Below are 115,343 nucleotides of genomic sequence, written 5' to 3' on the forward strand. Positions count from 1 at the left end.
CTTAAAAAGAGAAAGGGTGAACAGAAGAAATTACAAAACCCGAACAGAAGCCAGAGCTGATGTATTTGATTACATCGAGCGATTTTATAACCAGAGGAAGAAGCGTAAGCTAACTCAGAATGCTCTTAACTGACTGTCCGTGGAAACGGGGTAAAACCAAATAGACGCTAAAGCAACAGAGCAAGAAATTTACAATGCGACTAAGCAAGATTATGAAAGCTATATGCTATCGAAATCAGACTTCGAGGTTTCAGATGTAAAAACCTTTGATTGGAATAGAGATTCGAATGGTTTTATGTATGCAACTGCAGATAACCCCAACTTCAATGGAATAAGTGTCCGAAGCTGTGTTATTTCTATTCTTTCAGTTAGATAAGATATCTCCTGAGTCTACTACTTGGAGATAATGGGCCAATAGACCTATTGGCCCATCTCTCGGATTAGTTCATTGCTTTTACATTCGATGAACATTAAAGCAATGGAGCCCCATTTACCCCAAGATGCTATGGATCTATTAGATTTCGGTCTGATCTGAATCTTGGGTGCTATCTGATTCCCCTTGGTACTCTTCGTGATTAGGATTCAGCTGACTAGAGTGGTTATCCAGACTGTCCCAATATGCATCATTATTGGGATTCATGCTGTCACTACGATCATCGTTTGGTGTTCTGCTCATTTTTATTTCCTATTTGGGTTTTTCGCTGCGCCGATTTGGCCATTCCGGTGAGCATTGGTTTTGTTATTGCCTGTTGTGCCTTTATTGCGGTTTTTTGCATCTGCTCGCTGATTGTTTCGGTTCGTTGGTTTCGTCATATGTCTGCCCTTTTTGATTGGATGAGGTTGCAGAGTAAGTAACGAACCCTCATATTCCTAATTAACACTAGGAAACAACTTGTTAACTTTGGTTAACTCTCATGGAATCAGAGGCTTATGAACCTAAAAGAAATGTTGGATGTTTTAACGCGTGATCGATCTTATGATGATCGTAAGGTGCTGAATGGGGTTGATTTGATTAAGACTGCTAATCAACTTGGCCTTAATTATGATCAGATCGCAGAGTTATGTGGCGTTTCGAAAACAACTATTTCTCATTGGGGAAACAAGGATAAAAAGCAATTGCCTAGGCGATCTCAGGTAGAAAAGTTACTGAGTCGAATTGGCTATGGGCGTTTCGAATGTGATCTGGAGCCGTTGAGTGATGATGCTATCGAATACCGAAGAGGTGTATCGACAATTGCTGCCTGCATTTTTCTTCTAACTATTCTTGGTTTTGTTTGGTATGTTGCTTGGAAGCCGTGTTCAGACAGCTGGGAAGAATGCAGTGCTCTGCCTTGGTACGAGAGACCATTATTTACATCTTATAAAGCTAAGCAAAATATCGAAGATTTTCGACAGTATATGAAGCAAAAAGAGCATGGTGTTGCTGAGTAGCAAAAGATATGAGACTTCGTTCGAATCGTCGTATTCGATTTGAGATATTGGATACTCAATGGAATCTCATAACGGTTGATATCCCTTGCTATTTCGGAGCTCTTCGTATTGCGCGAAATGAGATTCGACAAGATCATTGCGGATGATGGAAGGCAGTTTCAATTGAGATGAAACTGCTGATCAGATAATAAAATACGGAATTCACCTTGTGGATTCCGTTTTTTTTGTCCACTTCAGTCAGCGATGGAAGTGATTTTCCCGGCATAGCAAAGGTTTTTGTTGTATTTTCGGAAGTTCTTTCTATTGGCTTGATCAACTAATCTTTCCAGTAGACTACGTGCATCATTCTTTCTAAGCGGTTACTACTGCCTCTGGATATGGACGGAGCGTTATCGAAATGGCGAAGCCTGGCTCTGAATAGTAAGCTTGCCGTTAATCAGAGATGTGCCACGTCTTAGTCATAGCATCCTATAGTTATAGTCCGCCCAGCGATTTTCCCCCCTAATTTTTTGGAATAGATACGTTGGTTATGGTTGCCATTAAGTTGAATATTCCGTTAGTTTTTTTGTCGGAGTCATGACCTATCCAGTTTGCCTATCTGTATTGCTGGTAGAGTGGAGTATGACAGAGATCTGAGTAGGAGCTATTCAAGGTGGGTTTACCATCTGCATTACTGTTTTTGTTGGTTACTTCATTTCTCCGTGATTGTTATGACACTCGTATTGTTTTCGTCTTTTCACCTGATGGTCGCTTGAAGCTCATTTCTGTTTACTCTGGTAGCTGAAGGTTTTCGGTCTGCTTGATTGCTACCTGGTCTGGTCGGGTTTGCTCAGGTAGGAACTTATACAGCGTCAAGTCTGCTTGTATCGTTGCATACTCAACCAGGAAAGAGGGGGCGCTATTGGTAGAGTATTAGCGGGAATGTTGGCAGTTATTTGTAGATGGAGACCCGGTCGATTAAGGTTAGTCTCAAGCAGGGCCTCCTGGCTCTTTCTTAGGTGATATTCGATACTCTTAACTCAGTGCCTTTTGGCCGCTTAAAAATGCTCAGATGAGCTTTGTGGCCCCAGCAAGTAGGGCGCATTCGTTTAGATGTAGGTCAGAACATTTTAATCCGCATACGATTGAGCAGGGTAGGTGGTAGCTCTTATTGAGTTTGCGATATCTTATTTTTCTTTTTTTCCGGGCAGAAAAATAGATAGGAAAAAGACAAGAAGGCAGCAATTAAGATGATTTGAGAGAATTCTAGAATTACTTTAATCACTGAAAGCAGGTTCCAAAATACGGCTAGAAGGGTAGGGTTCTCAATACCCGTTAACAGGTATGGAATCATGCCTAAAGCATAAATGATGACAGATATTGGTATAAACGACAGTAATCCACCTGCCAGTAACCGGCCCGTATTTTTTTGTGTAAGCCGCCAGGACTCCTTGGCCTTGAACTTTTTAGAGTCTATTGCGATTGCAGGCAGTATTAGTGTGAAACGATAAAGTGCAACTGCTGTAATGATCGAAACTATTGCCAAGAAGCCCATGATGATAATGGGGTTTCCAACAAACCGTACAAACCTGTTGGAGGTACTTAAGAAGTAATTTGCAGCTATTGCTGGCCCCATGATTATAAATGTTGCAAAAATCATAATTGATAAATAGGCAATGACAGGTCTGTTTAACGGTGCTCCCAGGCCTCTCGGCTGTTCTTTTAGGATAATAAACCGATGCCATGCCACAGCGATTGCTGCAGTCACTAATACCTTGGCTATAGAGCTTGTTTGGGCGTAGAGAGGTTGCTGCTCAACCAATGCGTAGTATCCGACAGCTGCAGAAAAGGAGTAATAAACAATGAACCATGACCAGCACAGTTTCACTGCAGTCGAACTGTTTTCCAGGAGACTTTGGTATGCAACTTTTACCGTTTGAAAGACCGGTAGTTTTTCCAAAATAATGACCTCCTTAATTCAGATACATCCCAGGCGAATGAAAGCAGACCATTGCTTTCTCTATATCCACAATAAACACTTGGTAGCTGATTGAGGAGAAGATAGCCGTTGATTAACAGCAGATACTCCAACATATATTTCGATGCATTAATCTAAGCTTAGGTAAACTACCGGCGGGTGTAACACTCTTTTTGAAAAATATTGACTCTAACAAATGGGTTCAGATGGAAGTGCTTAGGTTTTTAGAATGCCTGTTATGAGTTATTTTCTGATTACCCTAACTTTGGCACCATGCTAGATTTTCATGGAATGTTTCACGTGGAACATCAGTGACAAGCGTTTGAAGTCATAGATGTCGAAAACCAGTTGAAAGAAGTTTGCAAAAATTTGCAGATGTTTAATATCAATGAATCGTCGTTTTCTATTCTAGATAATGGCTGATGTTTCACGTGAAACATCAGCCAAGGGTAGGAATAATTCTTACTGGTTTGCTGTGAGGATGTAAGTTGCGGCTGCTTGCAAATCATCAACGATTATTACGTTCTCAATGTCGAGTCCTTTAGCTAGAGTCCGCTCTCCCTTTCCTGTTCGCACAAGAATCGGTGTGCAGCCACGAGCAAGTCCAGCCTCCAGATCCCGTTTGCTGTCGCCAACAATAAAAGCCCCCTCTGCTGATTGACCAAAATGTTTCTCAATTTGAGTGATTAGACCGGGGGATGGCTTGCGGCATTGACACCGATCATCAGGGCCGTGAGGGCAAAAGAATATGCCATCGATATGTCCGCCAGCGGCGTTTACCAGTGCTTCCATCTTGTTGTGCATTGCCTTAAGGGTTTCCAGCGAAAAGTAGTTACGAGCGATACCGGATTGATTGGTGGCGACGGCGACAAGGTAACCAGCACTAGATAGTTGCGCGATTGCTTCGGCACTTCCGGGAATAGGTATCCACTCATCAACGCTTTTTATGTAGTTGTCCGAATCTTCGTTAATGACGCCATCGCGGTCAAGAATTACCAATTTGTTCATAAGATTCCTGAAGGGTTTTTCTACCAGAATACTGTGGATAAAGTAGATACTGCTGCTCGCCGTAATCCTTGTTAACGAAGATAGAGGTAGCGACGATAGGTTTAAGGGAAAACTATTATAGCACTGAGTAGTCGGTTGAGTTGTTTTGCATTGTCGGTATCTGATTTGAGCAGGCACAAAAAAACCGGCGCGAGGCCGGTTTTGAATTGCTGCGAATAATTAGCCCAGTAAGGCTATATCTGCGACCAGTAAGAAACGTGATCGTAGTTGGCTTAGCAACCTAATACGATTATCACGAACTTTCTCATCATCCGCCATGACCATCACTTTATCGAAGAAATGGTCGACGCTGGCTTGTAGCTGGGCGAGATTTTCCAGAACAGCCTTATAATTTGCCTCAGCCATTAACTCACCTAAAAGTGAGTCAAGAGAACTGAGTTCGGTATGAAGCGCTCGCTCTGCGTCTTCTTGCATAAGAGTGGTGTCAACAGCGACTGAACCGGGATCTCCTTGCTTTGCCAGAATGTTAGAAACTCGCTTGTTGGCAGCTGCAAGAGCTTCGGCCTGCGGTAAAGTACGGAAATGATTAACCGCTTTCACACGGTTATCAAAATCCAGTGGGCTGGTAGGATTCTTCGCTTTAACAGCCAGGAATATTTCAGCAGGAACACCTTCATCCGAGTACCAGGCGCGGAACCGTTCCAGCATAAACTCTAATACTGTTTTTTCTAAACCGTCGCGAGCGGGTAGGTCTGCGTAGTTATTCGCTGCCTGTTCCAACAGTTCCAGTAGGTCAAGATCCAATTCTTTTTCAACCAGAATCCGAAGAGTACCGAGCGTTGCACGTCGAAGGGCAAAGGGGTCTTTGCTTCCGGTAGGGGGCTGGTTGATTCCAAACAGACCGACCAGAGTATCAAGCCGATCGGCGATTGCGATTGCTTGTCCTGTTTTGCTGTCCGGCAAAGTATCACCAGCAAACTTAGGCAGATATTGCTGGTAGATTGCAGCAGCGACTTCTTCTGGCTCACCATCGTTTGTTGCATAGTGATATCCCATCAGCCCTTGAAGATCAGTAAACTCCAGAACCATCTCGCTGACCAGATCGGTTTTTGCCAGCATGGCAGCACGCTCGGCCCAGGCAGTATTACCATTGATTTTACCGGCGATGACCGAGGCCAGTTTAGAAACTCGAACAGACTTATCATAGACTGTCCCCAGCTTCGCTTGGAAGACAATCGGCTTTAAACGATCGATACGGGATTCAAGACTATGCTTCTTGTCAGTTTCAAAAAAGAAGGCCGCATCAGCGAGTCGTGGACGAATCACTCGCTCATTACCGGAAATAACCTGCTGTGGGTCCTTGCTCTCAATGTTACTGATGGTAATGAAGTAGGGTTGAATAGCTCCCTCCTCATTAACCACATGGAAGTACTTCTGGTGTTCCTTCATGGAGGACACCAGTGCTTCTGCAGGTACTTCCAGGAAGCGTTCTTCAAAGCGTCCGGATAGCGCTACAGGCCATTCCACCAAACCGGTTACTTCGTCCAAAAGGGCTGGATCTATGACTGCTTTGGCTCCTAGCGATTCTGCTGCCAGGTGTATTTGTTCCTCTATGTTCCTGCGGCGTTTATCGAAGTCGGCTATCACATATCCGCTTTCAGCAAGGGCGCTTTCATACTCAGAAGGTGCAATCAACTCGATGGACTTATTGTAGTGGAAGCGATGACCAAAGGTTTTGCGAGCAGCCTGATGTCCGAGGATTTCTGCATCAAGCACTTCATCACCAAACAGCATGACACACCAATGAGCGGGCCGGACGAATTCGACTTTGCTTGTGCCCCAACGCATACGTTTAGGAATAGGCAGACTGTCCAGGCATTGCTGGATTAATGCCGCCAGCTTTTCATTAATGGGCTGAGCTGGTTCTTGTTGAGAAAAAGCCATTTTGCCGTTTTGTTCTTCCAGCTCATCAATACTGGCTCCACATTTCTTAGCGAAGCCTTCCAGCGCTTTGGTTGGTTTTTTATCCGCGTCGAAGCAGATTTGAACAGGCGGTCCAGTCAGTACTGTGGTCTTACTCGGTGTGTGGGTTGGTAAGGCTGTAGCACGTATTGCCAGACGGCGGGGTGTGGCGAAAGCATGGATCTCCGTTTCGGTTAAAATCTGTTTCGCATCTTTGGCAAAGATATCTGCAAGCCCGGTTTCAAAGCTTTGCATGAAAGCATTAGATAGGGATTTGAGCGCTTTTGGGGGCAGCTCTTCTGTCCCCAGTTCAAATAAAAAGTCACGAAATTCCATTAGCTTTCCTCCCCTGTGTTGGCAAGTAGCTCAGTACGAAGTGCTTCGCTGGCAAGCGGGAAGCCTTTCTGCTTTCGGGCCTCGTAGTAGGCTTCGCAAACGGCACGAGCCAGAGTACGAACACGCAGGATATAGCGCTGGCGTTCTGTGACGGATATGGCGTGACGAGCGTCCAGCAGGTTAAAGGTGTGCGAAGCTTTCATGACCATTTCGTAAGCAGGAAGCGGTAACCCTTTTTCGACTAAGCGCTGACTGTCTTTTTCATACTGATCAAAGCATTGGAACAGGAAAGGGACATCAGCTTCTTCATAGTTGAAGGTGGACATTTCCACTTCGTTCTGATGGAACACATCACCGTAGGTTACTTTGCCACTCGGACCCTCTGTCCATACCAGGTCATAGATTGAATCTACGCCCTGAAGGTACATGGCGATGCGCTCCAGGCCATAGGTAATCTCACCGGTTACAGGGTAACACTCCAGTCCGCCTACCTGTTGGAAGTAAGTGAACTGGGTCACTTCCATGCCGTTTAGCCAGACTTCCCAGCCGAGCCCCCAGGCTCCTAGAGTGGGAGACTCCCAGTTATCCTCTACAAAGCGCACATCGTGAACCAATGGGTCAATGCCAAGGGTTTTCAGTGAGTTCAGATAGAGCTCCTGAAGATTGTCAGGAGAGGGCTTCATTACTACCTGAAACTGGTAGTAATGCTGCAGGCGATTTGGATTTTCGCCATAGCGGCCGTCAGTGGGGCGACGACAGGGTTGTACATAGGCTGCGTTCCAGTTTTCTGGTCCTACAGCTCTCAGGGTTGTGGCGGGATGGAAAGTCCCGGCACCCACTTCCATGTCCAATGGCTGGACAACAACACAGCCTTGATCAGCCCAGTAGTTTTGCAGGGTCATTATTAAGCCCTGAAAGGTACTGGCATCTACGGATAACTTGTCACTCACTCAGATCACCATCTATGGTTGTAGATAACTCAATTCGCCCAAACCGGGCATTATACATGATATCCCCATTAATGCCGGGTCCCGGCGTAATAGAATCACTTAAACAGGTGTGGATAATTCAGTGGATTGTTTATTTAAGTCAGGATTGGAAACTTATGTGAACTGATGGAAAAAATAGCCTTTTCATCGCTTCCTCAGAGGCTGATCTTTGCAGGTTGGAGCTTGCTCTTTTAAGTCTGGAAGACTATCGAATTGAAAAAGGTGAAGTCGATTCAAGTTTTATTGGATGGGGCTGGGATAATTTATCTGGGAATTTGAAACGGTAGTGAAAACTTGCCAGCGCTGAATCGAAGATATCAGCGCAATGTTTTAAACCGGTTTTCTGGCAATTAAATAGGCCTGGTTCCTTAGTCCCCGGGATAAATCTCCGCAATCAGATTCCTGCCTGTATGCGACAGGGATGAGATCGGCAAAAAGCGCAAAAAGCTCACCGGATTCAAGTAGGAAGTCTGGATTAGAGGGACCCGTATTGTCAGTCTTCTGTTGCGTAAACGTCTGATAAAAAATCAGTCCACCCGGTTTTAGTGCGTTACTGATAGCAGAACACAGTGTTCGTTCGAGATATGCCGAAACACAAATAACATCATAGCTTTCAGCTACGGGGGGCTCTTGATTAAGGTCGACAACACGGGCGTTTATACTCAGGTTGTTTTCCAGGGATAACTGTTGGAGCTTATTGATGGCAACTTCAGAGAGGTCCCAGGCCTCGGTGGTGAGTCCTTGTTTTGCCAGCAACAGGGCATTCCCCCCCAAACCACAGGCCAGCTCCAGGGCGCGGCCTTGTGCGGGAAGTAAATGAAGGTTTTCTGTCAGCACTTGTGCAGGACTGTTAGGAGTGCTGCTTTTGAGATAGCGTTGGTTCCATTTGTCTACAGGTGAACTAATCATTGGAATTGTTCCTTTTAGCACAATCACTAAATTATTCTATTGAAGGACTGGTCTGCAACGATCTGTTTGGCTTTCATTCGGCTGTGCATAATTTGGATTTTGTGTGACCCTTGATTTATGACCTTAGATCTATCGCTCTGACCACTTGCAGTAGTGACTATGATTACCGATCAATTTGTATAACCCTTTAACGCGTGATCTTCGCAAAAACTGCTTGAGTGATTGATGCCAAATCCGTTGCGGAAAGCTCAATCTCCAGTCCTCGGCGACCCGCGCTGACAAAGATGCTCTCAAGAGATTGAGCGCTGGCATCAATTACCATAGGCAATCGTTTTTTCTGCCCCAGGGGGGAAATTCCTCCAAGCACATAACCTGTGGCCCGTTGGGCATCCTGGCCATCAGCCATCATGACCTTTTTAGCGCTCAGAGCAGCACCCACAGCTTTTAGATCCAGATTGTGACTGACTGGAACGATGGCAACAGCCAGCTTTTTATTATCACCATTGAGAGCCACCATCAGGGTCTTAAAGACCCGTTGTGGTTCAACCCCTAACTTATCGGCTGCTTCTTCTCCATAGGAGTTGCTCTTAGGGTCATGATCGTAACTATGAGTTTGATAAGCAACCTTAGCTTTTTTGGCTGCATTGATAGCAGGGGTCATGATTTGAATATCTCCATATACCAAGCTCCTGGTGCGGGCAAGCAATTCCTTTATAGCCTGAAAATATAGTTTGAAAAATATTGCCTGAAAGCGAGTACCTTACCGAGTGGGCAACGGGATCACCTGAAGGTGGAATCCGAACTTTAACGTTTCCAGAAGACCGGAGTGAACAGAACCAATAGGGTAAATACCTCCAGGCGGCCCAATAACATGGAAAAGCAAAGTATCCACTTGGCTGCATCTCCGAGTCCTCCATAGTGAATCGAAACCTCTCCCAGTCCGGGTCCCAGGTTATTCAGGGTTGCGCCGATAGCGGTCCAGGCGGTGACCTGATCCAATCCTGTTGAAAGCAGGGCTACCAGCATGACAACAAACACAATCAGATAGACCGAAAAAAAGCCCCAAACGGCTTCTGCTACTCGGTCAGATATGGGTCTGTTACCGACCTTAATGGGTAATACGGCATTGGGATGCATCAGTCGCTTAACTTCACGGGAGCCCTGTTTAAGAATAATCAAAACGCGTATGACTTTCATTCCACCTCCGGTTGAGCCGGCACAACCTCCAGCGAATGCCGCGATAAAGAGCAGGAAGGGTAGCATTGTGGGCCATTGGGCAAAGTCAGCCGTGGCGAAACCTGTGGTTGTAGCGATGGAAACAACTTCAAATATGGCTCTACGGAAGGTTTCCAATCCATTGTAGGTTTCGTGCAGCATCAGCACGATGGTGGTAAACAGAGTAATGCCTGCCAAAATACCGATGTAAAATTTGAACTCTGGATCGCTCCAATAATGTAACAGGGATTTCTGCCGCCAAGCGGTAAAGTGTAAAGCAAAATTGACCGCTGAAATAATCATAAAGAAGACGGCTACTGCCTCTATGACAGGATTGTCAAAGTAACCGATGCTGGCGTCATGAGTAGAAAAGCCGCCGATGGCAACGGTCGAAAAACTGTGAGAAAGTGCATCAAAAGGAGTCATCCCCGCAGCCCAGTAACCCAGTGTGCAAAGAATGGTCAATGACAGGTAGATATACCAAAGAGCTTTAGCTGTTTCTGTGATACGTGGTGTTAATTTTGAGTCTTTGACGGGCCCGGGTGTTTCCGCTCTATACAGCTGCATACCCCCGATTCCCAGCATAGGGAGAATGGCAACCGCCAGTACGATAATTCCCATACCGCCAAACCACTGTAACTGCTGGCGATAGTAGAGAATGGATTGAGGTAACGAATCTATGCCGGTTATTACTGTTGCACCGGTGGTGGTCAGGCCGGAAAGGGATTCAAACACTGCATCGACAATCGATAGATCTGGTGTCTCGGCCAGTATCAGAGGGATTGAGCCGAAAAGTCCGAGTACGGTCCAGAACAGAACCGTTATCAGAAATCCATCTCGAGTCCGTAGATCTTGTCTGACGCGATAAACAGGAGCCCACATGACAAAGCCGGTCAGCAAGGTAATGATGAAAGCGATAACAAAAGGGAATGAAGCACCATCCTCAAAGAGGTAGGAGACGACAATAGGAGGAACCATACTGAAGCTGAAGAGCATCAGCAGGATTCCCAGAATTCTTAGAATGACACGAAAGTGCATATCAAGCTGGCTCCAATCCCTAGAAGAATGTCAGGCCGACCTGGAACAGGCGCTCGACATCCGGGATACGTCGTTTGTCGATCAAAAACAAGATTACGTGGTCATCGTTTTCAACGACAACATCATCATGGGCGATTAGTACTTCATCGTTACGCACAATAGCACCGATAGTCGTTCCAGGGGGGAGGTCGATATCCTCGATGGCCCGCCCGACAACTTTGGAAGATCGCTGATCTCCATGGGCTATCGCTTCCATTGCTTCTGCCGCGCCTCGTCGTAGAGAGTGAACATTTACAACATCCCCTCGACGGACGTGGGTTAACAGACTACCTATAGTGTCCTGCTGTGGTGAAATGGCAATATCAATCACCCCCCCTTGCACCAGGTCTACGTATGCCGGATTATTGATTAGTGTCATTACCGTTCTGGCCCCGAGTCGTTTTGCCAACATGGAGGCCATGATGTTGGCCTCATCGTCGTTGGTTAGTGCGCAAAAAACATCGGTACTTTCGATGTTCTCTTCTAGCAGCAGCTCCTGATCTGAGGCACTGCCCTGAAGTACAATGGTACGATTCAGTTCGTTGGCCAAAAGATTGCAGCGACGAATATTCCGCTCGATCAGCTTAACCTGGTAGTTATCCTCGGTACTACGGGCCAAGCTTGCTCCGATATTCCCGCCCCCTGCAATGATAATCCGCTTATAGGGGGTCTCCAGTCGTCTCAGCTCGCTCATGACTGATCGAATGTCTTTTCGGGCGGCGATAAAGAACACTTCGTCATCAGCTTCGATCAGGGTATCGCCTTGAGGAATTATTGGGCTTCCTCGCCGAAATATAGCGGCCACCCGGGTGTCTACAGCAGGCATATGAGAGCGTAAGTAAGATATTTCGTGTCCGACCAGGGGGCCACCGTAATAGGCTTTCACTGCAACCAGTTGCGCCTTTCCTTCGGCAAAATCCAATACTTGAAGAGCTCCCGGATGCTGTATCAGGCGCTTAATGTTGCGAGTGACCAGCTGCTCTGGACTGATCAATACATTAATCGGAATGGCTTTGTCAGTAAATAATGCATCTTTCTTGGTCAGATAGTCATGGCTCCGAACCCGCCCAATGCGTGTGGGTGTGTGGTAGAGACTAAAAGCGATTTGGCAAGCAACCATGTTTTCTGCGTCGCTGTTGGTCACTGCTATCAACATATCGGCATCTTCTGCGCCAGCTTGCTCCAGCACGGTGGGAGAAGAACCCTGTCCCTGAACGGTACGGATATCCAAGCGATCCTGGAGCTCTCGCAGGCGAGACAGGTCAGTATCGACAATGGTGATATCGTTGGATTCACTGGCAAGATTTTCCGCTAAAGTCGCGCCGACTTGACCCGCACCGAGTATGATGATTTTCATAGTTCTGGGATTATCCCTTTTTATCGATCACGGCGTAGTAAAAGCCGTCATGGCTGTTTTCTTGTGGGAACAGTTGCCGTCCTGCAGAACGTTCAATGCCCCAGTCAGCCTTAACCCTGAATTCAACGGCCTCGGGATGAGTATCCAAAAACTGTTTGATAACCGCTTCATTCTCGTCTGGAAGCACGGAGCATGTGGCATAGACGAGCCTTCCATCGCTGCCCAGCATTGACCAAAGGTTCTCCAGAATGTTGAGTTGTAGCGCTGACAGATTGCCTATATCACTGTTTTTCCTTAATGATTTGATATCAGGGTTACGTCGAATCACACCTGTAGCTGAGCAGGGTGCATCCAGTAAAATCCGATCAAACGGTTGGCCATCCCACCATGAGGATTCCGCTGCATCAGCTGTCTTGAGCTCACAGTTCAAGCCTATTCGCTGCAGATTTTCTTCAATTCGAATTAATCGATCAGGGCTTACATCCAATGCCAGACAGTGGTCGAGATTTGTTTCAGATTCAAGGATATGGCCGGTTTTTCCGCCAGGAGCCGCGCAGGCATCAAGGACCCGTTGCTGTGGCTGAAGATCGAGTAAACCGGCTGCTAATTGAGCAGCCTCATCCTGAACGCTGATCAGTCCCTGGGAAAAGCCGGGAAGTTGGTCAACGTCAACGGGGTTATCCAGAATGATGGCGGTGGCAGCGAACTGACCGAAGTGGTGAGGTATACCCTCCGCCTTCAATCGTTCAGAATAATCCGGCCGACTGATTGCGCTTAGATTGACACGGAGAGTCATTGGAGCCTGATTATTATTTTGCTCCAGTACCTGAGACCAATGGTCGGGCCAGGCATTTTTTATCCGCTTGATTAACCACTGAGGGTGAGCATAGCTGTAGATCGGGTTCTGCTGTAATGTCTGTTGTAGTTCCGGTTGGCGTTGAAAATTTCGTAGAACAGCGTTGACCAACCCTTTTGCCCATGGCTTTTTCTTGAGTTTTACCGCTGCCTGTACTGTTTCACTGATCGCGGCATGGGCAGGAACCCGGCTATGGAGCAGCTGATACAGGCCCATTAGAATCAGTGCCTGTACATCCTGATCTTTTGGCTTCAGGGGTTTAGCCAACAGCCGCTGAGCGATCAGCTCAAGCTGGGGTAAATATCGGAGGGTTCCATAACAGAGTTGCTGCAATAAAGGCCGTTCATTAGCCGGAGTGTTTGTTATCGCGACCGGAAGCAAAGTAGAAAGTGAGGCTTCACGTTTGAGAATTGAAGCCAGTACTCTGGATGCCTGAACCCGAACACTCAGTATTTGGAGACTCATAGTCAGGTTTACGCCTCTATATCAAAACGATTGCCGGGACGAAACAAATCTTGTCTGGCATTGAGCAGGTCGGCAATAAAGAGTTGTTTTTTCCCTGGCAGCTGTAAACTGGTGACTGCGATAATACCATTTCCGGTAGCGACGCTGAGGCCGTCATTGTCGGCAGATATGATTGTTCCTGGTCGTTGATCCGTTTGCCCTTCAAGCAGGTGAGCTTGCCAGATTCTTATTCGTTCGCCATTAAGCTGGCTGTAGGTAACTGGCCAGGGATTGAGTCCTCGAATTTGTCGGTCAAGTTTCTCAGCCGATAGAGTCCAGTTTATTTGACCTTCAGCTTTGAGTAACTTTGAGGCGTAACAGGCAAGGTTTTCATCCTGGGCTTCAGCGGTTATTGTGCCCGATTGAATTTTTCCAAGAGCTTCTAACAGCGCTGTTGCTCCAATTTCTGCCAGACGGTCGTGAAGTGTTCCTGAGCTGTCCTCAGCGGTTATCGGACAAGTCCTCTTGAGCAGCATGTCACCGGTATCCAGGCCTTTATCCATCTGCATGATGGTAATGCCTGTTTCTGTGTCACCGGCAATCAAAGAACGATGGATGGGGGCGGCACCTCGCCAGCGGGGAAGCAGGGAAGCATGGACATTGATACAGCCCAACCGTGGAGTATTTAAAATTGTCTCCGGAAGTAATAATCCATAGGCGGCGACAACCATGATATCGGCATTTAACTGAGCCAGTTTTTTCTGTTCTTCGTCAGGTTTTAAGCTGAGAGGCTGACATACATTAATACCAGATCGAACAGCTAACTCTTTTACCGGGCTTGCTGTCAGTTTCTTGCCGCGACCGGCAGGGCGGTCAGGCTGAGTATACACTGCCACAACTTCATGCTCACTGCCAATAAGGGCCTCCAGGCTGGCTGCAGCAAACTCAGGAGTACCGGCGAAAACTATACGAAGAGGATCGACGGGCTGTTCTTTTGACAGGGATTCGGATTCTGTTGTAGGCATTATAGGTAACGGTTCCGTTTATCTAAAAAAAGCAGGATTGTAAAAACAAACCTGCTTTCTGTAGGAGCTGTTCGGAGTATGACGGTTTCTTGTTGTATGACAACGTTAAGAGTGTTGTCAGGATGAAAAAATGATCGCTGTTAGGCGTGTGCTTCCCGACGGTGTTTCTTTTCCAACTTGGAGCGAATTCGATTTCGCTTCAGTGTGGATAAGTAATCAACAAACAGTTTTCCCTCCAGGTGATCAATTTCATGTTGGATGCAGACAGCGAGCAGGCCTGTTGCCTCCAGTTCATAAGGCTCACCATTACGGTCAAGTGCGCGTAATAATATATGATTGGCCCGTTCTACAGTTTCATAGTATTCAGGAACAGAGAGGCAGCCTTCTTGGGATTCTTCTCGTTCGTCATCCAGAATGTCGTATTCGGGGTTGATGAGGACCATAGGTTCGTTCTTGTCTTCAGACAGATCGATGACCACTACCCTTTTATGAACATTAATCTGTGTTGCAGCCAGCCCAATACCAGGGGCATCGTACATGGTTTCAAACATATCATCGATTAATTGCGTTATTTCGCCATCAACTTCAGTGACAGGCGTAGCCTTAGTGCGAAGTCGTGGATCGGGAAATTCAAGTATGTTTAACAAAGCCATAAGTAAAACAACACGTTATATAAAGAATAAAGGGCGTTTGCGTTGCGAAATCCAACGATAAGCCTATTATACTGTTTACAAGACCACATTCCATAGTAAGAATAAGGCAGTAATACGGGCTCTGGCCATATTCTTATAGACTGTTCCGGTACGCTTCTCTGATAAATGCTGAAAGGGATTTACGAATGAAAAAGCTCCTGATTGGATTTATCCTTTTACTGACAGGACCTTTGATGATCAGCCAACTGGCTGCTGATGAGATCCAATTGGTTGACAATCATCCTGATCGTCACGTGGTGGTGAAGGGTGATACGCTTTGGGATATTTCTGCCACCTTTTTGAAAAGTCCATGGCTCTGGCCAAAAGTGTGGTCAGTTAACCCGCAAATTGATAATCCGCATTTGATTTACCCGGGTGATGTTGTTTATCTGGTGTATGTAAATGGGGTTCCCCAGCTACGCCTTGACCGTAGCGGGAAGCTTAGTCCGCAGATTAGACGCTCTCCACTGGAGCAGGCCATCCGGGCCATTCCTCTGCAGGATGTTAAAAGTTTTCTTTCAGATAATCTGGTCCTTTCTGCTGACGAGCTGCAAGCTGCGCCTTACGTATTAGGAGGAGCAAATTCTGCCATCATTGCAGGTGCAGGCGATCGGGTTTATGCCCGGGGTACTGTAGAACAAAATGATCAGAACTTTTTTGGAGTTTATCGACCTGCACGGGTTTATATTGATCCAGATACCGAAGAAGTACTGGGTTATGAGTCCAAGGCTATCGGTGGTGGTTACCTGGTCTCAACCAAGAAAGATATTCTTACTTTGGATTTGAAGCGAACTCATGAAGAGGTTCGGGTCAAGGATCGAGTTCTACCCACTCCGGAAACGGTGATTCAGTCAGTGTTTTACCCCAGTGCTCCTGACAAAGATGTGTCTGGTAAGATTATGTCGGTGTTGAAAGGGGTTACCCAGATTGGTCAATTTGACGTAGTTGCCATTAACCTTGGTGATCGGGAGGGGATGAAGCCCGGACATGTTCTTCATGTATTCAAGAAGGGCGAGATCGTGAAGGATCCGGTGACAGGGGAGCTGCTAACCTTGCCGTCAGAGTTGGGCGGTACCGTTATGGTGTTTAAGGTTTTCGATAAGGTGAGTTATGCACTGGTCATGAAAGCAGAGAATGTGCTTTCTGTGCTTGATGAGGTCCATACTCCATAGTAATGTTTCACGTAGGTTTGCTTGACAGGGAAGGTGAGCGTAACTGCAAGGTCTCATAACCCGGCAAGCATTTCTTTTGTTTGATAGACGACTGCTTTCAATTATTTAAGATCAAGGATGATCTATGCACTCTCATCTCAAATCCTGGCTTCTGCTAAGTTTTTTACCTGGGTTGGGTCCCAGCTCATTGAATCGCTTGCGCATAGAATTTGGCAGCGCCACGTCCATTCTTGATCAACAGTCAAAGGAACTGGCTGCTTATGGAGTACGCCAGAATAGCCTTCGAGTGCTGAATGAGTGGCGAAAGTGTCCAGTTGAACACTTTCTTTCTGACAAACTTGAGCAAGCGGAAGCCTGGGCAGAGCTTGCCGGGCACCACCTTATCTCTATTGAATGTCCGGGATATCCCTGTTTATTAAAAGAGATCCATGACCCGCCGCCTGTGTTGTATTTACGCGGAGATCCTGAAGTCCTTCAGCAACATCAGGTGGCGATTGTGGGAAGTCGGAATGCGTCTATCAGTGGTTGTGAAAATGCATACGGATTCGCTAAACAGCTATCATTGAATGGCTGGGTGCCTACCAGCGGTCTTGCGATTGGTATTGATGGGCAGGCACATCTAGGGGCATTGGATGGACTGGGGCTTACTATAGCCGTCATGGCTACCGGGGTTGATTCGGTCTATCCTCGCAGGCACTGCTCTCTGGCTGAGCGTATTATTGCCGGGGGAGGGGCTGTTCTTTCTGAATTCCCGCTGGGGACTGCTCCTCGTGCGCAACTGTTTCCGCGACGGAACCGGATTATAAGTGGTTTAAGCATGGCAACGCTGGTGGTAGAGGCTTCTCCAAACAGTGGCTCGCTAATTACTGCGAAACAGGCACTGAACCAAGGCCGAGAAGTTTTTGCCATTCCTGGATCAATTCATAGTCCCATGAGTAAAGGCTGTCATGAACTAATACGTCAGGGAGCTAAGCTGGTAGAACAGGTCGATCATATTTTTGAAGAGCTGGGACCGCAAATCAGTTTACCAATAGAGTCATGCAGCCAAACAGGAGGAGAGACAGATAGTTTATTGTCGTCGTTAACTCCATTTGAAAAACGACTGGTCAGTTTTACTGGCTTTGAGCCAACGTCTGTCGATCAGCTGGTACAGCGATCGGGTCACAGCGCTGAGGAAGTGATCTCCAGGATGTTAGAACTTGAACTGAAAGGGCTGGTCAGGTCAGTGCCTGGCGGGTATCAGCGTTAAGTTGTTATTAATTGGTGGCTTAGGTACTGCTTGTAATCCATAGCTGGCCTCATTTACAGCTAATTATATATCTAAAGAATATAGGGCTATTGCTGATAGTTTGTGGCTAGTCTATCTCAGCACTTGAAAGCCGCTTTGTACTCAGGTAGGTTTGCCGGATCTGTTGGCGGAGTGGTTTTTGGAAAAGTATTCTTCTTATAGTTTTAGATCTATAAGGCCCTCTCTCAGTAAGATCTTTAGAGTAGGCCCATCAAGGGCCTTTTAAGTAAGATTTTTTTAATTAGAGTAATGCTCATGTCTAACTCCTTTGTCGCAATTCTTATGGGTTCGGATTCTGATCTTCCCGTTATGGAAGCATCAATGGATGTCCTCAAGTCTTTGAATGTACCTTTTGAAGTGAAAATTTCTTCAGCGCATCGCACTCCTGTTGCTACCCACGACTATGTCGTGGATGCTGATCAGCGTGGCTGCGTGGCGTTTATTTGTGCTGCTGGTATGGCTGCTCACTTAGCCGGTGCGGTTGCTGCAAATACCCTTAAGCCTGTGATCGGCGTACCGATCAACTCTTCTTTAGACGGCTTGGATGCTCTGTTATCTACTGTACAGATGCCTGGTGGTATCCCGGTTGCTACAGTTGCTATTGGTAAGGCAGGAGCAAAAAATGCAGCCTATCTGGCAGCCCAGATTCTGGCTACTAAGGATGAACAGCTGGCCCAGCGTCTGTTGGCAGAACGCCAGGAAAATACCAAAGCGGTATTGGCTAAAGACAAAGCGCTACAAGAAAGACTGGCAAATAGCTAAGTGCTGATTAATCAGAGCTAGTTTCCTGAAGCATGAGTATATGGCATACAAAACAGGCTGTTCGGGCCCTTGATCAAGGCGGGGTTATTGCCTATCCGACAGAGGCTATCTGGGGGCTGGGCTGTAATCCCTGGGATCGGGCGGCGGTTATGCATTTGCTGAAATTGAAGCAAAGGCCTGTGGATAAAGGTCTTATTCTGATCGCAGGAGATATCTCTCAATTGGGAGATTTATTGCTTGGATTATCCGAAAGTGAGCGTTTACTTTTATCACAACCAAGGTCCGTTCCTACTACTTGGATTATACCCGACAGAATGAGAGTCATACCTACTTGGGTCAAAGGTTTACATTCTGATGTGGCTGTAAGGGTGAGTACTCACTTAGGTGTTAAGCAGCTTTGTCACTACTATGATGGAATGTTGGTGTCCACATCAGCAAATATCAGTAGTCAGCCCCCAGCACGAACTCAACGGGAGGTTCGTGCTGCGTTCGGTCGTTCTTTGAACTATCTGTTGCCGGGTCCCCTGGGTGGTTCAAATAGACCTTCTGAAATTCGACTGTTGAAGACCGGTGCGGTGTTACGATCCGGCTAGACGGCTCTATTGGATGCGCCAACTTCAGGCGCTGTAATCTGAAGCGCCAAATGAGCCATTAAGCCAGGTAAATAATTCCGTTCTTATTGAAGAAACCAGGTTCTAAGAGGTTAACTTATGGCTACCGCAGATATGGCGCTAGTTAAGCCATTTATGGAAAAGTTGCAGGACAGTATCTGTGATGGCCTGCAGGTGCTTGAGCCGGAGGTGTCGTTTGTTGAGGACCGCTGGACCAAGGAGTCTGGAGGTGGTGGTCGCTCCCGGGTGATTGCCGGTGGCCAGGTCTTTGAGAAAGGAGGGGTCAACTTTTCCCATGTTCAAGGGCAGAATATGCCGGCTTCCGCAACGGCCCACCGGCCAGAATTAGCGGGGCGAAGCTATCAGGCGGTTGGGGTTTCGCTGGTGATGCATCCTGATAATCCCTATGTACCTACCTCCCACGCCAATGTTCGATTTTTTATCGCAGAGAAGGAAGGCGAAGATCCCATCTGGTGGTTTGGAGGTGGGTATGATCTGACTCCCTACTATGGTTTTGAAGAAGATTGCCGGGAATGGCATAAAACCGCAAAGGATACCTGCGATCCTTTTGGAAAAGATCGTTATCAGGCATATAAAGAGTGGTGTGATAGATATTTTTACCTGAAACACCGTAACGAACCCAGAGGAGTGGGGGGATTGTTTTTTGATGATCTCAACACGCCTGATTTTGATCAGTGCTTCAAATTTGTGCAAGCGGTGGGTAACAGTTACCTTCAAGCATATCTGCCGATTGTTCGACGTAGGGTTGATACAGCTTACGGGGAACGGGAGAAAAAGTTCCAACGTTACAGACGAGGGCGTTATGTCGAGTTTAACCTTGTATATGATCGAGGCACACTGTTTGGCTTACAATCGGGGGGACGGACCGAGTCAATTTTGATGTCGATGCCACCTGAGGTCAGCTGGCAATATAATTGGCAACCCGAAGAGGGAAGTGAAGAAGCTGTTTTGTATAGGGAGTTTCTTAAGCCTCGAGACTGGATTAACGCATAATTGTCTTTCTATTCTGCCTTTACCAACAATTTTAGGATGCGCTATGAGTGACCGCTACGCAGTGGTGGGAAATCCCATTAAACACAGCAAGTCTCCTCAAATACACAGTCGGTTTGCTGCAATGCTTGGCCAGAAGCTTAGCTACCAGACAATGTTAGTAGAGAGTGGAGAGTTTGAGGCTGAAGCACAGCGATTCTTCGCTGAAGGCGGGAGTGGATTGAATGTCACCGTTCCTTTTAAGCAGCAAGCCTGGTCGTTGGCCAGTGAGCTTTCGGATCGTGCCCGTTTAGCCGGTGCAGTAAATACTCTTTTTCTAAGTCGACAGGGGCTTATCTGCGGTGATAATACCGATGGTGTTGGCATGGTTCGGGATCTGGAAATCAATCATGGTACTCGATTGAAGGGAAAGCGAATCTTGATACTTGGGGCTGGTGGAGCGGTACGTGGAGTTTTGGCACCGGTACTGGCAACAGAGCCTCAATCCTTAACTATTGTTAACCGCACTGCTGAGAAAGCTGAGCAACTGGCAGAGGATTTCTCCCATTTGGGTTGTGTCACTGGCAGTGGTTATTGCCAGCTACAGGGGCGTTTTGATTTAGTGATAAACGGAACCTCTGCCAGTTTACAGGGTGAGCTACCACCTTTGCCTGAAGATCTGCTGGCGAGTGGTGCCTGGTGTTACGACATGATGTACGCTGCCCGATCCACACCTTTTATGGTATGGGCTGAGGCGCATGGTGGTAAGGCCCTTGATGGGCTTGGCATGCTGGTGGAGCAAGCTGCTGAGTCATTCCTGATATGGCGGGGAGTACGCCCTGACACAGCTCCAGTGATTGCTGAAATACGTGGACAATTGGTATCCACCTGAGTTTTCCGTTTACAGACTTTCTGATATCACATAAACCTCGGATTATTATTGAGGTTTATGTGAATAACTGTTCTGCCGCACTTCTCAATATCTTCTTAATATCTGCTGAAAGAATACGATCCACTAAGAAGCTTTCCTTTATCTCAATCGGAATGACTTGCTTGTTAAGCAAGCTCCAGCTATAAGTTAACAAACTCAATAGTTAAAAAATTCAAAAGTTAAATAAGCCATATATTTCAGACATTTGACTGAGGATGTTTAATGGAAGACGAAAAGCGTCTGAGTGCTGAGCAGCTATACCACAGCTGTAACCCTGAGTTATTACCCTTCAAGACAACCGAGACATTAGAGAGTTTTAGCGGAATTTACGGGCAGGAACGTGCTATCGGTGCGATGGAATTCGGCATTGGTATGCGTCGACCAGACTACAACATGTTTGTTATGGGGCACTCTCAGAGCGGTCGATTTTCGTTTGTTATGGAAACCCTGAAACGAGAAGCGAAGCGAGACAAAAAGCCACGAGACTGGTGCTATCTGAATAATCTCGAAGACCCTCGTTATCCGCAATCTTTTCAATTTGCTCCGGGAAAAGCTGCTGCTTTTCATAACGATATTAAGCATCTGTTGGAATCTCTCAGCGCTGAGCTACCTTCTGCATTTGAAAACCCCAGCTATCAGCGGCAGAAAAGCAGGATAGATCGCGATTTTAATCGACTGTACGACCAGGCGTTAGAAAGAGTAGAGAACCAAGCCCGTAGTAAGAGTATCGCTTTGTATCGAGAAGCTGGCAGCGTCGGCTTTACTCCTGTTGCTGATGGCCAGGTAATGGATGAGGCGGCCTTTTCTCAGTTAAGTGAAGAGGAAAGAAATAAGGTTAACAGTGACATTAGTTCCCTCGAAGATTATCTGAACGAATCTCTAACCAGTCTGCCGCAATGGCGTCGGGAGATGAATGAGAAGCTTAAGAAGCTGGAGCATGACACGACTCGGCAAGCGATAGTTCCAACATTGCAGTCGTTGCGGGAAAAGTATTCGGCTCATTCGAAAGTGGTTAACTATTTGTCCCAACTGGAAGCTGATTTGGTGAAAGGTGCTGTTGAATTAGTTGGAGAAGACAAATTAGGTGAAGTTAAAGGCGATGCCAGTCGTAGAGCTATTCTGGAGCAGCAGTATGGGGTTAACCTGTTGGTCAGCCATCAGAAGACCAAGGGAGCACCGGTTATTTTTGAGTCTCATCCAAACTATGAAAACCTATTTGGACGAGTTGAATACACCACGGATATGGGAGCAATGGTTACCAACTTCCAGCTGATTAGAGGCGGCTCACTGCATCAGGCTAACGGTGGCTATCTGATTCTGGAAGCAGAAAAACTGTTTGAGCATCCGATGGTTTGGTCGGCCCTGAAGCGTGCGTTGAAATCAAAGGAGTTACGGATAGAAAATCCGTTTGCCGAGTTGGCGGGAATAAGTACTATTACACTGAGTCCCGAGCCGATACCTCTGCGGGTAAAAGTGGTTATTATCGGTGGCCGTGATCTCTATTACCTGTTGCAACAGATGGATTCAGATTTCTCCAAGCTTTTTCGTGTTGTTGTCGATTTTGATGAAGATGTTCCGCGTACTGATGCCTCCATTCGTAACTATGCACGATTGATGAAAACCCTGGCTATGCAGGAAAAGTGTGCACACCTTAATCGTAAGGCAGTGGCTCGGCTGATTGAACACAGTTCAAGAATGGCTGAAGATCAGGACCTGCTATCGGCTCATATCGGTGAGATGATGGACTTGATTTGTGAGGCGGATTACAAGCGTCAGCGCAGCGGCGAGGAGTTGATACAGGATGTTCATATTGAGCAGGCTCTGGAAGCCAAAGAGCTGCGTACCAATCGTCTCAGTACCAAAATGAGGTCAGAAATACTCAATGAAGTAGTATTAATCAAAACAGAAGGAGAGGCAGTTGGGCAATCCAACGGACTGACGGTATTGCAGGTGGGTGATGTCAGCTTTGGTACTCCTGCTCGTATCACCGCTACTGTACACCCGGGTGATCGGGGGATTGTTGATATTGAAAAGGAAGTTACTCTGGGTCAGCCGATACATTCCAAAGGAGTGCTGATACTGTCCGGCTATTTGGGCCATAAATATGCGCAAGACTTCCCGATAAGCCTGTCAGCCAGTATTGCATTGGAGCAGTCTTACGGACATGTTGATGGAGACAGTGCTTCACTGGCGGAAATATGTACACTTATTTCTGCACTGACCCACACCCCCATCAAACAGAGTTTTGCCTTGACTGGCTCGATTAATCAATACGGAGAAGTTCAGGCAATTGGAGGGGTTAACGAGAAAATTGAAGGATTTTTTGATGTCTGTGTCAGCAAAGGCCTGACCGGTGAACAAGGCGTAATCATCCCACGTGCCAACCAACGTAACCTGATGCTAAAAAGGAGCGTCGTTGATGCTGTTAGCGAAGGATTATTTTGTATCCACATAGTAGCGAGCGTAGATCAGGCTTTGGAATTGCTTACTGGTCGAAAAGCAGGAGTGCTGAAAACTGACGGGACTTTTACCCAGCGTTCCCTCAATCATCAGGTGGTCAAAAGATTAAAGGAGTTATACAAAGCTAAATCTTGAATAATGGTACCTGGCAGTCAGTAAGGAAGGGCTCCGGTGGGGGCTCGCTTCAATGTATGAAAAGAGGCCCCTCACCGGTTGGTCGTACTAGCGAGATGCCAGTGGCTCGGAGAAACTGTGCTCCATATCCCAGGGAAAGCGAATCCAGGTATCCTGACTGACTTCAGTGACAAAAGTATCAACTAATGGGCGTCCAGCCGGCTTCGCATAGACAGTGGCAAAATGGGCGTTGGGTAGCATTTCTCTAACGACTTTTGCTGTTTTGCCTGTATCCACTAGGTCATCGACCAGTAGATAGCCATCACCATCACCCTCAACGCCTTTAAGTACTTTTAACTCTCCCTGTTGCTGAGCTTCTCCGCTGGCTGCGGTTCCATAACTCACCACGCACACGGTATCAACGAGGCGCAGATCAAGTTCACGGGCAAGGATAGCGGCAGGCACTAAACCGCCGCGAGTTATAGCAATAATTCCTTTCCAGGGACCCTTTTCCAGCAGGCGCCAGGAAAGAGCCCGGCAATTGCGATGAATCTCCTCCCAGGAGATTGGAAAATCTTTATTGTAAGGCGTGCTCATGCTCTTAACCCTTTGAAGTTATCGATCAAAATCTTTAGCAAATAGATCGGATTTTATGTCTACCCTGTGCGAACTTGCAGATTTCAAATAACAACGCCCGGATCTCTCCAGGCGTTTATAGTGATAGTGTAGACGATTTCAACAGAGGAATTCAAACTGACAATCCGGGTCTGGAAAGCTATTTAATCGCGGATAATGGGGTTTGAAGTCCAGCGGAACGAAAACGTACGCTAAGGATTCCACAGAATTATAGGGCGTGATTCACGGCAGTCCTAGGTTTGTATCGCCGGATCGTCCTCTGTTGAAGAAAGTGCTGTCGTTAGGGGAATTGTTGATGAGCTGAGGCGCCTAGGCAGGAGTCGCTCAATTCCGGTCATACAGTTTATGGGGAGTTACCCTCGGAACCTTCTATCCTGAGGTCGGAAAGCGGACGTTGATTTGATCGCCACAAGAAACACTAATAGTCGACAGATCGTGGATGGTCGATAGGTCATGTGTTGTTCGGGGGAGGGGAAACAAGGACAACCATGCACGCAACTCGGCGGTGTTCCGACTGGAAAACGGGGACCTGACGCTGACGCCTTTGTTTGATTTTGCTCCCATGTACCTGGATCCCGAAGGTATCGCCAGGGTGTGCCGATGGCAGGGAGACGCGGAAGTGGCCGGTACCCCTCCATGGGATAAGGTTATGGATGTGCTGCCGGACGGCGTGGACGTTAAGGTGATACGCAAGGCACTGCGAGAGTTTGGAGGGAAGATCAAGGGTTTGGAAGAGATCATGCGGGAGGCGGGCGTAGACGAGGACATCATCGAATTTCGGAAGACGTCATTCGAAGCGCATGCCAAGCAATTATTGTCATTGAAGGACTAACTGATGAAATCTCCTCAGAACTCAACTGAACTCAAGAAGGAACTTAACCGGGCACTGGGTGCGGGCGAACTGACTTTCGGGCAAGCAACTCGCCAAATGCGCAAGATCGTGGGCATGACGTAAAAAGACTACGCCAAGAAGGTGTTGAATACAACTCCCCGGATCCTGATGGCTATAGAGAACGATAAGGGAAATCCGACTTTGGATACGTTGAAGAAAATAGGGAAGCCATTTGGATATGAGATTGGGTTTATCAAACGTAATTGAGAAAATCCCAGATATGGGCGGGCTCCTGACCAAAGCGAGTGCTCAAATAAGAGTCTGCCGCTGAATCGGAAATAAAGCACTAGTAACAGCAAGGTTGATCTGATTTGGCTGTTATCAGGGAAAGAAATAGAAGTGGTTTTCCGGTAGTTAAAAAAGGCCTTATTGCACAACACAATAAGGCCTTTTTTATATCAGGGGGGAGTGGGTCTTATTTGCGGCGACGCAATCCACCCAGACCTAGCAGTCCCATTCCCAGTAGCGCTAAAGAAGCAGGCTCTGGAACGGTAGTTGTGGTAATTTCGCGTATAAGCTTCAGCTCGATACCTGTGCTGAAATCTTCAAATGAGCTGGCATGGATATGGAAAGGATTATTACCACCAAGAACATTATTCTGGTAGTAATCAGCTAAGCCGGACTCATCGCCGATGGTGATGCCATTGATAGTATCAACGCCAGATGCCAATGCTGCATCACGGGCGGTAATTGTATTTTCACCGTCATTTCTGGCACCGTCACCAGAGATATCCATCACCTGACGGTTGCTTTCAAAACCATTTGATGCAAACAGGTCTGCACCGAAGGTGATCGCTGAACCAATGGCGGTAGCGCTGGAAAATGCACGGGTAACGGCATCAAGAGAATCCGCAAATGCCAGAGCACTGGCTTCGCTGTCGATCAGCATCCAGTCTACAAGAACGGACTGCTCGTTTGAGGAGGACCACTCAATATACTGCACTGCTATGCTACCGATAGTGCCATCCAGTATTGAGTCAACCACACTATCGGAACGAAAGGCACTGGAATAACCTTGAAGTTGCAGTGCGTATTCTGAATTATTAATGCTTCCAGATACATCTGCAAGCAATTGTAGTTCCAGATCGACCGCAACAGCATTAGCATTGTGAGTAAATGTAGCAGCGAGAAGCAGAGCTGCTGCAATAAAATTCTTTAGCATATCCATATATCCTTTATGATATTTAGTTAGACGACCGAGTCACCTAAGCATTTTGTGTGCCACTATAAAATAATTCATTATTAACAATGGGTTGGAAAAAGTTCCATAAAGCTCTGTAAATAACTTGTAAAAAAACATGACACTGTAAGCGAATGTTTTTAAAGGCATTGTTTTTTTATGGTATTAGTTTGAGCTATAGGCGTTGTGGGGAATTACCTATCTGGGATCAGACGAGCTTGGAAAGGACTCGTCATTTCGCTGCGCTGTCTTTCGCGCATTTAGCCATTCCAGGGCTCGCTGAGAACATAATGGACTTATTCGAAGGTTCCCTAACAGAAGAAAGGAGTAATAGATAAAAAGGAGTGATAGATAAAGAGGAGGGCTAAAGGTGCTTTGATTATAAGCAGAGACCATCCGGTCATGACAATTTTATTTGCCATGACCGTTATGAAGCAGCTTTCTTTGCCAGGGTTATTATTGCGTGTTAGCGTAATCTTCACTTAAGTGTTTGTCTTTGAGTCCAACGTAGTTGGCAGCAGTATAGGTAAAAAAGCTGAGTTCCTTTTCTGTTAAGGGTCTGACTTTTTTGACTGGGCGGCCAACATAGAGAAAGTTACTCTCTAAGGTTTTCCCCGGTGGGACAAGGGAACCCGCACCGATAACGACATCCGACTCAACTACGGCACCGTCCATCACCATCGTACCCATGCCAACCAGAACCCGATCACCGATAGTACAGCCATGAAGCATTGCCTGATGACCAATAGTAACGTCATTACCGATAATCAGGGGAAATCCTTCCGGGTTATAGGGACCTGCATGGGTTATATGCAAAACTGAACCATCCTGAACGCTTGTTCGTGCTCCAATTCGTATGCGGTGCATGTCACCACGTATCACTACCAGTGGCCAGACTGAACAGTCGTCACCCAGACTGACATCGCCGAGTACTACAGCCGTTGGGTCAACAAAAACTGCATTTCCCAATTGCGGAGTCATACCCTGGTAACTGCGGATTTTCATATCGTCTTACCCTGTGTAAACTGGGAGCTTATCCGGCCTCTATAGACTAGAGGTCTGCAAACACGATTGCAGATCGGTAATCTCAAAAATGATTAAGTGGCTCTGATCTGAACCCGTTTCGCCATTCTACCTCAAAGTTGGAAGTCTGTCGGGCATGGTCAAATGACTTGCAAGCGAGTGTGTAGGTTGTTTGCCGTATATGATTTTTATCCAGAAAAGACGCTAGTGAGTCAACACGGAACAGGCTACCGGATGCTTATTGACGGAAATGAATATGATTAACCCCCTGCTGGAAGGTCGTTACTTTCCACCATTCAAGCGTATTGATGCGGCTGATGTGATACCCGCATTGGACCAGATCCTCAGTCATAACCGCGATGAAATAGCCTCTTTGCTCAAGTCCCCACCGATGGATTGGTCGCTGATTCAACGCTTGGAAGCGATTGATGATCGGCTCAATAAGGCCTGGTCGCCGGTGAGCCATATGAATGCGGTAATCAATAATGATGAGCTTCGGCAGGCGTACAATGCAGCATTACCCAAGCTGAGTGAATACAACACGGAGCTGGGACAAAATGAAGAGCTGTTCCACGCTTATAAGAAACTGGCAGATAGTGACGCCTATAAGTCGTTGGACACCGCTCAACAACAGCTTTTAAATAATGCGTTACGAGATTTCAAGCTTTCTGGTATTGATCTTTCCAAGGAGGACCGAAAGCGCTATGGAGAGTTGCAGAAACGGCTTTCAGAATTGGCCAGTCAGTTTTCTGAAAACGTCCTGGATGCAACTCAAGCCTGGTCTAAGCATTTTGATAGTGCAGACGCACTCTCAGGATTACCGGAAAGCTCTCTGGCTTTGGCTGCTCAGGCTGCCAAAGAAAAGGACAAGGAAGGTTACTGTCTGACTCTCGACTTCCCTTCCTATTACAGTGTGATGGCTTATGCGGATAATCGGGAATTACGCCAGGAAGTTTATCAGGCTTATGCAACACGCGCGTCAGATCAGGGGCCTACTGCAGGTCAGTGGGACAACTCTACGATAATCGACGAACTGTTGTCCTTACGGCATGCCGTTGCGCAGCTCTTGGGTTTTGATAATTATGCTGAATACTCGCTAGCGACGAAAATGGCTGAGAGTACGGATCAGGTGGTTGATTTTCTGGAGGATCTGGCGACCAGGAGTGTCTCCAGGGCTACTGATGAGCTTCAGGAACTGGAACGCTTTGCTCACAAACTGGATGGAATTGAAAGTGTTGAGCCATGGGATCTGGGCTACTACTCAGAAAGACTTCGACAGGATCGCTATGCTTTATCTCAGGAGGAGCTACGTCCATACTTTCCTATTGAGAGAGTTCTCAGTGGTTTGTTTGAGATTGTTGGTCGGCTGTTCGGTATTAGTGTTGAGGAAATTGGCGCGGAAAAGCTTGATGCCAGCGGGGTTGAGTTGTGGCACGTCGATGCCCGATTCTTTGAGGTAACCAGGCAAGGTCAGCGAGTAGGATACTTTTACCTGGATCTGTATGCCCGCAGCAATAAGCGTGGTGGTGCCTGGATGGATGAATGCCGGGTGCGTCGACGCTTGGAAGATGGTTCATTACAGTTACCGGTAGCTTATCTGGTCTGTAATTTTAATCCTCCGGTTGCGGATCAGCCTGCCTTGTTGACGCATAATGAAGTAACAACTCTATTTCATGAGTTTGGTCATGGATTGCATCATCTTCTGACAGAGGTTGAGTGGGCAGCTGTCTCAGGAATTAATGGCGTTGCCTGGGATGCCGTCGAGTTACCCAGCCAGTTTCTGGAAAACTGGTGCTGGCAGCCAGAGGCATTGTCTCTGATATCCGGTCACTACCAGAGCAAAGAATCCCTTCCTGCTGAGCTGTTGGAGCGTATGCTTGCTGCTCGGGACTTCCAATCAGGAATGCAGATGGTACGGCAACTCGAGTTTGCATTATTTGATTTCGTGCTGCACCGGGATTATTGCCTGGAACCACTGACAGATGTTCAGCAGGTTCTTGATGATATCCGGTCACAGGTTGCGGTGATTAAGGTGCCGGAATATAACCGCTTTCAGAATAGTTTTTCCCATATATTTTCTGGTGGTTATGCTGCGGGATACTATAGCTACAAGTGGGCAGAAGTGCTTGCTGCCGACTCTTTTTCGAGGTTTGAAGAGGAAGGAGTATTTAATCCACAGACAGGCAGCGAGTTTCTGGCGTCTATTTTATCTAAGGGGGGGGCAGCTAAGCCGATGGCTTTGTTTATTGACTTTATGGGGAGAGAGCCTCAGGTGGACGCACTGCTCAGACAGGTTGGCTTACTGCCGGAATCATCATGCTGAAGAGGATATACAACCATGGCTGTTAAGCGATTTGTTGCCGGTGCAGTCTGCCCCCGTTGTGCAGAAATGGACAAATTGAGAACTTGGCGCGATCAAGTCCGTGAATACCGTGAGTGCGTGCAGTGTGGATATCAGGATGCCATGCGTTTGGATGGCGCTGCAGAGCCTCAGGAACTGGAAACCAGGGTTAACCAGCCCGTTGAAAATTCTGAGCCCAAGTTGGCCACAGAGGATGAACAAGTGATACAGTTCGTTCCCAACCCCGCTAAAAAATAATCATAAGAACCTTTGGGGGTAAGGAGAAACTATGGGTAGACCTATTAGCTACAAACCTGAGCAGCTGTTAGGTGATGTCACCGAATTATTCTGGCGCAAAGGCTACTTTGCTACTTCAGTAGCTGATTTGGTCAAAACTACGGGTTTGAACCCCGGCAGTATTTACAACGCTTATGGAAATAAGGTGGGGTTGCTGGAGGCCTCTCTTGAGTTTTACGGTGATCGTTCCATTAAGCGGGCCCGTAAATCGATGGGCCAGTCTCCGAATATTGAAAAAGCAGTCAGTGGTTTCTTTCAGCGATTGATAGATTCTATGGTTGAGGACCCAGATGCGAAGGGCTGTTTTTTGGTTAATACCTGGTTAGAGTTGGCATCTCATAATGTGTCGATTAAATCTCGTATTCAATCTATTTTTGATGGCATTGAGCGAGAGTTCCGTGAAGCATTGGTTCGTGCCCAGACTCGTGGTGGGCTTAAGCAGGAGGCGAATCCTCAAGTGCTGGCGAAGTATTTGATGATGTCTATTTGGGGACTCCGAGTCATGGGGCGTATGAACCCGGAACGAGCGCAGCTTGAAGCAGTGGCAAATCAATCAATGGCAGCATTACGGGCAGTGGTGGTTAAACATGACTTCGATCTCGCGTTGTAGTTGGGCTGAAGGCAGTGATGCCGAACAGGATTACCATGATTGCGAGTGGGGCGTTCCTCTGCATGATGACCAGCGGTTGTTTGAGTTCCTGATTCTGGAAGGAGCACAAGCAGGTTTGAGCTGGTCTACGGTACTTAATAAACGGGAGGGGTACCGCGAACTTTACCAGGGTTTTGATCCACAGGTTGTGGCTGATTTTGATGAGGCCACTATCGAGTCCCTGTTGAGTAATCCTGCTATTGTGCGAAATAAATTGAAGGTCTACGGATCAGTTAAAAACGCCCGTGCTTTTGTTGATATTCAGCAGCGCTATGGTAGTTTTGATCAATATATATGGCAATTTATTGGAGGGTGTCCCAAGCAAAATTGCTGGTCCTCAGTGGATCAGGTCCCTGCCAGTACTGTAGAGTCGGAGCAGATGAGCAAAGCGCTGAAAAAGGCTGGATTCACTTTTGTTGGGCCCACTATTTGCTACGCTTTTATGCAAGCTACGGGTATGGTCAATGACCATATTGAGAGTTGTTTTCGCTACCGTGAAACAAGGGCGCTTAGCGAATAGAGCGCATTTTGGCTAATAATATTTACTAGTTGAGGCAGATTATTCCCCGGTCTCCCTGACCGTCTCTGATGTGCTAGGTTCCTCCTGATCCTTCCGGTTGCCGGGCTTTTCGATAGTCACAGTAATAAAACAGCAGCCCTGCTGTTAACCCCCGAGCGAGTAAGAAAAAGCTTAGAGAGAACCAGAGCCCGTGGTTACCCCATGGTTGGCTGAAATACCAACTTGGGACAAATACTGCTGCTACGCTTAACAGCATACAGTTCTGCATCCATCGAAACCTGTTGGCACCAATAAAAATACCATCGAGTAGGTAGCTCCAGACACCCAACAGCGGCATAATCGTTAACCAGGGTAAATACTCGCTGGCTGTTGTGATCACTTCCGGGATATCCGTTAGCAGTTCGATTATCAGCTGGCCTCCCAGAGCGAAGAAGATAAAAAACAATAATGCTGTGAAAAAGGACCAAAGGAATGCTGCTTGACAGGCGCTATAGAATTTTAGTTTTTCTTTGGCCCCATAGTATTTTCCACAAAGTGCTTCAGTGGCGTGGGCAAATCCGTCCAATCCATGAGAAATCAATAACAGGAAATTAAGTAGTACGGCATTAGCTGCAAGGATTTCATTGCCCATCCGCGCTCCCTGGGCCGTAAAAAAACAGAAAGTCAGCAAAAGCAGTAAGGTACGAACAAGTAAATAGCGGTTGCTGCGTATCAATCTGGAGTAATTTTTCCAGCGCAATAATGGAGCAAGTGGCAGCTTATGCGAATTATGCCGCAGGTGCCTGACAGCCAGCCACAGGCCCAGTAGCAATGCTGAATAATCTGCGCAGACGGTTGCCAGGGCTACACCCTCTACTGCCATATTCAGCACCACCACCAACAGTAGATCAAGGCTGATATTGATCAGGTTAGCGGTGATCAGCAATAACAGTGGAACCCGGCTGTTCTGAAGCCCCAGAAACCAACCAAGCAAGGCATAGTTGGCGAGGACGGCAGGTGCGCTGAAAATGCGGACGTTACAATATAGCCAAGCCTGTTCCATAACCTCCTGACTGGGTTCCATCAGCATTAGGCCAAGTTCGATAAGAGGGCGCTGGAATAGAATCAGTAGCAATCCAATCAGCAAAGCAATGATCAGACTTTGTGCCAGTAACAGGTTAACTTCCTGATGGTTCTCAGCGCCAACGGCTTGCGCCGTTAAACCTGTGGTACCCATCCGGAGAAACCCGAACCCCCAAAACAGTACTGAGAATAAGCTGGCGCCAATGGCAACAGCTCCCAAATAGAGAGGGTTGGGTAAATGGCCAATGACTGCCGTATCAACCAGCCCCAGTAAAGGCACCGTGAGGTTCGACAGAATCATCGGCCAGGCCAGTTGCCACACCTGCCGATGTATCTCGGGGTCCAGCCAATGGTTGCCAGACCTTTGACTGGAATCCTTCTCCTTAACTGTTGAGCCCATTAACGGCTCGGCAGACTATGACTGAAGACAAACAGCAGGGCTGCACTGACCACCACCGATGGGCCTGCGGGTGTATCCCATTGGTAGGATCCCCAGAGTCCCAGGCAAACGGAGATACACCCTATCAGACTGGCAAAAAAAGCCATCTGTTCTGGTGTTTTAGATAATCGTCGGGCAGCAGCAGCTGGAATGATCAGCAGTGATGTGATGAGCAGAACACCGACAATCTTCATGGCCACAGCAATAACGATACCGACCAGCAACATCAGGGCCAGCCTTACCAGGTTGATCGGTATTCCTTCGACTCGGGCTAAGTCTTCATTTACAGTAAAGGCTAGCAGTGGATTCCAGAGTATCGCTAATAATGTAAGGACTAACATCCCACCGCCGTAAATCCAGAAAAGGTCTTCTTTACTGATTGCCAGCAAATCTCCAAACAGATAGCTCATCAGGTCGATTCTTACATCCGGGAGAAAGCTGATCGCAACCAGCCCCAGAGATAGAGAGCTGTGAGCCATAATGCCCAGCAGGGTATCAGTCGCAATGATGCGTTTACGTTGAAGTGAAACCAGTAACAGTGCTAACAGTACGCAACACATAACGACGGCAAGATTAAGATTAAGATCGAACAGTATTCCCAGCGCGACGCCCAGCAACGCAGAGTGCGCCAGGGTGTCACCAAAGTAAGCCATCCGACGCCAAACGACAAAAGAACCTAACGGCCCTGCAATAATCGCCACGCCTATGCCTCCAAGTAGTGCCTTAAGCAGGAAATCAGCCATGGTGTCTGTCTCCTTGTTGTTGCTTGGAGGGGGCTGAGAGCTGTTGTTGAGATTCCGGGGGGCTCTCAGTACTTTCAACACAGGGATGATCCATAATTACTTGCCCATGGGCATCATGCTGGTGGTTATGGTGATGACTATACAGGGCCAGATTTGAAGCTCCGTCACGGCCAAACAGTGCGATAAAGGATGGATCATTACTGACAATTTCCGGGTGACCTGAGCAACATATGTGGTGATTCAGACAGATAACTTTGTCGGTGCTGGCCATGACCATGTGTAAATCGTGGGAAACCATGAATACGGCACATTGATGACGATCACGAATCTGTGCGATAAGCTCGTAGAGCTCTATCTGGCCAGTTATATCGACACCCTGAACAGGTTCGTCCAGAACGAGGAGTTGGGGTTGTCGCAATAATGCTCGTGCCAGCATCACGCGTTGCGTTTCACCGCCTGATAACTTCTGCATAGGGTTTTTCAGCAGATGCTCAACGTTGACTTCCTTTAATGCGCCGAGAATTTCAGCACTGGTTGCCCTCGCAGCCAGTTTCATAAAGCGCTCAACGGTTAGAGGTAACGTTGGTTCTATGTGCAGCTTTTGAGGCATATAACCGATGCGTAGCCTGTCTGGTTTGCCAATGGTTCCGCTATCGGGGAGTTGCAGTCCGAGAAGTATGCGAACCAGGGTGGATTTGCCGGAGCCATTGGGACCAATCAATGTGGTAATCTGGTTAGACTCTATGTCGAAACTGACATTTTGAATAACATGACGGTTACCAAAGTGTAGATTCACATTTTGAAGCTGGATAAACGCGCTGTTTGTCATATCTTGTACGTCATATGGAATATGGGTTGCATCCAATAGTCTGGGATCAGGTCAAGTGCTGTTCCGTGTTGTTACCCTGTCTTATCGATGGCTTGGGTGCGACGAGCCTCGCAGCGCAGGGTATCGCTATCATTTATCTGATTGCGAATGACCTTGTTGTTCAAGACACAGCGGACATAGCCCTGAAAGTTCGACAGTCTCTGACTCAATAACAAAACCTGCTGCGGAAGCATTTTTGCGCAGATAGGTAGAAAGATTTCCTGCTTCTATCTCTTGAGCACTGCCACAGCTGCGGCAAATCAAAAAGTATCCATGATGATTATGGTTCGGATTGTTACAGCCGATAAACGCATTCAGGGAGGCTATTCGATGGAGGAGGCCATGTTCCAAGAGAAAGTCGAGTGCTCGGTACACTGTTGGTGGTGCGGAATTAAAGCCATCCGCTGCCAGCTGGCTCAATATCTGGTAAGCACCAAGGGGCTTGTGGCTCTGCCAAATTAACTCCAACACACGTTTGCGTACGGGAGTTAGTCGCGAATTTCTAGTGCGGCAGAGTGCCTGGGCTTTGTCTAACGCCGAGCTGATACAATCCTGATGATTATGTCGATTGTTGAATGCCGGATTTTCGTCACAGCTATCTTGGGCGGACGTATCGTTGTTCTCAATCATGTCCATCTCTCTGAAAATCATTGGTGTAATGTTATAACAGAACCGGCGAGTTCGACAGTTTATGAATGAAGCAATTACAGCGGGTTATCAAGGTCGTGCTGGCCTGGAAATCACCCTGTCGAAATCAACGGCTGTTATCTGATCGAGCAACATTCGAACAGAAATGATGATTTTAAGAGTACTTTAGGTATAGGAGGCATTCGCTTTTTGGGAGCAACCGAATAGCAAAAAGGGTCGTAATTTTGAAGTGGTGCAGATGGGGAGACTCGAACTCCCACGTCCTATCGGACACTAGCACCTGAAGCTAGCGCGTCTACCAATTCCGCCACATCTGCATGTTCATCTCTGATGAGGCGCGTATTAAACTCGGTCTTTTCAAAGATTGCAAGGATTTTTTCGATATTTAGTTTCTGAAGGCGGTTATCCAGTTAGATAACAAAGTCATTACTTCCTTCATCAGGCGGCTTATCAGCAGTATCTTCATTCTGATGGGGCTCGTTTACCGCATTTTTTTTATCGGAAGGGATCTTTGTAGGTAAGCGAATATTGAATACCGTTCCCTGACCAACCTTGCTCTTACAATCGATTTGGCCCTTTAATTGTTGGGTTACGAGATTGTAGACGATGTGGGCTCCTAACCCTGAACCGCCTTCTCCTCGACGAGTCGTATAAAAAGGGTCATAGATTCGCCGTAACTGACGCGAGCTCATGCCGCAGCCGTTATCCCTATAGTTCATTAGAATACTTTCACCCGAGTCTTTGATTTCTATCTGGATACGGCCATTGTCAGTCTGGGCAAATGCATGCTGTAGAGAATTCATAACTAAATTGGTGATGATCTGGGAGTAGGCTCCCGGGTAGCTATCGATGTTTATTTCGTCACCACTGACTGCTATTTCATGAGCATTGTTTTTTAATAGGGGCTTCAACGAAAATAACACTTCCTCTATATAATGCTTCAATTGAAAATTACGCCGCTCGTCGCTGGTCTGATCGACGGCTACCTGTTTAAAGCTCTGAATTAACTGGGCTGCGCGTTCGCTATTGGTGAGGATAATTTCCAGGCTTTCATTAGCAACGCTGTTAAAATTGTCAAAATCACTGCGGGTGAGGCTGTTGTTTTGATAGTTCCCGGAAAGTTGACCATATTCGTCTTTCAGCAGACTTGCTGCTGTCAGGCTGTTTCCCAGCGGTGTGTTAATCTCATGGGCGATACCGGCTACCAGCCCTCCCAGAGCTGCCATTTTATCGGCTTCCACCAATTGTTTTTGGGTCTGTTGCAGTTGTTGTAATGTGCTCCGCAGATTTACGTTACTGCTTTTAAGTTCTGCGGTTCGCTGTTCGACTCGCTGTTCCAGTTTCTCGTTAAGCTCTTTCAGCGCCTGTTCTGCATTGAGGCGCTGTATGGCCTCTGACTCGAGTCGTTCGATCGTGTGCTGTTGTTGCTCGGCGTGGTCACTAATCATCTGTTCGCGTTCTTGGTAATAATCAACCTTGCTCCAGAGTTCTTCCGGTGATAGATGAATTTCCGCCAGTAGGTCGGAATACATTGTGGATAACTGATTCTGTTCTTCCTCACTGAAGATATTACTTCGCTGGATGGCTTTATGAGCTGCTGCACTACCAATGGCACCGGAGAGTATTGTTTCTGCTTCATTCTTTAAGTAGGTGGCTTGAAGAAGGCTTACTTTCTCCTTTCCTTCCAGATTTGTGTTCTGAATACAACGGTTTATGGCTGAAGAAACCAGATCTGTTGGCATATATTCTGAAAAACAGCCCCGTAGAAGAGCGACTTTTGATACCAGAAGGATATTTTCTTCCTGGTCGAGGGTTGGTAATTGGCGAGTTTCTTCTTTAAGAATATCGATAAACTCATTCGCCAGAGCTTCTTCTTCCTTGCTGGATGAGTTACTTAAAGAGACAGCCACATAGGCGCCAATATTGAGTACCATGCTCCAGAATACGGCGTGGGGCAGGGGGTCCAGTACGGATAATCCCAGCAAAGCTTCAGGATTGAGCAGCGTTATGCCGAAAGGTCCCTGATCGAGCCAGTCCTGTGGCCACCAGCCGCTCTTGATAAACGTTGGTAGCAGTAAGGTATAAAACCAGCCGAAAAAGCCGGCAGTCAGGCCTGCCATTGCTCCCTTAGCGTTAGCGCTACGCCAAAACAGGCCACCAACTATCAAAGGAGCAAACTGCAAAATGGCAGCAAACGATATAAGCCCCATATTGACCAGCATGAAGGTATTGCCAAGAACCTGATTGAACAGATAACCGGATGAGATAAATACGGCAACCGCTAACCAGCGTAGTTGGAGCAGGTGTGTTCGTAAATGCCGTAGTCGTCCTATGGATTCGATAATAGGCAAAACCAGGTGGTTAGTAATCATCGTCGAGAGAGTCATGGCACTGACCAAAATCATACCTGTCGCGGCAGAAAAACCTCCAATGAATACTAACAGCGATAGCCAGCGTTGATCGGCTTGTAACGGTAACAGTAGTACGAAAGTATCCGCCTGCTCAGGTCCGTGTCCCAGGATCATTCCTGCCAGCGCGACTGGAATGACAAAGATATTAATCAGCAGCAGGTAGCTGGGAATCAGCCATTGAGCCGTGTTTATATGCTGTTCATTGGCATTTTCTACAACCATAACGTGGAACTGTCGTGGTAGGAACAGGAACGCAGACATTGCTAATATGGCCAGAGTGACCCAGCTTGTCAGAGCTGGAGTTTGACTCATTTTCTGTAGTGCCAGATGATTCTGCGATAAACGTTCAGCTTGATCCAACAGATCCCCAAAGCCGTCAAACAGTCCAAAAGTAACAAATAAGCCCGCGAGGAAAAAAGCAACCAGCTTGACTATGCTCTCTGTCGCCAGAGCCACCATCATTCCCTGATGCCGTTCGGTCGGATCAAGGTGTCGAACACCAAAGAGAATCGTAAAAATGATCATCAATACCACGGTAATCATTTCAACATTGAAAGATGAGGAGGTTGTCGTTGAAGCCAGGCCATTGGCAGATAATAAGTTGAAGGTGTTGGTGATAGCTTTTAACTGAAGCGCAATATAGGGAAGGATACCTATCAAGCAAACGATGGTCACCATGGCTGCCAGCGTTTGGGATTTGTTGTAACGGGAAGAAATCAGATCAGCGATGCTCGTTACGTGGTGACGGCTCTTAACCCGGACCATCTTGCGTAGCAGAGTCCCGGCAAAAATAAGCACGAGTGTCGGACCCAGGTAGATAATAAGGAATAAAACACCATTGTTTGCCGCCGAGCCTACGCTGCCATAAAAGGTCCAGGAGGTACAGTAGACGCCAATAGACAGGCTGTAGATAAAAGGACTGTTTTTAAAGCCTTGCCCTGCTGTCCGTTTACTTGCCCATTGGGCGATAGCAAATAGTAAACCCATATAAAGCAGCAGAATCACCAGGATTAGAAGGGGTTCAAACATTTACTCTGTTGCCCCGTCTGAATCTTTAGGTGAAGGTTTCTGCGTTCGGGCGTTTGACCGACTAATGGCAAATAGTGCGACTATGGCCCCTACCCAGCATAGAAATAAAAAATGGATTAATTGACTGAGGGACCAGGGGGGGGACTGAGCAACTAAGGGCCAGCTGACCACCACCAAACCGAACAGGAATAATAGCACTTGAAAACCAATGCGCTGCAAAGGGGTGTCTTTAGGTTGCATATGGGAGACTCCATTGAGCTGGCCAGAAGTTATGACAGTTGTACTTTTTCATTTGTTTTGGGTTTGGCCGAGCTTGTTTACGAGGGAAAGTCCCAGCATATTGATAGTCTAGGTCAGCAATTGATATCTGTCGCACCCTGGGCTCTAAAGCTATATTTGAGATTGCAGGTGGGTGACTGGTCTAATTTGAAAGACTTCTTTTTGTTAGAGCAAACCATACTACCAGTCTGTTAACTCGGAACCATTCATCGATAGTCGTGTATCTTTTTACTGCTGCAATGCCTGCTGCGGAGGGTCTACAGGTTTTCAGCAAAGGTGTGCTTGAAGTGGGTTAAGAATAAGGAGAGTAAGACGTTGAGGATTCCCCCGTACACATGCCTGCATAGGGGGGAGGGGTGAGCAATTGTTTATGCTGAACCAGCGGGTTAGCCGCTGATTCAGGAGGACTCAATAAGCATTTCTACAGCGCGTTTTGAAGGGGCACTCAGACCAGAGCCGTCTTCTAGCTGATAACGTATAATGTCCTTTTTCATAGAGCGAGCCCAGAATTTAGTCAGATGCGTCGCTACCGCCTTTGCTGTGGCGTCTGTATCACCGTGATAAAGGTTATTAGCAGTGATTTCATTGATCATCTTAATCAAAGGAGCTGCTTTGTTAGATGGTTCTGCGTGTTGAGAATTTTCCATTGCTCAATATGACTCCTAACGTAGAGTAGTATAAATAACATGGCGACCCGTGCGGGCAAAACCAATCAGATTCAACCCCGCCTCTTCTGCCAGTTGAACAGCTAAAGAGGTAGGGGCTGAGACAGCTGCCAGTGTGGTGATACCCACGCTGGTGGTTTTTTGCACCATTTCATAGCTGGCCCTGCTGGATACCAGGGCAAAGCCTTGTGAAAAATTGACCTTTTTCCGGCAAAGTGCACCGATAAGTTTGTCCAGCGCGTTGTGGCGTCCGACGTCTTCTCTCAAAAGCACTATGTCACCCTGAAGATTGCACCAGGCAGCACCATGAAATGCACCCGTGAGAGCCTGCATCGGTTGCCAGTTGGTGAGCTCTGTCACCGCCCGTTGCAGCGCTTCAGATGCTGGTATCGGGCTTGAGGTTACCTTCGCTGTACTACGGATGGCCTGATTCAAAGATTCAGCACCACAGAGGCCACAACCGGTTCGGCCTGCTAAATTTCGACGACGCTGTGTTAGCTCATTCATACGTTGAGACGCTATCGAAACCTGCAATTCGTACCCTTGGGGGTGGCGCTCTACCTCGACTCCGTAAAACTCCTCAGCTTTTTCGACAATGCCCTCAGTCAGGCTAAAACCAAGAGCAAAGTCATCAAGATCCTGAGGGCTGGCCATCATCACCACGTGGGATATGCCGTTGTAGACCAGAGCGACTGCATGCTCTTCGGCGATCCTGTCAGTCAACTTTTCCAGGTGTCCTTGCTGCCAGCGCTGAACAGTAACAGTTTCATATCCTTCCATGGATTTCGAATCCGTAGACTGTGCGTCAGGCAGCGACATTAGCTCCGCTCCAGGCCCGGCTGAGCCTGCTTAAGTAAATCCAGTTGCTGTTTATTGGAAGCCTGATGGCGCTGTTGCCAGCTTGATGGCTGACTGACTTTTTCCAACTGCACTGCCGTGACTTTATATTCAGGACAGTTTGTTGCCCAGTCAGAGTTATCAGTGGTAATAACGTTGGCTCCGCTACCTGGATGGTGGAAGGTGGTATACACCACGCCTGGCTGCATTCTATCGCTGATGGCGGCACGCATGACGGTATCACCGGCACGGCTGGTTATTCCCAACCAATCACCATCGCAGATACCTCGTTCTTCGGCATCGTGAGGATGGATCTCCAGCACGTCTTCATCATGCCAGACCTGATTCTCTGTTCGACGGGTTTGAGCCCCTACGTTGTATTGGCTGAGAATACGCCCGGTTGTTAACAACAGTGGGAAGCGGCGGTTAGTCCGTTCTTCTGTGGCCACGTATTGGGTAATAGAAAAGTTACCCTTGCCAATCGGGAAATCCTCAACATGCATGATCGGCATACCTTCCGGGTTCTGCTCATTGCATGGCCATTGGATACTACCGAGCCGGTCGAGTTTTTCGAAACTGACGCCTGTGAAGGTCGGAGTCAGGCGAGCAATTTCATCCATGATCTCAGAAGGGTGGCTGTAGTTCATAGGATACCCCAGGGCATTGGACAGATCCTGAGTGACTTCCCAGTCTTCTTTACCCGCCAATGGCGGCATAACCTTGCGAACCATGTTGATGCGACGTTCACCGTTAGTGAAGGTTCCGTTCTTCTCCAGGAAGGTGGAGCCTGGCAACAGTACGTGGGCAAATTTAGCTGTTTCGTTAAGGAAGATATCCTGTACGATCAGACAGTCCATAGCACGTAGTGCTGCTTCAACATGTTGAGTATTGGGATCAGACTGGGCGATATCTTCGCCTTGGACATAGAGTCCCTTAAATGTGCCTTCGATGGCTGCATCGAACATATTTGGTATACGCAGACCAGGTACGTCATCAATTTTTGTTCCCCAGGCTTCTTCAAAACTGTGACGAACTTTGTCATCGGAAACGTGCTGGTATCCAGGTAAGTCCTGAGGGAAGGAACCCATATCACAAGAGCCCTGAACATTATTCTGTCCACGCAATGGATTGACGCCAACACCTTCTCGACCGATATTTCCGGTGGCCATTGCAAGGTTGGCAATACCCATGACTGCAGTAGAGCCCTGACTGTGTTCAGTGACCCCCAGACCGTAGTAAATAGCGGCGTTGGGAACGGTAGCATAGAGGCGTGCTGCCTTGCGCACTTGCTCCGCGGCTACTCCGGTAATGCTTTCATTGGATTCAGGGGAGTTTTCTGGCTGACTGATAAATTCACGCCATGCCTGATACGCTTCTGTGGCACAACGGGACTCGATGAAGTCCTTATCCTCAAGGCCTTCTGTTATCACCACATGAGCCAGGGCATTAATCATTGCAACGTTGCTTCCAGGTAGAAGCGGCAGGTGATGTCCTTCCTTCAGGTGAGGGGTGTCAAGCAAATCGATACGACGAGGGTCTACAACGATTAGCTTTGCTCCCTGACGGAGGCGCTTTCGGGCGAGGGATCCAAATACCGGGTGTGCGTCGGTGGGATTGGCACCGATAACCAGGATCACATCGGAATGCATCACCGAATCGAATGTCTGGGTTCCAGCGGATTCACCCAAAGTAACCTTCAGACCGTAACCGGTCGGTGAGTGACATACACGGGCACAGGTATCAGTATTGTTGTTGCCAAAGGCTGCACGGATCAGCTTTTGTACTAAATAAGTTTCTTCATTAGTACAGCGCGATGAAGTAATACCACCGATACTTTCTCGGCCATATTCTGCCTGGATCGCTTTCAGTTTTTTGGCAGAAAAAGCAATCGCCTCTTCCCAGCTAACCGGGCGCCAAGGCTGATCGATACTGTCACGAATCATCGGTTCACGAATACGATCTTTGTGAGTCGCATAACCGAAGGCAAAACGACCCTTAACACAGGAGTGGCCATGGTTGGCTTCACCCCCTTTGTAAGGAACCATTCTGATCAGTTGATCACCCTTCATTTCTGCTTTGAAGGAACAGCCTACTCCGCAGTATGCGCAGGTAGTGACGACACTGTGCTCTGGCTGGCCCTGGTCAATAACACTCTTTTCCATCAGGGTTGAGGTGGGGCAGCTTTGTACGCAAGCACCACAGGATACACAATCTGATTCCAGGAAAGGCTGGTCTTGCCCGGCACTGACCGTTGAGTTGAATCCACGTCCCTGAATAGTCAGAGCAAAGGTACCCTGAACTTCTTCACAGGCACGAACGCAGCGGGAGCAGACGATGCACTTGCTAGGATCAAAACTGAAGTAAGGGTTGGAATGGTCCTTCTCAGCATCCAGGTGATTGTCGCCGTCAAAACCATAGCGTACTTCTCTTAAGCCTACGGCACCGGCCATATCCTGTAGTTCACAATCGCCGTTACTGGGGCAGGTCAGGCAGTCCAGCGGATGGTCCGAGATATAAAGCTCCATGACGTTACGGCGCAGTCTGCCCAGTTTTTCATTCTGGGTAGAAACTTTCATACCCTGTTCGGCAGGAGTCGTACAGGAGGCCGGGTAACCACGTCGGCCTTCTACCTGCACCGCGCAAAGGCGGCAGGAACCGAATGCTTCGAGATTATCACTGGCACAAAGCTTGGGAATATTGATATCCACCAGAGCTGCAGCACGCAATACGGAAGTGCCTTCTGGTACGGTGATTTCAACACCATCAATTTCCAGCGTTACCAGGTTTTCTGATACTGATACTGGAGTACCATAATCTTTGTCATGGTTGAACGTCGGTTTGAAGGACGGGTCCGCTTTGGGATCATAATGTTCAAGCATTGTCGTTCTCCCCGATAACGTTTGAATTAATATTGAAATCTTCTGGGAAGTAGTTGACGGCACTTCGGACCGGGTTAGGCGTCATGCCTCCCATAGCGCAGAGTGAGCCATCTTCCATTGTGTCGCAGAGATCTTCCAGGAGCTGGAGGTGGGCACTGTGATTATCTCTATCTTCAGTGCTCAGAATACGGTCGATGACTTCTACGCCACGAGTTGATCCGATTCTGCAGGGTGTGCACTTACCGCAGGATTCCTCAACACAGAACTCCATTGCAAAGCGAGCCTGTTCAGACATATTGACACTTTCGTCGAAGACTACAACACCACCGTGGCCCAATACAGCGCCTACTTCGGCAAAGGATTCATAATCCAATGCAGTATCCCATTGGCTTTCTGGTAGATAGGCGCCCAGAGGCCCTCCTACTTGCACTGCCCGCATCGGGCGTCCACTGGCGGTACCGTTGCCGTAATCAATCATTAATTGTCTCAGGCTCGGACCAAAGGCGAGTTCGACCAAGCCGCCGCGCTGGATATTGCCTGCCAGTTGGAACGGCAGGGTTCCGCGGGAACGTCCCATACCGTAGTCTGCATAGGCTTGGCCTCCCTCGGCGAGAATATAAGGTATAGCCGCAAGGGTCAGTACATTGTTAACTACTGTGGGTTGGCCAAACAAACCGACTATTGCTGGTAGTGGCGGCTTAGCCCGAACGAGCCCCCGCTTACCTTCGAGACTTTCGAGCAAGGATGTCTCTTCACCACAGATGTAAGCACCTGCTCCGAGGCGCACTTCCAGATGAAATGCTTTACCACTACCCAGAAGGTTAGGTCCCAGGTAACCAGCGGCTTCGGCTTTGCTGATGGCTTCGTTGAATATCTGTTGAGCAAGAGGGTATTCAGATCTTAAATAGATATAACCCTGGTCGGCACCCACAGCTAAGCCTGCGATAGCCATGCCTTCTATTAGCATATAAGGGTCGGCTTCCATCACAAGACGGTCAGCAAAAGTACCTGAATCCCCTTCATCGGCATTGCAGACGATGTATTTCTGAGTGCTTTGCTTCAGCGGGTCATTGCTAGTGGGTTGGGCATCCAAAACCGTTTGCCACTTGATTCCGGCAGGGAAGGCTGCTCCTCCACGACCGCGTAAGCCAGAAGTTTTAACTTCATCAACAATTTCCTGGCCACTCATTTTCAGCGCTTTTTCTAATCCGTTGAAACCGCTGTGAGCTCGATAGTCTTCAATTGATAATGGGTCGGTAATACCGGCACGGGCAAAAGTGAGTCGCTGCTGGTTTTTCAGATAAGGGATCTCTTCTGTTAAACCCTGGCATAAAGGATGGTTACTCTTTCCCGCTAACATTCCGCTGTCGAGCAACTCAGGAATGTCTCTTGCTGTGACCGGTCCAAAAGCGACCCGACCCTGATCAGTTTCTACCTCGACTAAAGGCTCCAGCCAGAACAGGCCTCGGGATCCATTGCGGATAATTTCGATTTGCTCGCCACGGGCCTGGCTTTCTGTTGCCAGCTTTGTGACAACGTGCTCAGCTCCCAACGCCTGGGCAGTCGTATCACGAGGAACATAAACTTTGACGGTCATTACTTCACCTCCAGAGGCAGTGTTGACAACTCGTCTACCAGTTCATCGAATCGAGCTGGGTCAACACGGCCGATGACTTCGTCACCAATGCGAACAGAAGGGCCGCAGGCACAGTTACCGAGGCAGTACACCGGCTCCAGGCTAAACTCTTTGTCCGGGCTGGTCTGATGATAGTCTATGCCTAATTTGGATTGAGCATATTGTTCAAGCTCTCTGGACCCTCTGGCCTGACAGGCTTCAGCGCGGCAAATTTGCAATTGATTACGGCCAGGGGGAGTGGTACGAAAGTGGTGGTAGAAGCTGATCACGCCGTGTATTTCGGCACTTGTCTGCCGCAATGCATCTGCAATGACTGGAACTGACTCGCTGGGAACATAGCCGAGTTGGTCCTGAATGCCGTGTAGAATCGGCAGTAAGGCACCGGGCTCCATTTTCAGCTGATCGACCACAGCTGCAACAACGGACGTTGCTGTTGAGTGATCCGTTTCCGGTAAAGCGCTCATCTGTATTACCTGTCTTTGTTTTTTAATCCCTCGTTTTTACGAGGCTATCATTATAGTTATCGTAATCTCTTCTGGTGCAGGAGCACTTATCTCAGAGAGACCTGTTTTTATGTGGTTTTTATATAATTCCGTCGCTTATGCATTCAGCAATTCACCAGAACCTGTTAAATACCTGAGTAGGTCTTGTTAAATATGTAGTGGAATGCATATTTAACCCAGTTTATTCCATTACTACTGGTTTAACGGTAGCATTGGTGGCCTGTATAGGGAATATGAAAAGAAGTGCATATGAAGAGAATACATGTTGAGCCTGCCTGGTCTTTTCGAGATGAAGCTGGCCACCGTCTCGACCCTCAGCTGTTTCTTCTGTTAAATGGCATTCATGACAAAGGTAAGTTGACTGAAGCAGCGCGACAGGTTGGGATTTCTTATCGTCACAGCTGGAATTTACTGAATAACTGGGCGGCATTTTTTGGTTGTGAATTAGTGGCCCTGCAAAAAGGTAAAGGTGCCAGTCTTACGCCTTTGGGGGAAAAGCTGCTTTGGGCCGAGCAGCGTGTGGTTGCCCGGTTGGAGCCGCAACTTAAAAGCTTGGCATCGGAATTAAACCTGGAAATTCAGCGTAGCCTGGAAGGAGTTAGTCCGCTATTGCGGATGCATGCCAGCTATGGCTACGCGGTAGAACTGCTGCCGGACTTTGCGGGCGACTACCAGCTTGATCTGCAATATCGAAGTGCTGAAGAAGCGCTTGCTTCTCTCAATCGAGGCAGCTGCGATGTTGCCGGGTTCCATGTGCCTATAGAGATCCTCAGCGATACATTGATTGATAGCTATCGCCGATACCTTAAACCCCGAGTACATAAGATCATTCGATTTATTACCCGCTGCCAGGGCATCATGATCCGTTCGGGTAATCCATGTGAGATTTATGATTTAAAGGATCTTGCCGGAAAAAATGTGCGATTTATTAACCGTCAGAAAGATTCCGGTACTCGAGCCCTGCTCGATGAACTGCTGCTCCGTGCTGGCGTTAATAGTGCTCGTATCAATGGTTTTGAGAATGAAGAGTACACCCACTCAGCCATTGCGGCATATGTTGCTTCCGGAATGGCTGATGCGGGTTTTGGCGTAGAAGCAGCGGCTAGACGCTTTGGCTTGGAATTTATCCCGATAACCACTGAGCATTATCTGATGGTTTGCCATAGCAAGACTCTGAAACAATCGGCAACCCGGAGTCTGCTGGCATCGATTGGGGGAACTGAGTTTCAGAAGGCCGTCGAGGAACTGCCTGGATATTCACTGAATAACTGTGGTGATGTTGTGGGTATTGAAGAAATTTTCCCTTGGTTTAGTGGTTAAAGTGCATAGACCGTATTGTCAGATGAACTTTATTCAGGGGTGTTTAAAGCGCTTCCACTAAATAATCCTGTTTCTAAATAAAGAACCGCGCCATGCCGTAGCTGATTAACCCGACTGCAATTGTTATCAGCAGGTGACGGCTCAGTAAAGCAGTTATTAGTGCTGCGATAGTGGCGATCAGGTGATGATTGTAAAGGTTGAACTCAATAGCTCCGTCTCTGATTAAACTATTCTGGATAACAATGGCTGAGAGTACAGCAACAGGTACATAGTTTAATGCAGACTCTATCAGTGGAGGAATGGTCACTAGACCAGCAAGTCCAAAGGGTAAGTAGCGGGGGGTGAAGGTCAGTATTGCCATTGCGAAAATTAAACCCCAGTCAGTCATCCTTGAGTCTCCCTGAAGCTATTTGAATCTGTTTTCATTGGTGAGTCTTGTGTCTTGAACAGGGTTTCAAGCGTTATCCCCACGATAATGGCAACTAACGCAGAAAACAGCAGGCCTGTTTGGTTTGGCCAGTCAAAAGTGAAGGCCGCACAGCTGCCTGCAGTTATTGCACAGGCCCAGTAGGAATGGTTTTTCAAGGCAGGTACGATGATGCCAACAAATGCGACTATCATTGCAACATCCAGCCCCCAACTGGTCATATCGGGAACCTGTTCTCCCAGTAGCACACCGGCTGCACTGAAAAAGACCCAATTGCTGTACATGGCCAAGGCGGACCCCAGATAGTAATAATGCAGCAACTGATGATCGCCAGGTGCTGGGTGGGGGGGATTGCGCTGGAGCTGGTGAATCCGGTTGCTGACGACTGCGTAGGTTTCATCGGTCAGAGTAAAGGCCATTATGATTTTCAGTCGCTGAGGCAAGTGAACGACTTTAGACATCAGGCTGGTGGCGTAGAGCATGTGTCTCAAGTTGACCACAAAGACGGTCAGTAGAATGATGGGTAACGCGGTTGATGAGGCCAAAAGAGTGACAGCTATGAATTGAGAGGCTCCGGCAAATACCATCACCGACATACCGAGAGCTGTCCAGCTAGATAAACCTTCCGAAATGGCCATGGCCCCATAAACAATAGCAAAAGGCATTGCAGCCACTAGCAAAGGCAGCGTATCACGTGCACCGTTGATTCCTTGCTGGAAGGCGACAGATGGTTTTCTTGTCATTAATTTCTCCGTGTCTTGTCGGGAAGAACGCGCTATTTAATCGAACGAACTGACCGGATTGGCGAACTGTCAGTTATATAGAGGAGAGTCTATTGATGAAACAGAAAGCTGTCTTGTACGTTATTGACCAGCAGGAGTTATTAAGCAGAGACAGGCGGTACTTATCCATTGCTCGTGTTTTTAAATATCAGCTTGTTATAACTGGTTTAGCTTAGAGTCGTGTTGTTACACGGCCTGAAGACGCAGAGACACAGAGGTAAGAGGCCATTCAACCATCTTGAAGTAAGCGTTGGATGGATCATTTTTTTGCTTTCCTTGTTTTATCCATCTTCGGCAGGTTACTAAAATTCTTGCGGCTTCATTATGAGACAACAGAATACTCATCTGATTCCAGGCGTACTCCTGCACGGTTTCAATTGAGTACAAATAGATATCAATATAGTCCTGCTCTTCTTCGCTCAGAAGAGAATCAGCGACCTTGAACAATTTGTTAGTCACAGTCATTTTTTAGTAGCACCTATTTGTCGCTTGACGACAAATTGTCCTTATATGCCAAAGAGCTCCAATCTTAACTTTTTGTTGAACAGAGCCCTGTTTTCCGGTTGCGTCAGAGCCGGAAAAAACCTGCATTTGTGCCCGGACTTTTCTGCTTTATCAAGCGAAAGCAGCCCTGTTTGATCCTGCAGGAAGTTGAGATGAGGTTTTCCGCTACTTCATGTCAGTGTGACAATGGAAGTATTTGTAAATTTTATAGATTGAGTTCGCTGAATACCACAATATTCATAATATTGTATATATAATCACGCTTTTTAAAGGCTTCTGAAATCAGGAAACCGTTGATAACAGACTTAATTACTAGGTGATTGGAATTATTAGTGATTTTTATCACCACACTTTGGCAGAGCTAACCCGGATCTCATCTCTTTAATCCGATGATGAGAGTTGCCTGATGACGATTGTGGACATAGCGGAAGCTTAGGTTCCTTACTGCCTTCGCTTGAAGTCGGTGACTGGTGATCGTTTTCAGTACCGCTTTATGTTCAAAGAGGCTCTTCAAAAGGTTGATAAAAACGAGCTTAGTGGGTCGCTTTGAAGTAGCGCCCTGGAGTGATTCCCATCATCTTTTTAAAATGGCGATGAAGGTGGCTTTGATCGGTAAATCCGGTATCTGCAGCGATGTCTGATAGTTTAGCACCTTGCCTGATCAGTTTTTTTGCTTTTTGGATACGCAGTACCACTTGGTAGGCATGAGGAGGAAGACCTACATGGCGCTGAAATAAGCGTGCCAGATAGTGTGGGTTTAGCTCCACCAGTTGAGCTAGCTGTTGTAAAGAAACGTTCTCGTTGAGATGGTTACAGAGGTAGTTTTTAACGTTCTGAACAGTCACGGGTTGTCGATCAACAGCGGGTAAATAGCTACCACGGCCACCATGTCGTTGAATAAACTGAGTCATTACTTCCAGATAATAGCTCTGTCGTTCCAGAGGATTGTTGGAATATTGCAGCAGGTCGAACATCTGACGCAGTTTTGCGGCCATATAAGGATCGTATATGACGGGGTTAGTAAACCAGGGAATGCCACTGTTAGGGCCCTGTAATTCTTCAGAAACCAGAGCTAACATCTCAGGAGTCGGGTAAATGGCCCGATAAGACCAGCCATTTTCACTGACACAATGACCATCATGTACCTGGTCCGCATTCACCAGAATAATACTGTTCTGAGGCGCGATATGGTTACTACCCTCTCGGTAGAACTGTTGCGCTCCCGTATCTATGACGCCAATGCAAAAACCTTCATGAACATGACGGGAAAACCGTTGAAGGTGGTAGTTTGCATTCAATAGCTCAAGACCGCCAAGATCTTCCGCGTAGCTGTAGTGGGCAGTATCTTTGATTTTTTGAACCATCTGTCTATTCCGTCTCTTTCAGACGTACAGTTTAGCAAAGTCGTCTACCAGTCGTTTTGTACGTTATTGACCTTAGGGAGCTGACCAGGCACTGTTTTCTATACTTAACTACATAAAATAATTAAGATTTTCCTGTCGAAAGACTACCTTCTGGGAAGCCAGTATAAGATTGTCTGCGATCTTTGACTAATAATGAAATGTAGGTACAACTTTTGGTGCATAATTGTTTTGATAATATTCTACCTGTTGATGAGTATGGTGGCGGCTTAGCCACTAGTTGAGACTATAAAACAATGGCCAATTTTTATACGGAAGATAGAATTAGTATTAAAACGCTGGATGATATCGTTAGTCGTCCCCATTATGAAGCTTCTGTGCCTCCACGACGTTCGTTGTTTCGCTACGTGCTGGCGGCTTATTCATTTCCTCGAAAAATAGCCTGCTGCAGTGTCAGTGACTGTTATCAGAATCACAAAAAAGGTTACTTAGTGCGGACTGCGGAAAGCGGTGAATGCAGTATTTGTGAAAACTGCGCTAAACGCTTTATGGATCCGCAGGCATTGACCCCTCCAAAGGCCTCCCGTCGCCGGTCTTCGCCATCAGCCTCGTCCAGAGCCAGCTCGACGGGCAGCTCTCCCAGAGCCTCTAGACCAGTGATTCAATCAGCAATTCGGCATATTGAGCTGGATACTTTTATCAGCCAAAGTGAAGGCATCAAGGAAAGAGTTAAAGAACTCAAGCAGATGTCCAAAGGGGCAAACTGGTTGTTTAAGTCTTTAAGCCAATTTCAAAAAACTTATCCTGCTGAGTTGTTTTCAGCGTTAGAAGAGTTGCGGCTTAAAAAAGAGGAAAGTACTGTCTATGAGCAACTGATAGAGAGTAATGCCACCGATCAGCAATTACAGAACGTGGAACAGTTAGCGGGACTGGGGGTGTTTTCTGCGGACCTCGACATTCGACAACTGTTGATTGAACGTATTCTCAAACCCTTGAAGGAATTAGACGAAAAGGCTAAAAAAGTGGAGTCTCAAGGGAGTATAGGTGTGCCTGTTGATTGGTCTGATCAGGTGGAGGGCTACTTTATATTAGCTGAAAAACTGATCGCTGAGGCTCAGCTGTTTTTCTCTGAAGAAAACCTTGAAAGGCTCAAGAGTATTCCCCTTACACCTAAAGCAGCACAGACTGTTCGAACTTTGCGATGGGACTGTGAAAAAGGTGATGTTGTTAAGAGTTAGTTACTCATAACGGGTAACAGCGTAAAACGGGAAGGGTGGGCTCTAGAGCCAGGGCCCACTGAGAACACAGTAGACTTATTCATAGGTTCTCTAACGATAGAAACAATCTGGATCTATAGGTTTTGGTTTGGATTGTTTTTGAGCCGGTGACTTTATACCTTGCTGTTCTTTCCATCGGCGTAATTCTTCAAAATAGGCATCCCATACACAAGGGCAGCAACTTCCTCCACCACAGCATTCATTAGGTGCTGGTTTAGTGGGTTTTTCCAGTTTATCAGGCATAGATATAATCTCGGACTGAAGCTTCGCGTCAAAAAAGATGAATCAGGCCCCGGGAAAAGGGTTTCATCTAAGTATGTCTGTGATTTCAAATATACTACGGGAAATGCCTACAGAGCTCTACGTTGATCAGGTTCGATGCTGTATCTCGAATGTTTTCTGGATATTGGACGATAATGAGTCGGAAAATGGCCGTATTTTCCCTTAAATCGCATGAGTTTCCATTAATTCTCGATCTTGTTGAAATTATTTCCAGCTCAGAGGCGAGAGAATGAAATATGATTAATAAGCCCCTTAACGGCTACGGAAGATTGGGGAGGAAATAGCCATGATTCAGAGAATCTATGATAATGAACCTGGTATGCTGGAGTTTGTGGCCAGCGGTAAACTGACCGACTTTGAATACCAGTCCGTTCTCATTCCACAGGTAGAAAACGCAATTCAGGAGTCTGGCAAAATTAATGTGCTGTGGAAGATGGATAATTTTGACGGCTGGGAGCTGCATGCCGCCTGGGATGAGTTTCTGCTGGCGTTAAAGACTCGAGATACAATCGAAAGAATAGCCCTTGTGGGTGATAAACCCTGGCAGAAAAAATTAGTGACCTATCTTAAGCCACTAACTCACGCGGAGGTCCAATACTATGACAGTGATCGTAGTGAGGAGGCTCAAGACTGGCTGAAACACTCGGATGAAGTGAAACACTAGGCTGCACTGAAACAGTACCGGCACTTCTTATCAAAGAAGCCAAATGACTAAAACGCATTAAAATGTGCGAAGGGGCCAAAAGGTCCCTTCTTTTTTGGCTGATACTGATCGCTGGCCATTAGTTATCCGATAACACAATGGTGAATAATTCTGTCTTAGACTCTCGCCCTCTGAGTTGCACTGAGTGCTTAGGTTGTGCCTGATAGCTGGATGGAAGCTGTATATGCTGTAGCAGTTCCGATGAAATCAGCAGGGGACAGTCAAGAGTCTTGCAATGGCTTTCGATTCTGGCTGCGGTATTTACGGTGTCGCCAAAGTAGGATATTTCCTGTTTTTGATCTCCGCATTCACTAATGACAACAGGACCACCATGGAGGCCAACCCGAAAGCGGGGGACGGTCTGGAACTGCTGTTTATATTTTTCGGATTTTTCTACTACTCGCCGGACAATTGCAAAGTAGCAGTCGATAGCGCGTATGTTTTCTTCCGGGCTTTTAAGAGGCCAGGTAACGACCACCTGATCACCAACATAGCGATGAATCTCACCCCCAAATTCGATAATCGGCTCAGATATATCGAAAAAAAACTGAGTAATCATGGTCTGTACACCTAAGTCTCCCAGACGCTCGGTTAAGGCGGTCGAGTCTGCCAGATCGAGAAAAAGAAATATGGTGTCTTCATGAACGGGTTGATGGTAACGGCCGAGGATAAAATTGACTAATGTTCGAGCACCGATGATACGGACAATCTGAGTGATGGTCAGCAAGACTGTGGCAACCAGAATGACGATAACAACGGTTTGATAAAAGTCTGGACTAAGTAAAAATTTGAAACTAAGTGCTTCGAGGAATATTGCCTGACTGATAAAGCCAGACAGGATTACAATATTGGTTAATACAAAGGCTTTAACGGCGATAACCTTAAGAAAATACATCCGGCGGATCATGGCGCCGTAGCGACTGGGTATCCAGAACAGATCAAAGGCCAGGTATAGAGAAGCACCAAAAAACCAGCTAAAGCTATCAAAAGCCAGATTGTTATATTCAACGGGGATGCTGGATTCACGCGTCAGATAACTGTGAGTAAAGCCTGCCAGCACTGAAAGGGCTATCAGAGTAATATACAGGCGAATTCTTTGACGTGTTCGTCTGGACAATTGAGCTTCCTGTTTGCGGGTCAGTACTGCATTAGTACTGAGGTTCCTGTGTGTTTGGAAAAAGCTGCGACTAAGCCAGATAATGAATGAAAGGAGTTGTTCGCAGGTTTCCTGCTTGGATCATAACGTTAATCAGGAGTCAGGAGAACCTGAGTCGCTATTGGCCAAAGCGCGTTGGCTGGGATGATGGTATCTGTTTCAGATTCTCTATCCGAAATGATCAGGTATAATCTCCAGGTTGTAACGGAGACCTTGCCATTTTGATAGGCGATACGTTTGATTGATGGTGATGTTTGATTAGCGGTGCGGTGTCGGGGTGTAGTATGAGTTTGAATTCATGAGTGACAAATTACCGATCCTGTATACTTTTCGGCGCTGTCCATATGCCATTCGAGCTCGTTTGGCTATTGCCCGTAGCGGTCAGTCGGTGGTTTGGCGAGAAGTGGCTTTGAAGGCAAAACCAGACAGTCTGTTGAACATTTCGCCAAAAGCAACGGTACCGGTGCTGCAACTGGAGACGGGCAAGGTTATCGACGAAAGTTGGGAAATCATGCTCTGGGCACTGGAGCAGAATGATCCCGAGCGTTGGCTTGATCCTGATACCAGCATTCAGCATCAGATTAATGGATTGATTCTTGAAAACGATGTGCACTTTAAACCTTGTCTTGATCGTTACAAGTATGCCGATAGGTATCCGGAAAAACCTGCTGAGGCATATCGGTCAGAGGGGGAAGTATTTCTGGCGCAGCTGGAGCAGCGTCTGAAATTGACATCCTATTTGGCGGGTGAACGCTTGACCTTGGCAGATGCTGCTATTTTTCCTTTTATTCGTCAGTTTGCCGGGGTGGATCCTGGCTGGTTTGAAAGGGCTCCTTATCCTCGAGTACAGCGCTGGTTGCAGCAATGGCTGGACTCGGAGCTGTTTCAATCAATAATGGTAAAATATTCTCCGTGGCAGGAAGGGGATGATCCTATCGTGTTTCCAGTTCCGCGATCAGTGCTCAATAGTTAAGTAATTTCTTATTTGACAGTTTCTTTGTGTCTCTCTATAACGGGTACCCAGCGCTTTCAGGTGCCCTAACCGAATATTGGTAACGGGAGAATCGGGAAATCGGTGAAAGTCCGATACGTGCCCAACGCTGTATAGGAGATTACACAGAACAGGTGGAAACCAGCCACTGGCTGTTAAATAGCTGGGAAGGCTTCTGTGTAAAGTGATCCTGAGTCAGAAGACCGGCCTGATAGCTGATTAGAGATGTTTGGTCAGACACTCTTAATTTTCCATAGCAAGGGGAATATATATGGAAAACTCAGCGGAATATAATCCAGTAGCCTCTCAATCCTCAGGCATTGATTCACTCAGTGGCGCGGACAGCAATGGCCTGAAAAACCATCAGTCGGAGGTCCAGTTTGATCAACAGGAACGAGATGGCCTTTACAAAACAATTTTTAATCGCCGTGATGTACGGGGCCAGTTTAAGTCTGATCCTATTCCAGACGAGGTTCTTGGTCGTATCCTTTATGCTGCCCACCATGCGCCATCAGTAGGTTTTATGCAGCCCTGGGATTTTATGGTGATAAGGGATCCTGGAGTAAAAAAACAAGTCCATGAATCTTTTCTAGTGGCCCATAACGAAGCGGTAGAAATGTTCCCAGAGGAAAAGCGGGATACCTACAGATCCCTCAAACTGGAAGGGATTATGGAGTCGCCGGTGAATATTTGCATTACTTGTGACCGTAAACGCACAGGTCCAACCGTTATCGGTCGTACCCATATCAAATCGATGGATGTTTATAGCAGCGTTTGTGCCGTGCAAAATTTGTGGCTAGCGGCTAGAGCAGAAGGGTTGGGTGTCGGTTGGGTCAGTATTGTTAAACAGCGAGAATTGCAGTCTGCTCTGGGGATTCCGTCAAATATAGTACCTGTTGCTTATCTCTGTGTTGGTTATGTCAGTCACTTTTTTGCTAAACCGGAGTTGGAAAGTGCTGGCTGGCTTCCTCGTCAACCGTTGGAGGAGCTGGTGCATTTTGATCAATGGCAAAACCACGCCAGTCCGGAACAGGAATCCCTCATAGAACAGATTCAAGAGCTGCGTGATTTTCCAGCGAGCTTTTAGTGGCCTCTAAGTCAGGCTGCCTGCTTTGTAATGGGATTAGCTCAATACTGTTTTTTATCAGCATTGGTCGAAGTCGATCGGTTTCGTTGTGTTGGCAGTGGAATGGATGGGAGGATCTTATTCAGATCCTCTTTCAGGACACTTTCAGCCAGGTTCCCGTCCTGAGCTTTCTTTCACGGGAAGCAGGGGGACGAATCTAACCGCTAACAACGGCTTTTTGTTTACTTTTCCCTGTTTATTTTTGTCAACAAGGTAAAGAGTCTGGCCCAGATGCTGAGGACCGACCGGAATCAGCATCCGTCCACCGTTAGTTAACTGATCAATCAATGCTGGTGGAATCTGATCTGCAGCAGCTGTGACCAGAATTCCATCATAGGGCGCATGTTCTATAAACCCCAGTTTTTCACCACCTAGAATACAATCGATATTGTTGAAATTCAGACGTTCAAGACGGGCTTTTGCTTGCAAATGAAGTACTGGGTTAATCTCAACCGAGTACACTTTTTTTACCAGGCGGGAAAGCACGGCTGCTTGATAACCAGAACCTGTACCGACTTCCAGACAGTTGTATTCAGGTTTGGGATCCAGTAAATCAGTCATCAGTGCTACCATATAAGGCTGGGAAATCGTCTGTCCGTGACCGATGGGAAGAGGGATATTGTAATAGGCCTGAGCGAGTAGTTCTTCCGGTACAAACTGGTTACGGGGAACGGATGCCATTGCCTCCATGGTGTCGGGTGAAAAGGCGCTGCGACCGGTCATTTCCGCTGTTAGCTCAGCATCCATACTGATCTCGTCTAACATCTGCTGTTGTCTGTTCATCGGTCTTGTCCGGATGGTTTCGCTAGTCGGTTTTCTCTCTTGGCTCAGCATTAGCCTATCTGTTAAGTTTAGTTAACCGATTGGCTTCTGGAAAAGAAAGTGCGTCCTGAATAAGCCACAGAAATCTAGATCAATAACAAATTATTAACTCTGGTTATTGGCAACTTTCGGGCAAAAGTGCTCCGATTGCCCTAAGCTCAGTCTATAGAAGGGAAAAATGCCCAAGGCTGGGCCTGTCGATAGGAGAGCACGATTATGTCTATATCTCCTCGTATACGAGAGTACCTGGATAACCAGGAGATTCCCTACCAACTTGTCCATCATCGCTATTCTGAGACAGCTAGAGGCTGTGCGGAAGCCGCTCATATTCCGCTTTCTCGCATGGTTAAAGCCGTTATTCTCAGAGATGACGAAGGTTTTATAATGGCTTTAGTCCCCGCAGATAAGAGTGTGGATATTAATGCTATTAACCTCCGTACCAATCGGCTGCTGAGTACTGCTACTCAAAAAGATGTGAATCTGATATTCAGAGATTGCACCAAAGGCGCGGTACCTGGTATCGGGCAAGCCTACAATCTAAGAATTATCTGGGATGATCGCATTCTGGATGAGCCTGACTGTTATTTGGAAGCGGGATCTCATGAAGACCTTATTTACCTGGCCAGAAAAGAGTTGTCGGCTTTGGTAAAAGACAGGGAGCATGGCTTGATTTGCCATTGAACCTGCTGGCGGTTAAGCCGTTTAATTATGACATGGCTAAAACCCCAATGGCGGTCTGCTATTGGGGTTTTCAGGAGGGATTAATTTATGCCTAAATGGGTTTCAAGCTGAACCTTCAAAGCAGCGAGCTTTTCTCCCATCTGTTCTATTTCAGCGCGAACGGTGGCATCGGTAGTCGGTTGCAATTCTATTTCGTCGTAGGGCGAGGCGAGGGGAAGAGAATGCAGACGTTGGATAATCGAGTCTCGTAGCTGCTCCTTATTTCCCGCAGTGATTTCAGTATTATCGATTTCCTCGCACAAGGAACAGATATCGAGATGTAACTGCTTTAATTCGCTAGGCGATTTATTCTCTAGATTCATCGTGTTAAGACTCCTCTTCTCTATAACTTAGTGTGTTTCTGAAAAATTCCCAAGCATTGCTAATGCTCAAATTCACGGGGATATAAATCATATGTATACCACCGATAGTTCTTTTTCGCTATCCGTCCGTTTCGGGTGTTAATTATTTCAACGGTTGAGCGTTATGGATTAGCAACAATGGCTGTGGCACTTTGATGATTCTACGGTTTTGACTCCATCTGATCGTAGTCTTCAGGGTTATCATGTCGAATTGAGAAGCGTTCACGGTAGGCTCGAGGACTCAGGCCTACTTCCCGATGAAAAAGGCGGCGAAAAGAGCTGCTATCGATATAGCCCACTCGTTCTACGATTCTGTCTATGGTCATATGGCTGCTTTCCAGCAGGCGTTTGGCGGCTTCCAGGCGCAAAGCCTGAATGTATGCCGAAGGGGTCTTACCCGTAGCTGCTTTAAACCGCCTGATGAATGTGCGTCGGCTAACTGAGAATTTATCTGCCAGTTGATTAAGAGATATGCTTTGAGACAGTCCTTTTTCAATCCACTCCTCTGCCGCTGTCACCATTGAATCATGATGTTGACGAACCATTTGAATACTGGAATAGGGTATTTGTGACTGTCGATTGATGTCTACGAGCATTATTCGTGCACAGGCCAGCATCAGCTCATGCCCTCCCAATACCCTAAGCAATTCTAAGCACAGGTTTTGATAGGCCGTGGTTGCACCTGCGGTAAAAATTCCACGATCTTCCACAACTATTTGGTCGAGGCACAATTCTACCGTTGGATACTGTTGTCGTAAGGGTTCTGCCAACCACCAGGCGGTTGTGGCCCGGTGGTTATCCAGCAGGCCGCTGGCTGCCAACAGAAATGTGCCTGAGCAGTTGGCAGCAATCTTCACCCCCGCTTGTTGTTGAGCTTTTAGCCATTGATGAACGGCTCCGAAACCTGCAAAAGTCTGCTCCAGGTGTTTCAGACTCTGGTACTGGAGTCCCGGTACAATGATGACATCTGCGTGTATCGCCTCATTCAGAAGCAAATCAGCTTCCAGTCGTATTCCACTGGAACTCACCACAGAACGCTGTCCCTGACTGATTAAACGCCACTGAAATAAATTCTGTTGTTCTTCAGTACTTATGTATTGCCAGTAGGCATTGGCGATATTGAAGAGGTCGATGGGTCCTGTAATGTTGCTGGCTACACAGCCGTCATAAATCAGAATATCGATAGTTTTCATCGGTATCACAGGCAAGTTGCTACAAAAACAAACAGATGGCACTAATGGCATCTTTAGTGTCCATAGTGACACTTATGCCTACATCAAACAAGCGATACAGTTATTACTTCGATTATCAGATCGATAAAAACCAAAGAGTGCTCAAAATATTGAGGATTCTCCGTTAGATAACTGCCTTTGAGGTGTAGGTTATGAACAGATTCTTGTTTCTCAGTTGTGTGAAAACGCTAAGTGTACTGGCTTGTCTGATGGTTCTGGCGCTGTTGTTTTACCTTGGAACAGTGGCTGAGCTTCCTCTGTTTGCCTATTTTGTGGTACTGCCAGTGCTGGCCCTGGTGACTTTGACGGCCTTCATACTGGTGATGCGTTGGGTGCTTATGGGGGGCGTATTCTATGGGTTTAGCCAGACAGATCTTCCTGACCAGTCCTATGAGCAAGAGTTGTGGCGGTAATCGGGGTTGCTTCATACAACCCCAATACTACAGTCCCGGCGACTCTTTACTGATACTTTGATTTATCTCAGGGAGCGGGAGGGTTTGGTGCCTCCCAGTCACCGGTCATTCTTGGGCAGGGCTCTGCCTCCCCCCAAATACGCTTGAGAGGCAATACGCCAGCCCAGACAGGCCAATTGTAGTCTTGCTCATCATCGGCGGGAGGTGCTGCTCTTAGTTTTGCAGAAGCTTCATTGATGGGCATTGATAAAATTCCAGTTGCTGTTAGCTCTTTGCTTTGCATTGGACGCAGTTCTTTCCATCGATTCGGGGCGACACGATCGATAAAGATTTCCAGCTGGCGTGCTTTTTCTGCTTCATCCACGATTTTTTCCGGAGTGCCGAAGATCATCACTGAGCGATAATTTACTGAATGGTGGAATGCGGAACGAGCCATTACAAGGCCATCCAATAATGCCAGCGTGAGACATACCGGTTGATTCTCTGCACCAGCTACCATCCGGCTCTTGGAGCCGCCATGCCAGTAGATTTTGTCTCCATCCCGCCAGTGGGAAGTGGGCATTACAAAGGGGCGCCCCTTAACAACCATTCCGATATAGGAAACCAGAGCTTCATCAATGATGTTGTAGATAAGCTGGCGGTTATAGCTACCTCTCTTTCTTCCACGCTTTATTTGGGTTTGCTCTGTGATTTCTAATTCACTCATTGGAAATGCCTCAACAAATTGTCCTGTGACCTGGAGATGCCTGTAGTCTGAGGATTAACGCACGGCCATTTCAGACATCAGTGATTATCGCTAAGAACCGCTGTGTTTCGGTTACGGGGACCATGGTAAGATCTGTATGGTATCTGATAAATATCCAATTTTTTTTCAAATGGAGATACCAGTGGTGAACCTTCGGGATGAGTTAGCAACGCTCAGTCTGCGGCTGGATAAGAGCGGAGTTCGTCCTCTGTATTTACAATTGGCTGATCAACTGCGTCAGTTGATTAATAATGCCCGACTGCACCCAGGTGACCGTTTGCCCTCGAGTCGCAGACTGGCGGAAGAACTGGGAATATCCCGAACATCTGCTCTTAATGCTTATGATCAGTTAATTGCTGAGGGGCTGCTGATTACAAGACCTGCTTCAGGGGTTTTTGTTTCAGCTATTGAGCAAGCTGTAACAACTCCAACCGATGGGACTGCCCACTGTCAGTCAGGTCTTGGTCGTCCAGGGGCTTCTATCGAAGCGGCGGGCCTGTTTGACGCGGGACCTGATATTGATCAGTTTCCATTTGATGATTGGGCACGCTGTTTAAGCCGGGTGTGGCGTAGGCCTGATCCGGGATTATTGCGGGATCGTCATCCAGGCGGATACTGGCCACTAAGGCAGGCTATTTCCCGTTACTTAAAAGTGATGCGGGATATACAAGTATCTCCCGAGCAGGTGATCGTCACCGCCGGTAACCGAGACGCTCTTTCGTTAATCGCAACCGTCTTGCTGCAAACGGAATACTCGCGGCCACAAGTAGAACATTCACTGTTACAGACTAACCCCCCGTCTCAAACCAACAGTACCGTTTGGCTGGAGGACCCGGGCTATCCTCAACTGAGACAGGGCCTCATGGCTGCAGGGGCTAAACTGGAATATTGCCCGGTTGATGAGCATGGAATGACATTACCCGCTGCAGGTGCTCCTGGATGTTTTGCCTGGATGACACCTGCACGACAATACCCCCTGGGGGTCAATATGTCGACACAGAGGCGGTTGGATTGGTTGTCTCGTAGTCGAGAGGATAATTTCTGGTTAGTTGAAGATGACTACGATTCTGAATTTCACTACCGCAAGGCTCCAGCTGCTCCGCTGTTTAATCTGGATCATCAGCAACAGGTTATTCTGGTTGGTAGTTTTTCGAAAGTAATGTTTAGAACACTAAGGATTGGATATTTACTGGCGCCCGAGCGATTGGTTGAACCCTTACTGGCCGCTCAGCATAATCTGGGTACCCTGGCCTCCATGCCGGTACAGCCTGCGCTGGCTGAGTTTTTGGAGCATCGGCGATTTGCCAGCCATTTACGGCGTATGAAACGCTGCTATCAACAGCGCAGGGATTACCTTTTTGAACTGTTGGAAACACATTTGGGAGATAGTTTTTGCACAGAGTTACCTGATAGGGGTATGCATCTCGTATCTTTGCTGGATTCAGGAGTCGGAGTCACTGATTATTGGCTGGAACAGCAGCTGGCCGATCGTCAGGTACATGTTTCAGCGTTATCCAGCCATTATAAGAACGCTAACGTTCAGGGGCTGTTGTTAGGCTTTTCTGGTAGTTCAGAGCAGCAGTTGTTAACCGGTGTCAAAATACTAAAAGAACTGCTCAGGGATTCCAGTTAGCCCCAACATGTCCACCAGGGATATAACTGCTCAGGGCCACTAGCGGCAGTGGGGGCTGCCCGGCTATTCAAGCGGGTTGTGACTTGTCTGAACTATATTGCGACTTGTTTGAACTATATTGTGGGAGACTAATCCTTGGAGCGCTTTTCTGATCCTTGAGTCCATTTGCTTAAGGATGCATCTTGGGCATCAGATAAGGCCGCATAGGTTTGATTTGACAGGTAATTGGCATGGGCTTCGAGGCCCTTACAGAAGTAGAAATTGAGGTTCATTGCCTGCTCAGGGCTTGAGCAATGAGAAAGCGTTTTAAGCTGTTCAAAGCTGGCTTTTGTTACGTCGTCAAAACAGTACTTCTGCAATGCCATCAATTTGCTGATGGTTTCTTTGCATTCCTGCAAAGGTTGCATGTAGATATCCAGCTGATTGAGAGAATTACTCATCGTCTGACCTCACTTCATTTGACCTTAGAATAGTGCTGCGTTGCACAATCCTGACCCCCTTATAACTAATTTTTTCTTAAAGGTCAAAAAAACGTCACAACCGGGCACAGCCTTTAACAGCAGTTGCCAATTATCTGCTTTGAGTGATCAGATCCTCAATATTTTGCAGCGTGAGATCCGATAAGTGGGGGAACTGACCATCCATTAGAACAGAAATTTTCTCGAAGGTGTCCGCTAATTCAGTGAATGCGTCAACTACGACAGGATCAAAGAGGGTGCCTTTCCCCGCCACTATTTGATTGACAGCCAGGCTATGGGGGTGGGCGTTTTTGTACGGGCGTCGCGAAACGATAGCGTCATATACATCAGCCACGGCCATTATTCGAGCGACTATGGGTATTTGATTGCCACAGAGGCCTTCCGGGTAGCCACTACCATCCCAGTGTTCATGATGGCTCAGTGTAACCTGTCGGCCTATCCGGAAAAAATTAGTTGCCGTTTCAGTGGGTTTTCGCAGCAGACTTTCCGCAGTGCACAGCGCCTGAAAACCGTATCGAGGGTGCTGTTTCATAATTTCATATTCGGCAGCTGACAGTTTGTCTGGCTTTTGCAAGATTTTGTCGGGAATAGCGACTTTTCCAATATCGTGTAACGAAGCTGTTTTGTATAGCAAATCTATCACCTGATCGTCGTCCAGTTCCTCAGCAAAGTCGGGGTGATACCTGAGGCGCTCTGCCAGCGCTTTTACATAGTATTGGGTACGTAGGATATGGTCTCCAGTTGAATGGTCCTTGATCCGTGCGAGGGCCGACATACTAAGAATAATTGCTTCCTGCACGGATAGTAACTCTTCCCGGTAGCTTGATCTGGCATTTTCAAGTAGTTGTTGCTGTTCAGTAAACAGATGATCAGTTGATGCTAATTGTCGATGGATTTTTGCCTTACTCAGCAAAATGGAGCGATGAAATGGGCTGCACAAATAATCGGCACAGCCACAATCGATCGCCAGCAGTTGATGATCTGCTGAGTCACTCCATACCATGATTACAGGAATTCCCGCACTCTTGGCCAGCTGTACGAAGTGTTTACAGTTCTGTAAACCAAATTGATCTACGCAGGCTGCATCAAAAAGTATAAGCTCACCCTGGAGGCTTGTATTGGAGAGGAAATCAGAGTTTCCAATAGAATAGTTATCCGGGGTTGCGCTTTGTAACTCTGTAAAGGTGCTGAGTTGATTCCCGACATAGTGCAATCTGGTCATAGTGTTTTAAATCCATTTACGTTATTGAATTCATTGTAGGTGAAATATGGCAATCCCCGGTTTTATGCCGATAATGACTAATGCAAGGATTAGCCTGTAAAGATCGCCTGGTGGGATAAGTTGATTAACCGGTAAGGGTCACTATGGTAATGTCCATCTGTACAACGGAGGTAAAAGGTCTTGATCTCTGGGCAATCGACTAATTTTCCGCGTCGGGTTTCGATCCTCTTTCATCTTGTGGCCATTGCGCCAGTTCTCGGTTTTACCCTCTATCATGGAATATGGGGTAGTCATTGGCTTTCCTTATTCCTTGGAGGTTCGCTGCTGGTTGTCAGCCTATCTCTTTATAATGAGTTTAAACACAGAGACAGCTTGCTTTATCGACAAATGTTCGTTGTTCTGGTCTCTTTTTCAATTGCACTGAGTTGCTATCAACTGGGGTTGCGAGGCCTGATTTACGTTTTTCCGATGTCTTCGGTATTCTTTTTTACATTTCCGTTCGTCCAGGGGATTGTATCGGGTGTAATTTTTTCACTTTGCTGCTTGTTGGCGGCGTCTTATGTTGAGCCCTTGATACTAGTGCTGAGATTTTCTGTCGGTATTACTATCAGTATGGTATTTGCTGGCATATTCGCATTTATTGTACTGAAGCAAAAAAACAAGCTGGAGCAATTGGCAAACAGAGATGAACTGACGGGGGCGTTGAATCGCCGTACATTGCGCCCTGAGCTGGACGCAGCGAAAAATATGCATCAGAGGCACCAGCAGTCAGAGAGTTTGGCAATCATGGATCTTGATCATTTTAAGCAGGTAAATGATCTTCATGGGCATCTGGTGGGTGATGAGGTATTAAAGGAGTTTTCACAGTTGGTTGCAGGACGGATACGCAATTCAGATAAATTGTTTCGCTTTGGTGGTGAGGAATTTATCCTGCAGCTTCCACAAACGGATGAACAGCAGGCCTGGGAGCTTTGTGAAGCGCTAAGGGCTTTGGTGGAAGCAACATCATTTTCGAATAATATTCGTCTAACCTGTAGTTTCGGGGTTGCCCAGTTAACAGCTGATGAGTCAGTCGATTCATGGTTAAAAGGTTGTGATAAGGCTTTGTATCAGGCGAAAGAAAGTGGCCGTAATAAAGTGTTGAAGCGATCGTCCGGATATAGGCCACAATGATCAATGGATAGTTTCCTCAGGTTGCAACCACGTAACGCCATTTGTGAGTCAATAAAGTATGGACAAATGAGCGTGGGGAATTGTGCCCTGACAAATGAAGGTAGCATTTGACCGCAAAGCGCTTCACAGCCAAGGCCATATAGATATCGCTGATAACATCATTGGGCTCCCAGGCGCCGACTCCGGCAGATTGGATTATTTTTTCGCGACGCGGAGCGGACATGACGGCCAATTGGGTAGCATGGGCTAAATATTCTTGAGCAGCATTACTAATTCTGGTGAGTTCTGTGTTGTGTTGAACCACCGCATGGGTTACTTCATGAGCAATAACACCGAAATAGTGGTCTGGATCGAATGGCTCTCCATACATAGAAGGCAGTGGTTTTATTTCGAGGATTGATCGGAAAGACATTACCTCAATCAGGTCTTTACGACTGTTATAACTGCCGAAGATGGGATGACCAATGGATTCTAACGGGCGCTGGACTATATCGATGCGGATAAGTTTTTTGGGCCGTAGATCGTATTGCTCCAGATATCTCAGCGCTGATGTTGAAGCCGCACAGGCGATGTCGACCACTGTGCTGTCGGAAGTTGTCACCTCTATAGGGATGTTGTTACAGCGGAAGGTATTTGCTTGAAGGGCTGTGGGTAATAACAGGGAAAAGCTGGTACAAACGATCAGGATAAGGGACGGTTTCATACGGCAACCTCCAGGTGGGCCTTTGGAAGGCTGTTGATTTGCCTTCAGCGGCTAGAGCTTGTAGCCAAGTTAACTTTGCAATCGATACAGAGCACTTCCATCAAGTGTAAGTCTGCTGCCTGCGGTTTATAACGGAGCATCTGATTGCAGTGCGTTCTATCTAGTTACTTACCAGTATAGGCTTTAATATTATCAACGTGATTAATAAGTCTTAGCGTTGGTGTTCTCTTACAAACTCGACCATGTTCCCGCAGAGAAAGTGCTCACTTCCATCTTGTGTTTATTTAACTTATTGATATATATCTATTAGTGTATCTGCACTACTGGTGAATCACCGGTTTGTGTCAGAATTATTAAATTTTGAATTTTTGTTCCAAAAGATGATGATCATGTCGTATTCGGGTATTCCCCTGATCAAAAAAGTGAGATATAGTGCGGTGCAACTAAGGGATTACCCCTAAGCAAAAGCTTGGCCCACGACAGGGAATTCAGTTGTATCGAAAGTGACGTCGACCGTTCTTTCGCAACAGTGAACAAGTGTCGGCATTAAAATAAAAATGATTGAACTCCGCTCGAAGTCTTGTCTGAATTCCGGAGTTCAAAATGAGGAAAAGCTGAATGTATATTGAATGTATCCGCGCTGATGGCTTTGAAGATCAACTGACATCTTCTACAACATACCAAGTAAAAGAAGTAGGAGAAAACTCCTATTTGATTGAGAACGACAATGAAGAAAGCCGTTGGTATGGAAATCAACACTTTTGCGTCAAGCTGGCGGCCTAGATCTTAATTCCAGATCGGCAAAACCCCGCGTTTATCATATTGATGAATGACAACTAGGGTCTGCTCTAATCCACGCAGTGTTCCTATATCACTGCTGCAGTTAGACCCTTCCTTCCTTATTTAAACAGATAGTCTATTCTAAACAGGCAGTGTTTCCAGATAGAAGATGGTACTTCCCAGCTTATGGGGTGTTTGCTGAAACCGGCTTTCAGTCAATAAACCGGAACACTGTTTATTTTATGATCGCCTCAGAGCTGGTTTCTAACCAGAATTTTTGTATTTAAAATCAGGATCAAAACAGCAAAGCGTATTTATTTAGCTTGTTTTGGGGGGGTATTTAGATGTTCCTGATGCTGATCGTGGCGATTTTGTTTCTGGCAGGAGCTATCTATAATTTCTCCTTGGGAGTTTATAGTGAAGCATTGGCAGGGGTTGCGATTGCTTTTTTGCTGACTGTCCTGTTTTTTTTCAGCAGGGAGCAGGAAAGTAGAATTGAGGAGTTTCTCATATGGCTTCTAGAGCATAAAGATAAGCTGAAAACTAACAGACTAAACGCTATTACCTGGCAAGGAGTGCCTATCCGCTATGACACCGTCGTAACCCAGTACCCGTTTTGTACTTCATTTCTAATCGTGTCGTTCAAACAGTCAAGTCGATTTTTCTTTCAGTCATCCTCAGATAGATCTCGGGTCAGGCTGGCTACGGTTTTGGTGACCCTTATCTTCGGTTGGTGGGGACTTCCTTTAGGACCGTTTTATACTCTGCAAACGCTGGTCGAACATCTTCGTGGAGGTAATAAGCGGTTAATTGGAGATATCATTATTGAATTGGAAAGCGGGGCTAATAAGCCCTAGAATAAGGGCTTGAAGGTTAAAGTATGTTAATCTTTCCTTTAGCTTCTGCCTTTGATTGTGTAAAAATTATCTTTTCATTGGTCGAGGTTTTGAGTTTTGCAAGAATCTATTTGACACCGAAGGGGAACTATATGGATATACGGACTGTTTACTTTTTGCCACTGATTTTTTTACTTGCTTTGTCAAAGCCTGCGATTTCTTCTGAAAGTCCAGGTCTTAGAATTGGAGTTGGAGTCGCTGCTGGCCATGATGTCTTTGTAGATACTGATCGTCGGGTTGATGTGGTACCGCTGGTTTTTTATCGGCAAGGTAATTTTTATATTGACGGTTCCCGCGCTGGTTATGAGTTTTATCAAACGGGGGCGTTCAAGGTAGCTGTTCAGCTTCAAGTTCGCAGAGAAGGTTTTGATCCAGATGATAGTGAAGCCTTAAAGGACTTTGAGGATCACGATTCAGCGTTAGAAGCAGGTTTTCTATTTAGTTACGATTGGTTTTTGGGGCAGACATCATTTTTTGGAGGTTTTGACGTTTCCAGTGCTTATGACGGTGATGTCATGAGGCTCCAGCATGCCTATCCTATCCACTATGATGATTTTGTTTTAGTGCCTTATGTTGCAGCTACACGCCGAGATCGTGAACTAAACGTTTACTATTATGGTGTTAAACCTGAAGAGGCAACAGCAAGGTTTCCGCAGTTTAACAGTGATGATGATACCAGCTATGAGTTGGGTGTTAATATCGACTACCGCTTAAGCCAACGCTGGGGAGTGATTGGTTCACTGGCCTATGAACAATTCCATAATTCTATCGCTGATAGCCCAATCGTGGAGGACGACAGTAGTTTCAAAAGTCTGATTGGTGTGACTTATCAGTTTTGACCGATTGTGTTCAGCAGATAAGAATTAAGAATCAGAAGGTAGCTTGTCGCCATATGCTCCTGGTTGAGTCGTTCTCGCCGATCAGCTTGAATTACTCATTAGGGAGCATTGCTGTCAGGGAGTGTCCGAAGATTATATAAAATAGCTTCCTTTCCTCCTTATTGATTTGGTCAATGATGTAAGGCTTCTGATCTGGGCCGGCTCCAACCATTGGAATCAATATGGATCGACTTAATCTCAATCTACTTCGGGCTTTGACTGTTTTACTTCAGGACAGAAATGTCACTCAGGCTGCTTTACGATTGAACCTGACACAGTCTGCTATGAGCCGACAATTGACTCAATTACGGGATTATTTTGCTGATCCTTTGCTGATTCGTGAAGGGAATAGTTATCTGTTGAGTGCCAGGGCCAGGCAATTGTTGCCTCAAGTTCAGGCCATTCTGTCTGATATTGAAATGTTAAGAACGGCGGAGGGGTTTGATCCTTCGTCCTGCCGACGTAGATTTAGCTTCGCCTGTACTGACTATGTTGCTGAGTTTATCTTTCCTGATGTGCTGAAACAGTTGCAGCTGGAGGCGCCAGGGATCGATATCAGTTATAAAATGTGGCAGCCAGATTGGCTTGAACGCTTAGGTCAATTGCCGTTAGACATGGTCTCTACCATGACAGCCAGCGTTCCGAAGAACCTGTTCAGTATCCATATGGGTCAGGATAAGCCGGTATGTTTAATGGCGGGTGATCATCCATTAACTGGACATCAAAAGCTGTCCCTTGAACTGCTATTGAACTACTCCTTTGTCCATTTGAACAGTGGTGGTGACAAGGATTCTTTCTTTGATCGCGCGTTGGAAGCAAAGGGGCTAAGGCGCCGGATTCTATTTGAAGTTCCTTTCTTTTCTTCTGCATTTCAAGTGGTTGCTGACAGCCGGGCACTGATGATATTACCCGAGCACATTGCTCGCAATGCGGCTGATCGGTTTTATCTTTCTTATCTGCCTTTGCCGTTGAGTGTCCCCAAGAATCACTATCACTTATGCTGGCATGCAATTCATGACCGGGATCCGGCTCATTGCTGGGTTCGTAATTGTATCGCTGAGCAAATAAGAACCTCAATGTATTCACCATAATACTATGAATAAAAATCATACCTTTGATATGCAATTAGCATTTCTCGCATTGCCTGTGTCGGATTACACTAGCGGATTCATTGGTACCCAAAGCTTCTAGCAAGGATAGCTTTATGACTCTCACAATCTGGTTATCTCTCGTCGCCGTATGCTGTATCGGGGCCATGTCACCTGGACCGAGTCTAGCTGTAGTTTTACGCCATACCATCAGTAATGGGCGTGCTCATGGTATTGTCGCGGCGATTACTCATGCGATTGGAATTGCTGTCTGGGCGATGCTGACGATCTGGGGGCTTGCCCTATTAGTGACAGAAACGCCATTGTTTTACACTTTGATTACTTATGCTGGGGCAGGGTACCTGGCGTGGATGGGAGTCAAGGCGATACGATCAAAGGGAAGTGCGAAATTAAACATTGATAAAGATACGGCGCCTCTCATGGTGGCTGCGCGGGATGGCGTATTAATTTCGTTACTTAACCCTAAGTTGGCTGTATTTTTTATTGCGTTATTTTCCCAGTTTGTGTCGGCAGATCTGACTATTGTTGAGCAGTTGATCATGACTGCAACGGTGGCCTCTATTGATAGCATTTGGTACATCATCGTTGCACTAGCGTTGTCCCACTCTAATGTGATCGATAAATTGCAGAGACAATCTGCCACCATCGACAAAATCAGTGGTATTGTTTTGGTTGGGCTGGCGCTGAGAGTGGTTACCTTGTAGTAATAGGATGTATCAGTGCAATCCTTGACGGTAATTACGAAAAATAAAGTGTTAATAATTAAAACTGAAATTCTTAGTCAATTTTAAAGTATTGTTTTTAAAATTTGATGGTTCGTAATTGAATATTGATGATTATTTCGTTAAAAGATTTCCCAGTCTTTTTAATGCGTCCTTGCGCTGTTGAGTCCAGGGATAAGCGAAGCTCAGTCGCAAGGCGTTTCGGTAGCTTTCCTGGGCCGTAAAAAGTCTTCCGGGAGTCAGAATAACACCGATGTCTAACGCCGATTTATATAAATTGACGGTATCAACCTGGATTGGAAATTCTACCCAAAGTGAAAGCCCACCCTGGGGTTGGCTGCAGCTGGTCGCCGTGGGCAAATACTGGGGAATAAGGCTAAGCAGTTCTTGGGACTGTTGTTGAAGTTGTTGACGCCTGAGGCGCAGGTGACGATCAAGCCCACCTTCTTCAATAAAGTGACCAATTCCCTGTTGCTGAGAACGACTGCTTGAGAGAGTAGTGATTAACTTTAATTGTTTGACCCGATCCAGATATTTTCCTGGAACAATCCAGCCAATGCGCAAATCGCGAGATAAGCTCTTTGAGAAGGATGAGCATAATAATACGGAGCCTGTCGTGTCGTAGGAATGTAGGGTACGCGGCCGTTGCAGAGAAAACCCCAGATCCCCATAGATGTCATCTTCGATAACGGCAATATTACGTGCTTGAATGAGTTCAATAATGCGATGCTTATGGGTATCTGGCATACATGCCCCTGTCGGAGTTCCATAACAGGGAGAGATGACTAACGCTTTGATATCCCAATGTTGCAATGCTAATTCCAGGGCTTCCGGACTCAGGCCATGATCGGCTGAACTGGGAAGTTCAAGGGCTTTTAAACCCAGAGCTTCAAGTAACTGGAAGACGCCATAAAACCCAGGTGATTCAACGGCTACCACATCTCCACGCCGGGTCGTTGCCATCAAGGCCAGTAATAACGCATTCTGGCAACCGGCGGTAATGACCATATCATCTGCACTGACTTGACTGGCCCCTTGCGACAGTCTCTGAACAAGCTGTTGTCGCAGATTTGCTGATCCCGCCGGCTCATCATAATTCATCTGCTCAATCGTTGTTTGTCGGCGATGTGCCCGAGCCATACAGCGCCTTAAATGATCGTTTCCCGGATTGTTGTCCGTTGCAGCAATCAGATCAAAGGCCGCGCCTTTTTCCATAATATCCATCATGATCTGACCGGCGGTAATCGGAACCGGAGTTGACTCTGGCCTACTCGGGGATGGGCGCTTGAGTGATTGAGTGTTTTCTAATTGCCGGGCACAGACAAAGTAACCTGACCTGGGGCGAGCTGAAATGAGCCCATCCGCTTCCAGACGGTCATAGGTTGCTAGCACTGTTGATTTTGAAACGGTCTTTTCCTGACAGAGGGCGCGGACTGAAGGCATACGTTCACCCACAGCACGCTGGCCGCTGCGGATTTCTTCGGTGATATCGCTGACTAGCTGTTGATAGAGATACTCCGGCATTAGTACTGGTTTCCTGTTTGGCTCGAAACGGATCAGGCAGCTATGGACTCGACAGGTACAGATCTTTTAAAACTGATAGGCCCAGAGAGTCAAACAAACTTTCTGTGCCTTAATATATACTAAAAATTGAATCTGTACCCCTCTGCTTTACCAGGATAAGCTGAATTCTTTCTACTCTTCTTCAAATTATTATGGAAACAGGTGGTATGCGACTACCTGAGGAAGAGCTGGTTTAAATAAGGTCGCTGCAATTGCGGCGTCCCACAAAAGGTAGCTCACTTCGATGTATCAGTACGACAGTTTCGACCAAAAAATTGTTGAGGAACGAGTGAAGCAGTTCCGGGGACAGACGGCCCGCTATCTAGCAGGAACCTTAAGTGAGGAGGCCTTTCTGCCATTACGGTTGCAGAACGGTCTGTACATTCAGCGGCAGTCTCCGATGCTGAGAGTAGCGGTTCCTTATGGCATGCTTTCTTCCCGTCAACTGCGCAAGTTAGCAGAAATTACCCGTACTTACGATCGCAGCTATTGCCATGTTACGACACGTCAAAATATTCAGTTTAACTGGGTATCTGTTGAGCAGGTACCAGAAATATTGAAGGAATTGGCGACGGTTGATATGCACTCTATTCAAACTAGTGGAAACTGTATTCGAAATACTACCTGTGATCCGTTTGCAGGTGTTGCTCAGGATGAATTGGCAGACCCCAGACCCTTCTGTGAGATTATTCGTCAATGGTCGACGTTGCATCCTGAGTTTGCCTTTCTTCCACGTAAATTCAAGATTGCAGTGATCGGGGCGCAACAGGATAGAGCATCGATTCAGCTGCATGACATTGGTTTGCAGTTGACCACTAACAAAGTGGGAGATTATGGCTTTAAGGTATGGGTTGGTGGAGGTTTGGGCCGCACACCTGTTCTGGCAACTCCGGTCCGTGAGTTTCTTCCGCAACAAGAGCTTCTTGCTTATCTAAAGGCAATCTTACGGGTTTACAACCGCTACGGACGTCGGGATAACAAATACAAAGCTCGTATAAAGATTCTTGTTAACACCCTGGGTATCGATAACTTTTCTACACAGGTGGAAGAAGAGTTTGAGCGAACGCTTTCACCGGAATATCTGCTAAATCTGGAAGAAGTTGATTATGCCAGATCGTTTTTTAGCTCACCTGAGTATGAAGCCATCGATGAGCATAAGGTGCAAGCAGATTTGCTCTTGCAGGGACAGCTTAACCCACCTTTTGAGCGCTGGTTGTCCCGTAATACCCATGAACATCGCGTAGATGGTTATTCGATAGTCAGCTTGTCTCTGAAATCTTCAACCCAGGCGCCTGGTGATATCTCTGCTATACAGCTGGAGCAAATCGCAGAACTGGCAGAGCGTTATTCTTTTGGTGAAGTTCGTACTACCCAGCAGCAGAATCTGGTTTTGACTGATGTAAAGCAATCCGATTTATTTAACCTCTGGCTGGAAGCGACCAGCCTGAAACTGGCGACTCCTAATATTGGCACCATTACGGATATCGTTTGCTGTCCAGGGGGGGATTTCTGCGCCTTGGCAAATGCTCGGTCATTACCAATCAATGCTGCTATCCAACAGCGCTTTGAGGATCTGGACTTTCTTTATGATCTTGGGGATATGAGCCTGAGGATTTCTGGCTGTGTTAATGCCTGTGCACACCACCATATCGCCAATATTGGCATACTCGGGGTCGACAAAAAGGGTGAAGAATTTTACCAGATTACTCTGGGAGGCCAGTCTGGAGAGGCTTCCAGGCTGGCTAAAGTTCTGGGTCCCTCATTACCTATGGACCTTTTACCAGAGGCCATCGAGCGGGTGATCGAAATCTACCTGCGCGAGCGTACTGATCATACTGAGCGATTTATCGATACTTTTTTACGTCTTGGTAGCCGCCCTTTTAAGGAGCATGTCTATGGGAAATCTCATTAAGGATGGAGGAATTGTCAACGACAATTGGCAATTGATTGAATCGTTGACTGATGATGAGGCCCTGAGGTTACCCGAAGGCGACCTCATTTTGCCCTTGGTTCTCTGGGTGCAGCAAAGCTCCCTGTTCGAGCAGCGGGGAAGCTGGCCGGGTCTATGGATTGAAGGGAATCAGGAGTTAGAAACGATTAAACACCTGATTGCTCTCGCGCCGGTTATCGCTGTTGAGTTTTCTGCATTTACTGATGGCTCTGGATATTCTACCGGCTCTCTCTTACGGGAAGTCTATGGATTTGAAGGAGAACTTCGCGCGTTTGGTGAGTTAATCATTGATCAGGTCCCGTACCTGAGACGCTGTGGCTTCAACTCTATTGCTCTGCCTGATGGGCAGTCACTTGAGGACGGATTGGAGCTACTGATGAACAGTGGCCTGACTTATCAGGGTTCTGTATTTAGTCCTCGAACACCGTTTAAGTTTCGTTACAGCAAGGTAGGAAGTTGATATGGGGAGTTTTGATGCGGTCGCGCTGGGGGCGGTATTCACCGTCATTGGTTCTCTGATTCTGTTGGTAGCAGTCATGGGAATAGTTGCCTTTAAAATGAGAAAAAAGATCTCCCAATCTCGTAAATCCCCATCTAACGATAGTTGAGGTATTAAAAGTGGATAACGTCAGTACTGTCATCCCGACCCAGTCTATTGATGATCTGTATGCCGAAGCGGGGCAATGGCACGTCAATGTGGGGGAGAAAAAGATCCATCCGAAGCGAATGCCGGGTAAATGGCGAACTCTGAAGTGGTGGGCGAGTTCCACATGGTTGGTGTTTTTTCTAGGTCCTTATGTTCGCTGGGGAGAGAGACAAGCGGTCTTGTTTGATTTGCCAGAGCAAAAATTTCATATTTTTGGTTTGACGATACTTCCTCAGGATCTATGGATTTTAGCGCTTATCCTGCTTTTCTTTGCCATTGGTCTAGCAGTAGTCACCGCTGTTGCAGGGCGAGTTTTCTGCGGGTATTTCTGCTTTCAAACGGTATGGACAGATATCTACGTTTGGATTGAAGAACGCTTGGAGGGAGCACCGAGGCAGCGCCAGAAGCTGGATAGCGGGCCCTGGACGTTAAAAAAACTAAGGATAAAGGTGATTAAGCATGGGCTTTGGCTATTGATTGGGTTAATAACCGGTATCAGCTTTACTGCCTGGTTTATGGATGCTTTTGAGTTGTGGCAAGGCCTGATCAATCTTTCTGTTCCTATTGAAGCAGGGATTACTATTGGTGCATTTATATTTGGCACCTACAGTCTCGCGGGCTTTATGCGAGAGCAAACCTGTTTATGGCTATGCCCTTATTCTCGTATTCAGGGTGTTATGGTGGATAGCAACACGGTATTACCGGTCTATGATGTTGATCGAGGAGAGCCTAGGGGGCGACTTCAGAAAAAAACCAACATCATTACAGGTAGCGCCCGTTCTGAGGGGGATTGTATCGACTGTAATCTTTGTGTGGCTGTTTGCCCAACAGGAGTGGATATTCGCCAGGGGCAGCAGCAGGGGTGTATTACCTGCGGCCTGTGTCTTGATGCCTGTGATGCCGTTATGGATAAAATAGGACGTCCACAGGGGCTGATTCGTTATGATTCTCTTAACGGTTTGCAAGGTATTTTAGAACCTGTCTGGTACAAGCGGTCGAGAGTATGGACATACTTAGGAATAATGGTTTTTTCCGTTTTGGCGGGAACTTATGGGCTGGCAACATTAAGTCCCTTAGAGCTGAAAGTAATACAAAACCGTCAACCCCTCTTTGTATTGCAAAGTGACGGATCCATCCAGAACCGTTACCAGTTAAAGGTTCTCAATAAGACGGATCAACCTACCATGGCTGTGATAACTGTCGAAGGCGCCGAGGGACAACCATTGCCAGGTTTGGTATTGAAAGGAGCTGACCAGCCGATTGAAATCAAGCCGTCAGGAGTCACTTCTCATACCCTGTTTGTCGGGCTTCCTCGCCACTTATTTAATGATGAAACGACTCAACTGCTTTTTAAGGTACAGTCCCGTAAGAATGCACAGCTATTTGCGGAGAGGGAAGGAGTCTTTATCGGGCCTGTTAGTCGTAAGTAATTACGTATCTTTTAGATGTGGGGCCTATAGGGATATATGCTCCTTAGGATAAAGAGAACCAGGCCAGCAGATAAAGAATTATGGCTGTTGGAATGAACATAATAGCTGCATAGGGCAAATTCCAACGCATCAGTGATACCGCCTCGATTCCGTAGCGACCTTGTACTGCCAGGTTCATTCCTGACAAAGGTCCTATTGCTGAGCCCAGTGCCCAGGAGGCTAAGAACATCATTGCCAATAGGCTTTGGTCCGGGTTCAGCGGAGTTAGCAACGGTCCTAACAACGAGATACTGATGATCGGGTGGATACCGAAGAGCGCCATCAGTAATGAAAATCCGAGACAAAGTATTGCTTCCAGGCTGCCAAAACTATTAAAGGGTAGCCACCCTGAGGTGCCGGACTGCACTAGATGCAGTCCGTAGCTCAGAACACCTGCTGCAAGGAACAGGGACAATTCATTACTCATACGAGGTACACGTTCGGTGACATGTTGTTGCAATCGAGAAGTGGTGCGACGGGGGTGATGAAGCAGCACCAGTAAACTAATCGAAGGTGCAAGCAGCGTTATCAGAGTCAGAATCGGAAAGTCTGGTCGTTGGTGACGTACCGCAAAGACGCAGATCGCCAATAAGGCCGGTAGCCATAAGCTACTGTAATTCATTGGATAACCGGAAAAATCTACGGCTTTATCAATTCTTGATAATTCCAACCAGGTGACCAGTAAGGCAATGAGTGCTAACGGAATTCCGGCTAGCATTATAGATTGGAGGTCGGCACCGGGCGCAAAGGTATAAGCAACTCCCATTGCGGCAAAAAATGGTGACCAGAAAGCCGCTGAGGAAAAACCACGGGTTAAGGCAATGGCTTGCTCTCGGGACATAGGCCGATTATGCGTCATACGATCACCAAGGATAAAAACAGATGATAAGTTGATGACAGCTCCGAATAAATGCACACCGCTCAGGGTGCTGGTAACAGCTCGTCGACCCTGCGGTAAATCTTGGCTTTGAGCTGCTGCAGGTTGGCTAACCAATCCTAGAAAGCTTACTGCGACTAACATCGATATCAGCTCCAGATTACGACCTAGCATATCTTCTAGCTGAAATTGCTGACCTTGATATGTACCCCAGGAAATACAACCAATACCAACCGTTAAAAGCAGTAGTGATTGCCTAAGGTTTCGGCTTGCTAACCCTGGACTACTGATCAGAGCCGCAGCCCAATAGCCAACGATAGGTATCCATAGCGGCAACGATAAACCCAAACCGCGGCCCATCATTGACAGAAGTGAAATAACCATCAGAGCGCCAATCAAGGCATTGGTATTGGGAATAAAGGTTTTATGGGTCATTGCTTCAGAAACAAGTAGCTGGAACAGCGAATCTTATCTGGATGGCGTTGAGGTTGATAGTTTTTCCATAAATGTTATCGGCACTCCGGTATGCAGCCTGATAAGAAGTAGTGCGGCGCGTAATACTGAGTACACGTTGTGGTTGTATCGTTTGAAGGAACTAGTCGACAAATAGGGTCATATACAAAGACAGTACCAATAACGAAACACCTGTAAATACAAAAAGCCAAAAGAATAGAGCCGCTAGTACCTTATCAAAGGTATTCGTATTTTTTCGGAGTACGTCAGCGCTAGCAAACATCACTGATATAGGACTCCCCTCGAACCTATCTGTTATTACTTTAGGCAGCGCCAACGCTTCCGCAACATTCAGAATGTCCCATCCACTGGCAAACTCGACTCCTAAACTTTCCTTTGTGGTAGTGTTCTTACGTAGCTTTCTGACTGTTATCTGGCCAAAGGTTACGAAGAGAATGCAGGTTAAGAAAAGTGCAAATAGCACAATTCCCCATAGGTAATCTACTAGTTCCATAGGGAGTTGATCCAATCAAGAATAGGGTCATACAGCCGATCTGCTGCTTTTTTTGCCTGATGATCAACCACCATAGATGCTCCAGCCGCCGCAGCAGTGATAGCAATACCTGCACTAATAAGGAAAATCCAACCCATAGGTGTGGCTAAAGTCAGTAACGCCAAGCCCCCCTTGACCGCTAATGATCCCATAACAGCACCAGCAGCAAAACCGCTAGCCTCGATAAACATCTTCTTTTCCCAGTTACCACCAGCCTTGTATGTATTATGTATTGATCCTACACGGCCAGTAAAATCTATAACTGCCAGTCCATTACCCAAATGCTGAGTATACTTGGAGAAATTTACAAGGTTCTGAGCTTCAAGTTGGCTGATCAGTTCTAACTTTGCAACAGTGCGTCCACTCTCCGCTATATGTCTGGCGCGGGTAGCATTCATCAGAGGATGACCTTTACGTATCTTTTTGCCTGCTGTTGCTAGCTCTACCTCTAAGTTAAACTGTTTGACCATCTTCTGGTGAGCACGTTGTATCCTTACTTTGCTCATCTGACGACCGCCGGGGTAACTGATCGCCTGCTTATGTTGCTTTAGAGCTGCTTCATAGGCCTTTACAGCACCGACAAACCCTGTAACGCGACCACCATAGACACTAGTTGCGGCTCCCATGCCAGCAGTGCTGTATGGGTTGCTAAGCCCGGACATTACTTGAGCTATAGCTACAGTTTTATCTTCACCAAACTCTGAAACTAATCCCATCAGATTCTTCGCAGAAGACTGTGGCATAGAGGCTAGCGGGTTGATTATTCCTCGGTCCTGGGGTCTGGAGTAGTCACCGACCAAATAGGGTGTATAGGGGGATAACGTAGTCGGTATCTCGCAAGTGACGGTTTGAATGCTCTCAGTCGACTGGAGGTCACACCGGTGGTTTAGAGAAGAGACAGCTGTAGGCTTTTCACACATCAAGGCAGTAGCCATGCAAAGTTCCTTTTAAGTAGATTCCAATGAGCGGCGTGATGATACACGAAGCGTTTACGCATGTCTTCTACTGAAATGAGAACCTGAAACTGTCTTGCTGGAGTAATTTAAGCTGTTGAATTATATAAAATAATATGAGTGGAGCGGGTGAGGAGAATCGAACTCCCGTATGCAGCTTGGGAAGCTGCCGTTCTACCATTGAACTACACCCGCGATATTATCTTTCAGTTCCTACACAACTCCTTACTCTTTATGGGTCATAAACTATCTGATCGGTGTTGGAGTTAAAACCTCCCCGTTATCCCGTTTAGCTGTTTACAGACGAAATCAGATTTCGAAAAATTATCAGCTACTTTTCAAGGAGGTCTTGTTGCCATTTTGTGAAGTTAACTTTATTAAACAGTAGCACTAACTCTGTTTATTGCTGCACCTGGCTGCAGTGGGTGTTAAGCCCGCAACATGCATATCTACCGACTGGGTCAGGCACAAGGTCGCTAAGGATACGATCCAGTTATCAACTGCTAATGGCTGTTTGCTGATGGGTTGGTTGATTACTTAAGTTGCCTGCTAATATCCTCAATCACCTGCTAGGATTTATAGTGATGGCTATTCAAATCATAAATAACTAATTCCTGATGGAGAGGAGGATATGGTTGAACTGCGAAAGAGTACTGTATCTGAGGATGATTACGGCCCTTTGGATGCAGGTTGGGATGCGAGGCTCGAGTGTATTCGGTTAAGTGATAACCCCTATGCCATTAACAACTGGAAATACTATGAATGGGAGAAGGGTTGGAAATTGGCGGATGACACAGTAGTAGATGCTCCTGAGTTGCCAGGTTCACAATAACCACCGTCAATGACTCTAACTGATCAAATGATCTTTAACTTTAAGCGGACTTGGTGGTCATGGATGCACTAAAAACCAAGGGCTGTCTGCTGGCCCCTTCAACATTGATTTTTGACTGGCATGGCACACTGGTTGATACCCTGGATGCGATGTTTGAAGCGATGGAGGAGATGCTGCCGCAGCTAGAGGATCTTGACCTTGTTAAACACTTGTTGCCGGAAGATCTCTGTCGCACCTCGGATGATGTAAAGCTGGTCAGGTACATTCGTATTTTCCGGCGGCTCCATCCCAAAATACTTGCAGAAAGGCGAGTCTCCCGCACAGATATCTTTAACGCCATTTTTGGTGATGATGTCGAGGCTAAGCGGCTTGCCCATGAAGCATATAATCGCTGCTATCGTCATTATTTCGGTAAGGTTCGTCCTTATCAAGAGGGAGTGGGATGTTACCTTGAAACCTTTAAAAAACTGGGGTTAAAGCTAGGAATTGCTACCAATAGAAGCCGAGAGTTTCTTGATCATGAATTACAGGTGGTTGATGACGGAGAATGGGCTGGTTTGATTGATACAACAGCTTGTGCAGATGGTGTTCCTCATTATAAGCCCCATCCTGACGTGATTCATGCCGCCTTGTCTGCTATTGATGTAAAGGCTGATGCTAATTGCTGGTATGTGGGTGATAGCTATCAGGACATGGTTACAGCAAAGAATGCAGGTGTGTCGGGTATCTTTTATAACGGTGCGTCCTGGCCTGAAGAGTACCTTAACAGACTTTTTGCTAAAGACCCTGCATGTTTGCCCTATGCCTTTGTTAACAGTTTTGATGAGCTGGTTGATTTGCTTGAGCAGATGCAGCAGCAGGACAGTCAGGTATTTTCGGCTAACTTAGCAGGTATCCGACCTTGGCATTCCCCTGGGCCGGAGGCTCCTGCTCCTCGTATTGAGCCGGACTGGCACCCGGCTACGGCTCAATTACAAGCCCCTAAAGCCATATTGTTTGACTGGCATGCGACGCTTGTGGATACCCTGGATGCGATGTACCACGCGGTGGACGACATGTTGCCGGAGTTAAGAGATAAGGGACTGTTGGATCGAATGGTTGATCCTGGTTCCAGTAAATCGCTGGAAGATGCCCGCCTTGTTGAATATGTACAAAGTTATTGTCAGTTACACCCTAAAGTGAAAGTTGATCGTAAAATATCCCGAACCGATATTTTTGAAGTGCTTTTTGGGGAAGATCAGGAGGCTAAACAGCTGGCACATAAGATATTTAATTCTCACTATCGTAATCACTATGGAACCGTGCTGCCCTTTGAGCCTCAGGTGAAAAAAATGCTGCAGGCGTTAAATGGGCTGGTGAAAGTTGGTGTGATTACTAACAGGGATCGTGAATTCTTTGAGCACGAGCTTGCAGCTGTGGATGGGACGGGTTGGGCTGAGCTTTTTTCCTGTAATATTTGTGGAGATGACACGCCTTTACGTAAACCTCATCCAGACCAACTAATATTGGCTGCCCAGCGACTGGGCATGCCTGTAAATGAAGCAATCTGGTACGTTGGGGACAGCACTACAGATATCATTGCAGCTCAAAAAGCGGGCGTTACAGCGGTATTCTTTAATGGGGCTCAGTGGGACTTACCCTGGTTGGGAAAGATCTTTCCTGCAACAGAACGTCATCCTTATAAGCCTGATGTGGTGGTGAATGACTTTTCTGAGTTCTGGGCACTGGTACTGGCTTGCCAGGAAAAGCAGTGATTAGAAAGTAAGACTATGGCTTTTGCTCGCGACGAAGTTTTCAAGCTTGTAATCCTGGCTCCATCAAAATGACAACGTTGATCAATATGATATGACCTAATGATGAGATTCAGTCTGCTCATGTAGTCATTGTTGTCATTTGGCTCGGCTTATTCAGCTATTCAGGTCTATCTTTCATAGGTAGCACCATACTTGTTAGCTAAGGAGCCTTTGAATAAATCCACAGAGGACGCAATGGACTTATTCATAGCTTCCCAAATAAAGCGATGAACTCTTGTGTTAAAGAATTTTCTCGGTCTATGGCTTTTGTTGACTGCTTTTCTGCTGCCATATTCAGCATGCTCCAAGCCGGTTGATGTGATTGAAAAAGTATCACTACAGTTGTTATGGAAAAACCAGTTTCAGTTTGCTGGTTATTATGTAGCCAAGGAGAAGGGTTATTATGCTGAAGAGGGTCTTGAAGTTGAGATCCGAGAAATGCCCAGTGAACTGGATTTAGTTAAATCTGTTCTAAGCGAGGATTCTACCTTTGCCATTGGTCGTTCTTCGATCCTTATTGATAAGGCGAAGGGAGCCAGAATTGTTGCCTTAATGGCGGCATTTCAACAGTCTCCTCTAATGTTGATTACCAAACAATCTGACCAGATAAGAGAGGCAAAAGATTTGTTTGGTCAGCGGGTAATGATAACGCCGGATGCTAAAAATGTGGCAGAGGTTTTAGCCATGTTGCTGAAAAGTGGTATCAGCGCTGATGACTATATTCGCCAGCCTCATAGCTTCAACCTGACTGATTTGATTGAGGATAAAACCGATGCTTATGCAGGGTATTTGTCGAATGAACCCTTTCAATTGGAAAAATTGGGTATTCCTTACCGGATTATTCATCCCCGTGATTATGGCTTTGATATGTATTCAGACATCTTATTTACTTCGGAGGAATATGTTCAGAAGAATCCGGTAAAGACAATGATATTTGTTGAAGCTTCCCGTCGCGGTTGGGAGTATGCGTTTGCGCATATTGAAGAAACGGCCCGAATGATACATGAAAACTATAATAGTCAGTCACGAAGCGTTGATGCATTAGTGTATGAGGGGAAGGCCCTTAAGGAGCTGGCCTATGCAGAGGGCGTAGAATTCGGTGATATCTCACTCGATCGTTTTCAAGAGATGGCCCAGATTTATCGTGTAACAGGCGTGTTGGATCGTGACTACGATATTGATAACCTGGTTTACCAGCCATTAGAACACGCGCCCGAGCTGGGATTATCCAGAGAAGAAAAGCGTTTTTTACAGAGAAATCGAAGATTTCATTTGTGTGTGAACCCTGACTGGATGCCGTATGAAGGAGTCGTGGAAGGTAAGCATCAGGGCGTGGTGGCAGGTTATATGGACTTGTTGTCAAAAAAACTGGGGGTGACATTTTCATTTGGATCGTTCGAGAACTGGGCACAAAGTCTGGCGACGGCACAGAGAGGTGGCTGTGACCTGGTAGCTGGAGCCATGCAAACACCCGGGCGGTCCAAGAACCTCTTGTTTACAAATCCTTATTTCAGTATGCCTGTGGCCGTGGCTGTGCGTGAATCTAATAGCGATTCTGTCGTAGAGGGCCCTCTGGCTATTCTCAAAGGAAGCGCTTTTGAAGAGATTCTCAGAGGGCGTTATTCAGAGACCAAGCTAGTACCGGTGGTTACGGCTGAAGAAGGATTGAATCTTGTTGAAGAGGGGGCTGCCAAGGGATTTGTTAGCGCTGCTGGCCATATTAATGCGGAATTGCAAATTTCCCAGCGCAGTGGATTTCTGATTACTAGTCCGATTAATGACAATTGGGATTTCAGTCTTGCCGTGTATAAAAACCCGAGATTGGTAGACATCCTTAACCACGCTATCAATAGCATCTCAGCCTCAGAGCATCAGGCAATCCGATCCCGTTGGTTACCTGTTCAATACGATCACCGTTTTGACTACCAGCTATTCTGGAAGATCAGCGCAGGGGTGATGTTATTGTTACTGTTTCTGGCGTATCGGTACAAAGTTATCTCCGATTACAATCGAAAACTGGAGATATTGGCCAATTCTGATCAGCTGACGGGAATTGATAACCGGTATGCCCTTGTCTCCAAGTTGGAAGATCAAATAAAAATAGCCAGTCGATATCATCGTAGCCTTTCTCTGATATTTTTCGATATTGATGACTTCAAACAGGTTAATGATCAGTACGGTCATAATGTTGGGGATCATATTCTTCAGGAATTGGCCAGGGTTATAAGCGCCAATCTTCGTGATGCTGATTTTTTTGGTCGCTGGGGCGGAGAAGAGTTTTTAATATTGTTGCCGGAGCTTGACCTGAACAGTGCCGAAGCTGGTGCAGAGAAACTGCGTGAGGTTGTTTCCAGCGCTCACTTCTCCCATCAACAGCCTCTCAGTTGTAGCTTCGGTGTTGTCGAGTATAGACCTGAAGAGAAAGCACAGACGTTTGTTGCCCGGGCAGATAAAATGCTTTATCGCGCGAAAGGAGCCGGTAAAAACTGTGTCTGTTCTAGCTAAGATCAAGACTGGCGGAACTGTGTTTGATCACCTGAAAAACACAATGCTATATCCATATATAGAATATATGAATAAACAAGATGCTAATAATGGCCACAACCAGTCTAAGTCTTGGAGAGCATTGGAAAATTTTAATCACCAGAAACAACAAAGCCCTGCATTCGACTGCAAGGCTGTAAAGTACTGGTGCCCGGAGGCCCTGAATTGTAACGAGCCGAGCCACCGACATGAGAATTTTTAATCACCAGAAACAACAAAGCCCTGCATTTGACTGCAAGGCTAGCCCTGCATTTGACTGCAAGGCTGTAAAGTACTGGTGCCCGGAGGCCCTGAATTGTAAAGAGCCGAGCCACCGACATGAGAATTTTTAATCACCAGAAACAACAAAGCCCTGCATTCGACTGCAAGGCTTTAAGATACTGGTGCCCGGAGGCGGAATCGAACCACCGACACGAGGATTTTCAATCCTCTGCTCTACCGACTGAGCTATCCGGGCAACGGGGCCGTATTAAACACGGCTGTTAGAAATTAGTCAACAGTAAATTATATTATTCCTTAGCAGTAAAATTGCCTTGTAAGCCATGCTGTTAGCGGTTTATGTGGTATAAATGGGAGGTCTGTGATAATAAAGAAAGCTAGTTAAAAGTGGATACATCATTGAAAGGAGAAGCCCTCTGTTCCACTTGTTAAAAAAAGGACATCGAGCAAAGGGCCGTGTTGGGCTCCATATGACGGCTGGAGGAATTGCTGTCGCTCATTATGATTCAGCGTCCGGTAATGACCTTAATCAGTGCCAGTGGATTGCTGACGTTGACCTCAATCGTCCTGAACAATTAAAGCAGCGGATTGATGAATGGAAGCTTACCGGTTGTGAAACGAGTTTTGTCCTCTCTCCCAAAGACTATCAACTGATATTGGTTGAGGCTCCCTCTGTTGAAGCATCCGAGCTTAAGGAGGCTATTCGCTGGCGGGTTAAAGACTTGGTTTCTTACGATATCACAGCAGCAGTTATCGACTATTTCCCTCTTCCTGAAGATGCCTACCGTGGACGTAGCAATATGATCTATGCGGTGGTCATGCCCGAATCTCTGGGTAGCCAAATAGAAGGCTTTGTTAATACCGCGGGGTTAGTACTTGATACCATTGATATCCCTGAATTAGCGTTGATGAATCTCTCTGAGCTTTATGATGCTGATTCGCCATTGTCGCGAGCTTGCCTGTGCTTGCAGGAGCCTACCAGTTACATTGACCTGATTACCGAAAAGTCTTTGTATTTGACTCGGCAGGTTGATATACCCTCGGGGCTGTTGGAGGCAGGAGAAGAGCAGGTCGCTGAATTGGCGGGCGGCACGATTTTGGATATCCAGCGCTCATTGGATTATTACGAGAGTCAGATAGGTAAACCTCCTTGCATTAAGTTGTTGATCTGTCCTTTGCAGGCAGGTGAAACGCCATTGTTATCCCAGTTTCGCCACAATCTTGGAGTGGAGGTCGAACAACTGGATCTTGGTGAGTTGCTTCACTGCCGAGAGCCGTTGTCTCCAGAACAACAGTTCCTCACCGTCGTGGCGGTAGCCGGGGCACTGCGGAGAAAAATCAATTGATGAAGCAGCAGATTAATCTGTATGTAAGAAAGGAAAAGGTTAAGGTTCCTTTTTCTGCTGCCTCCTGTTTGTTAATTGTATGTATCTCGGCTGCTGTGCTAATTGCTGTATTTGCTTACAACTGGCAAGGCGTCGATCGTCTTAACGCTGAATTAAGTGCCTTGAAAGAGGAGCAAAGCCGGCTCCAGCAAGCTTTTGATCGAGCGCGGAATCAGCAGGTCATTATTGAGGAATCGCCAAGGCTTAAGGCTGAATTGCGTTCTCGAGACCTGGAGATTAAAGCGAAGCAACGCTATGAGAGTCTATTAGGCCAGCTACAGCCGGGGAAGGGTATTCGGTTTTCATCGATGTTATCCGGATTATCCACTCAGGCGGTTGATGGAATCTGGTTGAAACGAATCAAGGCCACCGAGGCAGGCCGTGTACTTAATCTGGAAGGGGAAACGCTTATTCCCGAGCTTGTTCCTCACTATCTCAAGCGTCTGGGCAAGAGTGAACCGGTTTATTTCCAGGCACGATTTGATCAGTTGAAGTTAATAGGATCTGAACAGGGGCTTAGCTTTACGGTCGCTGCAACACTCCGGTCAGGAGATGATAATTGATGAAGCAAATCAAGGCGTCCGTCGCTAAATTTGATGCGCTTTCGGTACGGGAGAGAGTGTTGATTTTGGTGACGGTAGTAGTGGCTATCCTATTGCCGGTATTTATCTATCTGATTGAGCCAACTCAGAAAAAGCAGATTGTTCTGACCACTCAGGTTGCTAAGTTAAAAGCAGCCAATGCCAATAAAGCCCTGGATATTCAAACGTTATCAATGGCAAAGACAACGGATCCTAACGAGGCGATAAGAACACAGCTTAAACTGCGTGAACAACAATTAGCAGCTTTAAATGAAACGCTGAAGAAGCGATCCGGCCGTTTGGTTTCCGCATCAGAGATGCTAACTCAGCTTGAGCAGGTTCTGTCAGACTATCGGGGGTTGAGGTTGGTAGCAGTAGATAAAGCAGAGCCTCAGCGATTTATGATTGACTCCGACTCAAAAGACCAGGAGCAGGGCGCTGACATGGTTAGCATCGAAACAGGACTTTATCGGCATGATATGAAACTGGTGGTGGAAGGAGGTTTTTTTGATGTGCTCAGTTACCTTCAGGCTTTGGAGCAATTGCCACAAGGATTTTTTTGGGATTCCATTGATTATCAGGTTGAAGAATATCCGAAAGCTCAGGTCAGTTTGAAGGTTCATACGTTGAGCACCGAACAAGGGTGGTTAGGTGTATAGGCTTGGAAGGTATTGTTGCGCTGTAGTCCAATCGAGGATCACAGTTCGAGGGGTTAGCGGGTATACTTGTTTTTTTGCGGCCTCACTGTGTATGACAACAGCAGTGTTTGCTGCAAAAGACCCCACTCGGCCACCGGATCATCGAGTCACTGTTCCTAATAAGGTGCAGGCAGTTAACAGCTTTCATGTTGAGTCCATTATTTCTGGTGGTGGCAGAAAAATTGCTGTAATCAACGGTCAGCAGGTTTTTGAAGGGGGAAGTGTTAGTGGTGCCCGGGTGGTTAAGATAGAGCGGGATGCGGTGACATTAAGCTGGCCGGATCTGCAAACGCAAACGACGCTAAAAAAGCGCATATCGATTAACCAATCGTTAACTAAGAAGTGGCTCAAGCGGGACAGAAATTAGATGCACCATTCAATACCACAGATGATCTTTAAAACGTGCATGACTGTTCTCATCGTAATGCTGACCGGTTGCCAGCCTTGGCAACCGGTATCTGAGCAGTCCGCTCAGAATACAGGCACAGTGGCGATTGAGCAGGCGTTAAAAAGTAATCAACAACAGCAGTTAGATCAGCAGTCTGAGTTGTCTCCTGAGGTGGTGCAGGCGTTGCTTCCGTCGTTGCAGGTAGAGGCTATCGCCTCCCCCGCTGAAGACCGATTTGATGTGGCGGTGGATCGGTTGGATGCACGGGCATTTTTTATGGGGCTGGTTCAGGGAACTCCCTACAATATGGTGGTGAGTGAAGAAATTGCTGGAACCATTTCCCTTGATCTTAAAGATGTCACTGTTGATGAAGTAATGCAGACTGTACAACAGGTTTATGGCTATCAGTACAGACGCTCTGGCAGGCTTTACCAGGTAGTGCCTGAGCAATTGGAAACAGTCATCTTTCAGATAGACTACCTGCATGTCGTAAGGGACGGTTCTTCTGACACCCTGGTCAGTGCCGGGACGGTCAGTGAAGTGGGAAGCACATCCAATGGTTCCTCTAATAACTCGTCCAACAATTCATCCAATTCTGGCGATAACAATTCCGTTAGAAGTGTTGGTACCCATATCAGTACAACCAGTAAATCAGATTTCTGGGGGCAGTTGCAGACCTCTCTAATGACAATTATCGGAGCTGGTGAGGGCCGCCGGGTGGTTATTACTCCTCAGGCGGGGGTGATTGTTGTCAGTGCGTTCCCTCAGGAGCTGGCGGTTGTTAAAGATTATCTGGATCGTACAGAGCTAACGTTACAGCGTCAGGTTATTCTGGAAGCAAAGATTTTGGAAGTGAGTTTGAGCAATGGCTTTCAATCGGGAATCAACTGGGCAACCATTGCTGAAGTGGGTGGGGGCGGTAAGAACATTGTCTTCAGTCAGGGAAGTACCCAGCTTTCCAACAATGACGGTATAGACGGAGTGTTTGGAGCGGCGTTTAATCTCAAGGACTTCACTGCGCTTATCGAATTACTGGAAACTCAGGGCAATGTGCAGGTGTTGTCAAGTCCACGGGTATCGACACTGAATAATCAAAAAGCGGTTATTAAAGTTGGTACCGATGAGTTTTTTGTTACCAGTGTTGAAACCACAACCACAACGGGAACGGCTACGACCACCACACCAGAAGTCGAACTCACGCCGTTTTTTTCAGGTATCGCTTTGGATGTCACGCCTCAAATCAGTGCCGGAGGCGAAATTATCCTGCATATCCATCCGTCGATCAGTCAGGTATCAGATCAGCAGAAGCTGATAACCATTGGCTCCCAAGCGTTAGATCTTCCCCTAGCGCTGAGCACTATTCGGGAATCGGATAGTGTTGTTCGAGCCAGCAGTGGCCAGGTGATTGTTATCGGAGGTTTGATGAAGGCGAATAGCAGTGATACCCAGGGTAAAACACCGGGATTGGGGGATATCGATATTGTTGGTGATTTGTTTAGGCAACAGCGTCAGAAGTCGACAAAGAGTGAACTGGTTATATTATTGAAGCCAACAATCGCTAACAGTGATGCCTGGCAGAAAAACCTTAAGCGTAGTCTCGATAATTTTAATAATCTGAACCCTACCGGCTCAGCTTTAGCAACCGATAACCCTTAGGTTTATTATGTATCAGCAGCACTTTGGTCTCAGAGAACTGCCTTTCACGTTAACGCCAAACACTCATTTCTACCTGAATCTGCCGACTCATCAAGAAGCCTTTAATTTGATTATGGTGGCAATGGGAAACGGTGATGGCTTTGTCAAAATTGTCGGTGAGGTCGGGACTGGCAAAACGCTACTGTGCCGAAAAGTACTCAATGCCCTCAGTCAAGAGCATCTTTGTGATCAGCCGTTATCGACCGGTGCTACTGGTTCGGAGACTACTAGTGTTAAAGATTCAAGGTATGTGAGCGCTTACATACCAAATCCAAATCTGACTCCAGATGGATTTAGAATGAATTTCGCCAGGGAACTCGGCGTAGCGATGGAAGGCCTGAAAGGGAGCTACGACTTGTTGGAGCGGTTGAACCAAAAGCTGCTGGAGCTTGCTGCGGACAACAAACAGGTAGTGCTGATTGTCGATGAAGCTCAAACCATGCCTGAAGAAACCATAGAAGCTTTGAGATTATTGACTAATCTGGAGACTGAGACTTCAAAGTTATTTCAGGTTGTGTTGTTTGGCCAACCAGAATTGGATGAATTACTGGACCGTCGATCTTTGCGTCAGCTGAAACAACGCATTACGTTCTCATATCAGCTCAAACTCCTTGATCAGGAGGGGACTGGTCAATATATCCAGCATCGAATTGCGCTAGCCGGATATAATGGCATGCCCATTTTTGATCAGAAAGCGATGAAGCTGCTTCATAAGGCCTCAGTGGGGACGCCTCGTCTGATTAATATACTCAGTCATAAAACACTGATGTCTGCTTACGGAAAAGGAGACAGGCAGGTACAGCCTGAACATGTACGGCTGGCAGCGGCAGATACGGAGGGGGTAAGTTTACCTTCCTCACGGGCGCTCTTTGCTAAAACCGGTTTAGCTGTGTTGTTTATCGCTGCCATTGGTTTAGCTGTCGGACTGTTGCTGGACAAGGGGCTTATCCCATGAGTCTGGTTAACGACATGCTGAGGGATCTGGATCAGCGGCGTCAGCCCGGTAACGGAACCCAGTCAAATGTCGATCAAATGTCCCCGGTTAGAGCACCCTCACAACGAAAACGGCAGGCACTCTGGATCTGGGTATTGTTGCTCGCTGTTGCTGTTTTGATCGGCTTCTACCTGCTGCAACCACAGTGGCGGGCACTATTGAGTAACACGGAGCAGTCTTCGGCACCAGAGGTCCACTCAAAAGTGCCTGTTTTTAAAACGGTCAGCACTTCAACCAACACTACACCATCAAAGGTAATCGTTGAGGGCGATGTCTTTTGGCCCGAGCAGAATGACAGTCCAGAAACAGAGATGGTCGTCACCGTTAAATCAGCGGCTGCAATCCCTCCTGAGACGGTTGACGTTAATCCGGTGATTAAAACGGAGAGTGTTCAAATTACCGGCGCTTACTGGGAGTCTTTAGGGAAGGGTCACAAGCTGATTTTGGAAACCAGTCAGAGTCCTCTCTTCAATATCAGTGAATTAACTAACCAACTGTTGCAGTTGGAAATCAGGCAAGCAAATTTAACCCATCCCTTGCCACCGTTGCCGAGTGAGTTTATTCAGAGCAGTCGTTTCTCTAAAGGTCGTGATCAATTGGTTTTAACCCTAACCACTGATCGTAAGAGCCGTTTTCAGGTCTATTCTCTTGGCAATGAAAAAGGATTTAGTCTGGTTATAGAATTACAGCCCTCCCAGAGACAGACTCTGGAGGCCAGTCAGCAAAACGTGTTTCCACAGTTGCCGAAATCAAAGCCGGTTTCTTCTGAGTCTCCTTCGTTAAAGCCTGCCAGTCATGTTGCAAAAGCAGTAGTTCCGGTCCAAAGCATACAACGCCAGACTGCAGCTAGCACTCCGGCATCTGTCAGCGCTGCAATGAAAACTCCGAAGAAATTAATGTTAGGTCAGGCAGATCGAAAGCAGGTTGAAAAAGCATCAGCGCTGATTCGAAAAGGGCTGGCTGAAGAGGCTGAGAAACTACTTAGCAAGACCCTTATCAATCAGCCAGCGGCTGTTGAAAGTCGTCAATTGTTGGCCTCATTGCTGCTTAGTCAAGGTCGTTTGAAGCAGGCCTCTGCGATATTAGAGAAGGGACTGATAGAAGATCCCGAAAATCAGGGGTTACGAAAGGTCAGGGCCCGGATTTTGATGCGAAATAGCAAACATGCTGAGGCTGTAAAGTTGCTTCAATTCTCAATGCCTGAACTGGCGGCTGATCCTCAGTATCATCAGCTCCGAGCTGCTGCGTTGCAAGGTGGCAAGCAATATGAAGAAGCATCCAGCGTTTATTATCAGCTGCTGCGACAGGATTCAACGCAGGCATCCTGGTGGCTGGGGCTGGCCATATCATTGGAGGCGCTTGAGAAAAGACAGCAGGCCTTCCAAGCCTATAAGAATGTTTTGCAGATACCTGGGGCTGCACTTCCTTTAAGTGAATATGCTCAACAACGGATCAGATTGATTGGGCAATAACAGTGACTGTCAGGGCTCATTATATTGCTTCAGGAGTCCTGGATACTGGTTTGATAGTATGCTCCGATTTTAAAAGCAGACTTTAGTTAAACCAACGGCCCGGGCGAGGCTGGTTTCAGGGTTTACAAATTGAATACAGCGTAAGGGTAGATTATGGCTGCCGGTCAAAAACAGAAAATTCGTATCGGTGATCTGCTGGTTCAAAACGGTGTTATTACCGAGCCACAGTTACAAGAAGCGCTGAGCATGCAAAACAAGACCGGGCAGAAGCTCGGTCGGGCGCTGGTCGCGCTAGGTTTTGTCAAAGAAGCCCGTTTTATCGAATTTCTTTCGCAGCAGCTCAATATCCCGGCAGTGGATCTCAGTCACTATAAGTTGGGCCAGAAAGATGTCAAACGTCTTTCAGAGACTCATGCACGGCGATTTCGAGTTATTGTGCTGAAGGAACATCCGGATCATTTTCTGGTGGGTATGGCGGATCCAATGGATCTGTTTGCTTTTGATGAACTACAGAGGTTACTTCCCAAACCCCTGAAGCAAGCGGTGGTTTCAGAGAGTCAGTTGCTGAGCACACTGGATCTTATGTATCGGCGTACTGATGAGATTGCTTCACTTGCCGGCCAGTTGGAAGAAGAGATCAGCGACGATGTTTTCGATATCGCTGAGCTTGCCGCTCAGGATGACAGCGAAGTTCCTGTGGTCAAGATGCTGCAGAAGATATTTGAAGATGCGGTTCAGATACGGGCTTCGGATATTCATATTGAACCGGATGAGCATGCATTAAGAATTCGCCTTCGGGTGGACGGTGTTTTACAGGAGAATCTGGTTAAGGAGAAACGAGTCGTTTCTGCGCTGGTATTGCGGCTGAAATTGATGGCTGAACTGAATATCTCTGAAAAGCGCTTGCCTCAGGATGGCCGCTTTAATATTACCGTGAGTGGCCGTAATCTGGATATTCGTATTTCTACCATGCCGGTGCAGCATGGTGAGTCAGTGGTGATGCGTCTGTTAGATCAGTCTTCAGGTGCTATCGGACTGGACCAGGCTGGAATACCTGAGGATATGCTGAAGCGTTTGCGACGCATTATTCATCAACCTCATGGACTTCTATTGGTTACTGGTCCCACTGGTAGTGGTAAAACCACGACACTCTATGGTGCTCTGATGGAGTTGAATGTCGCTGCCAAGAAGATTATTACGGTGGAAGATCCGGTGGAATATCGTCTTGAACGCATTAATCAAGTTGGGGTTAATCCCAAAATAGGGCTCACTTTTGGAAAGGTATTACGCTCCTGTCTGCGGCAAGATCCGGATATTCTGCTGGTCGGGGAAATACGAGACCAGGAAACGGCCGCTATTGCGTTGAGGGCAGCCATGACAGGGCATATGGTATTGTCCACTCTACATACCAATGATGCCATCAGCAGTGCTATGCGTTTGGTCGATATCGGTGTTGAAGGATATATGGCTGCTTCAGCTTTAAGGGGGGTGTTAGCCCAACGACTGGTTCGAAGGGTATGTGAGCACTGCAGTGAGCCGTTTATTCCCAGTGAGCAGGAGCAACATTGGCTCGATGCACGACTAAGAGAACAAACAGGCGGTACCCATTTTCAGCAAGGACAAGGCTGTACCTATTGTAACAATACCGGTTACAGCGGTCGCATAGGTATCTTTGAGCTGTTGGAGCTTGATGAATCGATGGCAGATGCTCTGAGGGCAAATGACACCCAGGCGTTTACTCGCGCCGCAAGGGCTTCTGAGGGATTTAAGACGTTGACCGATAGTGCGCTGGAATATGCCGTGAAGGGAATTACAACCCTGGACGAAGTGTTCCGGGTAACTGAACAAATGGATGAAATGGCCGATATTGCTGAACCCGATGCTGTTTCCGGAGGCCGTTCAGGGCTGGTCTCTGGTGGGCTGACGCTTGAGCCTCGGGACAGCGGAGATTTCTGATAATGCCGCATTTCAGTTACAAAGGACGTAATGCCGCCGGTGAGTTGGTTGCCGGTAAACAGGAAGCGGCCAGTGCCGGGCAGGTCGCCGGGTTGCTGGCCGAGCGCCAGATCACTCCTGTCAGCATAGATGAAGTGGCACCGGAGAAACCCGCTTCGGCATCGATAGAATTTAAGGATATCCGCCTGTTTCAGCGGGTGAAACTTGATGAGCTGATTTTACTCAGTCGTCAGATGTATAGCCTGACGAAAGCGGGGGTGCCGATTACCCGAGCGATGCGAGGGCTGGCCATGTCGGTACGCAATCCGTTACTGGAGCGAACCCTCAATGAGGTGACCGATGATCTTGAACAGGGTAATACGCTTTCAGGTAGCCTGCGTAAGCATAGTAAGGTTTTTTCACCACTTTATATCAGTTTGATTCATGTTGGTGAAAATACCGGTAATCTCGATCAGGTGTTTCTGCAAATCAGCAAATATCTGGAGCTGGAACGCAATACTATCAAGAACATTAAGTCAGCTACACGTTATCCGATGTTTGTAATTGGTGCCATTGCCTTAGCAATGGTGGTTATCAATATCTGGGTGATACCTGCCTTTGCCGGAGTTTTTAGTAAGTTGGGTGCAGAGCTTCCCTGGCAAACTCAGCTGTTAATCTCGATTTCTGATTTTATGCGCAGCTACTGGTATGTCTTGCTGGGTATCTTTGTTGTGGCTCTGTTCAGCTTCTTTCGTTACACCGATACGGAGAAAGGGCGCTTTAAGTGGGATCGAATGAAACTGCGCTTTCCAATAGTCGGTGGCTTGTTTACCCGGATTGCTTTAGGGCGTTTTTCCCGAACCTTTTCCCTGGTTCTTCGATCAGGTATCCCTATTGAACAGGGGCTTACTATTGTCTCGGGAGCGATAGGCAATTCTTATATTGGTAAAAAGGTTCAGGAGATGCGCCATGGAATAGAGCGAGGAGAAGGGTTTACCCGCACGGCGCACTCGGCACAGATGTTTAGCCCACTGGTACTGCAAATGATAGGGGTGGGTGAAGAAACCGGAAATATAGACGACATGTTAGAGCAAACAGCCGATTTCTATGAACAGGAAGTGGAATACGACCTTAAAGGACTGGCTAGTGCAATAGAACCTGTTTTGATCGTTGCTATCGGTGGTATGGTGCTGGTACTAGCTCTCGGTGTGTTTTTACCGTTGTGGGAACTCAGCGGCGCGGTTAACCGCTAGTGAAGCCACTGTATCAAACCAGAAGCTGTCGTCTACAGCAAACCGGAATCCCCCCTTTCTGCCAAAAATCTCAACGTGACTGTAAATATCAAGGTGGCTTTAGTCTATTGGAGTTGCTGGTTTCCGCTGTCATTATTCTGGTATTGGTAGCGGGTGCCTATATGCGTTATATGGAGCTGGCCATTGATGCCGAAAGGGCTGCATTTAAAGGCGTTATTGGTTGGTTACAGGCAGGCATGAATATGGAAATGGGCCATGCATTAACTCAGGGGGGGATGCAGAACCTGGAACACTTGGAACACTCGAATCCGATGGCATTGGTTCTTAAGGTGATGGAGCCTCCCAGTAATTACCTGGGAGAGCTGGATCAGCAGCAGGCTTTAGCAGCGGAACCGGGCTTCTGGTATTTTGATCTGCATCAGAAATCACTGATTTATCGGGTCCGATATGATCAAAATCTGGAAGGTATTGATAAATTGGATAATAATAAGCTCAGTTTTGTTTTAAAGCTGGTTTACAGTCCGGCCGATAGTTATAAAGGTAGGAGAGTTATTCGGCGAGTTCGTTTGCAGCCGTCACATAAGGACTTTTGGAAAACACCGCTGGGATCAGGTTGGAAGCCTCGAGACTGAGCCTTGAGTTTGTTGGGATTACAGCCAATACAGTGTAATTTGATATCAACCGTTTTTAATCGCTGCGGTAAATGGCAGCAAATAAATGTATTTGGGAGTCATTATGCGCAACAGGCAATCGGGTTTTACCATTATCGAGCTGATTGTGGTTATAGCTCTTCTGGGTATTCTTTCGGCGGTGGCACTACCGCGGTTTATTAACGTCACTGCAGAGGCTCATGATGCTGCGGTTGAAGGTGCTGGAGCAGGATTCGCTACCGGTATTGCCCTGTTAAAAGCACAGACAGTCGCAAATGGAGACCTGGGTACGGCAACAGGCGTGGATTTTGATGGCAGCAGTATGCAGGTGAATGCTTCAGGTTTTGCTGTTGGTGCATCAGGGGCTGCTTTATCAGTGACTGCTGCATCGTGCTTTGATATTTGGACGGGAATACTTCAAGGGACAGGTCCAGTTGTGTCCACAACTTCTGGTGCAAATATTGATTACTTGGTGACCGCTGCAGACCCTGACTGCACCTATACGTATCAAAACGACAGCGGCCAGACTATTGTTTATGAATCTGACACTGGCAACGTAACCACCACACTCTAAGAACTGATGGGTAGAATTGCCCCATTTGTATGCTGATGCTCTACCAGCGAATGACAAACCGAAGCCAAGGCTTCACTCTGGTAGAGCTGATCAGTGTATTGTTAGTGCTTTCTATTGTTGCTGTCGTTGTATTGCCTCGTTTTACCGGAACCCAATCGTTTCAAAATCGTCAGTTGCTGGATCAGCTTATAGCAATTACCCGCTTTTCCCAGCAATCCGCTCTAAGCCGCTATAATCACCAGATCACATTAAACTTAAGTCAACAGGCCGTATCAGGTGATTGGTTGTTCCGGGTGTTGGCTAATGATGGCTCTGGTGATATAGAACTAAAACGGTTGATTACCGAACGGGGCAGTGGAACGCTCAGTTTGCTGTCACCCCAGACCGTTACAATTAATGCCTTAACAACCTTAAGCATCGGATTTGACAATCTGGGTAACATTACCGCTCCCCAGATTTCAGGCACCAACAGTAACCTGAGTTTTAATGCATCGGGACGGTTTTTCTGTATTTCTTTGGCAGGGTATGCTTATGAAGCCGCTAGCCAGGCTGACTGTGAAAACAACTAGCCCTGGTTTGAGCACTTCAGGTTTCACACTGGTGGAACTGGTGGTGACTATTGCGATTATGAGTATTGCGCTGTTGGGGGTGGCCTATTCCCTGCAATTTAGCGCCCAGCGCAGTGCTGACCCTTTGTGGCAGAGTAAAACTATCAAACTGGTTCAGGCCTATCTGGATGAGATTCTAACCAAACGTTATGACGAACTGACACCAATTGGTGGTGTGCCTGCTTGCTCCCTATGCTCTTCAACTCTGGGTACGGATGGCCCTGTTGGTACAGAAACCCGGGGTGGGGGAGCCAACACCTTTGATGATGTGGATGATTATCATACGCTCAATAACAAACCACCAATTGATGCCGCCGGTAATCTGCGTTCGGAATATGCTAACTATCAGGTAGAGGTGAACGTCTCTTATGCAGGTAGCGCCCTGGGGTTAAGTAATAATCATTTTGCTAAAAAGATCGAAATTACCGTCACACCTCCCGGGCAACCTCCGTTGGTATTCAGTGTTTACCGGGGAAATTACTGATGTCTTTTTCCCGGCAGTACCCTTTCAATCAGGGATTTACCCTGATTGAACTGATCATCGCTATCGTAATCATGGGTATTCTGTCTTTTGGTACCGTGCAGTTTATGCTAAATACCAGCGATGCTTATGATCAAACAGCGCGCCGCGATCAACTGGCTTCTGCAGGTCGAGTCGCCATAGAAAAAATGAGTCGAGAAATTAGAAACGCACTACCTAATAGTGCTCGGGTCGCCTCTAACTGCATCGAATTTGTCCCGGTACTGGGAGGCTCCAGCTATATCAGCATACCGACTCAGACTGCCTCAAGTTCATTGTCTTCCTTTGTCTCCGTGCCTTTTTCTTCTGGCTCGATACCCTCAATTATTGGTCGAGCGGCGGTTTATCCGCTAAACGTGGCAGATATCTACCAGCTGACAGCTCCTTCAGTGATTTCACCCCAGATCAGTACGGCTTCCTCGGCTCTGGTCAGTAGCAGTACTGCAGTGTCAGTGGCCTGGGCAAGTCCGCATCAGTTTTTGACGGAGTCTCCCACAAAACGCTGGTTTATGGTGGATACCCCGACTAGTTTTTGTTTAGTCGCTGGAAACCTCTATCGCTATCATGGCGGCAGTTACGGGTTTGAAGCCACTCAGCCTACTTCGGACTCAACACTACCAATAAGCGTAGCGACCGGGCGTACTTTGCTCGCTACTCAAGTTTCCAGTGAAGGGGCTCCCTTTACCGTTGTTGCTGCCACCTTGCAACGTAATGCCATGGTTCAGATTGATTTGTCATTTACTGAGCTGGGAGAAGGTATTCGCATCAATCATGAGGTGCAGCTACGTAATGTTCCTTAGGTCTCGAAAAAAGAGCAGCTGGCCTGTTCAGCAACTACAATCTCTGGGAGCCAGAAAACAAAAAGGGCTGGGCCTGGTCGCCGCGATTTTTGTCATTACGGTGATGGCATTGATAGCTGTCGGCATCAGTAATCTTGTAGTGACCGGCCAACAATCCTATGGGCATGAGGTGCTTTCTACCCGTGCTTTTCTGGCGGCTGAGAGTGGTGCACAACTAACGGTTAACGCAGTTATCCCTCCTTCTGGGGTAGGTACTTGTGCAGCAACTTCGACGGAAACTTTTACAGTGGAAGGTCTAAATGGCTGTAGCGCACTCACTAGCTGCTCACAGCTAGGGCCTATTGATGGCATCACTTACTATGATATATCTAGCGAAGGACGTTGCGGAAGCGGAGTTGACCAAGCTATTAGAAGAGTTGTTCTGAGAGTTCAGCAATAGAGGCTAACTGGTCCGCTCTAACCTGCTTCTACATGCTATAGTGTATTTTTACAGTGTTTCCTGTTTTGGAGGTAGGCCGTGGTAACTATGGATGATCAGCAGTCTGAGAGGCGCCGTTTTACCCGGGTCTCATTTGACGCCAAGACTGAGCTGCGTCAGGGAGATAATTCCTGGACCGTTGAATTGGTGGATATTTCCCTGCACGGTCTGCTGGTAAAGCAGCCACAGGATCTATGTGCCGACATGGGGGCAGATTTCAAGGCAGTGGTTTATTTGGCGGGTGGAGAGATTATGCTGGAGCTGCCGGTAAAGCTAGCCAGAATTCATCCACCCTATTTGGGCTTGGTATGTGGAGCCGTTGAACTGGAAAGTATCAGTCATTTGCGTCGTTTAATTGAGCTGAATCTGGGCGATCCTGATCTTCTCGACAGGGAGCTGGAGCATCTGGTTGAAGATGCGTCTGATAAAGGCTGAGTTACCCTGGGGATTGAAGCGATACTTGTGCAGCAAGAGTCGCCGTTTTCGATACACGAATTGCTGGCTTTGAAACGAGCCAGTTTATTTCAGAGGTAGCTGGTGGCAACTGTCTTGTCACCAGTCACGTTTTTCCAACCAGTCTGATGTTACTAGTCAGATTGCATCCAATGCCTGATTGAGGTGCTCAACGGCGATAACTTCCATTCCTGTTGGCAGTTCTTTCGGGCAATTGGCTTTGGGCACAATAGCCCTTTTGAAACCATGTTTGGCAGCTTCCCTGATTCGTTCCTGGCCACTGGGAACCGGGCGTATTTCGCCGGACAGTCCAACTTCACCAAAGACCACAAGATCTAAGGGTAGAGGGCGATCTCTTAGACTGGATACGATCGATAGCAGCAGTGCCAGGTCCGCGCTGGTTTCTAAAACTTTAACTCCCCCGACAACGTTAACAAAAACATCCTGATCACCGGTATGGAGTCCGCCGTGGCGGTGCAAGACTGCAAGCAGCATAGCCAGTCGGTTGGAATCCAGTCCCACAGCGATACGTCTTGGATTGCTCATATGACTTTCATCTACCAACGCCTGAACTTCCACCAGCATGGGGCGGGTTCCCTCCCAGATAACCATGACTAAACTACCAGAGTTTGGTTGTTGAGAGCGATTCAGAAAGATAGCGCTGGGATTTTTCACTTCCTTGAGACCTTCCTCAAGCATGGCAAAAACACCGAGCTCATTGACAGCACCGAAGCGGTTTTTTTGTCCCCGAAGGGTCCGAAAACGGCTGTCGTGACTGCCTTCAAGAAGTAATGAGCAATCGATCATATGCTCCAGTACCTTTGGACCTGCCAGGGAGCCATCCTTGGTGACGTGACCGACTAAAAAAAGTACGGTATGGGTTTGCTTGGCATAGCGGGTCAGGTAGGCGGCACTTTCCCTGACCTGGGATACGCTGCCGGGTGCTGATTGCACGTCAGCCATATGAACAACCTGTATCGAGTCCACCACCATGACTTTCGGTTGATGGGTTTGAGCTATCTGGCAAATTGATTCAACACTGGTTTCAGACAGCATCTTTAATTTATCAGTCGGTAATCCTAGCCGCTGTGCCCGCAGGGCTACCTGTTGCAATGATTCTTCCCCGGTGATGTAAAGCGCCTCCATGGACTCAGCCAGTTTGCATAGGGTTTGCAGTAACAATGTGCTTTTTCCGGCGCCAGGATTACCACCGATCAGTATGGCAGACCCCGGTACCAATCCACCTCCCAGAACTCTATCCAGTTCAGAACTGGATGTGCTGAAGCGGGGGAGATCAGCCAGATCAACTTCTGCCAGCCGTTGTACCTCTGTCTGTTGGCCGGCGGTTCCTGCATAACCATCAAATCGCTGGTTGGCAGCTTTTTGGGTGCCGAGGCGAATTTCGGTCAGGGTATTCCAGGCTCCGCAGTCACTGCACTGGCCCTGCCATTTACTGTAATCTGATCCGCAATCGTTGCAGACATAAGCGGTTTTTTGTTTGGCCATAGTAAAGAAAGTCTTTCGCAGGATGTGGATAAGTTTGCGGCATCAGCATAAATGGGTGATTCCAAGAATTTCAGAGCCTGTTAAATGAGCCGCGCTGAGTCTGTACCGCCTGATCAGGATAAAAAGTGTTGCCAAATTGATGGAATGGGATGATAACACGATCAGAATTAAGCTAGTCTACGAGTTCTCTGACAAACACTTCTGATAATCAAACCAACGAATATGAGTGGCAGTCTATTATGAAATTAGAAACCCAAGCGATACACAGCGGCTATCAGCCCGATCCTACTACTAATGCGGTAGCTGTCCCGTTATACCAGACCACCTCCTATGCTTTCGACAGTACTCAGCATGGGGCAGATCTTTTTGACCTGAAGGTGGAGGGTAATATCTACACCCGCATTATGAATCCGACCACGGCAGTCCTTGAGCAGCGCGTTGCCGAAATGGAGGGCGGTATTGGTGCTTTGGCACTGGCCTCGGGTATGGCTGCCATTACCTATGCGATTCAGACCATAGCGGAAGCGGGTGATAACATTGTCAGTATCAACAAGCTTTATGGTGGCACTTATAACCTGTTTGCTCATACTTTCCCTAAGCAGGGGATTGACGTGAGGATGGCCCCTCATGATGACTTTGCTGCGCTTGAAGCTCTCATTGATGATCGCACCAAAGCGGTGTTCTGTGAGTCTATAGGAAACCCCTTGGGCAACGTGGTGGATATTGAAGCGCTGGCTGAGGTTGCTCATCGTCACGGTGTTCCGCTGATTGTTGATAATACAGTAGCCACTCCATGCCTGCTAAAGCCATTTGAGTACGGTGCCGATATAGTCGTCCACTCTCTGACAAAGTATATTGGAGGTCACGGCACATCAATCGGTGGGGTCGTGGTTGACTCTGGAAAATTTCCCTGGGCCGACCATAAAGATCGCTTTCCAGTGCTGAACGAGCCTGATCCCTCTTATCATGGAGTGGTTTATACAGAGGCTCTGGGAGCTGCTGCATTTATTGGTCGCTGTCGTGTTGTTCCCCTTCGTAATACCGGTGCTGCCATTTCTCCCTTTAATGCATTCCTGATTTTGCAGGGCATTGAAACGCTGCCACTACGTATGGAGCGCCATTGTGATAATGCCATGGCGGTTGCTCAGTTCCTGGCCCAGCAAGAGCAGGTGGCCTGGGTGAACTATGCGGGGCTTGAAGGGAATGCAGGTTATGAGTTGGCACAACGCTATGTTGATGGAAAGCCTTCAGGAATTCTCAGTTTTGGCATCAAAGGTGGTGCTGAAGCAGGAGCCCGGTTTATTGATGCACTTCAGTTGGTAACCCGGTTGGTTAATATTGGCGATGCGAAGTCACTCGCCTGTCATCCTGCCAGTACAACGCATCGACAGCTGTCAGGTGATGAATTGGTTGCTGCGGGTGTCAGTGAAGATATGGTTCGTCTGTCGGTCGGTATTGAGCACATTGATGATATTCTGGCGGATATTACCCAAGCTTTGGAAGCTTCGAAGGGGTAATTCACTCAAAGAATCTGTATCCAGCTATAGAATATTGGAACAGATAGACAACAGGAACAGCTCGTGGCTAATCAGTAGCCTATGATAACCGTGCAGTTAATAAAACCCGGCAATTGCCGGGTTTTTGTCAGCTTGTATCTGGTCAGATTTCGCTAACATCCTTGATTGGATAATGAGCAGGATAAGGAAGTTTCGCCACACCAACATCAACGGCTGCTTTAGCCACCGCTGCTGAAACACGGCCTAACAGCCGAGGGTCATTTGGTTTGGGGATGATGTATTTCGGACCGAATTCCAGCGAATCAATGCCTTCGTAGGAATCTACAACCTCCTGAGGTACCGGTTCTTTAGCCAGTTCGGCGATTGCCTGAACAGCGGCACACTTCATTTCATGAGTAATGTGACGAGCACGAACATCCATAGCGCCCCTGAAAATATAGGGGAAGCAGAGTACATTGTTGACCTGATTGGGGTAATCCGAGCGGCCGGTAGCCATAATCACATCGTCGCGGGTGGCGTGAACCAATGAAGGTTTAATTTCAGGGTCTGGGTTGGCGCAGGCAAAGACGATAGGGTTTACTGCCATCTTCTTGAGCTGCTCTGCAGAAAGCATATTTGGTCCAGCTAAGCCCAGGAATACGTCTGCGCCTTCAATAGCGTCGTCCAGAGTGCGCAGATCGGTGTTGATTGCAGCAAACATGGCTTTTTCTGGCGTCAGGTCACCACGGCAGTCGTGAATGACACCACGGCGATCCACCACAATAATGTTATGACGACGGATACCAGAGCTTATTAACAAACGTAAGCAAGCCGTTGCGGCAGCTCCGGCGCCGAGGCAGACAACTTTGGCTTCTTCCAGGCTCTTACCGGCCAGCTCAATTGCGTTAATCATACCGGCGGCCGTGACTATGGCGGTACCGTGCTGATCATCATGGAACACAGGGATATCACAGCGCTCAATCAGCTGCCGCTCAATCTCAAAACATTCTGGAGCTTTGATATCTTCAAGGTTGATACCGCCGAAGGAGCAAGCGATACGAGCAACGGTATCGATAAACGCCTGGGGACTTTCGTTGTCCACTTCAATGTCGATAGAGTCCAGGCCGGCAAAACGTTTGAATAACAGCGCTTTTCCTTCCATGACGGGTTTACTGGCCAGGGGGCCAAGGTTTCCGAGACCTAGAATCGCAGATCCGTTGGAGATAACGGCGACCAGGTTTCCCTTGGCTGTATAACGGTAAGCATCATCCGGGTTTTCGGCAATAGCTCTTACCGGCTCGGCTACGCCAGGGCTGTAAGCCAAGGACAGGTCGTCTGCAGTTTCAGCCGGTGTAGTCAGTTCTATGCTGATTTTTCCGGGCTTGGGGTATTCGTGATAGTCGAGGGCACGCCTCTTCAGGTCTTGTTCGGTCATGCTCGTTTTCCAACTCGGTTAAAATTTGGGCAGGCAATCATATACGAAAGTCTATATGGCCTCAAGTGGTCAGACCGCTGGAGGCCTTGAAATTCGTGGGTTAGAGCGGATTTTGCTGTCTAAAAAAATAGACAGAGGTTGAGGGATATAGAACAGTCAGGTTGTAAATACAGAGGTGGAAACTGACTTTTGGGATAGCTTTTTGCCGGAGTTAAAAAAACTAACTCGTTGTTCAGAAAACAAAAAAGGCACTTAAAAAGTGCCTTTTCTCAATTCATCAAGTCTGGCTTGATGGTGCGATTACTTGCTCAGGCTGCGACCGCCGAAACGCTTGTTGAAGCGATCGATACGACCACCTGTATCCAGAACTTTCTGCTTACCGGTGTAGAATGGGTGACAGGCACCACATACGTCGATGTGGATATCTTTGCAGATAGTGGATTTGGTTTTTACTACATTTCCGCAGCTGCAAGTGGCGGTAATGTCTTCATACTTAGGGTGAATTCCGTCTTTCATCAGACTGTGACCTCTGTCTATTTTAATCGCGCCGCCACCCAGGTTTTCGCTGAGCACCGCACCTAGCACACACCTGATTTTATTCAGGAGATGTAAACAAGCGGCGCATTTTAACAGAGTCCTTTAGATAAGCAAGCATGGAACAGTGTGGTCTCAAATTTGAGTTATGCTGGCCCTATCCCTCTGGTGTTACCATCCTTCTATCTAATGCTACAATGCGGCCGTCAAAAAGCATGATCGTCAAAAACGTCAGGTCACTTCAGCGACTAGCCAATATGGCGGGCAGAGGGTCATTAATTGGAGCTTCGGCAAAGTCATGAGTAGCAAGAGACAGATTCTGCGTTTGGCGCTGCCTTCCCCTTTACGCCGACAGTTCGATTACCTGCCACCAGAGGGTGCTCTGGATGATTTTCAGCCAGGTCTGCGCTTTTTGGTTCCCTTCGGTAAACGTGAATTGGTTGGATTGCTGTTGGAGACGTCGGAGCAATCTGACATACCTGTTGAGAAACTCAGACCGGCTATTCGTTGCCTGGACTTACAGCCTCTATTGCCTGCTCATCTATTGGAATTAGGGCTCTGGGCGGCTAATTATTATCAGCACGCGGTTGGTGATGCGCTTTGCTCATTTTTACCCGTACTGTTGCGAAAGGGCGAGCAAGCTCAATTCAGGCATCAGTGGTTATGGGTGGTTGGCGAACCAGAAGCTGCTGATCTTGCTGATGTTGATTCGAAGCGAAAGAATCCCACTCAGAGACAGCAGCAGCTTCTTGATATTTTGCGTGAACATCCAGATGGTCTTAGTAGTGATGCTTTAAAAACCCTGGGGTTCTCCCAGAGTCTGCTTAGAGGACTGAAAGAGAAAGCGTTGGTGACTCGTATTCAGCGTGAAACAGCACCGCCCCATTCTTTACTGCATAAACCGGAAACTAAGGAAAGTTTATTGCAGGAGGTACCGCTGGCACTGAATGAAGAGCAGCAACGAGCAGTTGATGCGATTGCAGCTTCCATGGGAGAGTTCCAAAGTTTTCTTTTACAGGGTATTACCGGTAGTGGCAAGACAGAGGTTTATCTGCAGCTGATTGGAAAAGTAGTGGAACGGGGACGTCAAGCGCTGGTTCTGGTTCCAGAGATAGGCTTGACGCCTCAAACCGTGGGGCGTTTTCGGCAAAGATTTAATGTACCTGTTGCCGTGATTCACTCTGGGCTTACCGATCGAGAGCGTCTTGATGCCTGGTTGATGGCCCAGCAAGGTCATGCCGGCATACTGATTGGCACTCGATCAGCACTCTTAACTCCTTTGATCCGTCCTGGCATCATTATTATTGATGAAGAGCACGATGGCTCATTCAAACAACAGGACGGATTCCGGTACTCCGCCCGCGATCTGGGAATCATGCGAGCCCGGGCAGAATCGATACCGATTATTCTGGGAAGCGCCACTCCATCTCTGGAAAGTTTTGCCAATGCCGAAGCAGGTCGTTATCGATGGCTGAAGATGGAAAAGAGGGCGGGAGAGGCCAGTCCTCCCGAGTTTGAGTTGCTGGATATTCGACAGCAGTTATTGCAGGATGGTCTTTCTGACTCCTTGATTGAACAAATGAAAACACCTCTCCAACAAGGCGAGCAGGTGTTAGTGTTTCTTAATCGGCGCGGTTTTGCTCCAACATTAATGTGTCATGATTGTGGCTGGCAAGCGGATTGTCCTCAGTGTGACGCTCATATGACCCTGCACCGACGGCCGCCTCATCTGCATTGTCATCATTGTGATTATCAAGCCCCGGTGGGGGCTACCTGCCCCGAGTGCCAAGGACGTAATCTGAATCCAATGGGTGCAGGTACGGAGCGTACAGAAGAGGCATTACAGCGGTTGTTTCCAGATATTTCGGTGATCAGAGTGGATCGCGACAGCACTCGACGAAAGAATGCAATGCAAGGCATTTTGAAGCGAGTTCATGATGGCGGTCCCTGTATATTGGTGGGGACACAGATGCTTGCCAAGGGGCATCATTTTCCCAAGGTAACCCTAGTGGCTATTCTGGATGCTGACGCGGGGTTGTTCAGCGCTGACTTTCGCGGTATGGAGAAAATGGCTCAACTGATACTCCAGGTCGCGGGTCGGGCCGGGCGCTCAGACAGACCAGGAAAAGTTGTCATGCAGACCTTAAATGCAGATCATCCAAGGTTGCGCTGCCTGATTGAGCAAGGCTATACCGCATTTGCCCGAGAGGAGCTGATTGATCGTAAAGCTGTCAGACTGCCACCATTTTGTCATTACGGTTTGTTACGGGCTGAAGCGGTTGCACCTGGGAGGGCAGATGCGTTTTTGCAGTTGGCTAGAATGATTGTTGAACCGCTAACCGATCAACGGGTGCAGCTACTGGGACCGATTCCATCTCCGATGGAACGTCGGGCGGGGCGCTATCGTGCACAGTTGTTGCTATATAGTGATCAGCGTAAGGCGTTACATGGTGTGGCAACACAACTAGTACAGCTGTTGGAGCAGAACAAGCATGCGAAGAAGGTTCGCTGGTCTTTGGATATTGATCCAACAGAGATGTTTTAGGTTCAGTCAAAGGAGGTTCAGCCTCCAATGAGATTATTACTCACCTCTTTCATATACTTCAGCTTGGCATAGTTAGTTATTCCAGCGATAATAGTCGGCTAATTTTAAATCCCTCGTGACGATTGCACGAAGCTCAGCACTAATCACCACTGGTCCGTTACGGAAAAACAGTCGGCATCGCTTTAAAATGCCTGGATCTGGTAGATATGGCTGTTGGATTACATACTCAAGCAGTTTATACAGACGGTTGGCAATGAAACAACATATCGCAGAGCTAGTGAGCGCTTCAATTGAAATCCTTAAGGCTGAAGGGGTTCTGCCTCAAGAGTTAGAGCCTCGTATCATGGTGGAAAACACCAAAGATAAGGCTCATGGTGATTTTGCCTCCAATATAGCCTTGACGATGGCGAAGGCGGCCAAGTGCGCGCCACGGCAATTGGCGGAGAAGCTTTGTGATAAGCTGCCGAAAAGTGACAATATTTCCAACGTAACGATTGCCGGACCCGGTTTTATCAATTTTTTTATAACGAGTGCCAGCAGCTTCGCTGTGGTTGGTGAGGTATTAGCTGCAGGCGCTGGTTATGGCTTAGCTGAACCGGCCAGCGCTGAGCGGGTTCAAGTGGAGTTTGTCTCTGCGAATCCTACCGGGCCTTTACATGTGGGTCATGGCCGGGGAGCTGCCTACGGCGCTTCTGTTGCTGATCTTTTGCAGGCCGCAGGCTACGATGTACAGCGAGAATATTACGTCAATGATGCGGGCCGGCAGATGAATATTCTGGCGGCCAGTGTCTGGCTGCGTTATCTGGAGCGTTGTGGTCTGACGCTGACGTTCCCCAGCAATGGTTATAAAGGTGAATATGTTTATGACATTGCTGATCAGCTATTCAAGGCCCATGGCGAACAATTCAGTCGTCCGCTAGAGCAGGTGTTTGCAGACATTCCGGCTGATGAGCCTGAAGGCGGCGATAAAGAATTGCATATTGATGCGTTGATTGATCGTTGCCTTGAGTTATTGGGTGAAGCGGATTACCGGATTGTTTTTGATGCTGGTCTGGACGGTATTCGAGATGACATTCGTGATGATCTGGCAGGGTTTGGCGTCAAGTTTCAGGAATGGTTTTCCGAGCGTTCTTTAGCGGAAAGCAATCAGGATGAAAAAAGCAGTATCGAAAGAGCGTTGGATAAGCTTCAGCAAAAGGGGCACCTTTTTGAAGAGGGCGGTAATATCTGGTTCCGCTCAACAGCCTTTGGTGATGATAAGGACCGGGTCGTAAAGCGGGCAAACGGTCAGACGACCTATTTTGCTTCAGATATCGCTTATCATATGAATAAGTTCGAGAGAGGCTTTGATCGAGTCATCAATGTCTGGGGGGCCGATCACCACGGTTATATCACGCGGGTTAAGGCTGCTTTGGAAGCACTGGGGATTGATCCGGAACGTCTTGTCGTTCGCCTGGTTCAATTTGCCATATTGTATAGAGGTGAAGAGCGGGTACAGATGTCCACAAGAAGTGGCTCTTTTGTCACCCTGCGGGATTTGCGTTCGGAAGTCGGCAATGATGCTGCCCGTTTCTTCTACGTGACTCGCAAGTCTGAGCAGCATATGGATTTTGATCTGGAGTTGGCAAAATCTCAGAGCAAAGACAATCCGGTTTATTATATCCAGTATGCTCATGCTCGGGTCTGCAGCGTTATGCGTAAGCTTCAGGAAAACGGTTGGAGTTGGGATCAACAGCGGGGGCTTGATAACCTGCAACTTCTCGATACGGATTATGAGAAAGATCTGATGACCAGCCTGGCGAAGTATCCCGAGCTACTAAAAAATGCGGCTGAAGCCTATGAGCCTCATGTGATCTCACATTACCTGAAAGATCTTGCCAGCGATTTTCATACTTACTACAACGCCAATAAAATGTTGATTGAAGATGCTCCTTTACGTGATGCAAGGTTGGCGCTGAGTCAGGCTGTCCGACAGGTGCTGGCCAACGGTTTAGGCTTGCTGGGTGTTTCTGCTCCGGAATTGATGTAAGCAGTTCTCTAATGGCTCATGATTACGCAAATCGACCGAAGAAGCGCAAACCTTCGGCTAAACGTACGGCGCTCAAACCAAAGGCCAAGGCAGTAGAAAAGCCTTCTCGTCGTCGGCTCTGGCTGGCGATCGTGCCTCTTTTGCTGCTACCCGGCTTTGGTTATGGTCTTTATAAGTTGGCTACGGTAAAACCTGACCCTGTCGCTACTCAAAAGACTGTCACCAAGCAAGGACCTGCTGCGGCTGGTAAATTAAAAGATCACTCTAGTGCAAAGGCAGAGACATCCAGTACGGCCAAAAAAGTGGTTGCGACTAGCAGTAACTCTGATAAAAGCTCAGATAAATCAGGCGCTGGCAAGGAAGAAGGCTTTAAGTTCTATAAGTTATTGCCTGAAAGCAAAGTCGTGCCCCCTAAGGTTGAAGCCTATAAATCAACCCCAAAGTCTGCTAAAAATCATAGCCGGTATCTGTTACAGGCCGGATCGTTTCGAAGTGCAACTGATGCTGATAGTTTAAGGGCGAAGCTAATCTTGTTAGGGTTGCCTAATGTTAGCTCCAGTAAAGTCAGCTCGGCCAATGGTACTGTCTGGTATCGGGTACGGGTAGGACCCTTCGAATCTCGCTCCAAGCTCAATAAGGCCCAGGATCAAATGGTCCGTATGCGCCTTCAACCGCTTCAAATCAAAATTCCATAACAGGCTCCTTCCTTGTTAAGGAGCCTGCTTTCTAAAAGCCATTGATGCTGGCCTTGAATTTCTTTCCCTTGGTGCCATATAAATAGCTTGCCCCTAGCATATTATTGACACGACTAACGGGTACAGTTTACAGAAACAACTTACTGGCATACCAAAGAATCAACTTACAGGCATAAAGACATGACAACGATCGTATCCGTGCGCCGGGATGACAAAGTAGCTCTTGGCGGTGATGGACAGGTTTCGCTGGGCAACACAGTTATGAAGGGGAACGCTCGCAAAGTGCGTCGGCTTTATCATGATCAGGTGATCGCGGGTTTTGCCGGTGGCACCGCAGACGCTTTTACGCTGTTTGAACGTTTTGAGGCGCAACTGGAGAAACACCAAGGCCACTTGGTGCGTTCGGCGGTGGAGCTGGCAAAAGATTGGCGCAGTGACCGCGCATTACGTCGCCTGGAGGCTATGCTCATCGTAGCTAACAAAGATGCATCCCTGATTATTTCGGGCAATGGTGATGTGGTTGAGCCGGAGGAAGGGCTGGTAGCCATCGGTTCCGGTGGTAATTTCGCCCAGGCGGCAGGCAAAGCTTTATTGAAAAATACTGACTTGGGCGCTCGAGAGATTGTTGAGAAAAGCTTGAGTATTGCTGCTGATATCTGTGTTTTTACCAATCACACCCAAGTTATCGAAGAGCTGGACAGCATCGGCTAGATCGCTGGCACCTAGAGTCTTGGCACTAACGAATAATGATGGTTGCCGACGAGCACTGTTGCCCGGTAATCCGATAGAAGAGAAATCAACATGTCCCATATGACACCTCGAGAAATTGTTCACGAACTGGATAAACACATTATTGGTCAGTCAGATGCTAAGCGTGCAGTTGCCATAGCTCTGAGGAATCGCTGGCGTCGGATGCAATTGCCAGAAGGCATGCGCAATGAAATCACACCAAAAAATATTCTGATGATAGGCCCCACTGGTGTAGGTAAAACTGAAATTGCCCGTCGTTTGGCAAAGCTGGCGAATGCTCCTTTTATTAAAATAGAAGCGACCAAGTTCACCGAAGTGGGTTATGTCGGTAGAGATGTTGAATCTATCGTCCGTGATTTGGTCGATATGGCCGTCAAAATGCTCAGAGAGCAGGAGATGGCCAAGGTTCAGAATCGAGCAGCCGATGTCGCGGAAGAGCGAATTCTTGATGCCCTGCTTCCTCAGGCCAGGTCTGGCTCTGGAGAAGAACCAGCACGTGACGACAATAACAATACTCGTCAGCTTTTCCGCAAAAAACTGCGGGAAGGACAGCTCGACGATAAAGAGATAGAGATTGAAGTCAGTGCCCAGCCGATGGGAGTTGAAATCATGGCGCCTCCTGGCATGGAAGAAATGACCAGCCAGCTGCAGAACATGTTTTCCAATATGGGAACTGAGCGTAAGAAAACCCGTAAGCTGAAAGTTAAAGATGCGTTAAAAATCCTTTGTGATGAAGAAGCCGCGGCAATGATAAAGGAGGACGATCTAAAGGCGCGAGCTATCGAAGTGGTAGAACAAAACGGTATTGTTTTCCTGGATGAGATAGATAAAGTGGCTAAGCGGGCAGAAGCGGGTGGAGCCGATGTCTCGCGTGAAGGTGTGCAGCGTGATTTGTTGCCGTTAATTGAAGGCAGTACAGTTAGTACCAAGTTCGGTATGGTTAACACCGATCATATTTTGTTCATTGCCTCAGGCGCTTTCCATCTCTCCAAACCTTCGGATTTAATCCCTGAGCTGCAGGGGCGTCTTCCTATCCGAGTCGAACTCAGTGCGTTAACGCCAGAGGACTTCCGGCGTATTCTGACTGAACCGGATGCATCTTTGACCGAACAGTATCAGGCACTAATGGGGACTGAAGGGCTGACTATCAGCTTTGCTGAAGACGGGATTGAACGAATTGCCCAGATGGCCTTCGAAGTTAATGAAAGTACCGAGAATATTGGTGCACGGCGTTTGCACACGATGATGGAGCGTCTGTTGGAAGAGCTCTCGTTTGAGGCCAGCGATAAATCAGGACAAAGTTTGACCATTGATGCAGAATACGTAAACAAGGCGTTAAAAGAACTGGCTCAAGATGAGGATCTAAGCCGTTATATTCTATAATCGCTGCTATTTTGTTGGCTGGTAATTGCTGGCGTCCTGAACAGATTGACACAGATTTTCGAACGAATGGTATCTGCTATGAGTGACATGCGACCAACACGTATCGAATTACATCTTCGCTCCAGACTATTGGAGTTGGTGTATGAAGATCAGGCTTATCAGCTCCCCGCAGAGCTATTGAGGGTGTCATCACCCTCTGCTGAAGTGCGTGGGCATGGGCAAGGTAACGAAGTGCTTCAAACAGGAAAGCGCAATGTTGCCTTGACGGGTATTGAGCCCAGTGGGAATTTTGCTGTTAAGCTGATCTTTGATGATGGTCATGATTCAGGGCTTTTCAGCTGGAGTTATCTCAGGGAGCTCTGTGTTAATCAGGATACTTACTGGCAAGCATATCTTGATCGTCTGGAAGCTGCTGGCGGCAGCCGGGATGTTTGCACGACTCCGGCTATGGCTGCTGTTCAAAAATCCTGTGGCAGCGGTGGAAGCTGTGGTGGTTAGCAGCTATGGCACTAGCGTTGCTGACAAACTGCTAAAGGAAGAGTTCTGGGGAGGGGATGTTGGACTTGTTTAACGATGGCTTAAAAACCGTACTTGAAGTTGCTATTAAAGTAGCCTTTAAGCGAGATCCTGCAACATTGCGTCGATTGGCCCGGCTCGATGGAAAGGTGATTGAGGTCCGACTAACAGCGCCGGAGTATCGGCTCTTCGTTCTTCCGGTTACAGATGGCATTGAGTTTGACAATCAGCATATCCTCGAAGGGCACTGTGTTATTGAAGGGGCCGCTTCAGATTTTCTCGAAATACTCCTGGACGAGCAGAAAACGTTTGGATCTGGTATTCGGCTCAGTGGTGATACACAGCTCGCCATTGAGTTAAAGAGCTGTTTGCAGAAACTCGATATTGATTGGGAAGACTTGTTGGCTGAAGCCATTGGCGATCTTGCCGCCCATCAATTTGCAGCATTTTTTAGAAAAGGTCGGGCCTATGCTAAGCAGAGTACTGAGTCATTGCTTGACGATCTGGATGATTACCTGCACGAAGAGGTCAGGTTGTTACCACCAAGGATAGAACTTGAGCATTTTTATGATCAGGTTGATCAGCTTCGGCTGACAGTAGATCGACTCGAGGCTCGAATCGATCTACTGGAAAAGTCTCCAGATTGACGATCAGGTGAGGATCGACTCGCCGGCTCCTAAGCTTTCTAGATTACTTGTGTTTCGAAGCTCATCAGCGTATCCAGCTGAAATTTCAGTAAGTCTCCCCGTTGCAATACTCCGACACCTGCTGGAGTCCCTGTCAGGACTACATCCCCTGGAAGCAGGGTAAAGTGTTGGCTGCAATAGGATAGCAACTTATTCACTGCTGTGATCATCTGACGGGTTTGTCCGTGCTGACGTAGCTCACCATTAACCCATAGCCTGTACTCGGTATCCTCAATATTACTAATTCTCCGGGGGGAGATAAAAGCAGACAGAGGACAACTTCCATCAAAGCTTTTTGCAATCTCCCAGGGATGCCCTTTTTTCTTTAATTCATCCTGCAGGTCTCTGAGTGTTAGATCCAGTCCCAGACCTATTCCGGCAATAGCGTCCGCTGCTTGAGCCTCATTCGCCTGGGTCAATGGGCTGCCAATCAGAACGGTAAGTTCCGTTTCAAAGTGACAGGGTCCTTTCTCAACAGGGAGTTGAATCGATGGGGTTAATCCCGTCATTGCGGTATAGGGCTTAATAAACAGTAGCGGGTTTGCAGGAACAGGGTTGTTTAATTCCTTCGCGTGCTCCACGTAATTGCGGCCAACACAAACGGCTTTTCCAGGCGGAAGGGACAGGTCTTTTCCATCATTTGATTGGTGCAGGTAGCCTGAGTACGGATCGGACATCGGTAGATATTCTCCTGAGTTGACTGAGCGTTGCCTGACCGTGGATAAAGCGCCGCTTTCCCGGTCTGATTTCCAGTATCTGTCATGCTTTTCGCTATTTCTGTTACGCTTTCTATTTTTAAGCTGTGTGCAAGATCGCTGATTAAACGGTGAACAGGATAGCTGAATAATGGCAACCATAGTCGTTTACTGCTATTAATAGCAACCAAGGCTTGTCTGGTAGGAGTGTTGTTGATGTTGATGAAACTGGAACAAAGTAGCACTGGAATACTGGGATTTCTGGCTAGTGGTCGTTTGACTGATAATGACTATAAGAATTTTCTGATCCCTGCCGTTAAAACTGCAATTGATGAATCTGGTCAGGTTCGGTTGCTTTTTCAGTTGGATGGTTTTAGAGGTTGGGATATACAAGCGGCCTGGGATGACCTGATCTTCGGTATGGAAATTAATCGTAATGTCGAAAAAATAGCCATAGTAGGAGACAGTCGCTGGGAGCATTGGGTGGCTCGACTTGTTAAAGCGCTTACCCACGGGGAGGCACGTCATTTTAGCCTTGACCATGTTGATGATGCCTGGGACTGGCTTGAAGATTGATCCGGTCTAAACCGAAAGTTTGTTATGCGTTCTTGCTCAAAGAGTAATAGGGTCCTTATTTTCACATGGTTGCATTTTTTCTTGAAAATATAGCCAAACAGCGATTGCTGCGGTAGCACCTAATATCAGCATTGACCCAAAAATCACACCGTACCAGTGCCACTGACGCCAGAAAATATCCAGATAAAAGCTACCACTGCTGGCACCTAGATAATAGAACACTAAATAGAGAGAGGAGGCACTGGCGTGAGCTTTAATCGCATGTCGGTTAACCCAGGCACTGGCCATTGAGTGACTAAAGAAGAAACCAAAGCTGCTGATCAGCAGACCAGTGATTATGGTGCTTAGACTACCTGCCAATGTCACCAGGGAGCCGATCATCAGAATAATAATGCCCAGCAGTATACAAAGTGATTGGGGTACATACTGGGCAACCCGACCGGATATGGCTGATCCTATTGTTCCCGAAAAGTAGCATAGAAATAACATCCCCAGCAGGGCTGGCGTCAATCCGTAGGGCGCTTCACTCAATACGTAGGTTATGTAGCTGTATTGATTTGAGAATATAAAGAAGTTCAGTCCGCCAATTAAATAAGCTGCCAATAAAAAAGGGTTTCTTAGGTGATCTGCGAGACCCTTTAACATTCCACGGATGTGACGAGGCTGTGGGCTGAAGTGTTTAGAAGGGGGAAGTAGCTGGATAAACAGCAGTAACCCGATCAAGCTGCCTACAGCCATCACCTCAAATGCAAATTTCCAGTCACTGAATTCAGTGATAAATCCACCGACCAGACGCCCGCTAATACCTCCCAGACTATTGCCACTGATATAGAACCCTACGGCAAAGAGTAAGGCTTTACGAGAGAACTCGTCTCCCATGTAGGCAATGGCTATAGCTGGTAATCCCCCCAGGAACAAACCCTGTAAGGCGCGCAGAGCAAGTAACTGGTTATAACTGTTGACCTGGGTTATCAAGGCGCCGATCAGGATGCCTCCCGCCAGCGTAACTATCATTATTTTTCGTCGTCCAAGGACATCTGACAAAGGACCATAAAACACCAATGAAATGCCTAGTGTCAGCATTGAAACTGACAATGACCAGGAAGCCTGCAAAGGAGTTAAGTGAAACTCCCTGCTAAATAATGGCATCAGTGGGTGGGTTATATACAGATTGGCAAATACCAGAAAACTGCCAAAACAAAGAGCCAATGTTGCTCGCCAAAACGCGATGCTACCTGTTTCAATCATTGTGCTTCTACTGCCCACTCCAGAGCCCACAATGGGCTTATTCACAGGTTTTTGGCCAATGTCTTAAAAATCCATGGCAGTTAACTTGTGCGTAAATATCGTTTTTAAAGGAAGCAGGCCCAGCGGTATATGTTGATCTGAATATGCTTAAAAGGCTGCTGACTGACGTCAGGTCACTGTAATCTTAATATCATTATTTAAAAAATATATTAAATATATTGAAACCATATAAAATAGATATGAGTAAGCAAATATAGGAGATGGAATGGATCTTAGAAAGCTGCATATCTTTAGCCTGGTTGCCAAGCTGGGCAGTTTTACTGGTGCGGCAAAGAGTCTGCATATGGCTCAACCGGCAGTGAGTATTGCAGTGCGTAAACTGGAGGCAGAGCTGGAGCTGGAACTGTTTCACCGTCAGGACAAGCAAGTGCTTTTGACAGCAGAAGGGGAAGCTTTACTTCGCCATACCAATCGGATACTTGATGATGTCCGACAAGCACATCTGGAGATGGATGAACTTAGAGGGCTACGAAAAGGTGAGGTTCGAATTGGTATTCCAAGTATGCTTGGCAGCTACTACTTCCCGGAAATTTTAATGGCTTTTAAGCTTGAGTTTCCCGACTTGCAGTTAACGGTGATCGAAGCAGGGGCACGGGATATCCAAAAACGTTTAGCCAGCGGGGAGTTGGATATGGGTATTATTGTTGGGGATGAGGTGTCGGACAGGCTCGAAACCCAGGCGTTGCTGCGGGAAGAAATGGTTGTTTGTGTTCCTGATGGCCACCCATTTGCGGATAAAGATGCCGTCGGCTTTTCTGAGTTCTTTGATGAGCAACTGGTGCTATTCAAAGAGGGGTACTTCCATCGCGAATTTATTGACAGGCTATGTGCTTCCTCAGGTCGCCAGCTTCAGATTGCCTTTGAGACCAACCTGATTCATTTGATTCGGAGTATTGTTAAAAAAGGCTTTGGTATTACGACTTTTTTGCGAATGGTTGTGACTGATGACTCGGAGCTTGTTGCTGTACCATTCGAGCAACCGGTTTGGTTAGAACTCTGTATTGCCTGGAAAAAAGGAGCCTACCTTTCACATGCTGATCGATGCTTTGTGAAGTTTTTGCTGAAACATAATCGTTTGGATAATTCGGTCGGACAATAAAGCGTTGCCCATTAAGCTTAAAAAAACTCCAGCTAAGTCGCATAACGACTTGAAGTTGACTCATCCAGGCATGTCAAAATTTCAACCTATATACACTTCCGTAGGGCTGTTATATCAATTCTCTGTGCTATCATTAGCGCCCGCTTAAATCTGGTCAGTTTCGAGGTCGTTTGACATCATGAGTAAGATTACATCCCTGGGCAAGAGCAAGATCAAATTCCTGCTATTGGAGGGGGTCCATCAGTCTGCCGTTGATGCGCTTAATGCCGCCGGTTATAGCAATATTGATTATCTGGCGACGGCGTTACCTGAAGAGGAGTTGATTGAACGGGTTAAGGATGTGCATTTTATCGGTATTCGCTCCCGTACCCAGGTGAATGAAAAGGTTCTTGATGCTGCCAATAAGCTATTGGCAGTTGGCTGTTTCTGTATTGGTACCAACCAGGTTAATCTTGGAGCAGCCATCAAAAAAGGGGTTTCAGTTTTTAATGCTCCTTTTTCCAACACTCGTAGTGTTGCAGAGCTGGTTTTGGCTGAAGCGATCATTTTGCTTCGCGGTGTTGCTGAAAAAAATGCTAAAGCTCATCGAGGCGTATGGAACAAATCTGCAAAAAATTCCTATGAGATTCGTGGTAAGCGACTCGGAATTATCGGCTATGGCAGTATCGGATCTCAGCTGAGTGTAATGGCAGAATCCCTGGGGATGGTCGTAAGTTTCTATGATGTTGTCACTAAATTACCCATCGGTAACGCAACCCAAAGTAGCTCTTTGAAAGAGCTTCTTGAAACTTCCGATATTGTGAGTCTGCATG

Annotated in this window: 111 protein-coding genes, 3 tRNA genes and 1 riboswitch (1 of these 115 running past the window's edge); of the genes, 63 read left to right on the forward strand and 51 right to left on the reverse strand. The window is 47.1% G+C overall.

What is annotated here, in order from left to right:
- A partial coding sequence (locus BGP75_RS01195) for an IS3 family transposase (RefSeq protein ID WP_143820949.1) occupies nt 1-133 on the forward strand: 133 nt, incomplete at its 5' end.
- A 381-nt stretch (nt 134-514) separates the two neighbouring features.
- On the opposite strand, the gene BGP75_RS27150 is transcribed toward BGP75_RS01195, so the two are convergent.
- Nucleotides 515-676, reverse strand: coding sequence for a hypothetical protein (locus BGP75_RS27150; protein ID WP_198939250.1), 162 nt, complete (start codon nt 674-676; stop codon nt 515-517).
- 254 nt (nt 677-930) lie between these two features.
- Here BGP75_RS27150 and BGP75_RS01200 point away from each other — a divergent pair, with 254 nt between their 5' ends.
- A complete protein-coding gene (locus tag BGP75_RS01200; protein ID WP_076714250.1) occupies nt 931-1,431 on the forward strand; it encodes a helix-turn-helix transcriptional regulator in 501 nt (166 codons plus the stop codon).
- Between the two features lie 1,147 nt (nt 1,432-2,578).
- Here the strand turns inward: BGP75_RS01200 and BGP75_RS01210 are convergent.
- From BGP75_RS01210 to def, 11 genes are all read right to left on the reverse strand, one after another.
- Nucleotides 2,579-3,370 (reverse strand): glycerophosphoryl diester phosphodiesterase membrane domain-containing protein, encoded by a 792-nt coding sequence (locus BGP75_RS01210; protein WP_076714255.1) that lies wholly within the window; start codon nt 3,368-3,370, stop codon nt 2,579-2,581.
- 480 nt (nt 3,371-3,850) lie between these two features.
- Nucleotides 3,851-4,423 carry a D-glycero-beta-D-manno-heptose 1,7-bisphosphate 7-phosphatase gene (gene gmhB / locus BGP75_RS01215; RefSeq protein ID WP_369832089.1) on the reverse strand — a complete coding sequence of 191 codons (573 nt, stop codon included), beginning with the start codon at nt 4,421-4,423 and terminating at the stop codon, nt 3,851-3,853.
- 192 nt (nt 4,424-4,615) lie between these two features.
- Complete coding sequence (gene glyS / locus BGP75_RS01220; RefSeq protein ID WP_076714259.1) at nt 4,616-6,694, reverse strand: glycine--tRNA ligase subunit beta; 2,079 nt, start codon at nt 6,692-6,694, stop codon at nt 4,616-4,618.
- A complete protein-coding gene (glyQ, locus tag BGP75_RS01225; protein ID WP_076714261.1) occupies nt 6,694-7,644 on the reverse strand; it encodes a glycine--tRNA ligase subunit alpha in 951 nt (316 codons plus the stop codon). The genes glyS and glyQ overlap by 1 nt, the downstream gene beginning before the upstream one ends.
- 369 nt (nt 7,645-8,013) lie before the next feature.
- Nucleotides 8,014-8,592: a bifunctional 2-polyprenyl-6-hydroxyphenol methylase/3-demethylubiquinol 3-O-methyltransferase UbiG gene (locus BGP75_RS01230; RefSeq protein ID WP_076714263.1), complete on the reverse strand. Its 579-nt coding sequence runs from the start codon at nt 8,590-8,592 to the stop codon at nt 8,014-8,016.
- 187 nt (nt 8,593-8,779) lie between these two features.
- On the reverse strand, nt 8,780-9,253 hold the full coding sequence (gene ybaK / locus BGP75_RS01235) for a Cys-tRNA(Pro) deacylase (RefSeq protein ID WP_076714265.1): 474 nt from the start codon (nt 9,251-9,253) through the stop codon (nt 8,780-8,782).
- A gap of 143 nt (nt 9,254-9,396) precedes the next feature.
- Nucleotides 9,397-10,845 carry a TrkH family potassium uptake protein gene (locus BGP75_RS01240; RefSeq protein WP_076714267.1) on the reverse strand — a complete coding sequence of 483 codons (1,449 nt, stop codon included), beginning with the start codon at nt 10,843-10,845 and terminating at the stop codon, nt 9,397-9,399.
- A gap of 19 nt (nt 10,846-10,864) precedes the next feature.
- Nucleotides 10,865-12,241: a Trk system potassium transporter TrkA gene (gene trkA / locus BGP75_RS01245; RefSeq protein ID WP_076714269.1), complete on the reverse strand. Its 1,377-nt coding sequence runs from the start codon at nt 12,239-12,241 to the stop codon at nt 10,865-10,867.
- 10 nt (nt 12,242-12,251) lie between these two features.
- Nucleotides 12,252-13,562, reverse strand: coding sequence for a 16S rRNA (cytosine(967)-C(5))-methyltransferase RsmB (gene rsmB / locus BGP75_RS01250; protein ID WP_076714271.1), 1,311 nt, complete (start codon nt 13,560-13,562; stop codon nt 12,252-12,254).
- 8 nt (nt 13,563-13,570) lie between these two features.
- Complete coding sequence (gene fmt / locus BGP75_RS01255; protein WP_076714273.1) at nt 13,571-14,566, reverse strand: methionyl-tRNA formyltransferase; 996 nt, start codon at nt 14,564-14,566, stop codon at nt 13,571-13,573.
- Nucleotides 14,567-14,706: 140 nt separating this feature from the next.
- A complete protein-coding gene (gene def, locus BGP75_RS01260) occupies nt 14,707-15,219 on the reverse strand; it encodes a peptide deformylase (RefSeq protein ID WP_076714275.1) in 513 nt (170 codons plus the stop codon).
- 185 nt (nt 15,220-15,404) lie between these two features.
- Between def and BGP75_RS01265 the strand changes: the two genes are divergently transcribed.
- From BGP75_RS01265 to BGP75_RS01295, 7 genes are all read left to right on the forward strand, one after another.
- Nucleotides 15,405-16,430, forward strand: a complete 1,026-nt coding sequence (locus tag BGP75_RS01265) for a LysM peptidoglycan-binding domain-containing protein (RefSeq protein ID WP_076714277.1) — start codon at nt 15,405-15,407, stop codon at nt 16,428-16,430.
- Nucleotides 16,431-16,554: 124 nt separating this feature from the next.
- A complete protein-coding gene (dprA, locus tag BGP75_RS01270; protein ID WP_076714279.1) occupies nt 16,555-17,679 on the forward strand; it encodes a DNA-processing protein DprA in 1,125 nt (374 codons plus the stop codon).
- Between the two features lie 294 nt (nt 17,680-17,973).
- Entirely contained in the window at nt 17,974-18,480 is a 507-nt protein-coding gene (gene purE / locus BGP75_RS01275; RefSeq protein WP_076714281.1) for a 5-(carboxyamino)imidazole ribonucleotide mutase, read from the forward strand.
- A gap of 32 nt (nt 18,481-18,512) precedes the next feature.
- Nucleotides 18,513-19,073 (forward strand): Sua5/YciO/YrdC/YwlC family protein, encoded by a 561-nt coding sequence (locus BGP75_RS01280; protein WP_076714283.1) that lies wholly within the window; start codon nt 18,513-18,515, stop codon nt 19,071-19,073.
- Between the two features lie 117 nt (nt 19,074-19,190).
- Nucleotides 19,191-20,105, forward strand: coding sequence for an oxygen-dependent coproporphyrinogen oxidase (gene hemF / locus BGP75_RS01285; RefSeq protein ID WP_076714285.1), 915 nt, complete (start codon nt 19,191-19,193; stop codon nt 20,103-20,105).
- 43 nt (nt 20,106-20,148) lie between these two features.
- Nucleotides 20,149-20,973 (forward strand): shikimate dehydrogenase, encoded by an 825-nt coding sequence (gene aroE, locus BGP75_RS01290; protein WP_076714287.1) that lies wholly within the window; start codon nt 20,149-20,151, stop codon nt 20,971-20,973.
- A gap of 261 nt (nt 20,974-21,234) precedes the next feature.
- A complete protein-coding gene (locus BGP75_RS01295) occupies nt 21,235-23,607 on the forward strand; it encodes a Lon protease family protein (RefSeq protein WP_076714289.1) in 2,373 nt (790 codons plus the stop codon).
- Between the two features lie 87 nt (nt 23,608-23,694).
- Here the strand turns inward: BGP75_RS01295 and gpt are convergent, their stop codons facing one another.
- Nucleotides 23,695-24,183 (reverse strand): xanthine phosphoribosyltransferase, encoded by a 489-nt coding sequence (gene gpt, locus BGP75_RS01300; protein ID WP_076714291.1) that lies wholly within the window; start codon nt 24,181-24,183, stop codon nt 23,695-23,697.
- 478 nt (nt 24,184-24,661) lie between these two features.
- Between gpt and BGP75_RS01305 the strand changes: the two genes are divergently transcribed.
- Both BGP75_RS01305 and BGP75_RS27700 read left to right on the forward strand, forming a co-directional pair.
- Entirely contained in the window at nt 24,662-25,054 is a 393-nt protein-coding gene (locus BGP75_RS01305; RefSeq protein ID WP_076714293.1) for a hypothetical protein, read from the forward strand.
- A gap of 141 nt (nt 25,055-25,195) precedes the next feature.
- Nucleotides 25,196-25,321 carry a hypothetical protein gene (locus BGP75_RS27700; protein ID WP_369832087.1) on the forward strand — a complete coding sequence of 42 codons (126 nt, stop codon included), beginning with the start codon at nt 25,196-25,198 and terminating at the stop codon, nt 25,319-25,321.
- A gap of 208 nt (nt 25,322-25,529) precedes the next feature.
- On the opposite strand, the gene BGP75_RS01315 is transcribed toward BGP75_RS27700, so the two are convergent.
- Nucleotides 25,530-26,276 carry a DUF1194 domain-containing protein gene (locus BGP75_RS01315; protein ID WP_076714295.1) on the reverse strand — a complete coding sequence of 249 codons (747 nt, stop codon included), beginning with the start codon at nt 26,274-26,276 and terminating at the stop codon, nt 25,530-25,532.
- 474 nt (nt 26,277-26,750) lie between these two features.
- The gene (locus tag BGP75_RS01320) at nt 26,751-27,299 is read right to left on the reverse strand and encodes a gamma carbonic anhydrase family protein (RefSeq protein WP_076714297.1); all 549 of its coding nucleotides are present in this window, start codon (nt 27,297-27,299) and stop codon (nt 26,751-26,753) included.
- A 274-nt stretch (nt 27,300-27,573) separates the two neighbouring features.
- Between BGP75_RS01320 and prlC the strand changes: the two genes are divergently transcribed.
- The 4 genes from prlC to BGP75_RS01340 are packed head-to-tail and all read left to right on the forward strand — an operon-like array spanning nt 27,574 to nt 31,124.
- The gene (gene prlC, locus BGP75_RS01325) at nt 27,574-29,640 is read left to right on the forward strand and encodes an oligopeptidase A (protein ID WP_143820951.1); all 2,067 of its coding nucleotides are present in this window, start codon (nt 27,574-27,576) and stop codon (nt 29,638-29,640) included.
- 15 nt (nt 29,641-29,655) lie between these two features.
- Nucleotides 29,656-29,916, forward strand: coding sequence for a YheV family putative zinc ribbon protein (locus tag BGP75_RS01330; RefSeq protein WP_076714302.1), 261 nt, complete (start codon nt 29,656-29,658; stop codon nt 29,914-29,916).
- A 31-nt stretch (nt 29,917-29,947) separates the two neighbouring features.
- Entirely contained in the window at nt 29,948-30,565 is a 618-nt protein-coding gene (locus tag BGP75_RS01335; protein ID WP_076714304.1) for a TetR/AcrR family transcriptional regulator, read from the forward strand.
- Nucleotides 30,543-31,124 carry a DNA-3-methyladenine glycosylase I gene (locus tag BGP75_RS01340; protein WP_198939251.1) on the forward strand — a complete coding sequence of 194 codons (582 nt, stop codon included), beginning with the start codon at nt 30,543-30,545 and terminating at the stop codon, nt 31,122-31,124. Before BGP75_RS01335 ends, BGP75_RS01340 begins: the two co-directional genes overlap by 23 nt.
- A 73-nt stretch (nt 31,125-31,197) precedes the next feature.
- Here BGP75_RS01340 and dinF read toward each other — a convergent pair whose 3' ends face one another.
- The 12 genes from dinF to BGP75_RS01405 form a co-directional block, all read right to left on the reverse strand.
- On the reverse strand, nt 31,198-32,586 hold the full coding sequence (gene dinF / locus BGP75_RS01345) for an MATE family efflux transporter DinF (RefSeq protein ID WP_083704561.1): 1,389 nt from the start codon (nt 32,584-32,586) through the stop codon (nt 31,198-31,200).
- Nucleotides 32,586-33,368, reverse strand: a complete 783-nt coding sequence (gene znuB, locus BGP75_RS01350; protein ID WP_076714306.1) for a zinc ABC transporter permease subunit ZnuB — start codon at nt 33,366-33,368, stop codon at nt 32,586-32,588. The genes dinF and znuB overlap by 1 nt, the downstream gene beginning before the upstream one ends.
- Entirely contained in the window at nt 33,361-34,197 is an 837-nt protein-coding gene (gene znuC / locus BGP75_RS01355; RefSeq protein WP_076714308.1) for a zinc ABC transporter ATP-binding protein ZnuC, read from the reverse strand. The genes znuB and znuC overlap by 8 nt, the downstream gene beginning before the upstream one ends.
- A gap of 129 nt (nt 34,198-34,326) precedes the next feature.
- Entirely contained in the window at nt 34,327-34,866 is a 540-nt protein-coding gene (locus BGP75_RS01360) for a Fur family transcriptional regulator (protein WP_233152815.1), read from the reverse strand.
- A 248-nt stretch (nt 34,867-35,114) separates the two neighbouring features.
- Nucleotides 35,115-35,201, reverse strand: a tRNA-Leu gene (locus BGP75_RS01365).
- A 93-nt stretch (nt 35,202-35,294) separates the two neighbouring features.
- On the reverse strand, nt 35,295-38,324 hold the full coding sequence (locus BGP75_RS01370; RefSeq protein ID WP_076714310.1) for a sensor histidine kinase: 3,030 nt from the start codon (nt 38,322-38,324) through the stop codon (nt 35,295-35,297).
- On the reverse strand, nt 38,325-38,564 hold the full coding sequence (locus BGP75_RS01375) for a hypothetical protein (RefSeq protein WP_076714312.1): 240 nt from the start codon (nt 38,562-38,564) through the stop codon (nt 38,325-38,327).
- Nucleotides 38,565-39,001: 437 nt separating this feature from the next.
- Nucleotides 39,002-39,250 carry a formate dehydrogenase subunit delta gene (locus BGP75_RS01385; protein ID WP_076714316.1) on the reverse strand — a complete coding sequence of 83 codons (249 nt, stop codon included), beginning with the start codon at nt 39,248-39,250 and terminating at the stop codon, nt 39,002-39,004.
- A 15-nt stretch (nt 39,251-39,265) separates the two neighbouring features.
- Nucleotides 39,266-40,087 carry a formate dehydrogenase accessory sulfurtransferase FdhD gene (gene fdhD / locus BGP75_RS01390; RefSeq protein ID WP_083704563.1) on the reverse strand — a complete coding sequence of 274 codons (822 nt, stop codon included), beginning with the start codon at nt 40,085-40,087 and terminating at the stop codon, nt 39,266-39,268.
- A complete protein-coding gene (gene fdhF, locus BGP75_RS01395) occupies nt 40,087-42,984 on the reverse strand; it encodes a formate dehydrogenase subunit alpha (RefSeq protein WP_076714318.1) in 2,898 nt (965 codons plus the stop codon). The genes fdhD and fdhF overlap by 1 nt, the downstream gene beginning before the upstream one ends.
- The gene (locus BGP75_RS01400) at nt 42,977-44,581 is read right to left on the reverse strand and encodes an NADH-quinone oxidoreductase subunit NuoF (RefSeq protein ID WP_076714320.1); all 1,605 of its coding nucleotides are present in this window, start codon (nt 44,579-44,581) and stop codon (nt 42,977-42,979) included. The genes fdhF and BGP75_RS01400 overlap by 8 nt, the downstream gene beginning before the upstream one ends.
- Nucleotides 44,581-45,084: a formate dehydrogenase subunit gamma gene (locus BGP75_RS01405; protein ID WP_076714322.1), complete on the reverse strand. Its 504-nt coding sequence runs from the start codon at nt 45,082-45,084 to the stop codon at nt 44,581-44,583. Before BGP75_RS01405 ends, BGP75_RS01400 begins: the two co-directional genes overlap by 1 nt.
- A gap of 288 nt (nt 45,085-45,372) precedes the next feature.
- On the opposite strand from BGP75_RS01405, the gene BGP75_RS01410 reads away from it, so the two are divergent.
- Complete coding sequence (locus BGP75_RS01410; RefSeq protein WP_076714325.1) at nt 45,373-46,443, forward strand: substrate-binding domain-containing protein; 1,071 nt, start codon at nt 45,373-45,375, stop codon at nt 46,441-46,443.
- Nucleotides 46,444-46,516: 73 nt separating this feature from the next.
- Here BGP75_RS01410 and BGP75_RS01415 read toward each other — a convergent pair whose 3' ends face one another.
- From BGP75_RS01415 to BGP75_RS01430, 4 genes are all read right to left on the reverse strand, one after another.
- Nucleotides 46,517-46,831, reverse strand: coding sequence for an AzlD domain-containing protein (locus BGP75_RS01415; RefSeq protein ID WP_076714327.1), 315 nt, complete (start codon nt 46,829-46,831; stop codon nt 46,517-46,519).
- Entirely contained in the window at nt 46,828-47,613 is a 786-nt protein-coding gene (locus tag BGP75_RS01420; RefSeq protein WP_076714329.1) for an AzlC family ABC transporter permease, read from the reverse strand. Before BGP75_RS01420 ends, BGP75_RS01415 begins: the two co-directional genes overlap by 4 nt.
- Nucleotides 47,614-47,838: 225 nt before the next feature.
- On the reverse strand, nt 47,839-48,117 hold the full coding sequence (locus BGP75_RS01425; RefSeq protein WP_076714331.1) for a hypothetical protein: 279 nt from the start codon (nt 48,115-48,117) through the stop codon (nt 47,839-47,841).
- 572 nt (nt 48,118-48,689) lie between these two features.
- Nucleotides 48,690-49,520, reverse strand: coding sequence for an AraC family transcriptional regulator (locus BGP75_RS01430; RefSeq protein WP_076714333.1), 831 nt, complete (start codon nt 49,518-49,520; stop codon nt 48,690-48,692).
- 293 nt (nt 49,521-49,813) lie between these two features.
- On the opposite strand from BGP75_RS01430, the gene BGP75_RS01435 reads away from it, so the two are divergent.
- The gene (locus tag BGP75_RS01435; protein WP_076714335.1) at nt 49,814-50,755 is read left to right on the forward strand and encodes a hypothetical protein; all 942 of its coding nucleotides are present in this window, start codon (nt 49,814-49,816) and stop codon (nt 50,753-50,755) included.
- Between the two features lie 90 nt (nt 50,756-50,845).
- On the opposite strand, the gene BGP75_RS01440 is transcribed toward BGP75_RS01435, so the two are convergent.
- The gene (locus BGP75_RS01440; protein ID WP_076714337.1) at nt 50,846-51,037 is read right to left on the reverse strand and encodes an oxidoreductase-like domain-containing protein; all 192 of its coding nucleotides are present in this window, start codon (nt 51,035-51,037) and stop codon (nt 50,846-50,848) included.
- A 325-nt stretch (nt 51,038-51,362) separates the two neighbouring features.
- Between BGP75_RS01440 and BGP75_RS01445 the strand changes: the two genes are divergently transcribed.
- Nucleotides 51,363-51,740 carry an STAS/SEC14 domain-containing protein gene (locus BGP75_RS01445; protein ID WP_076714339.1) on the forward strand — a complete coding sequence of 126 codons (378 nt, stop codon included), beginning with the start codon at nt 51,363-51,365 and terminating at the stop codon, nt 51,738-51,740.
- Between the two features lie 118 nt (nt 51,741-51,858).
- Here BGP75_RS01445 and BGP75_RS01450 read toward each other — a convergent pair whose 3' ends face one another.
- Nucleotides 51,859-52,896: an adenylate/guanylate cyclase domain-containing protein gene (locus tag BGP75_RS01450; protein ID WP_076714341.1), complete on the reverse strand. Its 1,038-nt coding sequence runs from the start codon at nt 52,894-52,896 to the stop codon at nt 51,859-51,861.
- Between the two features lie 337 nt (nt 52,897-53,233).
- Between BGP75_RS01450 and BGP75_RS01455 the strand changes: the two genes are divergently transcribed.
- Entirely contained in the window at nt 53,234-53,908 is a 675-nt protein-coding gene (locus BGP75_RS01455; RefSeq protein ID WP_076714343.1) for a glutathione S-transferase, read from the forward strand.
- A 41-nt stretch (nt 53,909-53,949) separates the two neighbouring features.
- A riboswitch (cobalamin riboswitch) is annotated at nt 53,950-54,153 on the forward strand.
- Between the two features lie 44 nt (nt 54,154-54,197).
- Nucleotides 54,198-55,013 (forward strand): 5,6-dimethylbenzimidazole synthase, encoded by an 816-nt coding sequence (gene bluB / locus BGP75_RS01460; RefSeq protein ID WP_083704564.1) that lies wholly within the window; start codon nt 54,198-54,200, stop codon nt 55,011-55,013.
- Between the two features lie 144 nt (nt 55,014-55,157).
- Here the strand turns inward: bluB and BGP75_RS01465 are convergent, their stop codons facing one another.
- Nucleotides 55,158-55,835, reverse strand: coding sequence for a protein-L-isoaspartate(D-aspartate) O-methyltransferase (locus tag BGP75_RS01465; protein ID WP_076714345.1), 678 nt, complete (start codon nt 55,833-55,835; stop codon nt 55,158-55,160).
- A gap of 255 nt (nt 55,836-56,090) precedes the next feature.
- On the opposite strand from BGP75_RS01465, the gene BGP75_RS01470 reads away from it, so the two are divergent.
- Nucleotides 56,091-56,555 carry an aminoacyl-tRNA deacylase gene (locus tag BGP75_RS01470; protein WP_076714347.1) on the forward strand — a complete coding sequence of 155 codons (465 nt, stop codon included), beginning with the start codon at nt 56,091-56,093 and terminating at the stop codon, nt 56,553-56,555.
- Between the two features lie 80 nt (nt 56,556-56,635).
- On the opposite strand, the gene BGP75_RS01475 is transcribed toward BGP75_RS01470, so the two are convergent.
- Together BGP75_RS01475 and BGP75_RS01480 are read right to left on the reverse strand one after the other, a co-directional pair.
- Nucleotides 56,636-56,917, reverse strand: a complete 282-nt coding sequence (locus BGP75_RS01475) for a hypothetical protein (RefSeq protein WP_076714349.1) — start codon at nt 56,915-56,917, stop codon at nt 56,636-56,638.
- 200 nt (nt 56,918-57,117) lie between these two features.
- Entirely contained in the window at nt 57,118-58,149 is a 1,032-nt protein-coding gene (locus tag BGP75_RS01480) for a GlxA family transcriptional regulator (protein WP_076714351.1), read from the reverse strand.
- 191 nt (nt 58,150-58,340) lie between these two features.
- Here BGP75_RS01480 and BGP75_RS01485 point away from each other — a divergent pair, with 191 nt between their 5' ends.
- Nucleotides 58,341-58,601 (forward strand): hypothetical protein, encoded by a 261-nt coding sequence (locus tag BGP75_RS01485; RefSeq protein WP_076714353.1) that lies wholly within the window; start codon nt 58,341-58,343, stop codon nt 58,599-58,601.
- Nucleotides 58,602-58,668: 67 nt separating this feature from the next.
- On the opposite strand, the gene BGP75_RS01490 is transcribed toward BGP75_RS01485, so the two are convergent.
- Entirely contained in the window at nt 58,669-59,307 is a 639-nt protein-coding gene (locus BGP75_RS01490) for a pyridoxamine 5'-phosphate oxidase family protein (protein WP_076714355.1), read from the reverse strand.
- A 181-nt stretch (nt 59,308-59,488) separates the two neighbouring features.
- Here BGP75_RS01490 and BGP75_RS01495 point away from each other — a divergent pair, with 181 nt between their 5' ends.
- Nucleotides 59,489-60,979 carry a PLP-dependent aminotransferase family protein gene (locus tag BGP75_RS01495; RefSeq protein ID WP_158070046.1) on the forward strand — a complete coding sequence of 497 codons (1,491 nt, stop codon included), beginning with the start codon at nt 59,489-59,491 and terminating at the stop codon, nt 60,977-60,979.
- 128 nt (nt 60,980-61,107) lie between these two features.
- On the opposite strand, the gene BGP75_RS01500 is transcribed toward BGP75_RS01495, so the two are convergent.
- Both BGP75_RS01500 and BGP75_RS01505 read right to left on the reverse strand, forming a co-directional pair.
- Nucleotides 61,108-61,419 (reverse strand): hypothetical protein, encoded by a 312-nt coding sequence (locus tag BGP75_RS01500; RefSeq protein ID WP_076714359.1) that lies wholly within the window; start codon nt 61,417-61,419, stop codon nt 61,108-61,110.
- Between the two features lie 130 nt (nt 61,420-61,549).
- Nucleotides 61,550-62,680 (reverse strand): HD domain-containing protein, encoded by a 1,131-nt coding sequence (locus BGP75_RS01505; RefSeq protein WP_076714361.1) that lies wholly within the window; start codon nt 62,678-62,680, stop codon nt 61,550-61,552.
- A 180-nt stretch (nt 62,681-62,860) separates the two neighbouring features.
- Between BGP75_RS01505 and BGP75_RS01510 the strand changes: the two genes are divergently transcribed.
- Complete coding sequence (locus BGP75_RS01510; RefSeq protein ID WP_076714363.1) at nt 62,861-63,853, forward strand: GGDEF domain-containing protein; 993 nt, start codon at nt 62,861-62,863, stop codon at nt 63,851-63,853.
- A 16-nt stretch (nt 63,854-63,869) separates the two neighbouring features.
- On the opposite strand, the gene BGP75_RS01515 is transcribed toward BGP75_RS01510, so the two are convergent.
- On the reverse strand, nt 63,870-64,556 hold the full coding sequence (locus tag BGP75_RS01515) for a DUF6639 family protein (protein WP_076714365.1): 687 nt from the start codon (nt 64,554-64,556) through the stop codon (nt 63,870-63,872).
- A gap of 618 nt (nt 64,557-65,174) precedes the next feature.
- Here BGP75_RS01515 and BGP75_RS26960 point away from each other — a divergent pair.
- The 5 genes from BGP75_RS26960 (at nt 65,175) to BGP75_RS01535 (ending at nt 68,923) form a co-directional block, all read left to right on the forward strand.
- Nucleotides 65,175-65,339: a hypothetical protein gene (locus tag BGP75_RS26960; RefSeq protein WP_158070047.1), complete on the forward strand. Its 165-nt coding sequence runs from the start codon at nt 65,175-65,177 to the stop codon at nt 65,337-65,339.
- Nucleotides 65,340-65,680: 341 nt separating this feature from the next.
- On the forward strand, nt 65,681-66,193 hold the full coding sequence (locus tag BGP75_RS01520; protein ID WP_076714367.1) for a hypothetical protein: 513 nt from the start codon (nt 65,681-65,683) through the stop codon (nt 66,191-66,193).
- Nucleotides 66,194-66,324: 131 nt separating this feature from the next.
- Nucleotides 66,325-67,071: a MipA/OmpV family protein gene (locus BGP75_RS01525; protein ID WP_158070048.1), complete on the forward strand. Its 747-nt coding sequence runs from the start codon at nt 66,325-66,327 to the stop codon at nt 67,069-67,071.
- Nucleotides 67,072-67,292: 221 nt separating this feature from the next.
- Nucleotides 67,293-68,201 carry a LysR family transcriptional regulator gene (locus tag BGP75_RS01530; protein WP_076714371.1) on the forward strand — a complete coding sequence of 303 codons (909 nt, stop codon included), beginning with the start codon at nt 67,293-67,295 and terminating at the stop codon, nt 68,199-68,201.
- Between the two features lie 113 nt (nt 68,202-68,314).
- Nucleotides 68,315-68,923 carry a LysE family translocator gene (locus BGP75_RS01535; RefSeq protein ID WP_076714373.1) on the forward strand — a complete coding sequence of 203 codons (609 nt, stop codon included), beginning with the start codon at nt 68,315-68,317 and terminating at the stop codon, nt 68,921-68,923.
- A gap of 132 nt (nt 68,924-69,055) precedes the next feature.
- On the opposite strand, the gene BGP75_RS01540 is transcribed toward BGP75_RS01535, so the two are convergent.
- Nucleotides 69,056-70,465 carry a PLP-dependent aminotransferase family protein gene (locus BGP75_RS01540; protein WP_076714375.1) on the reverse strand — a complete coding sequence of 470 codons (1,410 nt, stop codon included), beginning with the start codon at nt 70,463-70,465 and terminating at the stop codon, nt 69,056-69,058.
- A 283-nt stretch (nt 70,466-70,748) separates the two neighbouring features.
- Between BGP75_RS01540 and BGP75_RS01545 the strand changes: the two genes are divergently transcribed.
- The 4 genes from BGP75_RS01545 to ccoG are packed head-to-tail and all read left to right on the forward strand — an operon-like array spanning nt 70,749 to nt 74,531.
- A complete protein-coding gene (locus tag BGP75_RS01545; RefSeq protein WP_076714377.1) occupies nt 70,749-72,416 on the forward strand; it encodes a nitrite/sulfite reductase in 1,668 nt (555 codons plus the stop codon).
- Nucleotides 72,400-72,915, forward strand: coding sequence for a DUF934 domain-containing protein (locus BGP75_RS01550; RefSeq protein ID WP_076714379.1), 516 nt, complete (start codon nt 72,400-72,402; stop codon nt 72,913-72,915). The genes BGP75_RS01545 and BGP75_RS01550 overlap by 17 nt, the downstream gene beginning before the upstream one ends.
- 1 nt (nt 72,916) lies before the next feature.
- Nucleotides 72,917-73,063 (forward strand): hypothetical protein, encoded by a 147-nt coding sequence (locus tag BGP75_RS26965; RefSeq protein ID WP_158070049.1) that lies wholly within the window; start codon nt 72,917-72,919, stop codon nt 73,061-73,063.
- 10 nt (nt 73,064-73,073) lie between these two features.
- Nucleotides 73,074-74,531 (forward strand): cytochrome c oxidase accessory protein CcoG, encoded by a 1,458-nt coding sequence (gene ccoG / locus BGP75_RS01555; RefSeq protein WP_076714381.1) that lies wholly within the window; start codon nt 73,074-73,076, stop codon nt 74,529-74,531.
- A gap of 43 nt (nt 74,532-74,574) precedes the next feature.
- On the opposite strand, the gene BGP75_RS01560 is transcribed toward ccoG, so the two are convergent.
- The 4 genes from BGP75_RS01560 to BGP75_RS01575 form a co-directional block, all read right to left on the reverse strand.
- The gene (locus BGP75_RS01560) at nt 74,575-75,882 is read right to left on the reverse strand and encodes a hypothetical protein (RefSeq protein WP_076714384.1); all 1,308 of its coding nucleotides are present in this window, start codon (nt 75,880-75,882) and stop codon (nt 74,575-74,577) included.
- 160 nt (nt 75,883-76,042) lie between these two features.
- A complete protein-coding gene (locus tag BGP75_RS01565; RefSeq protein ID WP_076714386.1) occupies nt 76,043-76,414 on the reverse strand; it encodes a hypothetical protein in 372 nt (123 codons plus the stop codon).
- Nucleotides 76,405-77,388, reverse strand: coding sequence for a hypothetical protein (locus BGP75_RS01570; protein WP_076714388.1), 984 nt, complete (start codon nt 77,386-77,388; stop codon nt 76,405-76,407). The genes BGP75_RS01565 and BGP75_RS01570 overlap by 10 nt, the downstream gene beginning before the upstream one ends.
- Nucleotides 77,389-77,527: 139 nt before the next feature.
- A tRNA-Gly gene (locus BGP75_RS01575) sits at nt 77,528-77,601 on the reverse strand.
- 436 nt (nt 77,602-78,037) lie between these two features.
- Here BGP75_RS01575 and BGP75_RS01580 point away from each other — a divergent pair.
- The 3 genes from BGP75_RS01580 (at nt 78,038) to BGP75_RS01590 (ending at nt 82,536) form a co-directional block, all read left to right on the forward strand.
- Nucleotides 78,038-78,238 carry a hypothetical protein gene (locus tag BGP75_RS01580; RefSeq protein ID WP_076714390.1) on the forward strand — a complete coding sequence of 67 codons (201 nt, stop codon included), beginning with the start codon at nt 78,038-78,040 and terminating at the stop codon, nt 78,236-78,238.
- Nucleotides 78,239-78,297: 59 nt separating this feature from the next.
- Nucleotides 78,298-79,992: an HAD family hydrolase gene (locus tag BGP75_RS01585; protein WP_076714392.1), complete on the forward strand. Its 1,695-nt coding sequence runs from the start codon at nt 78,298-78,300 to the stop codon at nt 79,990-79,992.
- A gap of 357 nt (nt 79,993-80,349) precedes the next feature.
- Nucleotides 80,350-82,536, forward strand: a complete 2,187-nt coding sequence (locus tag BGP75_RS01590; protein ID WP_158070050.1) for an ABC transporter substrate-binding protein — start codon at nt 80,350-80,352, stop codon at nt 82,534-82,536.
- Nucleotides 82,537-82,956: 420 nt separating this feature from the next.
- On the opposite strand, the gene BGP75_RS01600 is transcribed toward BGP75_RS01590, so the two are convergent.
- Nucleotides 82,957-83,032: transfer RNA gene (locus tag BGP75_RS01600), tRNA-Phe, on the reverse strand.
- Nucleotides 83,033-83,264: 232 nt separating this feature from the next.
- On the opposite strand from BGP75_RS01600, the gene BGP75_RS01605 reads away from it, so the two are divergent.
- From BGP75_RS01605 to BGP75_RS01680, 16 genes are all read left to right on the forward strand, one after another.
- Nucleotides 83,265-84,140, forward strand: a complete 876-nt coding sequence (locus BGP75_RS01605) for a hypothetical protein (protein WP_076714398.1) — start codon at nt 83,265-83,267, stop codon at nt 84,138-84,140.
- A complete protein-coding gene (locus BGP75_RS01610; RefSeq protein ID WP_076714400.1) occupies nt 84,140-84,742 on the forward strand; it encodes a hypothetical protein in 603 nt (200 codons plus the stop codon). Before BGP75_RS01605 ends, BGP75_RS01610 begins: the two co-directional genes overlap by 1 nt.
- A complete protein-coding gene (locus BGP75_RS01615) occupies nt 84,742-85,419 on the forward strand; it encodes a hypothetical protein (RefSeq protein WP_076714402.1) in 678 nt (225 codons plus the stop codon). Before BGP75_RS01610 ends, BGP75_RS01615 begins: the two co-directional genes overlap by 1 nt.
- A gap of 91 nt (nt 85,420-85,510) precedes the next feature.
- Nucleotides 85,511-85,825, forward strand: coding sequence for a hypothetical protein (locus BGP75_RS01620; protein ID WP_076714404.1), 315 nt, complete (start codon nt 85,511-85,513; stop codon nt 85,823-85,825).
- On the forward strand, nt 85,826-87,502 hold the full coding sequence (gene mshL, locus BGP75_RS01625) for a pilus (MSHA type) biogenesis protein MshL (protein ID WP_076714406.1): 1,677 nt from the start codon (nt 85,826-85,828) through the stop codon (nt 87,500-87,502). It abuts the gene before it with no gap.
- A gap of 7 nt (nt 87,503-87,509) precedes the next feature.
- Entirely contained in the window at nt 87,510-88,496 is a 987-nt protein-coding gene (locus tag BGP75_RS01630; RefSeq protein ID WP_076714408.1) for an ExeA family protein, read from the forward strand.
- Complete coding sequence (locus BGP75_RS01635; protein ID WP_076714409.1) at nt 88,493-90,007, forward strand: lipopolysaccharide assembly protein LapB; 1,515 nt, start codon at nt 88,493-88,495, stop codon at nt 90,005-90,007. Before BGP75_RS01630 ends, BGP75_RS01635 begins: the two co-directional genes overlap by 4 nt.
- A 153-nt stretch (nt 90,008-90,160) precedes the next feature.
- The gene (locus BGP75_RS01640; protein ID WP_083704568.1) at nt 90,161-91,963 is read left to right on the forward strand and encodes a GspE/PulE family protein; all 1,803 of its coding nucleotides are present in this window, start codon (nt 90,161-90,163) and stop codon (nt 91,961-91,963) included.
- A gap of 2 nt (nt 91,964-91,965) precedes the next feature.
- Nucleotides 91,966-93,195 carry a type II secretion system F family protein gene (locus BGP75_RS01645; RefSeq protein WP_076714411.1) on the forward strand — a complete coding sequence of 410 codons (1,230 nt, stop codon included), beginning with the start codon at nt 91,966-91,968 and terminating at the stop codon, nt 93,193-93,195.
- The gene (locus BGP75_RS01650) at nt 93,195-93,827 is read left to right on the forward strand and encodes a type II secretion system protein (protein ID WP_076714413.1); all 633 of its coding nucleotides are present in this window, start codon (nt 93,195-93,197) and stop codon (nt 93,825-93,827) included. The genes BGP75_RS01645 and BGP75_RS01650 overlap by 1 nt, the downstream gene beginning before the upstream one ends.
- 103 nt (nt 93,828-93,930) lie before the next feature.
- Complete coding sequence (locus tag BGP75_RS27620) at nt 93,931-94,419, forward strand: type II secretion system protein (RefSeq protein WP_076714543.1); 489 nt, start codon at nt 93,931-93,933, stop codon at nt 94,417-94,419.
- A 29-nt stretch (nt 94,420-94,448) separates the two neighbouring features.
- Complete coding sequence (locus BGP75_RS01660) at nt 94,449-94,988, forward strand: type II secretion system protein (RefSeq protein ID WP_076714415.1); 540 nt, start codon at nt 94,449-94,451, stop codon at nt 94,986-94,988.
- Nucleotides 94,975-95,511 (forward strand): prepilin-type N-terminal cleavage/methylation domain-containing protein, encoded by a 537-nt coding sequence (locus tag BGP75_RS01665; RefSeq protein ID WP_158070052.1) that lies wholly within the window; start codon nt 94,975-94,977, stop codon nt 95,509-95,511. Before BGP75_RS01660 ends, BGP75_RS01665 begins: the two co-directional genes overlap by 14 nt.
- Nucleotides 95,511-96,347, forward strand: a complete 837-nt coding sequence (locus tag BGP75_RS01670; RefSeq protein WP_076714419.1) for a PilW family protein — start codon at nt 95,511-95,513, stop codon at nt 96,345-96,347. The genes BGP75_RS01665 and BGP75_RS01670 overlap by 1 nt, the downstream gene beginning before the upstream one ends.
- Nucleotides 96,337-96,786 (forward strand): hypothetical protein, encoded by a 450-nt coding sequence (locus tag BGP75_RS01675; RefSeq protein WP_083704570.1) that lies wholly within the window; start codon nt 96,337-96,339, stop codon nt 96,784-96,786. The genes BGP75_RS01670 and BGP75_RS01675 overlap by 11 nt, the downstream gene beginning before the upstream one ends.
- 87 nt (nt 96,787-96,873) lie before the next feature.
- The gene (locus tag BGP75_RS01680) at nt 96,874-97,260 is read left to right on the forward strand and encodes a PilZ domain-containing protein (RefSeq protein ID WP_076714421.1); all 387 of its coding nucleotides are present in this window, start codon (nt 96,874-96,876) and stop codon (nt 97,258-97,260) included.
- Nucleotides 97,261-97,416: 156 nt separating this feature from the next.
- On the opposite strand, the gene radA is transcribed toward BGP75_RS01680, so the two are convergent.
- Complete coding sequence (radA, locus tag BGP75_RS01685; RefSeq protein WP_076714423.1) at nt 97,417-98,784, reverse strand: DNA repair protein RadA; 1,368 nt, start codon at nt 98,782-98,784, stop codon at nt 97,417-97,419.
- Nucleotides 98,785-99,023: 239 nt separating this feature from the next.
- Between radA and BGP75_RS01690 the strand changes: the two genes are divergently transcribed.
- Nucleotides 99,024-100,301, forward strand: a complete 1,278-nt coding sequence (locus tag BGP75_RS01690) for a bifunctional O-acetylhomoserine aminocarboxypropyltransferase/cysteine synthase (protein ID WP_076714425.1) — start codon at nt 99,024-99,026, stop codon at nt 100,299-100,301.
- Nucleotides 100,302-100,443: 142 nt separating this feature from the next.
- On the opposite strand, the gene BGP75_RS01695 is transcribed toward BGP75_RS01690, so the two are convergent.
- Both BGP75_RS01695 and rpmE read right to left on the reverse strand, forming a co-directional pair.
- Nucleotides 100,444-101,715: a malic enzyme-like NAD(P)-binding protein gene (locus BGP75_RS01695; protein ID WP_076714427.1), complete on the reverse strand. Its 1,272-nt coding sequence runs from the start codon at nt 101,713-101,715 to the stop codon at nt 100,444-100,446.
- A gap of 300 nt (nt 101,716-102,015) precedes the next feature.
- On the reverse strand, nt 102,016-102,231 hold the full coding sequence (rpmE, locus tag BGP75_RS01700; protein WP_076714547.1) for a 50S ribosomal protein L31: 216 nt from the start codon (nt 102,229-102,231) through the stop codon (nt 102,016-102,018).
- 316 nt (nt 102,232-102,547) lie between these two features.
- On the opposite strand from rpmE, the gene BGP75_RS01705 reads away from it, so the two are divergent.
- From BGP75_RS01705 to BGP75_RS01735, 7 genes are all read left to right on the forward strand, one after another.
- Nucleotides 102,548-104,794 carry a primosomal protein N' gene (locus BGP75_RS01705; RefSeq protein WP_076714429.1) on the forward strand — a complete coding sequence of 749 codons (2,247 nt, stop codon included), beginning with the start codon at nt 102,548-102,550 and terminating at the stop codon, nt 104,792-104,794.
- Between the two features lie 253 nt (nt 104,795-105,047).
- The gene (gene argS / locus BGP75_RS01710; protein WP_076714431.1) at nt 105,048-106,823 is read left to right on the forward strand and encodes an arginine--tRNA ligase; all 1,776 of its coding nucleotides are present in this window, start codon (nt 105,048-105,050) and stop codon (nt 106,821-106,823) included.
- A gap of 11 nt (nt 106,824-106,834) precedes the next feature.
- Complete coding sequence (locus BGP75_RS01715; RefSeq protein ID WP_076714433.1) at nt 106,835-107,518, forward strand: SPOR domain-containing protein; 684 nt, start codon at nt 106,835-106,837, stop codon at nt 107,516-107,518.
- 180 nt (nt 107,519-107,698) lie between these two features.
- The gene (gene hslV / locus BGP75_RS01720) at nt 107,699-108,229 is read left to right on the forward strand and encodes an ATP-dependent protease subunit HslV (RefSeq protein WP_076714435.1); all 531 of its coding nucleotides are present in this window, start codon (nt 107,699-107,701) and stop codon (nt 108,227-108,229) included.
- A gap of 90 nt (nt 108,230-108,319) precedes the next feature.
- The gene (gene hslU / locus BGP75_RS01725) at nt 108,320-109,651 is read left to right on the forward strand and encodes an ATP-dependent protease ATPase subunit HslU (RefSeq protein ID WP_076714437.1); all 1,332 of its coding nucleotides are present in this window, start codon (nt 108,320-108,322) and stop codon (nt 109,649-109,651) included.
- A 78-nt stretch (nt 109,652-109,729) separates the two neighbouring features.
- Nucleotides 109,730-110,149 carry a gamma-butyrobetaine hydroxylase-like domain-containing protein gene (locus BGP75_RS01730; RefSeq protein WP_198939252.1) on the forward strand — a complete coding sequence of 140 codons (420 nt, stop codon included), beginning with the start codon at nt 109,730-109,732 and terminating at the stop codon, nt 110,147-110,149.
- A 56-nt stretch (nt 110,150-110,205) separates the two neighbouring features.
- The gene (locus BGP75_RS01735; protein ID WP_076714441.1) at nt 110,206-110,814 is read left to right on the forward strand and encodes an SCP2 domain-containing protein; all 609 of its coding nucleotides are present in this window, start codon (nt 110,206-110,208) and stop codon (nt 110,812-110,814) included.
- Nucleotides 110,815-110,852: 38 nt separating this feature from the next.
- Here the strand turns inward: BGP75_RS01735 and BGP75_RS01740 are convergent, their stop codons facing one another.
- A complete protein-coding gene (locus tag BGP75_RS01740) occupies nt 110,853-111,530 on the reverse strand; it encodes a fumarylacetoacetate hydrolase family protein (RefSeq protein ID WP_076714443.1) in 678 nt (225 codons plus the stop codon).
- Between the two features lie 234 nt (nt 111,531-111,764).
- On the opposite strand from BGP75_RS01740, the gene BGP75_RS01745 reads away from it, so the two are divergent.
- The gene (locus tag BGP75_RS01745) at nt 111,765-112,124 is read left to right on the forward strand and encodes an STAS/SEC14 domain-containing protein (protein ID WP_076714445.1); all 360 of its coding nucleotides are present in this window, start codon (nt 111,765-111,767) and stop codon (nt 112,122-112,124) included.
- Nucleotides 112,125-112,160: 36 nt separating this feature from the next.
- Here the strand turns inward: BGP75_RS01745 and BGP75_RS01750 are convergent, their stop codons facing one another.
- A complete protein-coding gene (locus BGP75_RS01750) occupies nt 112,161-113,372 on the reverse strand; it encodes an MFS transporter (protein ID WP_076714447.1) in 1,212 nt (403 codons plus the stop codon).
- Nucleotides 113,373-113,637: 265 nt separating this feature from the next.
- Between BGP75_RS01750 and BGP75_RS01755 the strand changes: the two genes are divergently transcribed.
- Complete coding sequence (locus tag BGP75_RS01755) at nt 113,638-114,531, forward strand: LysR family transcriptional regulator (RefSeq protein ID WP_076714449.1); 894 nt, start codon at nt 113,638-113,640, stop codon at nt 114,529-114,531.
- 178 nt (nt 114,532-114,709) lie between these two features.
- Nucleotides 114,710-115,343 carry the 5' portion of a phosphoglycerate dehydrogenase gene (gene serA / locus BGP75_RS01760; protein WP_076714451.1) on the forward strand. The gene runs 599 nt beyond the window's last position, so only the first 634 of its 1,233 coding nucleotides appear in the window; it begins with the start codon at nt 114,710-114,712; the stop codon falls past the right edge of the window.

This window comes from Motiliproteus sp. MSK22-1, assembly GCF_001968815.1.
Lineage (GTDB): Bacteria > Pseudomonadota > Gammaproteobacteria > Pseudomonadales > Balneatricaceae > Motiliproteus.

Bases quoted from the DNA above. Each gene is read 5' to 3' on its own strand.
- BGP75_RS27150 (WP_198939250.1), bottom strand. From the start codon at position 676: ATGAGCAGAACACCAAACGATGATCGTAGTGACAGCATGAATCCCAAT.
- BGP75_RS01200 (WP_076714250.1), top strand. From the start codon at position 931: ATGAACCTAAAAGAAATGTTGGATGTTTTAACGCGTGATCGATCTTAT.
- glyS (WP_076714259.1), bottom strand. From the start codon at position 6,694: ATGGAATTTCGTGACTTTTTATTTGAACTGGGGACAGAAGAGCTGCCC.
- BGP75_RS01230 (WP_076714263.1), bottom strand. From the start codon at position 8,592: ATGATTAGTTCACCTGTAGACAAATGGAACCAACGCTATCTCAAAAGC.
- ybaK (WP_076714265.1), bottom strand. From the start codon at position 9,253: ATGACCCCTGCTATCAATGCAGCCAAAAAAGCTAAGGTTGCTTATCAA.
- BGP75_RS01240 (WP_076714267.1), bottom strand. From the start codon at position 10,845: ATGCACTTTCGTGTCATTCTAAGAATTCTGGGAATCCTGCTGATGCTC.
- trkA (WP_076714269.1), bottom strand. From the start codon at position 12,241: ATGAAAATCATCATACTCGGTGCGGGTCAAGTCGGCGCGACTTTAGCG.
- rsmB (WP_076714271.1), bottom strand. From the start codon at position 13,562: ATGAGTCTCCAAATACTGAGTGTTCGGGTTCAGGCATCCAGAGTACTG.
- fmt (WP_076714273.1), bottom strand. From the start codon at position 14,566: ATGCCTACAACAGAATCCGAATCCCTGTCAAAAGAACAGCCCGTCGAT.
- def (WP_076714275.1), bottom strand. From the start codon at position 15,219: ATGGCTTTGTTAAACATACTTGAATTTCCCGATCCACGACTTCGCACT.
- BGP75_RS01265 (WP_076714277.1), top strand. From the start codon at position 15,405: ATGAAAAAGCTCCTGATTGGATTTATCCTTTTACTGACAGGACCTTTG.
- dprA (WP_076714279.1), top strand. From the start codon at position 16,555: ATGCACTCTCATCTCAAATCCTGGCTTCTGCTAAGTTTTTTACCTGGG.
- purE (WP_076714281.1), top strand. From the start codon at position 17,974: ATGTCTAACTCCTTTGTCGCAATTCTTATGGGTTCGGATTCTGATCTT.
- BGP75_RS01280 (WP_076714283.1), top strand. From the start codon at position 18,513: ATGAGTATATGGCATACAAAACAGGCTGTTCGGGCCCTTGATCAAGGC.
- hemF (WP_076714285.1), top strand. From the start codon at position 19,191: ATGGCTACCGCAGATATGGCGCTAGTTAAGCCATTTATGGAAAAGTTG.
- aroE (WP_076714287.1), top strand. From the start codon at position 20,149: ATGAGTGACCGCTACGCAGTGGTGGGAAATCCCATTAAACACAGCAAG.
- BGP75_RS01295 (WP_076714289.1), top strand. From the start codon at position 21,235: ATGGAAGACGAAAAGCGTCTGAGTGCTGAGCAGCTATACCACAGCTGT.
- gpt (WP_076714291.1), bottom strand. From the start codon at position 24,183: ATGAGCACGCCTTACAATAAAGATTTTCCAATCTCCTGGGAGGAGATT.
- BGP75_RS01305 (WP_076714293.1), top strand. From the start codon at position 24,662: ATGGTCGATAGGTCATGTGTTGTTCGGGGGAGGGGAAACAAGGACAAC.
- BGP75_RS01315 (WP_076714295.1), bottom strand. From the start codon at position 26,276: ATGCTAAAGAATTTTATTGCAGCAGCTCTGCTTCTCGCTGCTACATTT.
- BGP75_RS01320 (WP_076714297.1), bottom strand. From the start codon at position 27,299: ATGAAAATCCGCAGTTACCAGGGTATGACTCCGCAATTGGGAAATGCA.
- prlC (WP_143820951.1), top strand. From the start codon at position 27,574: ATGATTAACCCCCTGCTGGAAGGTCGTTACTTTCCACCATTCAAGCGT.
- BGP75_RS01330 (WP_076714302.1), top strand. From the start codon at position 29,656: ATGGCTGTTAAGCGATTTGTTGCCGGTGCAGTCTGCCCCCGTTGTGCA.
- BGP75_RS01335 (WP_076714304.1), top strand. From the start codon at position 29,948: ATGGGTAGACCTATTAGCTACAAACCTGAGCAGCTGTTAGGTGATGTC.
- BGP75_RS01340 (WP_198939251.1), top strand. From the start codon at position 30,543: ATGACTTCGATCTCGCGTTGTAGTTGGGCTGAAGGCAGTGATGCCGAA.
- dinF (WP_083704561.1), bottom strand. From the start codon at position 32,586: ATGGGCTCAACAGTTAAGGAGAAGGATTCCAGTCAAAGGTCTGGCAAC.
- znuB (WP_076714306.1), bottom strand. From the start codon at position 33,368: ATGGCTGATTTCCTGCTTAAGGCACTACTTGGAGGCATAGGCGTGGCG.
- znuC (WP_076714308.1), bottom strand. From the start codon at position 34,197: ATGACAAACAGCGCGTTTATCCAGCTTCAAAATGTGAATCTACACTTT.
- BGP75_RS01360 (WP_233152815.1), bottom strand. From the start codon at position 34,866: ATGATTGAGAACAACGATACGTCCGCCCAAGATAGCTGTGACGAAAAT.
- BGP75_RS01370 (WP_076714310.1), bottom strand. From the start codon at position 38,324: ATGTTTGAACCCCTTCTAATCCTGGTGATTCTGCTGCTTTATATGGGT.
- BGP75_RS01375 (WP_076714312.1), bottom strand. From the start codon at position 38,564: ATGCAACCTAAAGACACCCCTTTGCAGCGCATTGGTTTTCAAGTGCTA.
- BGP75_RS01385 (WP_076714316.1), bottom strand. From the start codon at position 39,250: ATGGAAAATTCTCAACACGCAGAACCATCTAACAAAGCAGCTCCTTTG.
- fdhD (WP_083704563.1), bottom strand. From the start codon at position 40,087: ATGTCGCTGCCTGACGCACAGTCTACGGATTCGAAATCCATGGAAGGA.
- fdhF (WP_076714318.1), bottom strand. From the start codon at position 42,984: ATGCTTGAACATTATGATCCCAAAGCGGACCCGTCCTTCAAACCGACG.
- BGP75_RS01400 (WP_076714320.1), bottom strand. From the start codon at position 44,581: ATGACCGTCAAAGTTTATGTTCCTCGTGATACGACTGCCCAGGCGTTG.
- BGP75_RS01405 (WP_076714322.1), bottom strand. From the start codon at position 45,084: ATGAGCGCTTTACCGGAAACGGATCACTCAACAGCAACGTCCGTTGTT.
- BGP75_RS01410 (WP_076714325.1), top strand. From the start codon at position 45,373: ATGAAGAGAATACATGTTGAGCCTGCCTGGTCTTTTCGAGATGAAGCT.
- BGP75_RS01415 (WP_076714327.1), bottom strand. From the start codon at position 46,831: ATGACTGACTGGGGTTTAATTTTCGCAATGGCAATACTGACCTTCACC.
- BGP75_RS01420 (WP_076714329.1), bottom strand. From the start codon at position 47,613: ATGACAAGAAAACCATCTGTCGCCTTCCAGCAAGGAATCAACGGTGCA.
- BGP75_RS01425 (WP_076714331.1), bottom strand. From the start codon at position 48,117: ATGACTGTGACTAACAAATTGTTCAAGGTCGCTGATTCTCTTCTGAGC.
- BGP75_RS01430 (WP_076714333.1), bottom strand. From the start codon at position 49,520: ATGGTTCAAAAAATCAAAGATACTGCCCACTACAGCTACGCGGAAGAT.
- BGP75_RS01435 (WP_076714335.1), top strand. From the start codon at position 49,814: ATGGCCAATTTTTATACGGAAGATAGAATTAGTATTAAAACGCTGGAT.
- BGP75_RS01440 (WP_076714337.1), bottom strand. From the start codon at position 51,037: ATGCCTGATAAACTGGAAAAACCCACTAAACCAGCACCTAATGAATGC.
- BGP75_RS01445 (WP_076714339.1), top strand. From the start codon at position 51,363: ATGATTCAGAGAATCTATGATAATGAACCTGGTATGCTGGAGTTTGTG.
- BGP75_RS01455 (WP_076714343.1), top strand. From the start codon at position 53,234: ATGAGTGACAAATTACCGATCCTGTATACTTTTCGGCGCTGTCCATAT.
- bluB (WP_083704564.1), top strand. From the start codon at position 54,198: ATGGAAAACTCAGCGGAATATAATCCAGTAGCCTCTCAATCCTCAGGC.
- BGP75_RS01465 (WP_076714345.1), bottom strand. From the start codon at position 55,835: ATGAACAGACAACAGCAGATGTTAGACGAGATCAGTATGGATGCTGAG.
- BGP75_RS01470 (WP_076714347.1), top strand. From the start codon at position 56,091: ATGTCTATATCTCCTCGTATACGAGAGTACCTGGATAACCAGGAGATT.
- BGP75_RS01475 (WP_076714349.1), bottom strand. From the start codon at position 56,917: ATGAATCTAGAGAATAAATCGCCTAGCGAATTAAAGCAGTTACATCTC.
- BGP75_RS01480 (WP_076714351.1), bottom strand. From the start codon at position 58,149: ATGAAAACTATCGATATTCTGATTTATGACGGCTGTGTAGCCAGCAAC.
- BGP75_RS01485 (WP_076714353.1), top strand. From the start codon at position 58,341: ATGAACAGATTCTTGTTTCTCAGTTGTGTGAAAACGCTAAGTGTACTG.
- BGP75_RS01490 (WP_076714355.1), bottom strand. From the start codon at position 59,307: ATGAGTGAATTAGAAATCACAGAGCAAACCCAAATAAAGCGTGGAAGA.
- BGP75_RS01500 (WP_076714359.1), bottom strand. From the start codon at position 61,419: ATGAGTAATTCTCTCAATCAGCTGGATATCTACATGCAACCTTTGCAG.
- BGP75_RS01505 (WP_076714361.1), bottom strand. From the start codon at position 62,680: ATGACCAGATTGCACTATGTCGGGAATCAACTCAGCACCTTTACAGAG.
- BGP75_RS01515 (WP_076714365.1), bottom strand. From the start codon at position 64,556: ATGAAACCGTCCCTTATCCTGATCGTTTGTACCAGCTTTTCCCTGTTA.
- BGP75_RS26960 (WP_158070047.1), top strand. From the start codon at position 65,175: ATGTATATTGAATGTATCCGCGCTGATGGCTTTGAAGATCAACTGACA.
- BGP75_RS01520 (WP_076714367.1), top strand. From the start codon at position 65,681: ATGTTCCTGATGCTGATCGTGGCGATTTTGTTTCTGGCAGGAGCTATC.
- BGP75_RS01525 (WP_158070048.1), top strand. From the start codon at position 66,325: ATGGATATACGGACTGTTTACTTTTTGCCACTGATTTTTTTACTTGCT.
- BGP75_RS01530 (WP_076714371.1), top strand. From the start codon at position 67,293: ATGGATCGACTTAATCTCAATCTACTTCGGGCTTTGACTGTTTTACTT.
- BGP75_RS01535 (WP_076714373.1), top strand. From the start codon at position 68,315: ATGACTCTCACAATCTGGTTATCTCTCGTCGCCGTATGCTGTATCGGG.
- BGP75_RS01540 (WP_076714375.1), bottom strand. From the start codon at position 70,465: ATGCCGGAGTATCTCTATCAACAGCTAGTCAGCGATATCACCGAAGAA.
- BGP75_RS01545 (WP_076714377.1), top strand. From the start codon at position 70,749: ATGTATCAGTACGACAGTTTCGACCAAAAAATTGTTGAGGAACGAGTG.
- BGP75_RS01550 (WP_076714379.1), top strand. From the start codon at position 72,400: ATGGGAAATCTCATTAAGGATGGAGGAATTGTCAACGACAATTGGCAA.
- BGP75_RS26965 (WP_158070049.1), top strand. From the start codon at position 72,917: ATGGGGAGTTTTGATGCGGTCGCGCTGGGGGCGGTATTCACCGTCATT.
- BGP75_RS01560 (WP_076714384.1), bottom strand. From the start codon at position 75,882: ATGACCCATAAAACCTTTATTCCCAATACCAATGCCTTGATTGGCGCT.
- BGP75_RS01565 (WP_076714386.1), bottom strand. From the start codon at position 76,414: ATGGAACTAGTAGATTACCTATGGGGAATTGTGCTATTTGCACTTTTC.
- BGP75_RS01570 (WP_076714388.1), bottom strand. From the start codon at position 77,388: ATGGCTACTGCCTTGATGTGTGAAAAGCCTACAGCTGTCTCTTCTCTA.
- BGP75_RS01580 (WP_076714390.1), top strand. From the start codon at position 78,038: ATGGTTGAACTGCGAAAGAGTACTGTATCTGAGGATGATTACGGCCCT.
- BGP75_RS01585 (WP_076714392.1), top strand. From the start codon at position 78,298: ATGGATGCACTAAAAACCAAGGGCTGTCTGCTGGCCCCTTCAACATTG.
- BGP75_RS01605 (WP_076714398.1), top strand. From the start codon at position 83,265: ATGACGGCTGGAGGAATTGCTGTCGCTCATTATGATTCAGCGTCCGGT.
- BGP75_RS01610 (WP_076714400.1), top strand. From the start codon at position 84,140: ATGAAGCAGCAGATTAATCTGTATGTAAGAAAGGAAAAGGTTAAGGTT.
- BGP75_RS01615 (WP_076714402.1), top strand. From the start codon at position 84,742: ATGAAGCAAATCAAGGCGTCCGTCGCTAAATTTGATGCGCTTTCGGTA.
- BGP75_RS01620 (WP_076714404.1), top strand. From the start codon at position 85,511: ATGACAACAGCAGTGTTTGCTGCAAAAGACCCCACTCGGCCACCGGAT.
- mshL (WP_076714406.1), top strand. From the start codon at position 85,826: ATGCACCATTCAATACCACAGATGATCTTTAAAACGTGCATGACTGTT.
- BGP75_RS01630 (WP_076714408.1), top strand. From the start codon at position 87,510: ATGTATCAGCAGCACTTTGGTCTCAGAGAACTGCCTTTCACGTTAACG.
- BGP75_RS01635 (WP_076714409.1), top strand. From the start codon at position 88,493: ATGAGTCTGGTTAACGACATGCTGAGGGATCTGGATCAGCGGCGTCAG.
- BGP75_RS01640 (WP_083704568.1), top strand. From the start codon at position 90,161: ATGGCTGCCGGTCAAAAACAGAAAATTCGTATCGGTGATCTGCTGGTT.
- BGP75_RS01645 (WP_076714411.1), top strand. From the start codon at position 91,966: ATGCCGCATTTCAGTTACAAAGGACGTAATGCCGCCGGTGAGTTGGTT.
- BGP75_RS27620 (WP_076714543.1), top strand. From the start codon at position 93,931: ATGCGCAACAGGCAATCGGGTTTTACCATTATCGAGCTGATTGTGGTT.
- BGP75_RS01660 (WP_076714415.1), top strand. From the start codon at position 94,449: ATGCTGATGCTCTACCAGCGAATGACAAACCGAAGCCAAGGCTTCACT.
- BGP75_RS01670 (WP_076714419.1), top strand. From the start codon at position 95,511: ATGTCTTTTTCCCGGCAGTACCCTTTCAATCAGGGATTTACCCTGATT.
- BGP75_RS01675 (WP_083704570.1), top strand. From the start codon at position 96,337: ATGTTCCTTAGGTCTCGAAAAAAGAGCAGCTGGCCTGTTCAGCAACTA.
- BGP75_RS01680 (WP_076714421.1), top strand. From the start codon at position 96,874: ATGGATGATCAGCAGTCTGAGAGGCGCCGTTTTACCCGGGTCTCATTT.
- radA (WP_076714423.1), bottom strand. From the start codon at position 98,784: ATGGCCAAACAAAAAACCGCTTATGTCTGCAACGATTGCGGATCAGAT.
- BGP75_RS01690 (WP_076714425.1), top strand. From the start codon at position 99,024: ATGAAATTAGAAACCCAAGCGATACACAGCGGCTATCAGCCCGATCCT.
- BGP75_RS01695 (WP_076714427.1), bottom strand. From the start codon at position 101,715: ATGACCGAACAAGACCTGAAGAGGCGTGCCCTCGACTATCACGAATAC.
- rpmE (WP_076714547.1), bottom strand. From the start codon at position 102,231: ATGAAAGACGGAATTCACCCTAAGTATGAAGACATTACCGCCACTTGC.
- BGP75_RS01705 (WP_076714429.1), top strand. From the start codon at position 102,548: ATGAGTAGCAAGAGACAGATTCTGCGTTTGGCGCTGCCTTCCCCTTTA.
- argS (WP_076714431.1), top strand. From the start codon at position 105,048: ATGAAACAACATATCGCAGAGCTAGTGAGCGCTTCAATTGAAATCCTT.
- BGP75_RS01715 (WP_076714433.1), top strand. From the start codon at position 106,835: ATGGCTCATGATTACGCAAATCGACCGAAGAAGCGCAAACCTTCGGCT.
- hslV (WP_076714435.1), top strand. From the start codon at position 107,699: ATGACAACGATCGTATCCGTGCGCCGGGATGACAAAGTAGCTCTTGGC.
- hslU (WP_076714437.1), top strand. From the start codon at position 108,320: ATGTCCCATATGACACCTCGAGAAATTGTTCACGAACTGGATAAACAC.
- BGP75_RS01730 (WP_198939252.1), top strand. From the start codon at position 109,730: ATGAGTGACATGCGACCAACACGTATCGAATTACATCTTCGCTCCAGA.
- BGP75_RS01735 (WP_076714441.1), top strand. From the start codon at position 110,206: ATGTTGGACTTGTTTAACGATGGCTTAAAAACCGTACTTGAAGTTGCT.
- BGP75_RS01740 (WP_076714443.1), bottom strand. From the start codon at position 111,530: ATGTCCGATCCGTACTCAGGCTACCTGCACCAATCAAATGATGGAAAA.
- BGP75_RS01745 (WP_076714445.1), top strand. From the start codon at position 111,765: ATGTTGATGAAACTGGAACAAAGTAGCACTGGAATACTGGGATTTCTG.
- BGP75_RS01750 (WP_076714447.1), bottom strand. From the start codon at position 113,372: ATGATTGAAACAGGTAGCATCGCGTTTTGGCGAGCAACATTGGCTCTT.
- BGP75_RS01755 (WP_076714449.1), top strand. From the start codon at position 113,638: ATGGATCTTAGAAAGCTGCATATCTTTAGCCTGGTTGCCAAGCTGGGC.